At 75.5% G+C, this 112,715-nt stretch carries 106 protein-coding genes and 1 tRNA gene (1 of these 107 running past the window's edge); 54 read left to right on the top strand and 53 right to left on the bottom strand.

What is annotated here, in order from left to right; all coding sequences use genetic code 11:
- Positions 1 to 255, top strand: partial view of a VOC family protein gene (locus Sya03_RS24730; protein WP_203940797.1) — the final stretch only. It extends 264 nt beyond the left edge of the window; 255 of the gene's 519 nt are visible here — the last part of the coding sequence; its start codon lies beyond the left edge, outside the window; the stop codon is at positions 253 to 255.
- A 10-nt stretch (positions 256 to 265) separates the two neighbouring features.
- Entirely contained in the window at positions 266 to 1,201 is a 936-nt protein-coding gene (locus Sya03_RS24725; RefSeq protein WP_203940796.1) for a class I SAM-dependent methyltransferase, read from the top strand.
- 6 nt (positions 1,202 to 1,207) lie between these two features.
- Here Sya03_RS24725 and Sya03_RS24720 read toward each other — a convergent pair whose 3' ends face one another.
- From Sya03_RS24720 to Sya03_RS24705, 4 genes are all read right to left on the bottom strand, one after another.
- Positions 1,208 to 1,381, bottom strand: coding sequence for a DUF4236 domain-containing protein (locus Sya03_RS24720; protein ID WP_203940795.1), 174 nt, complete (start codon positions 1,379 to 1,381; stop codon positions 1,208 to 1,210).
- 80 nt (positions 1,382 to 1,461) lie between these two features.
- Complete coding sequence (locus Sya03_RS24715; RefSeq protein ID WP_203940794.1) at positions 1,462 to 1,917, bottom strand: RrF2 family transcriptional regulator; 456 nt, start codon at positions 1,915 to 1,917, stop codon at positions 1,462 to 1,464.
- A gap of 27 nt (positions 1,918 to 1,944) precedes the next feature.
- Positions 1,945 to 2,925: a helix-turn-helix domain-containing protein gene (locus Sya03_RS24710; RefSeq protein ID WP_203940793.1), complete on the bottom strand. Its 981-nt coding sequence runs from the start codon at positions 2,923 to 2,925 to the stop codon at positions 1,945 to 1,947.
- A gap of 190 nt (positions 2,926 to 3,115) precedes the next feature.
- Positions 3,116 to 3,547, bottom strand: coding sequence for an SsgA family sporulation/cell division regulator (locus tag Sya03_RS24705; RefSeq protein WP_203940792.1), 432 nt, complete (start codon positions 3,545 to 3,547; stop codon positions 3,116 to 3,118).
- A 325-nt stretch (positions 3,548 to 3,872) separates the two neighbouring features.
- Here Sya03_RS24705 and Sya03_RS24700 point away from each other — a divergent pair, with 325 nt between their 5' ends.
- Together Sya03_RS24700 and Sya03_RS24695 are read left to right on the top strand one after the other, a co-directional pair.
- Complete coding sequence (locus Sya03_RS24700) at positions 3,873 to 4,355, top strand: TIGR02611 family protein (RefSeq protein ID WP_370872075.1); 483 nt, start codon at positions 3,873 to 3,875, stop codon at positions 4,353 to 4,355.
- A 52-nt stretch (positions 4,356 to 4,407) separates the two neighbouring features.
- Positions 4,408 to 4,479 (top strand) — tRNA-Val (locus Sya03_RS24695).
- 177 nt (positions 4,480 to 4,656) lie between these two features.
- Here the strand turns inward: Sya03_RS24695 and Sya03_RS24690 are convergent.
- The 3 genes from Sya03_RS24690 to Sya03_RS24680 all read right to left on the bottom strand — a co-directional run bounded on the left by Sya03_RS24690 (position 4,657) and on the right by Sya03_RS24680 (position 7,947).
- Positions 4,657 to 6,114, bottom strand: a complete 1,458-nt coding sequence (locus tag Sya03_RS24690; protein WP_203940790.1) for a M28 family metallopeptidase — start codon at positions 6,112 to 6,114, stop codon at positions 4,657 to 4,659.
- A gap of 122 nt (positions 6,115 to 6,236) precedes the next feature.
- Entirely contained in the window at positions 6,237 to 7,427 is a 1,191-nt protein-coding gene (locus Sya03_RS24685) for a hypothetical protein (RefSeq protein ID WP_203940789.1), read from the bottom strand.
- Positions 7,414 to 7,947, bottom strand: coding sequence for a SigE family RNA polymerase sigma factor (locus Sya03_RS24680; RefSeq protein ID WP_203940788.1), 534 nt, complete (start codon positions 7,945 to 7,947; stop codon positions 7,414 to 7,416). Before Sya03_RS24680 ends, Sya03_RS24685 begins: the two co-directional genes overlap by 14 nt.
- 125 nt (positions 7,948 to 8,072) lie before the next feature.
- Here Sya03_RS24680 and Sya03_RS24675 point away from each other — a divergent pair, with 125 nt between their 5' ends.
- From Sya03_RS24675 to Sya03_RS24665, 3 genes are all read left to right on the top strand, one after another.
- Positions 8,073 to 8,339, top strand: coding sequence for an ATP-binding cassette domain-containing protein (locus Sya03_RS24675; protein WP_203940787.1), 267 nt, complete (start codon positions 8,073 to 8,075; stop codon positions 8,337 to 8,339).
- A 200-nt stretch (positions 8,340 to 8,539) separates the two neighbouring features.
- On the top strand, positions 8,540 to 9,232 hold the full coding sequence (locus Sya03_RS24670; RefSeq protein WP_203940786.1) for a hypothetical protein: 693 nt from the start codon (positions 8,540 to 8,542) through the stop codon (positions 9,230 to 9,232).
- Positions 9,233 to 9,298: 66 nt separating this feature from the next.
- Positions 9,299 to 9,910 carry a YdeI/OmpD-associated family protein gene (locus tag Sya03_RS24665; protein ID WP_203940785.1) on the top strand — a complete coding sequence of 204 codons (612 nt, stop codon included), beginning with the start codon at positions 9,299 to 9,301 and terminating at the stop codon, positions 9,908 to 9,910.
- Positions 9,911 to 9,957: 47 nt separating this feature from the next.
- Here the strand turns inward: Sya03_RS24665 and Sya03_RS24660 are convergent, their stop codons facing one another.
- On the bottom strand, positions 9,958 to 10,830 hold the full coding sequence (locus Sya03_RS24660; protein WP_203940784.1) for a LysR family transcriptional regulator: 873 nt from the start codon (positions 10,828 to 10,830) through the stop codon (positions 9,958 to 9,960).
- Between the two features lie 79 nt (positions 10,831 to 10,909).
- On the opposite strand from Sya03_RS24660, the gene Sya03_RS24655 reads away from it, so the two are divergent.
- Both Sya03_RS24655 and Sya03_RS24650 read left to right on the top strand, forming a co-directional pair.
- Positions 10,910 to 11,341, top strand: a complete 432-nt coding sequence (locus Sya03_RS24655; RefSeq protein WP_203940783.1) for a carboxymuconolactone decarboxylase family protein — start codon at positions 10,910 to 10,912, stop codon at positions 11,339 to 11,341.
- Positions 11,338 to 12,252, top strand: coding sequence for an MBL fold metallo-hydrolase (locus Sya03_RS24650; protein ID WP_203940782.1), 915 nt, complete (start codon positions 11,338 to 11,340; stop codon positions 12,250 to 12,252). Before Sya03_RS24655 ends, Sya03_RS24650 begins: the two co-directional genes overlap by 4 nt.
- Before the next feature lie 21 nt (positions 12,253 to 12,273).
- On the opposite strand, the gene Sya03_RS24645 is transcribed toward Sya03_RS24650, so the two are convergent.
- Both Sya03_RS24645 and Sya03_RS24640 read right to left on the bottom strand, forming a co-directional pair.
- Complete coding sequence (locus Sya03_RS24645) at positions 12,274 to 13,008, bottom strand: phosphotransferase enzyme family protein (RefSeq protein WP_203940781.1); 735 nt, start codon at positions 13,006 to 13,008, stop codon at positions 12,274 to 12,276.
- Positions 13,009 to 13,026: 18 nt separating this feature from the next.
- The gene (locus Sya03_RS24640; RefSeq protein ID WP_203940780.1) at positions 13,027 to 13,887 is read right to left on the bottom strand and encodes a helix-turn-helix transcriptional regulator; all 861 of its coding nucleotides are present in this window, start codon (positions 13,885 to 13,887) and stop codon (positions 13,027 to 13,029) included.
- Positions 13,888 to 13,943: 56 nt separating this feature from the next.
- Between Sya03_RS24640 and Sya03_RS24635 the strand changes: the two genes are divergently transcribed.
- Complete coding sequence (locus Sya03_RS24635) at positions 13,944 to 14,747, top strand: cyclophilin-like fold protein (protein WP_203940779.1); 804 nt, start codon at positions 13,944 to 13,946, stop codon at positions 14,745 to 14,747.
- An 18-nt stretch (positions 14,748 to 14,765) separates the two neighbouring features.
- On the opposite strand, the gene Sya03_RS24630 is transcribed toward Sya03_RS24635, so the two are convergent.
- Positions 14,766 to 15,803: an NAD(P)-dependent alcohol dehydrogenase gene (locus Sya03_RS24630; RefSeq protein ID WP_203940778.1), complete on the bottom strand. Its 1,038-nt coding sequence runs from the start codon at positions 15,801 to 15,803 to the stop codon at positions 14,766 to 14,768.
- A gap of 178 nt (positions 15,804 to 15,981) precedes the next feature.
- Here Sya03_RS24630 and Sya03_RS24625 point away from each other — a divergent pair, with 178 nt between their 5' ends.
- A complete protein-coding gene (locus tag Sya03_RS24625; protein WP_203940777.1) occupies positions 15,982 to 17,313 on the top strand; it encodes a multidrug effflux MFS transporter in 1,332 nt (443 codons plus the stop codon).
- 143 nt (positions 17,314 to 17,456) lie between these two features.
- Here Sya03_RS24625 and Sya03_RS24620 read toward each other — a convergent pair whose 3' ends face one another.
- Genes Sya03_RS24620 through Sya03_RS24605 form a run of 4 tightly spaced genes read right to left on the bottom strand, consistent with a single transcriptional unit; the run spans position 17,457 to position 19,299 of the window.
- Entirely contained in the window at positions 17,457 to 17,693 is a 237-nt protein-coding gene (locus tag Sya03_RS24620) for a glutaredoxin domain-containing protein (protein WP_203940776.1), read from the bottom strand.
- Positions 17,690 to 18,331, bottom strand: a complete 642-nt coding sequence (locus Sya03_RS24615) for a class I SAM-dependent methyltransferase (RefSeq protein ID WP_203940775.1) — start codon at positions 18,329 to 18,331, stop codon at positions 17,690 to 17,692. Before Sya03_RS24615 ends, Sya03_RS24620 begins: the two co-directional genes overlap by 4 nt.
- Before the next feature lie 46 nt (positions 18,332 to 18,377).
- Positions 18,378 to 18,710, bottom strand: a complete 333-nt coding sequence (locus Sya03_RS24610) for an STAS domain-containing protein (RefSeq protein WP_239107809.1) — start codon at positions 18,708 to 18,710, stop codon at positions 18,378 to 18,380.
- Positions 18,697 to 19,299 carry an ATP-binding protein gene (locus tag Sya03_RS24605; RefSeq protein ID WP_239107808.1) on the bottom strand — a complete coding sequence of 201 codons (603 nt, stop codon included), beginning with the start codon at positions 19,297 to 19,299 and terminating at the stop codon, positions 18,697 to 18,699. The genes Sya03_RS24610 and Sya03_RS24605 overlap by 14 nt, the downstream gene beginning before the upstream one ends.
- A gap of 95 nt (positions 19,300 to 19,394) precedes the next feature.
- Between Sya03_RS24605 and Sya03_RS24600 the strand changes: the two genes are divergently transcribed.
- A complete protein-coding gene (locus tag Sya03_RS24600; RefSeq protein WP_203940774.1) occupies positions 19,395 to 20,864 on the top strand; it encodes a pyridoxal phosphate-dependent decarboxylase family protein in 1,470 nt (489 codons plus the stop codon).
- 4 nt (positions 20,865 to 20,868) lie between these two features.
- On the opposite strand, the gene Sya03_RS24595 is transcribed toward Sya03_RS24600, so the two are convergent.
- Positions 20,869 to 21,231 carry a DUF2203 domain-containing protein gene (locus Sya03_RS24595; protein ID WP_203940773.1) on the bottom strand — a complete coding sequence of 121 codons (363 nt, stop codon included), beginning with the start codon at positions 21,229 to 21,231 and terminating at the stop codon, positions 20,869 to 20,871.
- 46 nt (positions 21,232 to 21,277) lie between these two features.
- Here Sya03_RS24595 and Sya03_RS24590 point away from each other — a divergent pair, with 46 nt between their 5' ends.
- The 9 genes from Sya03_RS24590 (at position 21,278) to Sya03_RS31755 (ending at position 30,205) form a co-directional block, all read left to right on the top strand.
- Positions 21,278 to 21,979 carry a metallophosphoesterase family protein gene (locus tag Sya03_RS24590; protein WP_203940772.1) on the top strand — a complete coding sequence of 234 codons (702 nt, stop codon included), beginning with the start codon at positions 21,278 to 21,280 and terminating at the stop codon, positions 21,977 to 21,979.
- 9 nt (positions 21,980 to 21,988) lie between these two features.
- Entirely contained in the window at positions 21,989 to 22,267 is a 279-nt protein-coding gene (locus Sya03_RS24585) for a transcriptional regulator (RefSeq protein WP_203940771.1), read from the top strand.
- A gap of 28 nt (positions 22,268 to 22,295) precedes the next feature.
- Positions 22,296 to 22,832, top strand: coding sequence for a hypothetical protein (locus tag Sya03_RS24580; protein WP_203940770.1), 537 nt, complete (start codon positions 22,296 to 22,298; stop codon positions 22,830 to 22,832).
- Positions 22,822 to 23,175, top strand: a complete 354-nt coding sequence (locus Sya03_RS24575; RefSeq protein ID WP_203940769.1) for a hypothetical protein — start codon at positions 22,822 to 22,824, stop codon at positions 23,173 to 23,175. Before Sya03_RS24580 ends, Sya03_RS24575 begins: the two co-directional genes overlap by 11 nt.
- Positions 23,175 to 23,948, top strand: a complete 774-nt coding sequence (locus Sya03_RS24570) for a hypothetical protein (RefSeq protein WP_203940768.1) — start codon at positions 23,175 to 23,177, stop codon at positions 23,946 to 23,948. The genes Sya03_RS24575 and Sya03_RS24570 overlap by 1 nt, the downstream gene beginning before the upstream one ends.
- Before the next feature lie 73 nt (positions 23,949 to 24,021).
- Positions 24,022 to 24,906 (top strand): hypothetical protein, encoded by an 885-nt coding sequence (locus tag Sya03_RS24565; protein WP_203940767.1) that lies wholly within the window; start codon positions 24,022 to 24,024, stop codon positions 24,904 to 24,906.
- A 283-nt stretch (positions 24,907 to 25,189) separates the two neighbouring features.
- Complete coding sequence (locus tag Sya03_RS31760; RefSeq protein ID WP_306892183.1) at positions 25,190 to 26,548, top strand: LPXTG cell wall anchor domain-containing protein; 1,359 nt, start codon at positions 25,190 to 25,192, stop codon at positions 26,546 to 26,548.
- Between the two features lie 91 nt (positions 26,549 to 26,639).
- Entirely contained in the window at positions 26,640 to 27,944 is a 1,305-nt protein-coding gene (locus tag Sya03_RS24555) for a ferredoxin reductase family protein (protein WP_203940766.1), read from the top strand.
- Between the two features lie 50 nt (positions 27,945 to 27,994).
- The gene (locus Sya03_RS31755) at positions 27,995 to 30,205 is read left to right on the top strand and encodes a serine/threonine-protein kinase (protein WP_203940765.1); all 2,211 of its coding nucleotides are present in this window, start codon (positions 27,995 to 27,997) and stop codon (positions 30,203 to 30,205) included.
- A gap of 434 nt (positions 30,206 to 30,639) precedes the next feature.
- On the opposite strand, the gene Sya03_RS24545 is transcribed toward Sya03_RS31755, so the two are convergent.
- Both Sya03_RS24545 and Sya03_RS24540 read right to left on the bottom strand, forming a co-directional pair.
- On the bottom strand, positions 30,640 to 32,112 hold the full coding sequence (locus Sya03_RS24545; RefSeq protein WP_203940764.1) for a S1 family peptidase: 1,473 nt from the start codon (positions 32,110 to 32,112) through the stop codon (positions 30,640 to 30,642).
- A 75-nt stretch (positions 32,113 to 32,187) separates the two neighbouring features.
- The gene (locus Sya03_RS24540) at positions 32,188 to 33,210 is read right to left on the bottom strand and encodes a LacI family DNA-binding transcriptional regulator (RefSeq protein WP_203940763.1); all 1,023 of its coding nucleotides are present in this window, start codon (positions 33,208 to 33,210) and stop codon (positions 32,188 to 32,190) included.
- Positions 33,211 to 33,298: 88 nt separating this feature from the next.
- Here Sya03_RS24540 and Sya03_RS24535 point away from each other — a divergent pair, with 88 nt between their 5' ends.
- Both Sya03_RS24535 and Sya03_RS24530 read left to right on the top strand, forming a co-directional pair.
- On the top strand, positions 33,299 to 35,224 hold the full coding sequence (locus Sya03_RS24535; RefSeq protein WP_203940762.1) for a discoidin domain-containing protein: 1,926 nt from the start codon (positions 33,299 to 33,301) through the stop codon (positions 35,222 to 35,224).
- Between the two features lie 95 nt (positions 35,225 to 35,319).
- Positions 35,320 to 37,341, top strand: coding sequence for a GGDEF domain-containing protein (locus tag Sya03_RS24530; protein ID WP_203940761.1), 2,022 nt, complete (start codon positions 35,320 to 35,322; stop codon positions 37,339 to 37,341).
- A gap of 95 nt (positions 37,342 to 37,436) precedes the next feature.
- Here the strand turns inward: Sya03_RS24530 and Sya03_RS31670 are convergent, their stop codons facing one another.
- Genes Sya03_RS31670 through Sya03_RS24510 form a run of 4 tightly spaced genes read right to left on the bottom strand, consistent with a single transcriptional unit; the run spans position 37,437 to position 42,928 of the window.
- Positions 37,437 to 39,446 carry a TPM domain-containing protein gene (locus Sya03_RS31670; protein WP_203940760.1) on the bottom strand — a complete coding sequence of 670 codons (2,010 nt, stop codon included), beginning with the start codon at positions 39,444 to 39,446 and terminating at the stop codon, positions 37,437 to 37,439.
- Between the two features lie 26 nt (positions 39,447 to 39,472).
- Positions 39,473 to 41,053, bottom strand: coding sequence for a GGDEF domain-containing protein (locus Sya03_RS24520; protein ID WP_203940759.1), 1,581 nt, complete (start codon positions 41,051 to 41,053; stop codon positions 39,473 to 39,475).
- A gap of 52 nt (positions 41,054 to 41,105) precedes the next feature.
- Positions 41,106 to 42,059, bottom strand: a complete 954-nt coding sequence (locus Sya03_RS24515) for a D-2-hydroxyacid dehydrogenase (RefSeq protein WP_203940758.1) — start codon at positions 42,057 to 42,059, stop codon at positions 41,106 to 41,108.
- A 2-nt stretch (positions 42,060 to 42,061) separates the two neighbouring features.
- Positions 42,062 to 42,928 (bottom strand): polysaccharide lyase, encoded by an 867-nt coding sequence (locus tag Sya03_RS24510; RefSeq protein ID WP_203940757.1) that lies wholly within the window; start codon positions 42,926 to 42,928, stop codon positions 42,062 to 42,064.
- A 200-nt stretch (positions 42,929 to 43,128) separates the two neighbouring features.
- Here Sya03_RS24510 and Sya03_RS24505 point away from each other — a divergent pair, with 200 nt between their 5' ends.
- Complete coding sequence (locus Sya03_RS24505) at positions 43,129 to 44,526, top strand: glycosyl hydrolase family 79 C-terminal domain-containing protein (RefSeq protein ID WP_203940756.1); 1,398 nt, start codon at positions 43,129 to 43,131, stop codon at positions 44,524 to 44,526.
- 45 nt (positions 44,527 to 44,571) lie between these two features.
- On the opposite strand, the gene Sya03_RS24500 is transcribed toward Sya03_RS24505, so the two are convergent.
- The gene (locus Sya03_RS24500) at positions 44,572 to 46,275 is read right to left on the bottom strand and encodes a glycoside hydrolase family 3 protein (RefSeq protein ID WP_442475966.1); all 1,704 of its coding nucleotides are present in this window, start codon (positions 46,273 to 46,275) and stop codon (positions 44,572 to 44,574) included.
- 225 nt (positions 46,276 to 46,500) lie between these two features.
- On the opposite strand from Sya03_RS24500, the gene Sya03_RS24495 reads away from it, so the two are divergent.
- The 7 genes from Sya03_RS24495 to Sya03_RS24465 all read left to right on the top strand — a co-directional run bounded on the left by Sya03_RS24495 (position 46,501) and on the right by Sya03_RS24465 (position 54,513).
- Entirely contained in the window at positions 46,501 to 48,396 is a 1,896-nt protein-coding gene (locus tag Sya03_RS24495) for a dynamin family protein (RefSeq protein WP_203940754.1), read from the top strand.
- 25 nt (positions 48,397 to 48,421) lie between these two features.
- Positions 48,422 to 49,363 carry a C39 family peptidase gene (locus Sya03_RS24490; RefSeq protein WP_203940753.1) on the top strand — a complete coding sequence of 314 codons (942 nt, stop codon included), beginning with the start codon at positions 48,422 to 48,424 and terminating at the stop codon, positions 49,361 to 49,363.
- Positions 49,360 to 49,821 carry a nucleotide exchange factor GrpE gene (locus tag Sya03_RS24485; protein WP_203940752.1) on the top strand — a complete coding sequence of 154 codons (462 nt, stop codon included), beginning with the start codon at positions 49,360 to 49,362 and terminating at the stop codon, positions 49,819 to 49,821. The genes Sya03_RS24490 and Sya03_RS24485 overlap by 4 nt, the downstream gene beginning before the upstream one ends.
- Complete coding sequence (locus tag Sya03_RS24480) at positions 49,809 to 51,935, top strand: Hsp70 family protein (RefSeq protein WP_203940751.1); 2,127 nt, start codon at positions 49,809 to 49,811, stop codon at positions 51,933 to 51,935. The genes Sya03_RS24485 and Sya03_RS24480 overlap by 13 nt, the downstream gene beginning before the upstream one ends.
- Positions 51,936 to 52,026: 91 nt before the next feature.
- Positions 52,027 to 52,500: a hypothetical protein gene (locus Sya03_RS24475; protein WP_203940750.1), complete on the top strand. Its 474-nt coding sequence runs from the start codon at positions 52,027 to 52,029 to the stop codon at positions 52,498 to 52,500.
- Between the two features lie 65 nt (positions 52,501 to 52,565).
- The gene (locus Sya03_RS24470; RefSeq protein ID WP_203940749.1) at positions 52,566 to 53,042 is read left to right on the top strand and encodes a hypothetical protein; all 477 of its coding nucleotides are present in this window, start codon (positions 52,566 to 52,568) and stop codon (positions 53,040 to 53,042) included.
- Between the two features lies 1 nt (position 53,043).
- A complete protein-coding gene (locus Sya03_RS24465; protein ID WP_203940748.1) occupies positions 53,044 to 54,513 on the top strand; it encodes a dynamin family protein in 1,470 nt (489 codons plus the stop codon).
- A gap of 2 nt (positions 54,514 to 54,515) precedes the next feature.
- On the opposite strand, the gene Sya03_RS24460 is transcribed toward Sya03_RS24465, so the two are convergent.
- Positions 54,516 to 55,064, bottom strand: coding sequence for an RNA polymerase sigma factor (locus Sya03_RS24460; RefSeq protein ID WP_203940747.1), 549 nt, complete (start codon positions 55,062 to 55,064; stop codon positions 54,516 to 54,518).
- A gap of 136 nt (positions 55,065 to 55,200) precedes the next feature.
- On the opposite strand from Sya03_RS24460, the gene Sya03_RS24455 reads away from it, so the two are divergent.
- Positions 55,201 to 55,491 (top strand): hypothetical protein, encoded by a 291-nt coding sequence (locus Sya03_RS24455; protein ID WP_203940746.1) that lies wholly within the window; start codon positions 55,201 to 55,203, stop codon positions 55,489 to 55,491.
- A 52-nt stretch (positions 55,492 to 55,543) separates the two neighbouring features.
- Here the strand turns inward: Sya03_RS24455 and Sya03_RS24450 are convergent, their stop codons facing one another.
- The 3 genes from Sya03_RS24450 to Sya03_RS24440 form a co-directional block, all read right to left on the bottom strand.
- Positions 55,544 to 58,399 (bottom strand): M36 family metallopeptidase, encoded by a 2,856-nt coding sequence (locus Sya03_RS24450; RefSeq protein WP_239107807.1) that lies wholly within the window; start codon positions 58,397 to 58,399, stop codon positions 55,544 to 55,546.
- 86 nt (positions 58,400 to 58,485) lie between these two features.
- Positions 58,486 to 60,570, bottom strand: a complete 2,085-nt coding sequence (locus Sya03_RS24445) for an MMPL family transporter (protein WP_203940744.1) — start codon at positions 60,568 to 60,570, stop codon at positions 58,486 to 58,488.
- Between the two features lie 76 nt (positions 60,571 to 60,646).
- A complete protein-coding gene (locus Sya03_RS24440) occupies positions 60,647 to 63,916 on the bottom strand; it encodes an ATP-binding protein (RefSeq protein WP_203940743.1) in 3,270 nt (1,089 codons plus the stop codon).
- A 69-nt stretch (positions 63,917 to 63,985) separates the two neighbouring features.
- Between Sya03_RS24440 and Sya03_RS24435 the strand changes: the two genes are divergently transcribed.
- Positions 63,986 to 64,660, top strand: a complete 675-nt coding sequence (locus tag Sya03_RS24435) for a hemerythrin domain-containing protein (RefSeq protein ID WP_203940742.1) — start codon at positions 63,986 to 63,988, stop codon at positions 64,658 to 64,660.
- 118 nt (positions 64,661 to 64,778) lie between these two features.
- On the top strand, positions 64,779 to 65,351 hold the full coding sequence (locus Sya03_RS24430) for an RICIN domain-containing protein (protein WP_203940741.1): 573 nt from the start codon (positions 64,779 to 64,781) through the stop codon (positions 65,349 to 65,351).
- 55 nt (positions 65,352 to 65,406) lie between these two features.
- Here Sya03_RS24430 and Sya03_RS24425 read toward each other — a convergent pair whose 3' ends face one another.
- From Sya03_RS24425 to Sya03_RS24410, 4 genes are all read right to left on the bottom strand, one after another.
- Positions 65,407 to 66,477, bottom strand: a complete 1,071-nt coding sequence (locus Sya03_RS24425; protein WP_203940740.1) for a TerC/Alx family metal homeostasis membrane protein — start codon at positions 66,475 to 66,477, stop codon at positions 65,407 to 65,409.
- Positions 66,478 to 66,859: 382 nt separating this feature from the next.
- Entirely contained in the window at positions 66,860 to 67,825 is a 966-nt protein-coding gene (locus Sya03_RS24420; RefSeq protein ID WP_203940739.1) for an anti-sigma factor RsbA family regulatory protein, read from the bottom strand.
- Positions 67,822 to 68,643 (bottom strand): MEDS domain-containing protein, encoded by an 822-nt coding sequence (locus Sya03_RS24415; protein ID WP_203940738.1) that lies wholly within the window; start codon positions 68,641 to 68,643, stop codon positions 67,822 to 67,824. The genes Sya03_RS24420 and Sya03_RS24415 overlap by 4 nt, the downstream gene beginning before the upstream one ends.
- A gap of 19 nt (positions 68,644 to 68,662) precedes the next feature.
- Complete coding sequence (locus Sya03_RS24410) at positions 68,663 to 69,331, bottom strand: GTP cyclohydrolase II (RefSeq protein WP_203940812.1); 669 nt, start codon at positions 69,329 to 69,331, stop codon at positions 68,663 to 68,665.
- Between the two features lie 98 nt (positions 69,332 to 69,429).
- Between Sya03_RS24410 and Sya03_RS24405 the strand changes: the two genes are divergently transcribed.
- A complete protein-coding gene (locus tag Sya03_RS24405; RefSeq protein WP_203940737.1) occupies positions 69,430 to 70,134 on the top strand; it encodes a RibD family protein in 705 nt (234 codons plus the stop codon).
- On the opposite strand, the gene Sya03_RS24400 is transcribed toward Sya03_RS24405, so the two are convergent.
- From Sya03_RS24400 to Sya03_RS24380, 5 genes are all read right to left on the bottom strand, one after another.
- Positions 70,089 to 71,114, bottom strand: a complete 1,026-nt coding sequence (locus tag Sya03_RS24400; protein ID WP_203940736.1) for a lysylphosphatidylglycerol synthase transmembrane domain-containing protein — start codon at positions 71,112 to 71,114, stop codon at positions 70,089 to 70,091. The genes Sya03_RS24405 and Sya03_RS24400 overlap by 46 nt on opposite strands.
- 63 nt (positions 71,115 to 71,177) lie before the next feature.
- Positions 71,178 to 71,921 (bottom strand): methyltransferase domain-containing protein, encoded by a 744-nt coding sequence (locus Sya03_RS24395; RefSeq protein ID WP_203940735.1) that lies wholly within the window; start codon positions 71,919 to 71,921, stop codon positions 71,178 to 71,180.
- The gene (locus tag Sya03_RS24390; protein WP_203940734.1) at positions 71,918 to 72,958 is read right to left on the bottom strand and encodes a glycosyltransferase family 4 protein; all 1,041 of its coding nucleotides are present in this window, start codon (positions 72,956 to 72,958) and stop codon (positions 71,918 to 71,920) included. Before Sya03_RS24390 ends, Sya03_RS24395 begins: the two co-directional genes overlap by 4 nt.
- Positions 72,955 to 73,353 (bottom strand): 6-pyruvoyl trahydropterin synthase family protein, encoded by a 399-nt coding sequence (locus Sya03_RS24385; protein WP_203940733.1) that lies wholly within the window; start codon positions 73,351 to 73,353, stop codon positions 72,955 to 72,957. Before Sya03_RS24385 ends, Sya03_RS24390 begins: the two co-directional genes overlap by 4 nt.
- A gap of 2 nt (positions 73,354 to 73,355) precedes the next feature.
- Positions 73,356 to 74,336 (bottom strand): zinc-dependent alcohol dehydrogenase, encoded by a 981-nt coding sequence (locus Sya03_RS24380; protein WP_203940732.1) that lies wholly within the window; start codon positions 74,334 to 74,336, stop codon positions 73,356 to 73,358.
- 99 nt (positions 74,337 to 74,435) lie between these two features.
- Here Sya03_RS24380 and Sya03_RS24375 point away from each other — a divergent pair, with 99 nt between their 5' ends.
- Entirely contained in the window at positions 74,436 to 75,167 is a 732-nt protein-coding gene (locus Sya03_RS24375; RefSeq protein ID WP_239107806.1) for a CDP-alcohol phosphatidyltransferase family protein, read from the top strand.
- Positions 75,164 to 75,853 (top strand): aminoglycoside 3'-phosphotransferase, encoded by a 690-nt coding sequence (locus Sya03_RS24370; protein WP_370872180.1) that lies wholly within the window; start codon positions 75,164 to 75,166, stop codon positions 75,851 to 75,853. The genes Sya03_RS24375 and Sya03_RS24370 overlap by 4 nt, the downstream gene beginning before the upstream one ends.
- Before the next feature lie 13 nt (positions 75,854 to 75,866).
- Here the strand turns inward: Sya03_RS24370 and Sya03_RS24365 are convergent, their stop codons facing one another.
- Entirely contained in the window at positions 75,867 to 76,715 is an 849-nt protein-coding gene (locus Sya03_RS24365) for a hypothetical protein (protein WP_203940730.1), read from the bottom strand.
- A gap of 89 nt (positions 76,716 to 76,804) precedes the next feature.
- Positions 76,805 to 77,599 carry a hypothetical protein gene (locus tag Sya03_RS24360; protein ID WP_203940729.1) on the bottom strand — a complete coding sequence of 265 codons (795 nt, stop codon included), beginning with the start codon at positions 77,597 to 77,599 and terminating at the stop codon, positions 76,805 to 76,807.
- A 150-nt stretch (positions 77,600 to 77,749) separates the two neighbouring features.
- Here Sya03_RS24360 and Sya03_RS24355 point away from each other — a divergent pair, with 150 nt between their 5' ends.
- On the top strand, positions 77,750 to 78,193 hold the full coding sequence (locus Sya03_RS24355) for a hypothetical protein (RefSeq protein WP_203940728.1): 444 nt from the start codon (positions 77,750 to 77,752) through the stop codon (positions 78,191 to 78,193).
- On the opposite strand, the gene Sya03_RS24350 is transcribed toward Sya03_RS24355, so the two are convergent.
- On the bottom strand, positions 78,108 to 79,325 hold the full coding sequence (locus Sya03_RS24350) for an MFS transporter (protein ID WP_203940727.1): 1,218 nt from the start codon (positions 79,323 to 79,325) through the stop codon (positions 78,108 to 78,110). The two genes, Sya03_RS24355 and Sya03_RS24350, sit on opposite strands and share 86 nt — an antisense overlap.
- 59 nt (positions 79,326 to 79,384) lie before the next feature.
- Between Sya03_RS24350 and Sya03_RS24345 the strand changes: the two genes are divergently transcribed.
- Positions 79,385 to 80,332 (top strand): ArsR/SmtB family transcription factor, encoded by a 948-nt coding sequence (locus tag Sya03_RS24345; protein ID WP_203940726.1) that lies wholly within the window; start codon positions 79,385 to 79,387, stop codon positions 80,330 to 80,332.
- Positions 80,333 to 80,414: 82 nt separating this feature from the next.
- Positions 80,415 to 80,762, top strand: coding sequence for a hypothetical protein (locus tag Sya03_RS24340; protein ID WP_203940725.1), 348 nt, complete (start codon positions 80,415 to 80,417; stop codon positions 80,760 to 80,762).
- Positions 80,763 to 80,814: 52 nt separating this feature from the next.
- Here Sya03_RS24340 and Sya03_RS24335 read toward each other — a convergent pair whose 3' ends face one another.
- The 7 genes from Sya03_RS24335 to Sya03_RS24305 all read right to left on the bottom strand — a co-directional run bounded on the left by Sya03_RS24335 (position 80,815) and on the right by Sya03_RS24305 (position 89,845).
- Entirely contained in the window at positions 80,815 to 82,458 is a 1,644-nt protein-coding gene (locus tag Sya03_RS24335) for a beta-1,3-glucanase family protein (protein ID WP_239107805.1), read from the bottom strand.
- Between the two features lie 251 nt (positions 82,459 to 82,709).
- On the bottom strand, positions 82,710 to 84,212 hold the full coding sequence (locus Sya03_RS24330; protein WP_203940723.1) for a S8 family serine peptidase: 1,503 nt from the start codon (positions 84,210 to 84,212) through the stop codon (positions 82,710 to 82,712).
- Between the two features lie 198 nt (positions 84,213 to 84,410).
- Positions 84,411 to 84,791: a hypothetical protein gene (locus Sya03_RS24325; protein WP_203940722.1), complete on the bottom strand. Its 381-nt coding sequence runs from the start codon at positions 84,789 to 84,791 to the stop codon at positions 84,411 to 84,413.
- 69 nt (positions 84,792 to 84,860) lie between these two features.
- Positions 84,861 to 85,643, bottom strand: a complete 783-nt coding sequence (locus Sya03_RS24320) for a hypothetical protein (RefSeq protein ID WP_203940721.1) — start codon at positions 85,641 to 85,643, stop codon at positions 84,861 to 84,863.
- A gap of 79 nt (positions 85,644 to 85,722) precedes the next feature.
- Entirely contained in the window at positions 85,723 to 87,108 is a 1,386-nt protein-coding gene (locus Sya03_RS24315) for a BNR-4 repeat-containing protein (RefSeq protein WP_203940720.1), read from the bottom strand.
- Positions 87,109 to 87,173: 65 nt separating this feature from the next.
- Entirely contained in the window at positions 87,174 to 88,688 is a 1,515-nt protein-coding gene (locus tag Sya03_RS24310; RefSeq protein ID WP_203940719.1) for an aldehyde dehydrogenase (NADP(+)), read from the bottom strand.
- On the bottom strand, positions 88,685 to 89,845 hold the full coding sequence (locus tag Sya03_RS24305) for a glycerate kinase family protein (protein WP_239107804.1): 1,161 nt from the start codon (positions 89,843 to 89,845) through the stop codon (positions 88,685 to 88,687). Before Sya03_RS24305 ends, Sya03_RS24310 begins: the two co-directional genes overlap by 4 nt.
- Before the next feature lie 144 nt (positions 89,846 to 89,989).
- On the opposite strand from Sya03_RS24305, the gene Sya03_RS24300 reads away from it, so the two are divergent.
- Together Sya03_RS24300 and Sya03_RS24295 are read left to right on the top strand one after the other, a co-directional pair.
- Positions 89,990 to 90,880, top strand: a complete 891-nt coding sequence (locus tag Sya03_RS24300) for an NAD(P)-dependent oxidoreductase (protein ID WP_239107803.1) — start codon at positions 89,990 to 89,992, stop codon at positions 90,878 to 90,880.
- Positions 90,877 to 91,629 (top strand): HpcH/HpaI aldolase family protein, encoded by a 753-nt coding sequence (locus Sya03_RS24295; RefSeq protein WP_203940718.1) that lies wholly within the window; start codon positions 90,877 to 90,879, stop codon positions 91,627 to 91,629. Before Sya03_RS24300 ends, Sya03_RS24295 begins: the two co-directional genes overlap by 4 nt.
- A gap of 9 nt (positions 91,630 to 91,638) precedes the next feature.
- Here Sya03_RS24295 and Sya03_RS31665 read toward each other — a convergent pair whose 3' ends face one another.
- On the bottom strand, positions 91,639 to 92,340 hold the full coding sequence (locus tag Sya03_RS31665; protein WP_203940717.1) for a fibronectin type III domain-containing protein: 702 nt from the start codon (positions 92,338 to 92,340) through the stop codon (positions 91,639 to 91,641).
- Between the two features lie 60 nt (positions 92,341 to 92,400).
- A complete protein-coding gene (locus Sya03_RS24285) occupies positions 92,401 to 92,994 on the bottom strand; it encodes a hypothetical protein (protein WP_203940716.1) in 594 nt (197 codons plus the stop codon).
- A gap of 146 nt (positions 92,995 to 93,140) precedes the next feature.
- Here Sya03_RS24285 and Sya03_RS24280 point away from each other — a divergent pair, with 146 nt between their 5' ends.
- Positions 93,141 to 93,962: an NAD-dependent epimerase/dehydratase family protein gene (locus tag Sya03_RS24280; protein WP_203940715.1), complete on the top strand. Its 822-nt coding sequence runs from the start codon at positions 93,141 to 93,143 to the stop codon at positions 93,960 to 93,962.
- A gap of 71 nt (positions 93,963 to 94,033) precedes the next feature.
- Here the strand turns inward: Sya03_RS24280 and Sya03_RS24275 are convergent, their stop codons facing one another.
- Entirely contained in the window at positions 94,034 to 94,885 is an 852-nt protein-coding gene (locus Sya03_RS24275; RefSeq protein ID WP_203940714.1) for an IclR family transcriptional regulator, read from the bottom strand.
- Positions 94,886 to 95,009: 124 nt separating this feature from the next.
- Here Sya03_RS24275 and Sya03_RS24270 point away from each other — a divergent pair, with 124 nt between their 5' ends.
- The 8 genes from Sya03_RS24270 to Sya03_RS24235 are packed head-to-tail and all read left to right on the top strand — an operon-like array spanning position 95,010 to position 102,776.
- On the top strand, positions 95,010 to 96,341 hold the full coding sequence (locus Sya03_RS24270; RefSeq protein WP_239107802.1) for a sugar ABC transporter substrate-binding protein: 1,332 nt from the start codon (positions 95,010 to 95,012) through the stop codon (positions 96,339 to 96,341).
- Positions 96,338 to 97,291: a carbohydrate ABC transporter permease gene (locus tag Sya03_RS24265; RefSeq protein WP_239107801.1), complete on the top strand. Its 954-nt coding sequence runs from the start codon at positions 96,338 to 96,340 to the stop codon at positions 97,289 to 97,291. The genes Sya03_RS24270 and Sya03_RS24265 overlap by 4 nt, the downstream gene beginning before the upstream one ends.
- Entirely contained in the window at positions 97,288 to 98,175 is an 888-nt protein-coding gene (locus Sya03_RS24260) for a carbohydrate ABC transporter permease (RefSeq protein WP_203940713.1), read from the top strand. Before Sya03_RS24265 ends, Sya03_RS24260 begins: the two co-directional genes overlap by 4 nt.
- Before the next feature lie 31 nt (positions 98,176 to 98,206).
- On the top strand, positions 98,207 to 99,157 hold the full coding sequence (locus Sya03_RS24255) for a 5-dehydro-4-deoxyglucarate dehydratase (protein ID WP_203940712.1): 951 nt from the start codon (positions 98,207 to 98,209) through the stop codon (positions 99,155 to 99,157).
- On the top strand, positions 99,154 to 100,422 hold the full coding sequence (locus tag Sya03_RS24250) for a glucarate dehydratase family protein (protein ID WP_203940711.1): 1,269 nt from the start codon (positions 99,154 to 99,156) through the stop codon (positions 100,420 to 100,422). Before Sya03_RS24255 ends, Sya03_RS24250 begins: the two co-directional genes overlap by 4 nt.
- The gene (locus tag Sya03_RS24245; RefSeq protein ID WP_203940710.1) at positions 100,416 to 101,531 is read left to right on the top strand and encodes a hypothetical protein; all 1,116 of its coding nucleotides are present in this window, start codon (positions 100,416 to 100,418) and stop codon (positions 101,529 to 101,531) included. The genes Sya03_RS24250 and Sya03_RS24245 overlap by 7 nt, the downstream gene beginning before the upstream one ends.
- Positions 101,528 to 102,283 carry a sugar phosphate isomerase/epimerase family protein gene (locus tag Sya03_RS24240; protein ID WP_203940709.1) on the top strand — a complete coding sequence of 252 codons (756 nt, stop codon included), beginning with the start codon at positions 101,528 to 101,530 and terminating at the stop codon, positions 102,281 to 102,283. Before Sya03_RS24245 ends, Sya03_RS24240 begins: the two co-directional genes overlap by 4 nt.
- Before the next feature lie 10 nt (positions 102,284 to 102,293).
- On the top strand, positions 102,294 to 102,776 hold the full coding sequence (locus tag Sya03_RS24235) for a hypothetical protein (RefSeq protein WP_203940708.1): 483 nt from the start codon (positions 102,294 to 102,296) through the stop codon (positions 102,774 to 102,776).
- Here the strand turns inward: Sya03_RS24235 and Sya03_RS24230 are convergent.
- From Sya03_RS24230 to Sya03_RS24220, 3 genes are all read right to left on the bottom strand, one after another.
- A complete protein-coding gene (locus Sya03_RS24230; protein WP_203940707.1) occupies positions 102,767 to 103,255 on the bottom strand; it encodes a hypothetical protein in 489 nt (162 codons plus the stop codon). The genes Sya03_RS24235 and Sya03_RS24230 overlap by 10 nt on opposite strands.
- Before the next feature lie 81 nt (positions 103,256 to 103,336).
- Positions 103,337 to 104,809, bottom strand: coding sequence for a cellulase family glycosylhydrolase (locus Sya03_RS24225; protein WP_203940706.1), 1,473 nt, complete (start codon positions 104,807 to 104,809; stop codon positions 103,337 to 103,339).
- A 206-nt stretch (positions 104,810 to 105,015) separates the two neighbouring features.
- Complete coding sequence (locus tag Sya03_RS24220) at positions 105,016 to 107,208, bottom strand: pectate lyase-like domain-containing protein (protein WP_306892182.1); 2,193 nt, start codon at positions 107,206 to 107,208, stop codon at positions 105,016 to 105,018.
- A 202-nt stretch (positions 107,209 to 107,410) separates the two neighbouring features.
- On the opposite strand from Sya03_RS24220, the gene Sya03_RS24215 reads away from it, so the two are divergent.
- From Sya03_RS24215 to Sya03_RS24205, 3 genes are all read left to right on the top strand, one after another.
- Positions 107,411 to 108,646 carry an ROK family protein gene (locus tag Sya03_RS24215; RefSeq protein ID WP_203940705.1) on the top strand — a complete coding sequence of 412 codons (1,236 nt, stop codon included), beginning with the start codon at positions 107,411 to 107,413 and terminating at the stop codon, positions 108,644 to 108,646.
- Between the two features lie 102 nt (positions 108,647 to 108,748).
- Positions 108,749 to 110,215, top strand: coding sequence for a glycosyl hydrolase family 79 C-terminal domain-containing protein (locus tag Sya03_RS24210; protein WP_203940704.1), 1,467 nt, complete (start codon positions 108,749 to 108,751; stop codon positions 110,213 to 110,215).
- A gap of 95 nt (positions 110,216 to 110,310) precedes the next feature.
- On the top strand, positions 110,311 to 111,606 hold the full coding sequence (locus Sya03_RS24205; protein ID WP_203940703.1) for an RICIN domain-containing protein: 1,296 nt from the start codon (positions 110,311 to 110,313) through the stop codon (positions 111,604 to 111,606).
- Between the two features lie 63 nt (positions 111,607 to 111,669).
- On the opposite strand, the gene Sya03_RS24200 is transcribed toward Sya03_RS24205, so the two are convergent.
- Positions 111,670 to 112,715, bottom strand: a 1,046-nt coding sequence (locus Sya03_RS24200; RefSeq protein ID WP_203940702.1) for a glycoside hydrolase family 3 protein, incomplete at its 5' end; no start/stop codon positions are given.

The following is a 112,715-nucleotide window of genomic DNA, read 5'->3' as shown; positions in this document are numbered from 1 at the left end:
CTGGAGGCGACGATGGCCCGCCTGGCGAACGCGGGCGCGCTCGTCGGCACCTCCGACCACGGCTCCACCAAGAGCCTGTACGGGCGCGACCCCGACGGCCTGGAGTTCGAGGTGATCTGGCTCATCCCCGCCGCCCTGCTCGACCAGCAGGCGCTGGACGCGCGCAAGCGGATCCGCCCGCTGGACCTCGCCAAGGAGAAGCAGCGGTACGGCGGCGCCACCCGCGGGGGCGTGGGGATCTCCGTACCCGTGTAGAAAGGCAGGTATGACGCCCCTGGCCGCGGTGAAGCGGGAGCTGCTGATCCGCCGGTTGGAGAGCTGGGCGGGCGGCGCCCTGCGCGCCCGCCGGGCCACCTTCGCGCTGGGCTACGCCGACGACCCCGCCACGGTCCAGGCTGCCGCGGCGGCGCTGGCCGAGCTGACGGAGTCGGCCCGGGGGCGGCAACTGACGATGCTGACGGTCGGGCATGCCCCCGTACCCCCGGGGGTGTTGCGGGTCGACGGCGAGACCGACGAGCGCCTCGCCGTGGCGCTCAAGGCGGCCGGCGCGGCCGCCGCGCCGGTCTTCGGCTGCCTCGACGCGGGCGCCGCGGCCACGCCGCCGGCGCTGGACACGGTGGCCGCGCTGCGGGCCGGCAAGCCGGCCGAGGCCCTGGTCTTCCTGGCGCCGGACGCCCTGGCCGCGGGCGGCGACCGGTTGTACGGCGACGACCGCTGGCGGGCCGCCGCGAGCCTGCCGGGCGCGCACGGGCGGGCGGCGCTGGTCGAGGCCTACCGGTCGGCGCTGGACGCGATCGGGTTCCCGCTGGCCGCGGCCGTCGAGCTGGTGGCGGGCGACGAGGCGCAGCTGGCGGTGTTCGCCACGACCTCCGGCAAGAGCCTGGAGGCGTTCAAGGACGCGCTGTGGGCGGTGGACGAGTTCGCCGGGGTGCGGTACCGCGACCCGGGCGACCCCGACGGCCACCTGATCGACATCTCGCTCAACCCGCACCCGGGGCCGCTGCGCCGCGAGCTGGTGGCGCACCTGGAGCAGGCGGGGGAGCGGACGGTGACGCAGCTGCGGACGTTCGCGCTGACCGACACCGTCTACCGGGCCGCCGACGTGACCCGGGTGCTGTCCACGCTGGTCACGTCGGGGGCGGTGCGCCGCGACCCCGAGCACGGCCGGCTCGGGGGCGACGTCGTCATCAGTGTGGGCTGAGCGGCGTCAGCCCTTCTTCGAGCGCCAGGACACGGGGCCTGGCAGGTCGTAGCGGTGCGCCTTGGCCTTCGAGTTCCAGGACCAGCGGCCGATCTTGATGCTCCACGACGAGAACCCGTTCTCGGTGAAGTTCAGGATGATCGGGCCGATCTTCTTCCGCTTGCGAAACACGATGGGCATGGCCGGTTCCTTCCGTGGCTGACCTGACGGTCAGGGAAGTACCCGGGCGCGGTTCCGCCGCAAACGTCGGGTGTGGACGGCTAGCGCGGCTGCCAGGCGTCCGGCAGGGTGGTCAGCTTGCGCACGTGCGCCGGCATCTTGCCGCTGACCAGCTCGGCCAGGCTGACCTCGTCGACGACCTCGCGGACGGCGGCGCGCACGGCGACCCACAGGTTCGGCAGGTTCTCGGCCGCCCCCTCGTACCGGGTCTCCTCGGGCCGCAGCCCGCGCACCCCGGCGAGCGGGCCGTCGACGGCGCGCAGGATCTGCCCGACGGTGATGTCGCGGGGCGGCTGCGACAGGGTGTAGCCGCCCTCGGCGCCGCGCTGGGCGCGCACGATGCCGGCCCGCCGCAGGTCGGCGAGGACGGCTTCGAGGAACTTGCGGGGCATGGCCTGGTCTTGCGCGACGGCTTGGGCCGACATCAGCGCCGGGTAGGCGTTGGCCAGACTGAGAGCGGCCCGGACCGCATAGTCGCCACGCGCGGAGATCTGCACCTTTCCATCATGCCGTGTCGGGGCCGATCAGCCTCGCGCCCCCCGGGAAATATGGGAATTCTGGCGTACCGGCGTGTCGGATGATCGACGTTGCGTAGGGATCTGGCTGCCGGGCGTCGCCGCCGGTGGGGGAGCGGCGGTCGCGGCGGCCCGGAACGCGCCGGGGCTGCACCCGGCGGAGCGGTGGAAGAACCGCCCGAAGTTGGTCGGCTCGGCGAACCCCAGCCGGCGGCCGATCTCGGCCACCGCCAGGTCGGTGCAGGCCAGCATCCGCTTCGCGGCCAGCGCCACCCGGTCGTCGATGAGCTGCTTCGCGCTGCGCCCGGTCGCGGCCAGCCCGGCCCGGGTGAGGGTACGCACGGAGCAGCCGAGCGCCGCCGCGTACTCCTCGACCCGCCGGGTCTGCGCGTGCTGCTCCTCCAGCAACGCCCGGAACCGCTCGAACGTGCGCGCCTCGGCCCGGCTCAGCCGCGGCAGGTGCGGCGCGCTGAGCAGCCCGACCCGCAGCAGCAGGACGGCCAGCTCGTGCTGGACGAGCGCCGCGCCGAGCGCGCCGCTGTCGCGGTGCTCGCGCTCCAGCCGCTCGCAGTCGACGACCAGCTGGCTGACCTCGCTGATGATCGCGTCCTCGTCCTCGCCGGCGAGCTGCCAGTGCCCGGGCCCGAACGGGTCGTCGGCCGGCATGCCGGTGAGCTCGGGCGTGGGGTGCACGGAGCTGTCCCACACGACGAGCACCGCGTCGAGCCCGGACCCCGCGCCCGCCTGCACGGCCTGCCCCGGCCGCACCCACAGCAGCGTGCCGGGCCGGCAGGGCCGCGCCACGAAGTCGACGATCAGCTCGCCGTGCCCCGCATCGACCAGCAGCAGCAGGTGATGATCGAGGCACCGGGGCCGCCCCGCGGGGGCGGCCAGATCGGAGGAGCCCAGGGGGTACGTCGCCACGCCGGCGGGGCCGGGCGCCGTCGGGACCGGCGGGCGGGACGGGCTGTGCTGACCGAAAGCGAGCATCGGCAACGACGTTAGCGGGCGACGGCTCGTCCCGCTGACCATGCTGCGCGCCGTACCGATATGTTCTTCGCTTTTCCGCCCCGTAAGGCGTACTGACGGGTTTTTGTCCGTTTCCTTTTATTCGTGCCCAGAAAAGAACGACCCGCCCGGACCGGCAGTGTCCGAGCGGGTCGTCCCTTTTCCGTTGCTTCTACCGCCCGGCCAGCAGCCGGTTGACCGCCGCATCGACGTCCAGGTGCTCCGATTCCCGGCCGCGCGGCACCACGACATAGGTACGGCGCAGGAAACGGACCAGAACGCTCCGCGGCACTTCGAACAAGGCGTTGCCGTCCGGAGACGACAGCGCCAGGGCGACGAAGTCGCCCCTGGGCGTAGCCCACGGCCAGACCCGGACATCACCGATGCCCGCGGGCTCGTCGAGCCCGGTGACCAGCAGTTCCCGCGCGAAGGACCAGCTAACGGCTTCCCCACCGGCTGATTCCGCGTGGAACAGGACGTGGACTGCATACGGGTCGGCTGGGTCGTAGCGCAGACTGGCGCGCACGGGCAAAGCCGTGGCGTCAGGCGCGACGAGCCGCAGCGAGGTTTCGACCTCAACGGTCGTCGGACGAATGGCACTCATGGACGAACTCCCCCCGGCACCGCTGCGGGGCTGGTGAGCCCCGCGTCTCCCATACTGTGGTGATACTCCTGGTTACGCTCCGCCATACGCTGATCTCACCCAGTAGTGGGAAGACGGTCCCGAAAACCCCTTACGGCAAGGCGATTAACGGTATCTTGTCCAGTTCTGCCCAGGTACTCGGTTCCGCCCGGCGTCGGGTGGGTTCAGCAGTTGACTTACTCCGGTAACGTCGATTCCTGCCGGGTAGTGACGGGGCGCAAGGACACTGGCGGAGGAAATGAGCACAGAACCGGTCACAACGTCTCCTGGTCGTAGAGTGACGGAGATGTCCGCGCCCGTACCCCCCACCGCCGACGGTTCGCCCGAAGGTGACACCACCGCCCCTGCCGGCCACGCCGGCCACCACCACGGCCACGGCCCGATGGCCCGGCTGCACCGCCTCCTCGACCCGATCCGCGCCAACCCCACCGGCCGGCTCGCCCTCAAGATCACCGTCGGCATCCTCGGCGGCCTCATCGTGGCGGTCGGCATCGCGCTGATCCCGCTCCCCGGCCCCGGCTGGGCGATCGTGATCCTCGGCCTGGCCGTCTGGGCGCTGGAGTTCCACTGGGCCCACCGGCTGCTCGAGTTCACCCGCCGGCACGTCCGCAGCTGGACCACCTGGGTCACCCGCCAGAGCCTCGGGCTCCGCTTCGTCATCGGGCTCGTCGGGTTCGTCTTCATCAGCTTCGTCGTGTGGGCGTCCGTGAAGATGAGCCTCGGGGTCGATCTGTGGGACGTGGCGATGAAGTTCTTGGGGACTCGCTGAGGGGGCGGTTTTTGCGGCGGGGGGACGGTCCGGTAGAGTTCGGATCCGTTGCGGGCGATTAGCTCAGCGGGAGAGCACTTCGTTCACACCGAAGGGGTCACTGGTTCGATCCCAGTATCGCCCACGCAGCTCAGAGGCCACTTCCCATTGATGGAAGTGGCCTCTCTGCACGTGCGGGTGACTAGCTGAGTGACTACCGCTCATCGGCCGCGAAGACGCGAGCCGACCGGCGGCGCGGTGACGTCGGCGCAGAGCCGCGTCGGCGCCGTCCGGGCCTCCGGGCCCGCGCGTGGTCGACGTCCTAGCGGGAGGGCGTGGGGGCGGCCGCTGGGCTGCGGTGTCCGGCCCGGTCCACCGCCCGCACCCCGAACTGGACGTTGTCCTTGGACAGGTCGATCACCGCCTCGGTGACGTCGCCGACGCCGATGACGTGCGTCCAGTACGGCGTGGTGCTGTCGCGCCACACCAGCTCGTACCCGGCGAGGTCCGGCTCGGTGCCGCGGATCCAGCGCAGCGTGGTGTCGTTGGTGAGTGCCGACGTGTCCACGGTGACGCCCCTCGGCGTGCCGGGCCCCTGGGCCAGCGACCACAGGGCCGCGCCGTTGACCCGGGCGACGCGGGTGATGTAGCCGAAGTCGCAGAACTGCGGCAGGTCGCCGTACTGCACGCCGTTCTCCACCCGGACGTCCTGGTGCTGGTGTGCGAAGTTCTCGGCCGGTTCGGTGAAGCGCCCGGCCGGCCAGCCGCGCTCGAGGAAGGGGATGTGGTCGCTGCCGCGCAGGAACCGGTCCCGGCGGTAGATCATCCAGATGTCCATGCCGGTGGCGCGGTTGGCCGCCACGCTGCGCACGAACCGGGCGAGCTGCCGGGACGAGGAGTCGTTCTCGCCGCCGATGGATCGGCGGATCGCCGCCTGCTCGGGCGTCTCCGACGTCGGCACACCCTCGCTGAACAGCCGCACGCGGTGCGGGTCGCGGGTGCCGTCGTCGGCGGTGCTGCTGCCGACGATGTCGTTGCTGAACATGCCCTGCACGTCGGCGCCGGCGAGCCGCAGCTGCTCGGCGAGGTACGTCGAGCCGAACAGGCCCTGCTCCTCACCGGCCACCGCGGCGAAGACGATCGTCGCCTCGGTGCGGCGGCGTGCCATCACCCGGGCGAGCTCCATGACGGCGGCCACGCCGGAGGCGTCGTCGTCGGCGCCGGGTGAGTCGGCGGTCGCGTTCAGCACATCGGTGACCCGGGAGTCGTAGTGGCCGGTCACCACGTACACGCGCTGCGGGGCGACATCGCCGCGCAGGGTCGCCACGACGTTGGTGATCCGCGTCGGCACGGGGATGCGCGGCGCGGGCTGCTGCACGTACCCCTGCAGCTGCACGGTCATCCGGCCGCCGGACGCGGCCGCGTACCGGCTCATCTCCGCGAAGATCCAGTCGCGGGCGGCGCCGATGCCGCGGACGGGATCGGTCTGGCTGCTCAGCGTGTGCCGGGTGCCGAACGCGACCAGCCGGCGGACGGTGGCCTCGATGCGCCGCCGGTCGACCTCGGCGAGCAGCACGCGCAGGTCGCGGCCGGGCGGCTGTGGCCGCTCCCGGCGGCCCGGCCCGCGGGCACCGTCGCCTCCGGGCATGCTGTGCGGTGGGCCGGCCGCCGCGGGCTCCGCGCCGGCCGAGGCGCCGACGCCGACCGCGACCCCCGCCGCGGCGGATGCGGACAGGAACGTGCGCCGGCTCGCCGTGGCCCGGCCGTCATGGGCTGCCATACATCGATAGTTGTCCCGGTCGTGCGGCGCGTCCAGACGGGCGGTGTGCCATCACCGGCATGCTGCCCGGCTGAGAGGGAAGGGCGCCGCGTTCGAAGCGGCGCCCTTCCCCGGCGGTTCGGCTACGGACGCACGGCCTGGCCGGCCGGGATCCAGGTGCTGTCCTCCTCGGGGTCGGCCAGCCGGACCGACTCGGCGATCTTCGTCAGCTCGGCGTCCGACAGGTCAGCCCGGGAAGGGGTCGAGTTCCTCGACGGCGTGCCGGCACCGCCGGCGCTGACCTCGATCACCAGCTTGCCGTCGGCACTCCAGATGCTGCACGCGTGCCACGTGAAGCACCGGGTCCTCCCGGGCTCGGCCGGCGAGTTCGACTTCTCGCTCGGCAGCACCGTGATCGTGAAGGTGCCGCTACGCCGTGCCCGCTCACCCTGCTCCCAGGGCTTGGTCAGGCCGGTGGTCGGCGGCGCCGCGCGGTCGTACTCGACGGCGCCGTAGACGCCGTCCCGGGCCAGGTAGATGCCACCCAACCCGATCGACGCGTGCGAGCCGACCTGCACCGCCTGATAGCCGTCGGGCACGTGGCCCACGGTGAACGGCAGGGTGGCCGGTCGCGCCGGGCTCTGCCGCAGACCCGGGACCAGCGTGGCCAGGTCGGCGAAGGACGGCTCGGCGGCGTCGTTGGACTGCGACGTCACCGTCGCCCAGGCGTTGTCGGCGTACTCCCACGCGAGCAGCTTGTCGCCACCCGGGACGGCCGGTGGGTCGGCGTGGACCTGGGTCGTCGCCTGCACCGCGCGGCGCCCGGCCACGGTCAGCTCCGTGCCCTCCTCGATCCCCTCGGGGTCGAACGCGCCCGGCCGGTAGACGGTGAGGAAGGCGTTCAGCCTCGGCCGGGACCGGTTGGCGGCCAGCTCGGCCTCGCTGACGTCGCCGACCGACTCGTCGTTGGTGAACCGGCCGTCCATGTAGATCGACGACATCTGGTACGCGGCGGACACCACGATCGGGTCCTTCACGTGGAACCTGCCCGCGTCGTACCCCTTGAAGGTGAAGTCGAAGGCGGCCGGCTCCGAAGCCGCCGCCGCGGGGGCGGCCGGACCGGGGTCCGGCCGGGTCGCGTCCGGGCCGGTCAGCGACGGCAGGGCGAACGCACCGGCCACCGCGACCACGACCAATCCGGCGGCACCGGCCGAGGCCAGCCCGGCCCGGCGGCGCCGCTCGGCCCGCCGGCCCGCCGCGACGATGTCGTCCGCGCTGTGCGTCAGCGGCGGCTCGCCGGCGCTCACGGTGTCCACGAATTCACGCAACTGCACTGGTCCACTCCTCTGTCGTCTGCCCGGTCAGATGGATGCCCTCGGCGGCCAGCAACTCGCGCAGCTTGGCCAGCCCGCGCGACGCCTGGCTCTTGGCGGTGCCCACGGTGCAGCCGAGGATCACGGCCGTGTCCTCCAGGCTGAGTCCCAGGTAGTGCCGCAGGACCACGGCGGCCCGCTGGCCGGCGGGCACCGCCGCGAGCGCGGACCGCAGGCGCATCCGCTCGGCGGTCACCCCGCTGGCGTCGCCCACCGCGGTGTCGGGCACGGCGTCGCCGGCCGACCGTTCCCGCCGCCACGGACGGCGTTTCTCGTCGATCGCGGCCCGCAGGACCATGGTCTTGGCGTACAGATCCGGTCGTTCCAGCTTGCGCCAGCGTGGGTAGAGCTTGACCAGCGTGTTGGCCACGGCGTCCTCCGCCGCGTGCCAGTCCCCGCAGGTCACGTAGGCGAGTTTCCGCAAGGACGCCATCTGGGACGTCACGAACTCGCGGAACGCTTGCTCGTCGTCGGCTTTCAATCGGCTGCCTCCTCAGACGGAGGTGGAACGGTGCCGTCCCGCCAGAAGGTTGCACGACCGGGAAAAATGAGGTGTTCGGGCCTTATTCGAGACACGCCGACAGCGCGGATCTCGGTGCGCGTGCGGTGATCGTTGCCCACCAGGTCGACGTCCTGGAGCTGGTGCGGGACCTCAACCACCAGGCCGCCCGGTACGCCGACACCATCGTCGCCATGGCGTCGGGCCGCGTCGTGGCCGGCGGCCCGCCCGACCGGGTCGTCACGTCCGACGTGCTCAGCGACGTGTTCGCCCTCGACGCCATCGTCGTGGAGAGCCCGGCGACGGGCCGGCCGCTCGTCGTGCCGACGGAGCCGTCGACCGTCGGCGCCCGCGGCCTTCAGCCGCACCCCTGAGCTTCGCGGAGGTGCCGCCTGCCCGATGGGGCGGCCCGATCGGGCGGCCGATCGTGGCGGGCAGGGCGGCGTCGGCCGCGCGGTGGTGCTCCCGGCGCCGGCGCCAATCCACACGGAGCGGGCAAACCGGGGCTGCGCGGCCCGGAGCGCCGGGCGCCGCAGTGGCGTGCACCGTTGACGTCGCTTCCTAGTGTCCGGCCATGCGTAGATCCCTTGTCATTCCCGCAGCGGCGCTGCTCACCTCGCTCGCGGTCGCCGGGTGCGCCCCGGCGGCGTCCTCGGAGATCCCCGCGGCCCCGTCCGGCGCGGCGGCCGGCGTGCCGTCGCAGGGCGGCGCGCAGCCCAGCACGGAACCCGCCGGCCCCGTCGTGCCCGGCAAGGCGCTGCTCCAGCCCGGCGACCTCGACGGGGCCACCCCGGAGAAGGCCGACGCGACGTTCTGGTCCTACCTCCTGCCGCCGAACGCCTGCGACAAGCCGCACGCCAGCGACCGGCTGCGGCTGGCGGCGGCGACGCGCCAGGCGCTCTACGCCGACGCGGGCGCCGTCCGCCCCACGGTGGTGGTGAACCACGTGGCGCGGTACGAGCCCGGCACGGCGAGCCGCGTGCTCGCCGAGATCAAGGATTCGGTGCGGCGCTGCCCCGGCACGTCGGCCGGGGGCGAACGCCGCTGGACGGTGACCCGGACGGGCGACAAGATGGTCATGCTGAAGATCGACTCCGACATCGTCTACGGCGCGCCGGTCAAGCACGCCGCGTACGTCGGTGTGGCGGTCGTCGGCGACGGCATCGTGGTGGTTGCCGACGCCGGTTTCGAGGCGAGCAGCGGCAACCAGAAGCTGGTGGACAGGCTGCTCCCGGTCGCCGCCGAACGCGCCGAGGCGATGAACTGACAGGAAAGTCGTAGCCGCCGGGTCCAGGCACGGCCCGGCGGCCATGTCCTCGACTAACCTGCGGTGGTGGCAGGAGCCGAACTGGACGAGCTGATCGTGGCCGACGCCGCTGCGCTGCGCGCCTGGCTGACGGACAACCACACCGCCTCACCGGGCGTGTGGCTCGCGCTGACCAGGAAGGGCGGCTCCGTCACCACGCTGACCTGGCAGCAGGCGGTCGACGAGGCCCTGTGCTTCGGCTGGATCGACGGGCAGGCCCGCAAGCGCGACGACGAGAGTTCCTGGATCCGGTTCACCCCGCGCCGGCCCCGCAGCATCTGGTCCCAGCGCAACGTCGCCAACGTGGCCCGGCTGGAGGCGGCCGGCCTGATGCGGCCCGCCGGCCGCGCCGCGGTGGACGCGGCCAAGGCCGACGGGCGGTGGGCGGCGGCCTACGCACCGCCGTCGGAGGTGCAGGTGCCGGACGACCTGCTGGCCGCGATCGCCGCCGACCCGGCGGCGCAGGCGATGTTCGACGTGCTCACCAAGTCCAACCGCTTCGCCGTCATCGGCCGGGTCAACGGCGTGAAGCGGGCCGAGACGCGCGCCCGGAAGATCGCCGAGAGCGTCGCGATGCTGGCCCGCCACGAGACGATCTACCCGCAGCGAGCCCGACCGGCGGACCCGCCGGCGTCCTGACAGCGGGTCCAGATGCGCAGGGCGACGGCACGGCGGACTGAGTCCGGCTACGGGCGGGACCGGCGGGCGGCGGTCGTCGCGATGTCCACGAAGCCGTGAACCAGGGGCCGGCGGTCGCGGCGCCGCCACGCCACCACCAGCGGGCTCGGCGCGACGCCGTCCATCGGGACGACGACGACGCCCGGCTGGCGGGTGATGGTGAGCGGGGCGAGGCCGATGCAGCCGGACCACAGGACGGCCTGGACGCATTCGCGGACGGTCCGCACGACGGTGTCGGTGTGGGCCGCGTGGGTGCGGCCGCCCGACCAGTAGTCCCGCCAGAGCGGGTCGGCGCCGTCCGGGACGCGGAACCAGCGGCGGTCCCGCAGCTCGTCCAGCTCCACCCGGTCGCGGGTGGCCAGCGGGTCGTCGTCGCGCAGGACGACCCCGACCGGGTCGCGGCGGAGTTCGGCGACGGCGACGGCCGGGGAGCGGAACGGGCCGCGGGTGAGGGCGACGTCGGTGTGGCCGCGGTCGACGCCGACGGTGGGGTTGGTGAGGTCGCCCTCGACGATGCGGATCTCGACGCCCGGGTAGCGGGAGCGGAACGCGTCGATCAGTGTGCCGCCGGCGCGGTCGACGCTGTCGGCCAGGGTGCCGATGGTGATGGTGCGCATGTCGGCGGCCGGTGCGATCAGCGACGGCAGCGACCCGGCGCGGGCGAGCAGGTCGCGCGCCTCCGGGAGCAGCACGTGGCCGGCCGGCGTCAGGGTCATGCCCTGGGCGGAGCGGGTGAACAGCTCGGCGCCGAGGTCGACCTCCAGCTGCTGGATGGCCCGGCTCAGGGGTGGCTGCGACATGTGCAGGCGGGCGGCGGCCCGGCTGACGTTGAGCTCCTCCGCCACCGCGACGAAGTAGCCCAGGGAGCGCAGGTCCACCACCCCGCCACCATACCGCCAGGGTATGGCCCTGCGGAGCGGGTGTTGGACCGCGGCGCGCCGCCGGGCGTCCAATCGGAGGGTGATCAAAGACGAGAACGACCCGTTGAGGGAACGGACGGCACGCGGGGTCGCGGTGTACGCCGAGACGTTCGGCGTCCCCCCGGCGGACCTGCCGGGGGTGTTCGCCGGCCGGGTGGGGGAGCGGTTCGCCCGCGAGGCCGTGCTCGCCGCCGGCGGGCCGGCGTGGAACGATCCGGCGCTCGACGACCGCAGCCGCAGCGTCGCCGTCGTCACCGCGCTGATCTGTGCGGGCGTGCGCGGCGACCGGCTCACCGCCCACCTGCGGCGGGCGGTCCGGGCCGGGCTCGACCAGCCCGCGCTCGAGGTGCTCACCGTCCTGCTGTCGCTGTACGTGGGGCAGGCGCGCACGTCGCCGGCGGCCGAGGAGATCCACCACTTCTTCCGGACGGACGCGCCCACGGCGCCGGCGCGCAGCCACGGGGAATCATGAGCTACCTGCTGGGCGGCGTCGCGCTCGCCGCCCTCGCCGCCGCGATCGCCATCGTCCGCTCGTTCCGTCCCGCGCCCCTGCCGGCGCCGGAGCCGTGGGCGGGCCCGCTGCCGGAGGCGGTACCGCCGCCCACCATGGCGGTCTACCAGCTGCCGACCGGGACGTACGAGAACCGCGCGTTCCTGGCGTACCGCGGGGGAGCGTTCCGCGACCGCCGCCGGTTCGCCGCCACCGCCGTGCTCGTCCGGCACCCGGCGGGCGACCTGCTGATCGACGCCGGGTTCGGCGCGGACGTCGACGCCCACCTCGCCACCATGCCGTCGTACCGGCGCACCCCGCACGAGGCCGGCGCCACCGTCCGCGACCAGCTCCGGGCGAAGGGCTACGACATGACGCGGCTGCGCGGCGTCGTCATCACGCACGCCCACTGGGACCACGTCAGCGGCCTCGACAGTCTCGACGCGCCGGTCTGGCTGAACCCGGCGGAGGCCCGGTACGTGGCGCGGGCCAGAGACGCCGGGGTGTTCCGGCACGTGACGCGCCACCACGAGATCCACCACTACACGTTCGACGGGCCGCCGTACCTCGGCTTTCCCGCCAGCCACGACGTCCACGGCGACGGCTCGGTGGTCATCGTCGAGGCCGGCGGCCACACGGACGGCTCGGTCGTCGTCTTCGTCACCCTTCCCGGGGGCCGCCGGTACGCCTTCGTCGGGGACCTCACCTGGCAGACGGAGGGCGTCACCCTGCGCGCGGAGCGCCCGAAGGTGCTCCAGCTGCTGGCGGACGTCGACCCGGCCCGGGTGCGGGCGTCGCTGCGGCGCATCATCGCGCTGGCCGGCCGCGTCCACGTGGTGCCCGCCCACGACGTGCGCGCCCACGACCCGATTCCCCTGTGGAGCGAATCCTGACCGCGCGAGGGCGGCCCGGCGTCAGCCGACCGGCCGGACCTGGGCGAGGCGGCTGACCGCGTGGTCGTCCTTCCAGCACACGGCGGCCTCCCACGCCGCCGACGCCTGGGCGGCGACGTCGAGGGTGGCGGCATCGAGGCCGGCGGCGTTGCCGGGCAGGTCGAGGTCGAGGTCGGGGACGTCGACGTGGGACTCGTCCCAGTCGATGAGGGCGACGTGGTCCGCGGTCAGGCGGATGTTGCCGGGGTTCAGGTCGCCGTGCACGACGCAGGTCGGGCGCCCGGCCAGCCGCGCCCACGCCGCCCGGCATCGGGCGACGCCCTCCGCGGGCATCGCGCGCAGGTCGATCCGGGTGCCCGTCTCGGCGTGCAGGAGGTCGGCCGACGACCGCCAGCCGGGGCGCTGCGGCCAGTCCCGCGTCAACCGGTGCAGCTGCCGCACCGTGCCGGCCACGCGCCGCCAGTCGGCTGGCGACTCGGGCGGTCCGCCGTCCACGAAGGCCGACACCACCAGGCCGTCGGCGAACAGCCGGCCGTCCGCGGCCGGGATCGGCACCGGCACGGTCAGGCCCGCGCGGTCGAGGTGGACGAGCAGGCCGGTCTCCCACGCCAGGTCGGCGTCGCTGCGGGAACCGAGGCGGCCGACCGCGCGGCGCCCGCCGACGCGCACGATCCACACGTCGTTGGCGACGCCGCCGGCGAGCGGTTCGACGCGGGCAGCGTCGTCGCCCCACCGCTTGAGTGCCTCCCAGCCCATCGGCCGAAGTGTACGGCGTCAGCCGGTGGGCGCCGCCGCCCAGGAGGCGAGCAGGCGGAGGCGTTCCGCGGACGGCGAGCCGGGTTCGGCGGTGTACACCAGCAGCACCAGGCCCGGCTCGGCGGTGATGGCGAGCTCCTCGTACGCGAGGGTCAGCTCGCCCACGACGGGATGCTGGAACCGTTTCGTGCCGGCGCCGTGCGTCCGGACGTCGTGGCCGGCCCAGAGCCGGCGGAAGACCTCGCTGCGGGTGGACAGCTCGCCGACGAGGTCCTGCAACTCGCGGTCGTGCGGGTCGCGGCCGGCCTCGGTGCGCATGACGCCGACGCACATGGCGGCGAACCTGTCCCAGTCGGGGTAGAAGTCGCGCGACGCCGGGTCGAGGAACTGGAACCGGGCCAGGTTCGGCTGGCGCCCGCCGTCGCCGATCACGGGGGAGTAGAACGCGCGGCCGAGCGCGTTGGTGGCCAGCAGGTTCTGCTGCGGGTCCCGCACGAACGCGACCGCGTCGGTGATGGCCTCCAACGCCCACTGCAGACTCAGGCGGGACGCGGCCTTCGCGGCGCTGCGCCGCCGGGGCCGACCCGAGGGCGGGATGCCGTCCGCGGCGCGGGCGAGGTCGAACAGGTGCGCCCGCTCCGTGTCGTCGAGCTGCAACGCGCGGGCCAGGGCCTCCAGGACACCGGACGACGCCCCGGCGATCTGCCCGCGTTCGAGGCGCGCGTAGTACTCCACGCTCAGCCCGGCGACCGCGGCGACCTCGCTGCGCCGCAGGCCCGGGACGCGGCGGCTGCGCGTCGGCGGCAAGTCGACCTGCTCCGGGGTCAACCGGGCCCGGCGGGTGGTCAGGAACTCACGCACCTCAGAACGGTTGTCCATGCCCCGAGCGTAGGGCGCGCCGGCGCGGCGCGGGGCCGAGCTGGGGTGCCCTGTCAGTGCACCCCTCCGCAGGGACGGCGATCCAGCTCAGGACCGGCGATCAGCGACTCCGGGCCACGCTCGATGACAGCGCCGCCGGCCGCGACCTCGTCGCCCAGCTGCCCCTGACCATCGACATGACCGACCACGGCGCGGTCGAGAAGACCGGGCCGCTGCCCGCGCCCCTGTCCCGGGCCGGCCAGCCGGACGACGCCGACCCCGCAGTCGGGGACGTCGGGTACTACGCCCCCGGCAACGACCTCGTCCTCTACCACGGCGACCAGTCGTATTTCCCCGGCATCGTGATCCTCGGCCGGCTGGAGGTGACGCCGCAGCCCGCATCGCCGCCATGGACGGCGCGATCACCGTCACCGTCGAGCTGCCGGCCGCCGGCGCTGCCGGGCCCGATGCGGCCGATGGATAACGTGGACGGTGTGACGACAGCCGAGAACGCGGCCGACCAGGGCAGCGCCCTCCAGCCGCGCAGGTTGATACGAGACGTCGGCGTCAACGTCGTGGCCAACCTGATCGCGGCCGCGATCATCTACGTCGGCGGCGCGCTGATCGAGGTGTTCCCGCGCAACGACAGAGCGTTGTGGGCCGCCGCGACCGTCCTGCTGAGTGCTACCTGCCTGGGGCTGGCGGCACTCAGCAGCCGCTTCGGATGGGCCTGGGGCGCCGCGGTCATCGGCGGGGCGGTGGTGTTTCTCATCATCGGATTCACCACCGTCGACGACGTCGGGTGGTCGGTCTACTGGTCCATCATGTCCGCCGCCTGGCTGGCGGCGGGGGTGTGGCTGATCCGGGAGGTCCGCGACTAGACCCTCGGAGCGTGGTGGTCAGCCGATGGTGGACGTGTCGATGACGAAGCGGTAGCGGACGTCGGAGGCCAGGACGCGTTCGTAGGCGTCGTTGATGCGGTCCGCGGCGATCACCTCGACGTCCGAGACGATGCCGTGCTCGGCGCAGAAGGCGAGCATCTCCTGGGTCAGGGCGATGCCGCCGATCATCGAGCCGGTGAGGGTGCGCCGGGCGCCGAGCAGGGACGGGGCGACGGTCATGTCGCCGGGCGGGACGCCGACGTTGACCAGGGCGCCGTCCACCGTCAGCAGGCCGAGGTAGGCGTTGATGTCCAGGTCGGCGCTGACCGTGTTGATCATCAGGTCGAAGCGGCCGGCGAGCTCGTCGAAGGTGTCCGGGTCCGACGTGGCGTGGTAGTGGTCGGCGCCGAGCCGCAGGGCGTCCTCGCGCTTCTTCAGCGACTGCGACAGCACCGTGACCTCGGCGCCCATCGCGTGCGCGAGCTTGACGGCCATGTGGCCCAGGCCGCCGAGGCCGACGACGGCGACCTTCCGGCCGGGGCCCGCGCCCCAGCGGCGCAGCGGCGCGTAGGTGGTGATGCCCGCGCAGAGCAGCGGCGCGGCGGCGGCCGGGTCGAGGTTCTCCGGGACGGCCAGCACGAAGTCGGCGTCCACGACGACGTGGGTGGCGTAGCCGCCCTGGGTGGTGGTGCCGTCGACGTCCGTGGCGGCGTACGTGAAGGCGGCGCCCTTCAGGCAGTACTGCTCGTTGCCGTTGCGGCAGTGGACGCACTCGCGGCACGAGTTGACCATGCAGCCGACGCCCACCCGGTCGCCGGTGCGGTGCCGGGTGACGTCCGCGCCGACCTCGGCGACGACGCCGATGATCTCGTGGCCGGGGACGACGGGGAAGGGCTGCGGGCCCCACTCGCCGCGGACGGTGTGGATGTCGGAGTGGCAGATGCCGGCGTGCGTGATGTCGATCAGCACGTCGTTCGGGCCGACGGCGCGGCGCTCGATGGTGGTGGGCCGCAGCGGCTGCCCGGCGGCCGACGCGGCATAGGCGGGTACGCGCATGAGGACTGCTCCCTGATCCGGGCTCGCCCCCGCGAGGTCTCACGGGGGCGGACGGTGTGTCCGCATCCCAGCAAACGCGCCGGCCGGCCCCGGTGGAAGGCACTGACCATGGGTGTACTGCCGGTACACCCCTCACTGGTGACTTCCTGGCGCGGCGGGCGGCGGGTTTGCTCGGCGTGTGCCTTCACCGACCACCGCGCCGGCGCCGGCGGACGTGCCCGTCCCGGTGCGCCGCCGGGCCCGGCTCACCACCGCCCTGGTGGCCGGCGAGCTGTCGGCGACCGCCACGCAGGTGCAGCTCACGCTGACCACGTTCTTCGTCGGCATGGCGCTCGGGCAGCTCGTGGGCGGCCCGGTGTCGGACCGGCACGGCCGGCGGCGGCTGCTGGTCGCGTCGATCGCCGTCATGACCGTCGCCTCGGTGGTGTGCGCGCTCACACCGTCGATCGGCGTCATGATGGCCGCCCGCTTCGTGCAGGGCTTCGCCGGTGGCTGGGCCATGGTGATCGGCCGGGCGGTCGTCGTCGATCTCGCGCGCGGCGCCCGCCTGGTGTGGGCGCTGAACGTCATCGCGGCCGTCGGCGGCATCGCGCCGATCGTCGGGCCGCTGCTCGGCGCGGTCATCCTGCAGATGTCGCACTGGCGGGTGTCGTTCTGGGCCGTCGCCGCGATGGGGGTGGCGATGACCGTGGCCGTGCTGGTGGCCGTCCCCGAGACGCTGCCGCCGCAGCGGCGGCACGCCGGTGGGCTGCGGGCGTTCGCGGTCGCCGGGCGCCAGGTGCTGGGCAACCGCCGCTACGTCGGTTACGTGCTGGTCAGCGGGTCGGCGATGGGTGCGGTGTTCGCGTACGTGGCGACGTCGGCGTTCGTGCTGCAGTCGATGAACGGCATGTCGCCGATCGCGTACTCGGCCGACTTCGCCGCCAACGCCGCCGGCATGACGGTGGCCGCGCTGGTCGCCGCCCGGCTCGCCGGGCGCGTCGCGACCCGCCGCGTCATCGCCGTGGGCCAGGCCGCCGCCCTGCTCGCCGGGGTGGCGATGCTCGCCGGGGCGCTGTGGTGGGACACGCCGCTGCTGCTCGCGGTCGCCTGCTTCGCCGTCCTGATGACCGCGCAGGGTCTCATCGGCCCCAACGGCGGCGCGCTGGCCTCGGCCGAGGTGCCCGGGCATCCCGGCACCGGCTCGGCGGTCCTCGGCTTCGTCCAGTGGATCGCCGCCGGGATCGTCGCCCCGATCGCCGGGCTCGGCGGCGAGGACACCGCCGTGCCGATGGCCCTGCTGATGATCGCCTGCGTCGCGCTGTCGACGGCGGGCCTGCTGCTCGCCCGGCCGGGCGCCTCGGGTCGCCGCGCGTCAGCGGGGCCGTTCGGCGGACGACAGGTTCGGGGCGTGCTGGACGGACGGCCCGGCCGGCACCGGGGCGGCGTCGGCGACCATGATGCCGGCGGTCCAGGTGAGGGTGGCGGCGGTCAGGACGAGCAGGACGCGCGTCAGACGCATCGGGGGTGACTCCTCGGTGACGGGGGTCCGGCGCATGGGGGTGGGCGGCCGCCGGGACGGGGCCGCGCGCTCGGGCGCTCGGACAGTAACAGAGGGTGCCGGGCGAACCCGTCGTCCAACGTGGCCGGTGTGGCCGGGGACACGGCGGACGGTCAGCCGGCGGCGAGGCGCTGCACCTCGGCGGCGCGCGGGTTGACCAGCCAGCGGCCCGCCACGTGGACGGTCGGCACGGTCTCGTTGCCGTCGGCGACCGCGCGGACCGCGGCGGCCGCCGACGGGTCCTGCCAGATGTCGACCTCGGTGAACGGCACGCCGCGGCGGCGCAGGCCCCGGCGCAGCAGGAAGCAGTACGGGCAGCCGGGGCGGGTGTAGACGACGACGGGGTTCACGGCGCGGTCCGGGTGGCGGCGCCGCGCACGTGCGGGGTGGCGGGGCTGGTGGGTCCGGTCGGCGGGAACCGGAACCGGTGCAGCTCGTCGACGGTGAACCCGGCGGCGCGGACGGCGGCGGGGGTGTCGCGGGCGGTGTGGCAGCCGCCGAACAGGCGCGGCCACAGGGTGGCGTCGGCGAACCGCTGGGCCCGGCGCAGGCCCGGGGTGTCCGCGGCGACGTGTTCGAGGAAGCGCAGGCGCCCGCCGGGGCGAAGGACGCGGTGGATCTCGGCCAGGGCGGCGCGCTGGTCGGCGACGGAGCACAGGACCAGGCCGGCCACGGCGGCGTCGAACTCGCCGTCGGCGGCGGGCAGGTGTTCGGCGACGCCGTCGACGACCCGGACGGGGACCGGCGCGCGGCGGGCGGCGGCCGTGGCGGCGGACCGCAGCCGGGGTTCCGGCTCGACCGCGACGACCTCGGTCACCGCGGGCGGGTAGTGGGCGAACATGCGGCCGTTGCCGGCGCCGACCTCGACGACGCGGCCGGACAGGCCGGCGAGCAGCGCGTGCCGGTGCTCGGCGGCGCCGGCGCGGTCCATCGCGGCGCTCATCCGCTCGTAGACCCGGGCGAAGACCGGGTGCGACACCGACGCCATGGGACCATCCTGCGCCTCCGGCGCAACGGCCGCGCCCCGGGGTGCGTCAGGCCGGCGGGGCGGTGAGGGTGGCCAGCACGCCCGCGACGTCCAGGACCCGGCGCACGTGCCCGTGCGGCTGGGTGACGACGAACCGGCGGCCGCCGGCGTGGGCGGCGCGGTAGGTGCGCACGAGGGTGCTGATCGTCCACGAGTCGATGAACGTCACCGCGTGCAGGTCGGCCCGGACCTCCTCGGTGCCGGGGTGGTCGAGCTCGGCGGTGAGCAGCGCGGTCAGGGCCGGGTCGGCGGTCATGTCGAGCTCGCCGCTGAGGGCGACCGTCGCGGTGGCGCCGTCGCGGCAGATGCGATGGCTCCACCGCCCGTTAATGGACGTCACCGCTCGGCTCGTCGGCGGGCAACACCGTCGGCGGGGCGGGTGGCTGGGCGGTGGGCTGGGCGGTGGGCAGGGCGGTGGGCACGGCGGTGGGCAGGGCGGCGGTCGCCGGGGTGAGCGGGCCGGCCGGGGCCGGGCGGGCCGGCAGGCAGAGGGTCACGGTGGCGGTGACGCCGTCCGGGCCGTCGCTGATCAGCAGGGTGTCGGTGAGCTGCTGGGCCAGCCACAGCCCGCGCCCGCCGACGGTCAGCGGGGCCGGGCGTGAGCTGGTCGCCGGGACGGGGGCGGCGAAGCCGGGGCCGTGGTCGGTGACGTCGCAGACGAGGTTGTCGTCGTCGAGGCGCAAGTGCAGGTGGCCGCGGCCGCCGCCGTGCCGGACGGCGTTGGTGGTCAGCTCGTGGACCGCGACGACGAAGTCGTCGAGCGGGTCGCCGGTCAGACCGGCCCGGCGGGCGCAGGCCTGCACCCGGTGCCGCAGCTCGCTCACCGTCTCCGCGGTGAACGCCTCCGACAGGGCGGGCGGCGCGGGCACCGGCAGCCCGATGTCTGCCGGGCCGCCGTCGGCCGGGAAGGCGTGCTCGGGCGCGGTCACAGCGTGAAGGGTAGCCGCAGCCCAGGGCGCCCTCACAGGGGCCGGATGACGGATCGGCGACCGTGATCGCGCCGGTGGCGTGCGATGCTCGCGGGATGACGTCCGATGCCGCCCGGGCCGACGGTCTGACCGATGCCGTGCAGGCCGTCCTGCCGGCGCTGGAGCAGTGGCTGCGGTTCACCGACATGACCGGCCCGGCGCGCCGCCGGGACAGCTGGCAGGCGGTGCTCGACGTGCCGCTGCCGGACAAGGGCGCGGGCGCCGGCCCGGCCCTCGCGGAGCTGGCCGACTGGGTGGTCGCCAACGGGCTGCCGATCGGCGCGCCCGGTTTCACCGGTTTCATCACGACCGGTCCGTCGACGGTCCCGGCCGTCGCCCAGTTCGCCGCCGCGGTGGCCAGCCCGCAGCGGTACGCCGTGAGCGCGTTCAACCTGCTCGAAGGGGTGTCGCTGCGCTGGCTGGCCCAGGCGTGCGGCCTGGACCCCACGGTCGCCGGGGTCTACAGCAGCGGCGGTTCGGTGGCGAACCTGCTGGCGCTCGGGGCGGCGCGGCAGGCCGCGTTCGAACGGCTCGGCGTCGACGTGGGCCGCGACGGCCTGCCGCCGGGCGCCCGCGGGCGCATCTACGCCGGCACCGAGGCGCACCACACCATCCACCGGTCCGCCGCCGTCCTCGGCCTGGGGCGCGAGGCGGTCCGGCCGGTGCCGGTCGACGACCGCCAGCGGGTCCGGCCCGACCTGCTCGCTGGCATGATCGAGCGGGACGTCGCCGCCGGGGACGTGCCGGTCGCCGTGGTGGGGGTGGCCGGCACCACCAACACGGGCGCGATCGACCCGCTGGACGCGCTGGCCGACGTCGCCGAGCGGCACGGCGTGTGGCTGCACGTCGACGGCGCGTACGGGCTGCCCGCCGCCGGGGTCGAGGAGCTGGCCGGGCGGTTCGCCGGGGTGCGGCGGGCGCAGTCGTGGATCGTCGACCCGCACAAGTGGCTGGCCACCGGCGTGGGCTGCGCCGCCACGTTCGTGCGCGACCCCGAGCTGCTGCACCGCACGTTCACCCAGACCCCGGCGGCGTACCTGGCGATGCCCGGCAGCGGGGCGGTCGCCTCGGCGTTCGAGGACTTCGGGGTGCACTACGACGACTTGAGCGTGGAGCTGTCGGCCCCGCCGCGCGGCGTGCTCGTGTGGGCCGTGCTGCGCGAGATCGGCCGCGACGGGCTGCACGAGCGGATCCGCCGGCACGTCGCCTACGCCCGCCGCCTCACCGACCTGGCCCGCGCGCACCCCCGGCTGGAGGCGCTGACCGACCCCGAGCTGTCGGTGGCCTGCCTGCGCTACCGGCCCGCGCACCCCGTCGCCGACGCCGAGCTGGACGCCCTCAACGAGGAGCTGCTGCGCCGGCTGTGGCGGACCACCGCCCACCTGCCGTCGAGCACCGTGGTGGCCGGGCGGTTCGCGATCCGGCCCTGCTACGTCGGCGTCCGGCACACCGACGCCGACGTGACGGGCCTGGCCGCCGCCCTGGTCGAGCTGGGCGACGCGCTGGTGGCCGAGCGGGCGGCCTGACGCGTCAGGGCAGCCGGCGCCGACCCGCGAAACCCAGGTCGAGGCGGTGGTACCAGGCCAGCTCCGGCTCGCCCTCCAGCCAGCACAGCAGCACCGGCACGCCGTCCAGGTCGGCGGGGAAGTCGACCAGCAGCGGCGCCACGCCCTTCAGCTCCGCCCCGGTCTGCTGCACCGCCGTCATCAGCTCGTCGAACCGGGCCTCCGCGGCCTTGCGTTCCGGCAGCCCGCCGAGCGCCGACGGCTCGCCGCCCGCCGCCAGTGCCGCGGACAGCTCGACCACGTCGGCCCGGACGACGACCAGCTCGTCGAGCACCGGCCGCAGCCGGGCGATCTCGCGGCGCGCCTCCGCCACCGTGAACAGCCCCATGCGCGCAGAGTCTGCCAGCCGCGCCGCCGGGGGAGACGATGGGCGGATGAGAGTCGCCGTCCTCGCCGACATCCACGCCAACCTGCCGGCGCTCGACGCGGTCCTGGCCGAGGCGGAACCCCTCAGGCCCGACCGGTACGTGCTGCTCGGCGACATCGCCGGCGGGCCGATGCCCGCCGAGACCCTGGACCGGCTCGCCGCGCTGGGCGACCGGGCGGTGTGGGTGCACGGCAACGGCGAGCGCGAGCTGGTCGCCGCGTCCGACGCCGGGACCGGCGGCCTGTCGCGCCGGCACCGCGACCTGCTGGCCGGGCTGCCACTGACCGTCACGCTCGACGTCGACGGCCTCGGCCCGGTGCTGTTCTGCCACGCCACCCCGCGCCGCGACGACGAGGTCGTCCTCGTCGACTCCCCGCCCGCCCGCTGGGCGGCCGCGCTGGCCGGCGTCACGGCGCCGACGGTGGTGTGCGGGCACACCCACATGCCGTTCGACCGGCTCGCCGCCGGCCGCCGGGTCGTCAACCCCGGCAGCGTCGGCATGGCGTACGGGCCGCCCGGGGCGTACTGGGCGCTGCTGGGCCCGGTCGTCGAGCTGCGCCGCACCGCGTACGACGCCGCGGCGGCGGCCGCCCGGATCGCCGCCGCGGGGGCGCGCGCCTGGGCCGACGAGTACGTGCTGCACCCGCACGACGACGCCGAGGCGCTGGCGGCGTTCACGGCGATCGCCGCGCGGGACACCGGTCACTAGGGTCGCGGCATGACGACGATCGAGACGGCCGAGCAGATCGGCCGCAACCGGACGGTGTCGGCGGCGGCGGTGCTGCAGGGCCGGGCGCAGCTCGACGGCTACCCGTTCCACTACCTGGCCGTGACGTCCGACTCGGTCAGCTGGGCGCTGCACGCGGTCGAGCACCTGCGGCAGTACGGCTGGGAGCTGGTCAACGTGGCGCCGTTCACGACCATGAACACGCCGCACGCGTTCCTGCGCCGGGTGCCGCCTGTGGACGGGGCAACGGGGGGCGCCGCGGGCCTCTAGGATCATGCGCGACCGGGGGGAGTGGCGTGTGACTGGCGAGTACGCGAACGGGTGGCGACTGCCCACCCTGGAGCCCGCGGACGACACCGGGGCGCCCGCGCCCGCGGCGGCGCCCGGCGTCGTCACCGTCGGCATCGGAGCGGGCGGCCTGGTCGAGGACGTGCGCATCGACGAGGCGTGGCGCGGCGTGCTGACACCGGCCGGGCTCGGCGACGCGCTGCTCACCGCGTACCGCAGCGCCCTGGCCGGGTCCATCGTGGAGGCCGCGCCGGCCGGCGGGCCCGGGCCCGGCCGCGGCCCTGCGCCCCGCGACGAGCCGCCCGGGCAGTGGCTGCGCCGCATGCGCGGCGAGCTCGACGACACCGCGCGGCGGCTCGCCGCGGCCGCGCTGCCCGCCGCCGACGGCGGCGAGCGGTCCGTGTGGGGCCCGCGGCGGCACGTGCTGCTCCTCGCCCGCGGCCGGGAGGTGCGCCGGGTGCAGGTCAACGTGCGCGGCGAGACCGGCGGCAGCGTGCTGGCCGGCGACGCGCTCGTCGCGTTCCGGGAGGTGGGCCGTGCCGGATGAGTCCACGGTCGAGGTCGTCACCGCGGCCCTCGACACCGAGCGCCGCAAGTGGGTCGCGCTCGCCGACGACCTGAGCGCCGTGCAGAAGAACGTCGACCGGCTGACGCTGGACGTCACCGCGTTCTTCTGCGGCGACCCGACCTCGATGTCGCTCGCGCCCACGTACGAGAAGTTCCGCGCCTACCTGGCCGCCCGGCTCGCCGAGGGCCGGGCCGAGTTCGGCGAGATCGCCGGCGCCCTGCAGCGGATCGCCGACGACTACGACGGCAGCGACAGCGTGTCGGCCGCGCGGCTGGACAGCTACTACGGGCGGTTCGACCTGCCCGGCGAGGTGGAGGGCTGATGGCGCCGCCGCAGGCAGCCGAGATCGACGAGGCGCGCGAGCTGTTCGACCGGGCCGTCGCCGAGGTGCGCGCCGGGGTCGGCCTGGTCGTCGACAACTTCACCCGGCTCGTCGACAACCTCAACGACCACCGCTGGCTCGTCGCGGCGGGCGGCCTGCTCACGGTCGCCGGCTGGGAGTGGGCCAAGGGCAAGATCGACGAGCTGCGCGCCGGCGTGGTCGAGCTGCTCGACAAGGCGCAGTACGCGCTGGACCACTCCACGCCGATCATCTCGCTGATCCTCACCAGCTTCGACTGGGTGTCCGGCGTGTACGGTCCCGCCTCCGACATCGCCGGCCGGGTGCCCGTGAAGGCAGACCACCTCCTCTACTGGAAGGGCGAGGCCGCCGACGCGTACGCCGCGAAGCTGTCCGCCCAGGCGGCCGCCGCCGGCGACGTCGCGGCGAAGGCCGACGCCGTCAGCACCTGGCTGTTCACCGTGGTCAAGGCCAACGTGGAGTATCTGGTGACGATGGGCGGCTACATCTCCATCCTCGCCGGCGACCTGGCCGCGGCCGCCATCGACGCGGCGAGCGTGGCGGGCTTCCTGGAGGCCATCGGCAAGTGCGGCAGCATGCTGGGCCGGGTCATCGAGAAGGGCCTCAACGACCTGATGAACCTCAGCAAGCGCCTCGTCGACCAGCTGAAGAACGTGCGCGACATCGAGGCCATGGTCACCGGCAAGGAGAAGATGCCGGGCGGTCACTGGCCACAGGCCGTCGGCGCCCTCTGACGCCGCGACGGGGTTCGCGCGGCGCGGAACCGGCGCCCGGCGCGGGCCGTCGAACGACCCGGAGGTGAGCGCGATGCGCGGGGGACGGGTTGCGGCGGTGCTGGCGGTGGCCGTGCTGGCCGGGTGCGGCGGGCAGGGTGGGGCGCCGGTCGCCGCCCCCGACACGACGGAGCAGGTGCGGGCGCAGGCGCGGGCGGCGCTGACCCGGTACGACGAGGCGGTCGCGCGGGCCGGTGAGCCGCGGCGGTTCATCCCCGTCGAGCAGCTGACCGGGCTGCGCGGCAGCACCGACGAGAAGTCCGGCGGTCTCGGCGCGGGGCTGGCGGTGGCGACCGGGCCGTTGCCGGGGGCGCCCGCCGCCACCGGGCGGGTGCGCTGGGCCGACGGCAGCACCGAGGCCGTGCCGCTGATCGGGGCGGGGGAGGCGCTGGCGCAGATGTCCGCCCAGGGCGCCGTGGACTGCGCCGGCTGCACCCCGGCCCGCGTCACCGGCGCCCGCCTGGTCCAGGTGGACATCGGCACCACGCGCGGGCGGGCGACCGCCCCGGCGTGGGAGTTCACCGTGGAGGGCGCCGACGCGCGGCTCACCCGCGTCGCCGTCGGCCCGGCCCGCACCGTCGTCGTGACGCCGCCGTCCTGGGACCCGTACGACACCCCCGCCGGGATCGGCGTCGAGTCGGCCACCACCACCGCGGCCGGGACCGAGCTGACCGTGTCGCTCGTCGGCTCCCGCGGCCCGGCGAGCGAGCCGTGCGGCGCCGACTACGCCGCCGAGGCCGTCGAGTCCGCGGCCGCCGTCGTCGTCATCGTCCACGAGACGCGGCACAGCGCCGACGACGTCTGCCCCGCCATCGGGCATGCGCGTACCGCCGTGGCCCGGCTCGCGCGGCCGCTCGGGGAGCGGTCCGTGCTGGAGGTCCGGGAGGGACGGCCCGTGCCCGTGACGATCACGCGCTGAGGCGCTACGGTTACGCATCCCGCGCGGCGGGGGAGAAAAACCCGTTGTCCGCGGGCCGCGCCGTGAACCCCCGGCATCGGCCGAACGGATGATGCCGGCCGTTCGGAATGCGCGGTCGAAATCTTCTTTAGATCGCCCGTAAATCAGTTTCAAATATGTCGCGCGAAATGGAATCCGCGGGCAACGCCTCTTACCGTCTTCTTGCCCTGTCCGGACGCCGGCCGAGAAACGGCCGGCGCGGTGGCACGGGGTGCCGGAAACGGCGCCAGAAGAGGTGTTCCGCATGCACAGGCCGACCCGCCAGTCCGCCGCCGGTTCGCACCGCCGCAGGCCCCGCCGCCTGCTCGCCGCGGTCGCCGCAGCCGGCGTGTTCGCAGCCCTCATCGGGGTCACGCAGATCTCCAGCGCCGAGGACTCACCCGGCGCGCAACAGCAGCGCACGCCCGTCAAGCGCAACGGGCTCGACGTCCTCGCCGACAGCTGCGAGGGTACCCGGCTCGCCGCGCACGACGGATTCCAGAACGGGGACCGCTGCGTCTCCACCGAATTCGGCGAGGTCGGCGCCGCCGAGAACAATCCGACGCTGATCATCGCCGACGCGCCGAAGTCCGTCCGCGCCGGCCAGCCGTTCCGGCTGAAGATCAGCACCCGCAACCTGGTGCGCGACCGCTTCCTCGCGGCCGGCAAGGGCGGGTACTACGTGGAGAGCTCCCTGCTCACCGACGACGGCCTGGTGCGCGGCCACTTCCACACCGCGTGCCGCATGCTGCAGAGCACCCGGGTGGCGGCCGACCCGGCCCCCGCGCCCGCCTTCTTCGTGGCCACCGAGGACGGCAGCGGCGGCCGTACCCCCGACACCGTGACGATCGAGGTGCCCGGCCTGCCGGACACGGGCATCGCCCAGTGCGCGGCGTGGGCCGGCGACGGCTCGCACCGGGTGCCGATGATGCAGCGGGCCAACCAGACCCCGGCCCTGGACGCGGTCCGGATCAAGGTCCGCGCGGCGGACCGGCCTCCGGCGCAGGAGGAACCGGACCGGCCGGACACCCCGCAGCCGGGCCAGCCGCAGCCGGGCCAGCCGCAGCCGGGGCAGCCGCAGCCCGGCGAGCCGGACCCGCAGCAGCCGCGGCCCGGTAAGCCGCAGCCCGGTAAGCCGCAGCCCGGGCAGCCGGGGGAGCCCGACCAGCCCGGGCAGCCTGGGCAGCCGGACCAGCCCGGGGAGCCGGCGGAGCCCGCCAAGCCCGCCCGGCCGGTGAAGACCGCGAAGCCCGCCGTGCCGAACGCCGCGCCCGTCTCCGCCGCGCCCACCGCCGCGCCCGCGACCACACCCACCCGGGCGCCGAAGCCCGCCCGCAGCACCGCCGCCCCGGCGCAGGAGCCCGAGGCGGCTGCCGCGGAGCCCACCCGCGCTCCGAAGAAGGCGAAGCCGCGGGCGTCGGCGACCGAGGAGGCGGAGGCTGCTGCCGACGCCGGTGACGGTGGTGGGGAGCCGGCCGCGCAGCCCGTCGCCGCGCCCGCCCCGGTCGCCGAGGGTGCGCTGGCCAAGACCGGCGTGAACACCGTCCCGGGCATCGCGCTCGGTGCGATCCTGCTGCTGTCCGGCGCGGTGCTGTTCGCGTCCATGCGGCGGCGCCGACCGTAAGCCGACTGACCGGTTCCCGGGCCCGCACGGACGCGTTACCGTGCGGGCCCGGTGCCGTGCAGGACCCTGCCGGCCGGGTCGGGAGGCGGACATGGCGGCGGTCGGCGCATCGGCGGCGCGCGCGGCGCTCTGGGCGGTCGTGCTGGTGAACGTGGTGGTCGTGGAGATCCTGTTCGTCGCCGGCGGCGCCGGGAAGAACGACGTGCTCACGGTCGGCAAGTTCCTGGGCGTGCACGCCGCGCTGCTGATGATGGTGCAGCTGCTGCTGGTGGCCCGGGTGCCGTGGCTGGACCGGCGCCTCGGCATGGACCGGCTCACCGCGTGGCACCGCTGGGTCGGGTTCTCGCTGCTGTGGGCGGTCGTGCTGCACGCCACCGTCGTGGTCCTCGGCTACGCCACGCTCGACGGCGCGCCCGTGCTGCGCACGTTCTTCGCCCTGGCCGGCGTGGTGGCGTCGCTGCTCGGCATGGCCGCCGCGGCGGTCGTCGTCACGGTGGCGGTGCTGTCGACGCGGTGGGCGCGCCGGCGGCTGTCGTACGAGACGTGGCACGCGCTGCACACCCTGCTCTACCTGGCGCTCGCCCTGGCGCTGGCGCACCAGTTCCTGGAGACGACCACGTTCACGGCGAACGCGTGGGCGGCCGCGTACTGGTGGGGGTTGTGGATCCTGACCGTGGGGGCGTTCGTGGGCGGGCGGTTCGTGCTGCCGCTGTGGCGCAACGCGTACCACCGGTTCCGGGTCTCCGCGGTCGTGCCGGAGTCGGACACCGTGGTGTCCGTGCACGTCACCGGCCGGCACCTGGACCGGCTGCCGGCCCGGGCCGGGCAGTTCTTCATCTGGCGGTTCCCCGGTCACAACCGGTGGTGGCAGGCCAACCCGTTCTCCCTGTCGGCGGCGCCCGACGGGCGCAGCCTGCGGCTCACCGCGAAGGCCGCCGGGACGACCAGCGCCGGGCTGCGCGCGATGCCGGTCGGCACGCGGGTGTTCGCGGAGGGACCGTACGGGGCGTTCACCGCCCTGCAGCGCACCCGCGACGCCGCCCTGCTCGTCGCGGGCGGGGTGGGGGTCACGCCGATCCGCGCCCTGCTGGAGGAGGCCGCGGGCGACGTGGTCGTGCTGTACCGGGTGCAGACCGAGGCGGACGCCGTCCTGCTGGCCGAACTGCGCGACCTGGCCGCCGGCCGGGGCGCGCAGCTGCACCTGCTGACCGGGCGCACCAGCGAGGGCGCCCGGCCGTTCGACCCGGCGAACCTCGCCCGGCTCGTGCCCGATCTGACCGGACGTGACGTCTTCGTCTGCGGGCCGCCCGCCATGACCGCGGCGGTGCTGCGCAGCCTGCGGGCGCTGCGGGTGCCGGCCCGGCAGGTCCACGCCGAGCGGTTCAGCCTGGCCTGAGCCGAAGTTTCTGTGGTTTCTCGCCCCGCCCATCGGGCACAGTGACACCCATGACTTCCGAGGCGGGCCGCGTCGGCGACAGGTACAGGCTGATCGAGCGGCTCGGCACCGGCGGCATGTCCGTCGTGTGGCGGGCCCAGGACGAGGTGCTCGGACGGCACGTCGCCGTGAAACTTCTGGCTCCGCGGCTGGCCGGTGACGACGCCTTCCGCGACCGGCTGCGCGCCGAGGCGATGGCCGCCGCCCAGCTGTGCCACCCGCACGTCACCGGCGTGTACGACTACGGCGAGATCAGCGGCGACGCCCCGTACCTGATCATGGAGCTGGTCGAGGGCGAGACCCTGGCCGACCGGCTGCGCCGCGAGGGCACGCTGCCCGCGGCGGACGCGATCACCGCCGCCGCCCAGGTGGCGGCTGCCCTCGCCGCCGCCCACGCCCGCGGGCTCGTGCACCGCGACATCAGCCCCGCCAACGTCATGCTCACCGCCGGCGGGGCGAAGGTCCTCGACTTCGGTATCGCCGCCGCCGTCGGCCGCCGGGACCCCACGCCGCTGATCGGCACGCCCGCGTACCTCGCGCCGGAGCGCCTCACCGGCGGCTCCGTCTCGCCGGCCGCCGACGTGTACGCCCTCGGCATCCTGCTCCAGCGCAGCATCACCGGCCGCCTGCCGTGGGCGGCCGAGACCACGGGTGACCTACTCGAGGCCCACCTGCACCGCGAGCCGGAACCGCTACCGGCCGGGCTGGACGTCCCGCCGCGGGTGGCCGCCCTGATCACCGCCTGCCTGGCCAAGCGGCCGGCCGACCGCCCGGACGCGGCGGCGGCGGCCCGCACCCTCGCCGCGGCGGCCGGGCTCAGCCTGCCGATCCCGGCGGCGGCCGGGCCGGGCGCGCAGCCTGTGGAGTCCGGCGCCGCTGCTGGGCGGGACGGCGGTGCGGGGTCGGTGGCTGCCGCGTCGGTGGTGCGGGCGGTGTCGTCGGTGCGGGCCGTCTCGGCGGTGCCTTCGTCGGCGAAGGTCGCGGGCGCAGCGGCGGCGGCGGGTGCCGCGGGCGGCGCCGCAGCGGGTGCCGCGGGCGGCGCGGCGGCGGGTGCCGCGGGTGGGGCGGCCGTGAAGGCCGCGACGGCCGCCACCGACGCGCCCGTGGATGGAGCCGCGGTGACAGACAAAGCCGCGCTTGTGAACAAAGCAGCAGTGACAGACAAAGCCGCACTTGTGGACAAAGCGGCGGTGACGGACAAATCCGCCTCAGTGGACAGAGCCGCGGCGGGGGACGGAGCCGTGCCGGGCGGGGGAGTCGTGTCGGGCGGCGGAGCTGCGAGTGCCGGCCGGGTGACGGACGGTGCCGGTCGGCGGCGCCGGCGGGCGCGGGTCGCCGTGGCCGCCGCCGGGCTGCTCGCCGCGGGTGGTGTCACCTGGGCGGCGCTGGAGCAGGGCCGGCCGCTGACCTCCGCGACCGGGCCGGGCGCCGGTGGGGCCGGGGCGGCCGCGTGCGCGATCGACTACGTGGTGACCAGCGACTCCGGTGCGGAGTTCGGCGCGCGCCTCGGGGTGACCAACCGGGGCGGCGAGCCCGCGCACGGGTGGCAGCTCGCGTTCACGTTCCCCGGTGACGAGCGGGTGCTGCCCGGCGACGGGTACTGGGCCGAGCAGACCGGGCGGCGCGTCGTGCTGCATCCGGCGGGCGCGGCGCCGCTCGCGCCGGGCGCCACGGCGCAGGTGCGGCTGCGCGGCAGCTCGGCCGCCGCGAACGGCACGCCAGCGGACTTCACGCTCAACGGCGCCGCGTGCGCAGTGACGCCGGCGCCCGAGCGCACCACGCTGGCCGAGGGCACCGGCCCGGCCGCGCCGGAGGCGACGACGACGGGCCCGGTCACCGACAAGGAGGGCAACAAGGCGCAGGCCGGCGCCGGGGACGGCGCGGCCGCGGGCGGCACCTCCTCGGGCGGTTCGGGCGCGGCGGAGTCGGGCGGCGGCAGCGGATCGGGCGGCACGTCGAACTCGGGCGGCGGGTCCAGCTCCGGCGGCGGAAACTCCGGCGGCGGCAGCACGGGCGGTGGCAGCACGGGCGGCGGTAGCACCGGGGGTGGCAGCACGGGCGGTGGGAGCACCGGCGGTGGCAGCACCGGTGGCGGCAGCACGGGTGGTGGCAGCACCGGTGGCGGGAGCACCGGCGGTGGCAGCACCGGCGGCGGGGACGACGGCGGCGTGCTGCCGGACCTGCCGCTGCCGGACCTGCCGATCGTGCCGGACCCGCTCTGACCGGTAGCCGGTGAGGGCGGCCGGGGGCGGCCGGGGGCGGCTGGGCGCGAGCGGCAAGGGGCGTGCAAGCGGCGGGCAAGTGTGCGGCAACGGCCCGCGTGCACGGTGGTGCGGTAACCCACTCATCGCACCGGAAAGAGCATCCCGTGAGCGCGTTCGACGTGCCCGTCGCGGCCGGCTCGGTGGCGACCGCCGTGTTCGCGGTCAGCACGCTGCCCATGCTGGTCAAGGCCTACCAGACCAAGGATGTCGCGTCCTACAGCCTCGGTCACATCGCCCTCGGCAACGTGGGCAACGTCCTGTACACCGTCTACGTGCTGGGCCTGCCGGCCGGCCCGATCTACGCGCTGCACGCGTTCCACACGGTCAGCACGGCGCTGATGCTGTTCTGGTACGTGCGGTACGCGCTGCTGCCGGGCCGGCGCGGCGGGCGGTCAGCCGTACATGCGGACCCACGCGGTACTCAGGCCGCCCTGCTTGACCCAGGCGACGTCGTCCACGTCGACGACGTCCACGCGGTCGCCGGCCAGGGTCAGCGACCGGGCCCGGCCGGGCAGCACCGTCACCCAGGCGGCGCTGAGGCCGCCCTGCTTGACCAGTGCGGAGCGGTTGTGTAGCAGCACCCCGACGCGGTCGCCGGCCAGGGCGAGCTGGTCGACGCCGGTGTGCACCTTGACCCAGGCGGCGCTGAGGCCGCCGTCCTTGACCCAGGCGTTGCCGTCGGCGTCGACGACGCCGATGCGGTCGCCGGCGAGGACCAGCCGGCGCATGCCGGTGTGGACGGTGACCCAGGCGGCGCTGAGGCCGCCCTGCTTGACCAGTGCGGTGCCGTCGCGCAGCACGCCGACCCGGTCGCCGTCCAGCGCGAGCTGGTCGACGCCGGTGTGCACCCGCACCCAGGCGGCGCTGAGGCCGCCGTCCTTGACCCAGGCGTTGCCGTCGGCGTCGACGACGCCGATGCGGTCGCCGGCCAGCACCAGCTGGCGCATGCCGGTGTGGACGGTGACCCAGGCGGCGCTGAGGCCGCCCTGCTTGACCAGCGCGGTGCCGTCGGCGAGCAGGACGCCGATGCGGTCGCCGGACAGCGCGACCTGGGTGACGTTCACGTGCTCGCGGACCCAGGCGGTGCTCAGCCCGCCCTCCTTGACGACGGCGTCGAAGCCGCCGGTGAGCACGCCGACGCGGGTGCCGGTGAGCGTGAGCTGCTGCACCGCCGGGGCGGCCGCGTGCTGGCGCAGCCACGGGCCGAGGTCGTCGAGGCGGGTCCCGACGGTGCCGCGGCGGGTCTCGGTGGCGGGCGTGCCGAGGCAGCCGCCCTGCCAGGACGTGGAGTGCAGGGCCACGACCTGGGTGCCGCGCAGCGCGGGGCCGCCCGCGTCGCCGCGGCACAGGGCGCCGGCGCCGTCGGCGGGGGCGATGTCGAGGGTGCCGGCGGCGACCGCGCCGACCTGGAAGGTGGCGGTGTGCGCGCCGGTGGGCACCCACGTGTCGGCGGTGCGGCCGTAGCCGGCGACGGTCAGCTCGTCGCCGGGCGCGGGCGGCGTCGTGGCCACCGTCGCGACCGGGACGCCGAGGGCCGGCCGGTCGAGGCGGGCCAGCGTCAGGTCGCGGTCCGGGTGTGGCGTGAGGCGGTCGACGGTGAAGCGCCGCCCGTCGACCGTGACGGCGGACCCGGCGGCGGGCGCGCCGGCGCCGAAGCAGGACTTGGCGGTGGCGACCCACCACGGCGACAGCAGCACGCCCGTGCAGGCCGCCCGGCCCGCGCCGATGTCCACCCGGGTCAGGTACCGCAGGCCGTCGGCGTCGGTGGCGGGCCGGCCCTGGGCGACCGCGAGGGCGGCGCCGCCGAGCAGGAGGGTGGCGGCCGCTCCGGCGGCCGCGGACAGCATGATTCGTCGTCTGTTCATCGATTCCGTTCCCCCGTGTGACCGGGGCCCAACGTAGCAATCGACGGCCGTCCACGCTGTCCCGTGCGGGGGCGGTCAGGCGGGCCCGGTGGAGTCGCGCACGACGAGTTCGGTGGCCAGCTCGACGTGCAGGGCCTCCAGCGAGTGCCGGCCGAGCTGCCGTTCCAGCAGGGTGACGGCCATCCGGCCCATCTCCTGCAGCGGCTGGCGGACGGTGGTCAGGGCGGGCCGGGTGGCGCGGCTGAGGTCGATGTCGTCGAAGCCGGCGACGGACAGGTCGCCCGGGACGCGCAGGCCGCGCTCGGCGGCGGCGCGCAGGGCGCCCACGGCCACCTTGTCGTTGAAGCCGACCAGGGCGGTGGGCCGGTCGGGGCCGTCGAGCAGGTCGGCGGCGGCGCCGTGGCCCTCCTCGACGGTGGGCCGCACGTACCGCACGAGGGCGGGGTCGCCGAGGACGCCGGCGTCGGCGAGGGCGGCGGCGTGCCCGGCGAGGCGGGCGTCGCTGGCCAGCCACTCGCTCGGGCCGGCGATGACGCCGATGCGGCGGTGGCCGAGGGCGGTCAGGTGGGCGGTGAGCGCGCGGGCGCCGGCGGCGTGCGCGGCGGACACGGCGACCATGTCGCGCGGCGGGGGCGTGCGCGGGTCGACGACCACGAGGGGCCGGCGGCGGGCGTGCAGCGTGGCCAGGTCGGCGGCGGGCTCGGGCGGCAGGACGAGGATGGTGCCGCCGATGTCGCCGCCGCGGGCGGGCAGGCGGTCGAGCAGGCCGGTGCGCTGCGCGGCCTGCCCGGCGTCGAGGACGAGGCGGCGGCCGTGCAGGTCGAGGGTCTCGGCGATGGACGACACGATCAGGCCGAAGTAGTCGGTGAGCAGGTACGGGCAGCGCACCAGGATGGGGCCGGCCGGCGGGGCGGCCGGCGCGCGGCGCGGGCCGGGGGCGCGGGCGCCGAGGCGTTCGACGGCGCGCTCGACGAGCGCCCGGGTCTGCGGGGCCACGTTGCCGTGCCGGTTGAGCACCCGGGACACGGTGGCGATGGAGACCCCGGTGGCCGCGGCGACGTCCCGGACCGTCGCCCTTGTTACATCGCCGTGTTTCACTCCGCCCCCTTGACATCGAGGTTTCACGCTTGTTTCCTGGCCGTGAGCGCATCCGTATTGTTACACAACGTTTCAGCAGGGGGCAGCGATGAGAGCACTGCTGGCGGCCGGCACCGCCGCCGTCCTGACGCTCGGCGGCGCGCAGGCCGCGCAGGCCGGCCCGCAGGCGCACCCGCGCCCGGCGCAGGCCCGCGTCTGGGTCACCACCGTCGACCGGGCCGAGCTGCTGCACGAGCGGGCGCCCGTGGCCTTCGGCGCCGCCGCCGCGCCCGCCGCCGTGCCGACGATCACCGTCGACCCCAGCCGCCGCTACCAGAGCATCGACGGCTTCGGCGCCGCCCTGACCGACTCGGCCGCCAGCGTGCTGTACCGGCTCACCCCCGCCGAGCGGGACCGCACCATGCGCTCGCTGTTCGACCCGCGCACCGGCATCGGCGTCAGCTTCCTGCGCCAGCCCGTCGGCTCGTCCGACTTCACCGCCGAGGCCGCCCACTACACCTACGACGACGTGCCGGCCGGGCAGACCGACTTCCCGCTGCGCCGGTTCAGCATCGCCCACGACCGGCAGCAGATCCTGCCGCTGCTGCGCCGGGCGAAGCAGCTCAACCCGCGGCTCACCGTCATGGCGTCGCCGTGGAGCCCGCCCGCCTGGATGAAGACCGGCGACTCGCTCGTCGGCGGCCGGCTCAAGGACGACCCGCGCATCTACGACGCCTACGCCCGCTACCTGGTGAAGTTCGTGCAGGCGTACGCCGCGGAGGGCGTACCCATCGATCTGCTGACCGTGCAGAACGAGCCGCAGAACCGGCGGCCCGGCGGTTACCCCGGCACGGACCTGCCCGTCGCCCAGCAGGCGAAGGTGATCGAGGCGCTCGGGCCGCTGCTGCGCCGCGCCAGCCCGCGCACCAAGATCATCGGGTACGACCACAACTGGGCGACCCACCCCGACGACGTCGCCTCCACCCCGCCCGGCGCCGACCCGGAGACCGACTACCCGTACGCGCTGCTGGAGACCCCGGCCGCCCGCTGGCTCGCCGGCACCGCGTTCCACTGCTACTACGGCGACCCGAGCGCCCAGACCGCCCTGCACGAGGCGCACCCGGACAAGGGCATCTGGTTCACCGAGTGCTCCGGCTCGCACGGCGCCGGCGACCCGCCCGCGAAGATCTTCCGCGACACGCTGACCTGGCACGCCCGCAACGTCGTCATCGGCACCACCCGCAACTGGGCGAAGTCCGTGGCGAACTGGAACATCGCGCTGGACAGCGCCGACGGCCCGCACCTGGGCGGCTGCGAGACCTGCACCGGCCTGGTCACCGTGCAGCCCGACGGCAGCGTCACCACCGCCGCCGAGTACTACACGATCGGTCACCTGGCGAAGTTCGCCCGGCCCGGGGCGGTGCGCATCGCCAGCACCTCGTTCGGCACCACCGGCTGGAACGGCCAGATCCAGGACGTCGCGTTCCGCAACCCCGACGGCTCCACCGCCCTGGTCGTGCACAACCAGAACGACGACCCGCGCACGTTCGCCGTCGCGGCGGGGCAGCGCCGCTTCGAGTACACGCTGCCCGGCGGCGCCCTGGCCACGTTCACCTGGCCGCGCTCGCCGGAGCTGGAGCCGCGGCACCGGCTGCTGGACCTCGACGGCGCCACCGCCACCGCCCAGCCGGCCGGCGAGGGCGCGGCCCTGGCCGTCGACGGCGACGCGTCCACCCGCTGGTCCAGCGGGGCCGCGCAGGAGCCCGGCCAGCAGCTCACCGTCGACCTCGGCGCGGCCCGCACGTTCCGGCGGGTGGCGATCGACAGCGGCGGCGACGCCGGCGACTACGCCCGCGGCTGGCGGCTGGAGGTCAGCGGCGACGGCGCCGCCTGGCGCACCGTCGCCCAGGGGCAGGGCGCCGGCCCGCTGACCGTCGCCGACCTGCGGCCGACCCGGGCGCGGTACCTGCGCGTCACGTCCACCGCGGCGGCGGGCAACTGGTGGAGCGTCGCGGACGTGCGCCTGTACGCCTGACCGGGCGATACTGCTCAGCACCGGCGCACCGCGGGCGATAGGTCGTCAGCGGAACGCCGCCGGGCGGCCGCCGACCCCGGACGGATGGCCCACACATGCGAGCTGACGCGGACCCGGACGCGGCACGGGCCTCGGTGCCCCGCCGCGTCCGCACCGTGCGCGTCAGCAGCGTGCGGGCCCTGCTCGGCCCGGCCGTCGCCGCCGTCTACCTGCTGTGCACGCCCGGGCGGCCCGACCGCCCGGTGATGCTGGCGATCACCGCCGTGATGCTCGCCGTCGCCGTCGGCACCTGGTCCGCCGCGTCGTGGCTCGCCCGCTCCCGCGCCCGCGTCGCCGTGCAGGCCGCCGGCATGGTGGTCAACATCGCCGGCTCGTCGGCGCTCAGCCTGCTCGACGGCGGTGTCGCCAGCCCGCTCGGCGCGCTCGTGCCGTTCACCCTGCTGTTCTACGCGATCATGATGCCGCCGCGGATGTTCGCCGTGGCCAGCCTGCTCAGCGCCGCCGGCTACGGCGTGGTCGCCGTCGCGGGCGGGCCCGCCCCCACCGGGTACGCCGCCGTGTACGCGCTCGGCATCGGCGGCGTCGCGTACCTGTGCTTCCGGCACGCCGCCGTGCTCGCGTCGCTGCGTCACCGGCTCAAGGAGGCGTCCCGGCTCGACCCGCTCACCCGCGTGCTCAACCGGCGCGGCTTCGACGAGCGGCTCGACCGCGCCGTCGCCGACGCCGCCCGCACCGGCCGGCCGCTCACCCTCGTGCTCACCGACCTCGACCACTTCAAGGCCGTCAACGACCGGTACGGCCACCAGGCCGGCGACGACGTCCTCGCCTGGACCGCCCGCACCATGACCCGCGCCCTGCGCCGCCGCGACGTGCTCGGCCGCCTCGGCGGCGACGAGTTCGGCGTGCTGCTCGACGGCGCCGGGCCCGCCGAGGCGCCCGCCCTGGTCGACCGGCTGCGCCGCGCGGTCCGCGGCGCCGCGCCGGGCAGCTTCGGGTACGCGTCCTACCCGGCCGAGGCCGCCACCGTCGACGACCTGCGCCGGCTCGCCGACGAACGCTCGTACGCCGACAAGGTCGGCCGCCGCCGCACCGTGCCCGCCGCGCCCGACGTCGCCCACGCCCGCGCCAACGCGGACCGCCCGCACACCGGCGTCACCGCGGGCGAGCGCCGCCGCCGCTCCATCGCCGACATGGGCCGGCTCGCCGCGTCCGACTGCGCCGTCGGGCTCGTGTGGGCCGTCGCGCTGGCGTCCGGGCAGCCGCACCGGCTCGCCATCGCCGCGCTGTGCGTCGCCGGCCTGGCGTACGGCGGCATCCTGATCCTCGCCAGCGACCGGCTCAGCCGGTCCGCGGCCGCCCGCGACGCGATGGTCGCCAGCGCCGTGTTCCTGTTCGCCCTGGCGATCGTCGTGCCCGTGCTCGGCGGCGGCGTCGCCGGGGCGCTCGGCATCGGCATGCTCGCGCCGATGCCGCTGGTCGCGCTCGGCGTGCCCCGGCGCCTGGCGCTGCCCATCATCGCCGCCCAGTCGGTCGCGTACCTCGTCGTGGCCGGCGCGGTCGGCGACCCCGACCCCTGGTACGTGCTGCTGCACCTGTTCGGCATGCTGGCCGTCGCGGTGGCCTGCGCCCGGCAGGGCGCCAGCGCCGCCGCCCAGCGCCGCCTGCTCACCCGGCTGTCGCAGACCGACGCGCTCACCGGCGTGCTGAACCGCCGCGGCTTCGCCGACCGGTTCGCCGCCGAGTCGGCCCGGCCCGGACGCCCGCTCGGCCTGGTCGTGTTCGACCTGAACGGCTTCAAGCGCGTCAACGACACCGCCGGGCACGCCGCCGGCGACGACCTGCTGCGCTGGGTCGCCACCACGGCCACCGCCGTCGCCGGGCCGGACGCCGCCGTCTGCCGCCTCGGCGGCGACGAGTTCGTCGTCCTGCTGCGCGCCGACCCGGCCGCGCTCGCCGGCCGCCTGCGCGACGCCCTCGCCGCGCGCGCCCCGATCAGCGCCGGCGTCGCCGTGCTCGGCCGCGACGGCACCGACTTCGCGACCCTGTACGCCCACGCGGACGCCGCGCTCTACCGCGAGAAGCACGGCGCCCGGCCGGTCCTGCAGCGCCTCTCCTGACCCGCGCCGGCCCGCCGGGGCGCGGTCCGCCCGGGTCAGAACCGGCCGCCGCAGGCAGAACCCACCGCCTCCGGGTCAGAAGCGGCGCCGCCGGGTCAGAAGCGGCCGCCGCCGGTGCGGCGGCCGCGGCTGGCGCTGCCGCCGAAGCCGCCGCCGCTCCACCCGCCCCCGCCGCCGAATCCGCCGCCGAAGCCGCCCCCGTACCCGCCGCCGTAGCCCCCGCCGTACCCGCCGCCGCGGTGGCCGCCCGTCAGCAGGCCGCCGAGGACGGCGCCCGCGAACGAGCCCAGCACGTCGCCGCCCACGCCGCCGGCCCCGCCCTGCCAGCCGGCCACGTCCGAGCGCGCCTGCTGACCGGCCGCGGCGGCGTGGCGCTGCGCCTCCTGGGCGGCGGTCAGGGCGGCCGCCGGGTCGGTGGCGGCCAGGTTCTCGGCCAGCGCGAGCTGCCGCTGCGCCTCGGCGAGCCAGGCGCGGGCCTGGCCGCCGACGGCGCCGCGCCGGGTGGTGACGAAGTCGCCGGCCGCCGCGACCTCCGCGCGGGCGACCGGCAGGGCCTGGGCGAGCAGGGCGCGGGCCCGGTCGGTGCGCTCCGCGGCGGCGCGGGCGTCGGCGAGGGCGGCGTCCAGGGCGGCGTCGGCCTCCTGCAGGCCGCGCAGCGCGGCGGCCGGGTCGCGCACGGGGCCGGTGCCCAGCGCGGCGAGCGCCCGCTCGGCGCCGCGCACCGCGTCGGCCAGCGCCGACCCGCCGCCCCCGGCCACGCCCGCCGCCAGGCCCAGCTCGGTACGCAGCTCCGCGACCAGGCCGGCGACCGCGTCCTGCGCCGCGGCCAGGTCCGTGCGGGCCCGGTGCACCGCGGCGAGCAGCTGCTCGGCCTGGTCGACGGCCTGCACGGCGGCGCGGACGGCCAGGGCCGCCTCCGGCCGGTCGCCCGCGGTCAGGGCGGCGCGGGCGCGGGCGGTCGCCTCGGCGGTGAACGCGAGGCGGTCGCGCGCCTGCTGCGGGTTCGCGGCGACGGACGCCACCGCCGCCTCGTCGTAGCGGGCGCCCAGCTCGCGCAGGACGCCCTCGGCGGCGGGCACGGCCGCCTCGGCGGTGGCCCGGTCCCGGTCGGCGGAGTCGGCGACCTCGGTGGCGCGGGCCTCGATGCCGCGCAGCTCGTCGAACGCCGCCGCCTCCGCGTCGAGCCGGGCGTCGGCGCGCTCGCACCGCTCGACGATCTCGGCCAGGATCGCCCGCCGGGCCGGCTCGTCGGGCGCCGGCTCGGCGTCCAGGCTCAGCCGCAGCCGGAACGCCTCGGCGACCTCCTGGCGGGCCGCGTCGAGCGCCGCCCGGAACGCGGTCGTGGCCCCGGCGCCGTACTGGGCCTCGGCGAGGCCGAGCTCGCGTTCGCTGGCGCGCAGGTCGTCGTCGAGCTCCAGCAGCAGGGCGTTGGCCCGGGCGCTGAGCTCCTCGGTGGACGGCTGGGGCGGCCCGGCCTCGGCGGCGGGCGCGCCGGGCGGCGGGCTCACCGCGCGGCGGCGGGCGCGCCGCCACAGCACCGCCGCGAGGATCACGCCGCCGATCGGCAGGGCCAGGCACAGCACCAGCGGCAGCCCCGACAGGCCGCCGCCGGTGGCGCCGCCGCCGGTCCCGGCCGCCGCCCGGTAGCCGTCGGCCGCGGCGACCGCCGCCCCGGCCCAGTCGCCGCGGCGCAGCGCGGGCTCGATGTCGTCCGCCGCCACGTCGCGCAGCTCGGCGTCGGTCAGCGGGGCGCCCGCGTCGACGGTGTACGCGTACGCCCGGTCGGCGGTGGCGACGGCGAGCAGCGCGTCGCGGTCGCCGAGGTCGCTGGCGCGGGCCGTGGCGTCGACCCAGTCCTGGGCGGGCGTGCCGTCGAACGAGTCGACGAACACCACGAACAGCTGGATGCCCGCGCCGGTGGACAGCTCGTCGAGGGCGCGCGCCACCTCGGCGCGCCGGCCGCCCAGCACGCCCTGCGGGTCGGTGATCTCGGCGGCGAGCCGGGCCGGCGGGTCGGCCGCGGCAGGCGCGGCGGGCGCCAGGAGGGCGGCGAGCACCGCCGTCAGCAGCAGCACGGGAGCGCGGCGGCGCGCGGAGACGGTCACCCGCCCAACCTACGGGCCGCGGCGCGTCAGCGTCGGGCGGCGGGGCGGTCGCTGTCGTGCACGGCGTCGCCGCCGGCGCGCTTCGCCCGGTACATGGCGGCGTCGGCCCGGCGCAGGGTCCGCTCCAGGTCGGCGGCGGGCCCGCCGGCCACCCCGATGCTGACGGTGGCGTCGCAGTCCGGGACGTCGCGCACGGCGCGCACGATGCGGGCGGCGATGCCGGCGCCGGCAACGGGGTCGGCCCCGGGCAGCAGCGCGCCGAACTCGTCGCCGCCGATCCGGGCGACCACGTCGCCGTCGCGCACGCCCGCGCTGACCGCGGCCGCGACGGCGGCGAGGGCGGCGTCGCCCGCGGCGTGCCCGCGGGTGTCGTTGACGGCCTTGAACCGGTCCAGGTCGATGAGCAGCACGGTGACCCGGCCGGGCCCGGCGCTCAGCGCGGCGACGGCCCGGTCGAAGCCGCGCCGGTTGGCGACGCCGGTGAGGGCGTCGGTCTCGGCGGCCCGGGCGGCCTGCTCGTGCTCGGTGCGCAGCGTCTCGTACGAGGTGAGCGCCTCGGCGGTGTGCAGGGTGCGCTGCCGCTGCCGCCACAGCGCCCCGGCCAGCGTGTCGCCGTAGCGCAGGGCGGCCCGGGCGGCGGCCGAGCCGTGCGCGGCCAGCAGGACGGCGTGGGTGCGGTGGGTGGCCGCGACGGTGATCCACTCGGCGTCGGGCGGCAGTTCGGCGACGGCCCGCTCCATGATGGCCACGGCCTCGTCGACGCGGCCGGCGCGGCGCAGGGCGACGGCGCGGAACGGCAGGCTGTAGGCGAGCAGGGTCCGGCCGAGGCCGCGGGCCTCCTGCACGGCCGTCAGCCGCTCGATGTCGGCGGCGGCGCCCGCCGGGTCGGTGCGGTCGGCGCGGGCGCACGCGGCCTGCAGCAGCGCCGCGTCGCGCCAGGTGCCGGCGTCCGGGCCGCACGCCTCGGTGGCGGCCTGCAGCGCCCACACCTCGGCCTGGGCGGTGTGCCGCTCGGCCCGGGCGACCTCGCCGATCTGGTACAGCTCCAGCGCCCAGCGCAGGTGCAGGTCGGCCAGGTTGCCCAGCCACATCGCCTTGCCGGCGCTCAGCTCCGGGTCGGCCGCGCTGATCCGGTACGCCTCCTCGAACTGCGGCCCGACCAGCTCGTACAGGCGCAGCTGGTTGTAGCCGACGGCGATGCCGACGCGGGCGTTGACGGCGGCCACGGCGTCAGGCTCGTCGTCGGTGAGCGCCGCCTCGGCGGCCACCAGGTCGCGCAGCGCGGCCTCGCCGTCGTGCCCGGACACGTCCCGCTCGCCCAGCTTGATGCGCTCGGACGCCCGGGTGGCCAGGGCGCACGACCGCCAGCCGGCGCTGCCCTCGCGCTCGGCGGCAGCGAGCATGAGGCCGGCCGCGGCGATGGCGGCGCGCAGGTCGCCCAGCATGATGAGCGCGACGGCGCGCACGAAGTGCATGGCGGCGGGCCCGTCGGCGAGCGCACCGGTGCGTTCCTCGAGGATCGACTCGGCCAGCGGCAGCATGCGGGCGGCGCCGCCGGTCTGGGCGGCCGACAGCATCCGGGCCGCGCGGCGGCTGACCTCGTCCATGTGCCCTCCTGTCGCTCACATCGGCCGGGTGCGCCGCGACGGGAGGATCGTCTCAGTACCACGTGGACTTGTCGACGACATGCATCAGCTCGCGCCCGGCGGCGAAGCGGCGGGCGTTCTCGACCAGCACCGCGAGGCGCCGCTCGTCGCCGTCGGGGCCCGCGCCCGCGACGTGCGGGGTGACGAGCACGTCGTCGCGGCTCCACAGCGGGTGGCCGGGCGGCAGCGGCTCGGTCTCCAGGACGTCCAGCGCGGCGCCGCGCAGCCGGCCGGCGTCGAGGGCGGCGACCAGGTCGGCGAGGCGCACGGTGGCGCCGCGGCCCACGTTGACCAGGTACGCCGAGGGCCGGAACAGCGCCAGCCGGCGGGCGTCGATCAAACCCTCGGTGGCGGGGGTGTGCGGCACCGTGAGCACGACGACGTCGGCGCCCGGCAGCAGGTGGTCGAGCGCGGCGGGCGGGCCGAGCGTCGTGAAGCCGGGCGGCGGCTCGGTGCGGCGGGCGTCGACGCCGGCGACCCGCATGCCGAACTGGGCGAGCAGCCGGCCGGTCTCGGCGCCGATCGCCCCGGTCCCGACGACCAGGGCGGCGGCGCCGGTCAGCGGCAGGACGCCGGCCCAGTCCGGCGCCCACCGGCCGGCGCGCTGGTCGCGGGCGTACCGGGGCAGCTCGCGGGCCAGCGCCAGCACGAGGGCGACGGTGTGCGCGGCGACGTGGTCGGTGTAGGTGTCGCGCATGTTCGTCACGACGACCGGGTGCGCGACGAGCGCCGGGTGGTAGAAACCGGGCGGGGGACCGGCCTGCGGCGCCTGGAGCCAGCGCAGCCGCCGGGCCCGGGCGAGCAGGTCCGGCGGCAGGGCGCCGACGGCGGCGTCCGCGTCGCGCAGGGCCGCCGCCGCCTCGCCGTCGGTGCGGGGCACGAGGACCTCGATCCCGGGTACGGCCCGGACGAGCGCCCCGGCCCAGCCGGCGACGGCGGGCGGCAGCAGCACCAGCGTGAACGACACGGTCAGTGCTGCACGCTCTGGCTGAGGGAGAAGTTCTTGAACCAGGCGTACGACGTCTTCTTCGGTCCCCACTCGGTGGAGTGCCCGCCGTAGAACGTGGAGAAGAAGATGCCGCCGAAGTTGATGCCGCTGATGCCCGCGGTCGACGTGGACAGGACCTGCCGGCCGTCGAACCACACGGTGGTGGTCTGCCGGTTGCGGTCCACGTACTGCTCGATGGTGTGGTACTGGTCGTCGGCGGGGAACGTCCACGAGCCGAGGCCGAGGTCCTTGCCGTAGCCGCTGCCGGCCGGGGAGTAGAAGTAGATCTGGCCCTTGTTGCCGTTGCGGAACATGAACCGGGTCGACCAGCCGTTGCCGTGGGTGCCGCCGGCGGCCTCGTTCGGGTTGCCGCCGTAGAGGCCGGGCAGCTTGGCGCCCTTGCCGAAGTCGTGGCCGGCGGGGAACTTGATCTCGTACTTGAGCGACAGCGTCCGCCCGGTGGCCCACGAGCCCTTCCCGATGGCGCCGAGGTTGGTGTAGAACTGCGCGCCGCCGCCGGTGGGGCAGTTGGTGCAGGACGGCGCCGAGGAGCCCTTGCCGTACTTGACCTTGACGCCGCCGCCGGTGAGCGGGTCCATCCGGTCGAAGCCGAACTGGGCGGTGTTGACGACGCCCCAGGCGCTCTTCCAGGAGTTGGCGGGGAAGCCGTCGAACGACGCGGTCCAGGCCGAGGGGGCGGCGGCCCGGACCGCGGGCGCGCCGGCGGCGTGCGCGGTGGTGGCGGCGGTGCTGACGGCGGTGGCGCCGAGGGCGGCCAGCGTGGCGGCGACGGCCGCACCGCCGATCGCCTGCCGGGCTCGCCGGCCGTGTCTGAGGGGGAGTCTCATGTCCTGGTTTCCTCCGAGCCGGACGTGACGGACGGGTCGGCGGTCAGTCTGGCCGCGCCGGGCGATCGTGAGGAGTGCTGCCGATCAAGTTAATCCAAGGGGAAAACTTGACCATCGTTACATTGACGAACGGGTATGCCGCCGATAACCTGCGCGACACATACGCGCAACGCGTACACATATGTGAACAGGAGTCGCCGGTGAGACCTCGGACCCGGGCCGGGCTGGCGGTGGCGGCGGTCGCCGCGATCGCCGCCACGGCCGCCGTGCAGCAGGCCGCGCACGCCGCGACCGTGCAGGCCACGGTGACCGTGCAGCTGTCGGGCACCCCGCGCGGCACGCTCGCCGAGGGCCACCTCGGACTGTCCTTCGAGTCCATGCCCCGCACGAACGACGGCGGCGTCAACAGCGGCAAGTTCGACGCCCGGGGCAACCTGCCCCAGCTGCTGCGCACCCTCGGCCCCGGCACGCTGCGCCTCGGCGGCAACTCCGTCGACCGCACGTACGCCCGCGCCACCCCCGCCGCGCTGCAGGGCCTCGTGCGGCTGTCCGACGCCACCGGCTGGCGTTACGTCTACAGCACCAACCTCGCCCACTACGACGCGGCCGCCACGACCGCCGACGCCGCCGCCGTGCGCGCCGCCCTCGGGCCCCGGCTCCGGAGCCTGGTGTGCGGCAACGAGCCCGACCTGTACGCGGCCAACGGGTACCGGCCCGCGGGCTGGACCGTCGGCGCGTACGTCGCCGAGGCGAACCGCTGCCTCGCGGTGCTGCGCGCGCAGGCCCCCGGCGTGCCCGTCAGCGGGCCCGACACCGCCACGCCCGGCTGGCTACCCGCCTACGCCGGCGCGCAGCGCGGCGCGGTGACCCTGCTCAACCACCACCACTACCCGCTGAGCAACTGCAACGGCCCGAACGGCAGCGCCACCGCCCTGATCGCCAAGGGCAAGCGGGCGGACGAGGCCCGGCTGGTCGCGTCCGCGGCGGCCACCGCGCGCGGCGCCGGCATGCGGCTGGTGATGAGCGAGGTGAACTCGGCCGCCTGCGGCGGCATCGCCGGGGTGTCCGACACGTACGCGTCGGCGCTGTGGGCGCTCGACTACGTGTTCGCCGGCGTCGCGAACGGCGCCCACGGCATGTACTTCCATGGCGCCCTCGACCGGGCGTGCACCGGCTACACCGCGCTGTGCGAGACCGCTCCGCACCAGTACCGCGCCCAGCCGATCTACTACGGGCTGCTGCTCGCCCGGCTGGCCGGCACCGGCGCGGTGCTGCCCACCACGGTCAGCACCGCCGGCAACCTGGCCGCCCACACGGTGCGCGGCGCCGACGGCCGGGTGCGGGTCGTGCTCGCCAACATGAGCGCCGACACCGTGCGGACGTCGCTGCGGGCCGGCGACCGCACCGGCGCGGGCAGCCTGCTGCGGATGACCGCCCCCTCGCTGACCGCCACCAGCGGGGTGCGGATCCAGGGCCGCACCGTGGCCGCCGACGGCACGTTCACCCCGGACGCCGCCACGCCGGTCACCTGCACCGCCGGCACGTGCCCGGTGACGCTCGCGCCGTACGGCGCGGCCGTGGTCACGCTGCCCTCCTGACGCCCGCGCCGCGGGGGCCCGTGCCGGGGCTCCCGCGGCACGGGTCTAGTACGACAGGCCGTGGCCGAAGGGGTACAGGCCCGGCCAGGTCACGGGCAGCCGGCCCGCCGGCGGGTGGTCGCCGAACAGCACGTCCGCCACGCCCGCGCCCTCGGTGCCCGGCAGCCACGCCGCCACCAGCGCCGCCCAGTCGCCGGCGTGCGCGGCCACGTCCAGCGGCCGGCCCGACACCAGCACCACCACCACCGGGACGCCCGCCGCGCGCAGCCGGGCGAGCACCGCCAGGTCGGCCTCGTCGAGGCCCGGCAGCTCGGGGCGGTCGCCCTTGAACTCCGCGTACGGCGCCTCGCCGAGCACGGCGATCGCCGCCGTCCAGCCGTCGCCCGCGCGCTCGGCGCCCGGGTCGTGCACGATCTCCGCGCCGCCGGCCGCCGCGCGGATGCCGTCCAAGATCGTGGTGCCCGGGGTGATGGCGCCGGACGAGCCCTGCCAGGTGATCGACCAGCCGCCGCACTGGTGGCCCATGTCGTCGGCGTTGCGGCCGGTCACCAGGTAGCGGGCGCCCGCGCGGGCCAGCGGCAGCGCGCCGCCGTCGTTGTGCAGCAGCACCTGCGACGCGCGCACGGCCTCGCGGGCGAGCGCCCGGTGCGCCGGGCTGCCGACCGACGGCGTCCACGACCGGTCGGCCAGCGGCGACTCGAACAGGCCCAGCCGGAACTTGGCCGTCAGGATGCGCCGCACCGCGTCGTCCACCCGGGCCATCGGCACCCGGCCCGCCTCGACCTCCGCGCACAGCACGGCGATGAACCGCCGCCACTCCGACGGCACCATCACCATGTCGAGGCCCGCGTTGACGGCCGTGCGCACCTCCTCCGGGGTGAAGCCCGGCTCGCCGTCGATGAGGTCGACGGCGTTGTAGTCGGACACCACGATGCCGTCGAAGCCCAGCTCGCCCTTGAGGACGGTGGTGAGCAGGTACGCGTGGGCGTGCAGCGGCAGCCCGTTCCAGGCGCTGTAGGACACCATCACGCTGCCGACGCCGCGCTCGACGGCGGCCCGGAACGGCGGCAGGTGCAGCGCGCGCAGCTCGGCTTCGCTCAGCCGCGTGTCGCCGCGGTCGACGCCGCCCGTGGTGCCGCCGTCGCCGAGGTAATGCTTGGCGGTGGCCAGCACCGACGGCACGCCGTCCTGCAGCCCCGACACCATCGTCGCCATGGCCTCCGGGATGGCCGGCACCTCGCCGAACGCCTCGTAGGTGCGGCCCCACCGGGGGTCGCGCACCACCGCCAGGCACGGCGCGAAGTCCCAGTGGATGCCGGTGCCGGCGACCTCCTCGGCGGTGGCCCGGCCGATGCGGCGCACCAGCTCGGGGTCGCGGGTGGCGCCCAGGCCGATGTTGTGCGGGAAGATCGTCGCGCCGTGCACGTTGTTGTGCCCGTGCACGGCGTCCACGCCGTAGAGCAGCGGGACGCGCAGCGGAGTGTCCAGGGCGGCCCGCTGGTAGCCGTCGTACATGTCCGCCCAGGCCCGCGCCGTGTTCGGCGTGGGGGAGGAGCCGCCGCCCGACAGCATCGACCCGAGCCGGTACGCGGTCACGTCGGCGGGGGTCACCGACGCGCGCTCCGCCTGGGTCATCTGGCCCACCTTGTCGGCCAGGCTCATCCGGGCGAGCAGGTCGGCCACGCGCGCGGCGACCGGCAGGCCGGCGTCGAGGTACGGCGGGCGGGTCGTCGCGGGGGAATCGGACAGCGGTCGCATGGCGCCTCTCCTCGGGCCGGTGGGGTTCCTGCGCCGGCGGCGAGGCACTTCGAACGGAACTTAAATGAAGGTCTCGGACGGTGTCAACGACGGTCGTCGATACCGGAACCCGCCCGCACCGGCGGCCCGCAACCGGCGTTGGGAACAATGGCGCCCGCGCGCGCATCGAACGCGTGCCCGGACGCAGGTGGCCCCGCCGAAGGAGGACGACCGACCGTGACCGACGACCCCCGGCCGCCCGCCGGCCCCAGCACGGCCGACGCGCCGCCCGGGCCCCGGCTCGACGCACGGCAGTCGCAGGCCATCTTCGGCGCCGTGCGGCTGCTCACCGCGCACGGCGGCAAGGCCGCCGCCGACCTCACCCTCGGCCGGCTCAAGTCCACCGGCCGCCGGCGCCCCGCCGTCGTCGTCATCGGCGAGGTCAAGCGCGGCAAGAGCTCGCTGGTCAACGCGCTCGTCGGCGAGCCCGGCCTGTCCCCGGTCGGCGTCGACGTCACCACCGGCTCGTTCCTGCGGTTCGTGCCCGCCTCGGCCCGCCGGCCCGCCGGCACCGCCCGCATCTTCGCCGCCGACGGCGCCGCCACGGCCGTGCCCCGCGACGAGGTGGCCGACTGGGTCAGCGTCGGCGGCGCCCGGCGCACCGACCCCGAGGCGCCCATCGTGCTCGGCGCCGAGGTGGCCGTCGCGTCGTCGCTGCTGCCGCGGCTGGCCGTCATCGACACCCCCGGCGTGGGCGGCCTCGACGGCGGCCACGCCACCCTCGCCGCGTCCGTCGCCGCCCAGGCCAGCGTGCTGCTGTTCGTCAGCGACGGCGGCCAGCCGCTGACCGCGCCCGAGCTGGCGTTCCTGGCCCGGTCGGCGGCCACCGTGCAGACCGTCGTGCTGGCCATGACGAAGGTGGACCTCTACCCGGCCGGCTGGCGCGAGGTCCTCGCCGAGAACCGGGCGCTGCTGCGCAGGCACGCGCCCCGGTTCGCCGACGCGGACGTGATCCCCGTGGCCAGCCCGCTCGCCGCCGAGGCCGCCGCCCTGCCCCCGGGCGACCTGCGCGACGCCATGACGCGGGCCGGCGGCGTCGCCCGGCTCGCCGAGGTGCTCAACGCCCACGCCGCCGACACCGACCGGCTCATCGTCGCCAACGCCGCCCGGATCGCGCGCACCGGCCTCGACCAGGTGTCCGTGCAGCTCGCCGCCCGGCGCGCCGCGGTCACCGGCGGCGCCGCCGAACGGGCCGGGCTGGCCGGCGAGCGCGACCGGCTCACCGAGCTGCGGGCCCGCCAGCAGCGCTGGATCCTCGACCTCGAACGCGACCTCGGCAACCTGCGCCGCGCCGTCGTCGACGACGTCACCGCCCGGCTCACCGCCCTGCGCCACCGGTGGGAGGAGGCGTTCGAGAAGGAACGCCGGCTGCTGCTGCCCGCCGTCGCCAAGGAGACCATGGGGCAGATCTGCAGCGAGCTGCAGGCCGTCGTGGACGCCGTCACCGCCGGCTTCGACCGGCGGCTGCGCACGCTCGTCACCGGCACGTACGGGCTCACCGCCGAGCAGGTGCCCGCCTGGGCGGCCGACGAGCTGCGCGGCACCCGGCCCCGCCCGCGCCCGCACACCGCGAAGGCGACCGGGCTGCTCGACCCGTCGCTCGCCGCCACCGCGTTCCTCGGCGCCAACGCCGCCGGGGCGCTGCCCCTGGCGGCCGTCGGCATGGCGGCGCTGCCCGTCTCCATCGCCGTCGGCGGCGCCTGGCTCGCCGTCAACGTCGCGTACCGGGCCGTGCGCGCCGGGCGCACCCAGATGCGCACCTGGCTCGCCGAGACCGTCCAGGCCATGCAGCAGGACCTCGTCGCCGCCGCCGACTCGTCGCTGCGCGAGGCCCGGCCCGACATCGTCATCGGCATCCGGACATTCCTGTCCGACGCCATCGCCGGGCTCGACGCGGCCATCCGCGAGGCCGACCGGGCCGCGGCCGCCGGCGAGGGCGAACGGCGGCAGCGGGCCGAGGCCCTCGACCGGCACCTGGCCGCCGTCGCCGCCCAGCTCGACCTTCTCGACGGAATCCTGGCCGATCCGGGAACATCCGGCCCCGCCGCCGTCTCCAACCCGGCGACACCATGAACCGCGGTTCCGACAGGAGAACGCCATGAGCGACTTTGACACCCCAGACAGCACCGCGGCCGACCAGGTCGTCGTGGCCGACCTCAGCGGCGACGGCGTCGCCGACGTGTCGGTCGAGCTGCTGCCCGACGGCACCTACCACGTGCTGGCCGACACCGACGGCGACAGCCTGGCCGACGAGGAGGTCGTCGTCGACCGGGCCGCCCTCGACGCCGCGCTGCCCGGCGCCTCCGACGCCCTCGACGAGCTCGGCGCCGTCGAGACCACCCCCGTGCCGGACCCCGGCTTCGACCCGGCGGTCGACGACGGCGGCATCGCCGGCGACCCGTTCGGCGACGCCGAGCACTGGTTCCAGCAGGCCCAGAACGGCTTCTGCGCCCCGGCCAGCGTCGCCCAGATCGTCAGCGAGTACAGCGGGGTGCACTTCCCCGACGAGAGCGCGTTCGTGCAGCTCGCCAGCGAGCAGGGCCTGTTCAGCGTCGGCATGGACGGCGTGCCCGGCATGACGCCCGAGAACACCCTCACCCTGCTGGAGCAGTCCGGCGTGCCGGCCGGCCTGGAGGTCGGCACCACCGCCGAGCTGGTCCAGTACCTGGAGGAGGGCCGCGGCGTCCTGCTGTTCATCGACAGCGGCGAGGTGTGGGAGGGCGAGGCCGTCGAGGACAACTCGTTCGACCACGCGGTGGTGCTCACCGGCATCGACACCGAGCGCGGCGTGGCGATCCTGTCCGACCCGGGCTCGCCGGACGGCAACCTCGAGGAGGTGCCGCTCGACGTGTTCGCCGACGCGTGGGCCGACTCGCAGAACCTGATGATCGTCTGCGACGAGCCGCCCGCGGGCGACCCCGGCCAGGAGACCGTCGCCGCGGCCGGCGAGGGCGCGCCCAGCCAGATCGAGCGGGCCACCTCCGTCGTCATCCGCGAGCCGTGGGCGCTGCTGCCCGTCACGCTGCCGGCGCGGTCGTGAACCGGTTCGGCGACCTGCTCGCGGCCTGGCCGTGGGCACTCGCCTCGGTGGCCGCCGCGCTGTTCGCGGCGGCCGCGGGGTATCTCGTCGGACGCCGCCGGGACGCCGCCGACGCCGCGGACGCCGCCGAGGCCGCCCGCGGCGCCCCGGCGGCGCCGGCGGGCCCGGGCGCCGACGTGCGCCAGGTCGTGGAGGGCGTCATCGCCGCCCACGACCTGGCCGCCGCCGCCGACGGCGCCGTGCGGGTGCAGCTGGAACGGGCCCTGCACGCGGCGGGCGTGCACCGGATCGCCGTCGCCGGCGGTCAGCCCTTCGACGCGAGCCGGCACCACGCCGTCGGCACCGAACCGGCGGCGGCCGGACGCCCCGACCGGTGCGTCGCACGCGAGATCAGAGCTGGTTGGCAGACGCGGGACCGGGTCGTGCGCCCGGCGGAGGTGATCGTGTGGAAGCAGTGAGTCCCTGGCGGCTGGCCGTCGACGTGGGCACGTCGAACACGGCGGCGGCCGTGCAGATCGGGGCGGGTCCGCCGCGCCCGGTGCGGCTCACCGACCAGTCCGACCAGATGCCGTCCGGGGTGCTGGCCGGCCAGCACGGGCTCGTGGTCGGCGCGGAGGCGCTGCGGTCCGCCCGCATCGACCCCGCCGCGTTCGAGCCCAACCCGAAGCGCCGCGTCGGCGAGGGCGAGATCATGCTCGGCGAGCGGGAGGTGCCCGTCGCCGACGCCCTCGCCGCCCTGCTGCGGCACGTCGTCGGCCGGGCGGGCCGGGTCGCCGGTGGCGGTCACCCCGCCGAGGTGCTGCTGACGTACCCCGAGCAGTGGCAGCAGCCGCGCCGCGACGTGCTGACGGCGGCGGCCTACGCCGCCGGGCTGCCGCGGGCCCCGCGCCTGGTCTCCGAGCCCGTCGCCGCCGCCAGCCACTACGCCACCCAGGAGGCCGTGCCGCCCGGCGCGGTCGTCGCCGTGTTCGACTTCGGCGGTGGCACCTGCGACGTCGCGGTGCTGCGCGCGGGCGACGCCCCCGGCGCGCCGTTCACCGTGCTCGCCACCGACGGCATCGACCCGCTCGGCGGCGAGGACGTCGACGACCTGCTCGCCCGGTGGACGAAGGAGCAGCTGCGCGCCACCGGCCACGCCGAGCTGGCCGACGCCCTCGACGACCCGGCCGCGCTCGCCGACCGGCTCACCTTCCGCGACCAGGTCCGCGGCGCCAAGCAGGCGCTGACCGACTACGAGCAGACCCGCATCCCGGTCGCGGCGGGCGGCGCCCAGGCGGTGGTGACGATCACCGCGGAGGAGTTTGACCGGCTCGTCGCGCCGACCATCGACGCCGCCGTGCAGCTGACCCGGCGCACCCTGGAGCGGGCCGGCGTCGCCGCGCCGGCCCTGCACGCGCTGTACCTGACCGGCGGCTCGTCGCACCTGCGCCTCGTGCAGCGCAAGCTGGCCGAGCTGATCGGGCGCCCGCCGGCCACCCTGGAGGACCCGAAGCTGGTGGTGGCGCTCGGCGCCCTGAAGGTCCCGGCCCCCGCGGGCCCCCCGCCGCACCAGCCCCCGCCGCACCGGCCCCCGCCCCACCAGCCCCCGCCCCACCAGGTCCCGCCCCACCAGGTCGCGCCCCACCCGCAGCAGCCCCCGCCCCAGCCGCCGCCGGTGCCGCAGCGGCCCCCGCAGCAGCAGCAGCAGCCCCAGCAGCCCCCGCCCCAGATGCCGCCGCCGCACCAGCCCCCGCCCCAGCAGCCGCCGCCGCAGCTGCCGCCCGTGCCGCCCGCCGGTGGCAACGACCCCGTGTCCGGGGCGGGCGGGGGTCGGATGTCCGGGCCGCCGTGGCCGCCGCCCCCGCCGCCGGGCGACCGGGAGCCGTCCGCCTACCGCAACCGCTGGCTGATCGCCGCCGGGGCCGGCCTGGTCACCCTGGTCGTGTCCGTCGCGATCGGCGTGGTCGCCCTCAACGCGGGCGGCAACGGCACGGACGACGCGAAGGAGCCGACGTCCGCCCCGACGACCCGCAACCGCCCCATCACGCAGCCGCCCACGCAGCCGCCGACCACCCCGCCGACCTCGTCGGTGGCGAACCGGTCCTGCGCGGCGGCGCTGCCCGCCACCGAGTGCGCCCTGGCCCGCCGGCTGCCGACCGACTACACCGAGCTCGGCACCTGCGAGGCCCGGGAGCGGCTCGGCGCCGACCAGCTCGCGGTGGTGCGCTGCGAGGTCCCGGAGGGCTCGCGGGTCGGCTCGAACCCGGGCGTCGAGGTGTGGGCGACGAAGTTCACGGACAGCACGCGGATGGGGTTGTCGCTGGAGAAGATCGCCACCGACAACAAGATCACGGCGACCGCCCCGAGCTGTTTCCAGGTGACGACGTCGGGCCGCGGCCCGTGGGCGACGTCCTCGGACACCAGCCGGACGATCGGCCAGATGCTCTGCTACCCGTCGGAGGGCTACGGCAAGGTCGTCTGGACCTACGACGACGACGCGATCATCATGATCGCCACCGCCCAGGGCCCGGACGTGGCCGCGATGATGCGCTGGTGGTCCTCGCCCGGCCTGTCCGCGCTGCTCGACCAGTGAGCCGCCGGAATTTCCTCCCGGGGCCGGGAACATCGGGGCCGCCCCGCCGCATCGAAGAAGCGAACGAACGACGAGGCCAGGGGAGCACACGATGACCGACTTCCAGCTCTACGACACCACCGGCGACGGCTACGGCGACACGCTCGCGGCGGACACCAACGCCAACGGCCTGCTCGACACGTACGCGGCCGACGGCAACGGCGACAGCTACAACGAGACGATCCTGATCGACACCAACGAGAACGGCATCCTCGACACCGTCCAGGTGGACACCGACCTCAACGGCACCGTCGACACCACGTTCGTCGACAGCAACGAGAACGGCCTGCTCGACCAGGCGAACGGCCTGCAGACGGGCAACCAGCTGGTGAACCTGCCGGAGCAGTCGCCGCAGGCCGGCCCGCTGCTCACCGGCCCGGGCGTCATCGGCGGCGGCGGTCACGACCCGCTGATCGACGTGCTGGAGCACGCCACCCCGCTGCAGCAGGAGATGATCTACGACATCTTCAAGAGCCGGAACGACATGATCGACACCATCCTCGACACGGACGACGACGACGACTGAGCGTGACGTGACGGGGCGGGCCGGCGACGCCGGGCCCGCCCCGCGAGGCCAGGGGAGAGCACGCGATGACCGACTTCCAGTCCTACGACACCGACGGTGACGGCTTCGGCGACACGCTCGCGGCGGACACCAACGCCAACGGCGTGCTGGACACGTACGCGGCCGACGGCAACGGCGACGGCTACAGCGAGATGCTGATGGTCGACTCGAATGAGAACGGTCTGCTGGACACGTACCAGGTGGACACCGACCTCAACGGCGCCGTGGACACCAGCTTCGTCGACGGCAACGAGAACGGGGTGCTCGACCAGGTGAACGGCCGGCTGACCGGCAACCGCCTGGTGCAGCTGCTGGACGTGCCGTCGCAGCCGGCCCCGCTGACCGGCGACCCCGCCGTCATCGGCGGCGGCGGGCACGACCCGCTCATCAGCCTGCTGGAGCACGCCACCCCGCAGCAGGCGGAGATCATCATCGAGATGATGGAGAGCCGGCAGGACGCGATCGAGAACATCCTGTCCGACGACGACGATGACGACTACTGACATGACCCACCCGACGCACGGCCCGCAGGCCCGCCCGGCGCTGATCCAGCGCACAGAGCTGGCCTGCGACGCCGTGCTCGGGCTGGCCGGCCCGGCGCACGCCGCCGGCATCGCCGCCGTCCGCAGCGCCCTGACCGAGCCGCTGCGGCTGGCCGTCGTGGGCCGGGTCAAGGCGGGCAAGTCCACCCTGGTGAACGCCCTGGTGGGCCGCCGCATCGCACCGACCCGGGCGGGGGAGTGCACCCGCGTGGTGACCTGGTACCGCTACGGGGCGCCGGACCGCGCGGTGCTGGTGCTGCGCTCGGGCGAGCGGCGCACCCTGCGGATCGACGGCGGGCTGCCGGAGGAGCTGGGCGTGGCGCCGGACGACGTCGACCACCTGGAGGTCCACCTCCAGGCGGGCGCCCTGCGCGACCTCACGATCATCGACACCCCCGGCCTGGCGACGACGACCCCCGAGAACGAGGCGGCGACCCGCCGGGCGATCCTCGGCGCGGACGCCGTCAGCCGCTCGGCCGCCACCCAGGCCGACGCGGTGCTGTTCCTGGTCCGCGACGCCGAGCGCGCCGACGAGGTGGCGTTCCTGCGCGACTTCCTCGACGCGTCCGGTGAGCTGGGCGCCTCGGCCGTCAACGCGGTGGGGGTGCTGTCGCACGCCGACGTGTTCGGGGCGGGCCCGTGGGGCGGCGACGACCCGATCGCCGTCGCGGCCGCCCGCGCGCGGCGCCTCGCCGTCGACCGGGCCGCCGAGGTGAGCGACGTCCGGCCGGTGGCCGCCCTGCTCGCCGAGACGGCCCGCACCGGCCGGCTGCGCGAGGCCGACGCCCGCGCGCTCGCCGCCCTGGCCGGCGTGGAGGCGGCCCGGCTGCGGCTGTGGGAGCAGCTCGGCGCCCCCGACGGGGTGCCGGCGGAGACGATGGAGCGGCTGTTCGGCCTGCTCGGCCCGTACGGCGTGGCGGCGGGCCGGTCCGTCGGCGGCGGCGCGGAGCCGCTGCTGCGCTGGCTGGAGGAGCGGTCCGGGCTGGCGGAGCTGGAGGCGCTGATCCGCCGCCGGTTCGTGCTGCGCGCCGACGTGCTCAAGGCCGACCACGCGCTGGAGGTCCTCGACCGGCTGGGCGCGGACCTGCCGGACCGGGCGGCCGGCGCGGCGGTCCGGTCGGCCGTCGAGCACGCCCGCCTCGACCCGGTGCTGCACCCGCTGCGGGAGGTGCGGGCGCTCAGCCTGCTGGCCCGCACCGCGCCGGCGAGCCCGCTGGTGCAGACGCTGACCACGCTGACCGAGGCGCCCGACGACGCCGCCCGCCTGGGCGCGGCGCCGGGCGACGACCTGCCCGCCCGGGCGCGCCGCCTGGCGTCGCAGTCGACGGGGCTCGCCGCGGTGGCGTCGTCCCCGGCCGAGGCCGAGGCGGCGCGCACGGCGTCCCGGTCGTACCTGCTGCTCGCCCGCCGCCTCGAGGGGCGCGGGCCGTGAGGTCAGGCGCGGCCGAGCGCGACCGCCATCGCGCTGCGGGCCCGGTTGAGCCGGCTCTTGACGGTCTGCACGCCCACCCCCTGGTGGGTGGCGATCTCCTGGTAGGACAGGTCGCCGAACTCGCGCAGCACCAGCGCCACCCGGAAGTCCTCGGGCAGCGTGCGCAGCGCCGCCTCGATGCGGTCGCTCTCGGCCAGCCGCTCGTAGTGGTCGGTCATGGCGGCCTCCGCGCGGGCGGTGGGCAGCTCGTCCATGACGACGTCGCGGCGGCGGCGCACGACGGCGAGCGAGGCGTTGGCGGCGATGCGGTGCAGCCACGTGCCGAAGCGCGAGTCGCCGCGGAAGCGGGGCAGGTTCTGCCAGGCGGCGATGAGCGCGTCCTGGAGGGCGTCCTCGGCGTCGTGGGCGTTGCCGGTGATCCGGTAGCACACGGCCCAGGTGCGCTGGGCGTGGTCGCCGACGAGGCGTTCGAAGGCCGCGGCCTCGCCGCGGCGGGCGCGGTCGACGAGGCGCGACTCCGCGGCGTCGGGCGGCGCGGGCTGCTCGGGCACGTCCGGAAGCGCGATGACGACGACCCCTCTCCGACCGGACCTTTCGCGTGACACAACGGTAGAAGAGGTGATTCGGGTGTCGGTGGAGTTCGGCCAAGGTCACCCTGACGGGCCGCGGGACGAGGAGGATGCAGAGATGACGGATACGGTGCTGTCGATGGAGGACGTCCCGGCCCTGCCGCCGGAGGTCCACCTGCGGGTCCTGGCCACGGCCCTGGACCCGGACGCGCCCGCCCCGGCGGAGGCGCTGGTCCCGGCCGACACCCTCGGCGACGCCGTGCCGCCGGAGCCTGCGCCGGACCCGGAGCCGGACGCGGGCGACGACCCGGCCGCCCTGGCCGACCCGGGTTTCGGCCAGCCCGGCTTCGAGCTGCCGCCCGACGACGCCGGCGACGACGCCGCCGACGACCCCGACGCGGACTGGTGACGGCCGCGGGGCCCGGCCGCACCGGCCGGACCCCGCGACGACGTGCAGCCGATCAGCTGCTGAACACCTGGAACTCGGTGGCCGACACGGTGCCCGCCGCCGGTGCGCTGGTGGCGCAGTCGGTGGTGGAGCGCGGGTCGTTGTCCTGCTCGCCGGCGTACGCCGGGTTGCCGGTGCACTGGTTGGTGACCGTGCGCAGCCGGACGTGGGTGGCGTTGACCGGCCGGACCGTGAACGACTTGATGATCAGGTTCGGCGACTTCGGGCGGAAGCTGCTGCTGGGCAGGGCGTCCGCCGGGCTGGTGTAGGCCAGGCGGTAGCCGGCGTCCGTGGCGCAGTCCTGGCCCGCGGCCGCGTTGCAGGTCAGCACCTCGAACTGGCGCACGGCGCTGAACTGGCCCGCGAAGCCGCTGACCTGCACCCGGGAGACCAGGCTCGCGCCCGTCCCGGCCAGGTCGACCGTCGCCACCCGGCCCGCCGCGCCGCCGGTGGCGGTCCAGCGGGTGGTGGTCTCGGCGTCGTCGACGAGCGCGGCCAGGCCGGTGCCGTCGCCGGTGACCGTGGCGCCCGCGGCCGCCGACGCCAGGTTGGCCGGCATGACCGCGCCGACGACCGTGCCGCCGCCGGGGCGGACGGTGAACGTGAACCGCTTGTGGCCCAGGCCCTTGCCGACCGCCAGGAACCGGTACGCCCCGGGCTGGAGCGTGACGGTCTCGGGCAGCGCGGTGGCCGGGTCGGTGTCGGCGATCGGCACCGAGCCGAACTCGTAGTCGCCGGCGTACAGGCTGACCGGCTTGCCGCGGCCGGCGCCGAGCGGCTGGAAGGTGACCTCGATGTTCTGCGCGTACGGCGACGCGAAGCTCGGCGTCGGGTCGAAGTCGGACGGTCCGCTGATCGCGCCGGCGCCGAAGCCGCGGGCGGCGAACGCGTTCCACAGCAGGTCGGCGTTGGCGCCGCCGAACCGCAGCTCGTCGGCGACGAGCATGTTGTCGCGCATGTCGAGCATGCTGACCGCGCCGGTGGCCTGCAGCAGGAACGAGTCGAACACGAGCTGCGCCCAGCGCCGGTTGCCCGGGCACTCGGCGGCCGGGGTGCGGCCCTCGGCGCAGGCCTCCTGCTGGGCGCGGGTGCCGGCACCGTACCGGGCGATCAGGGCGCGGCGCACGTCGAAGTTCGTGGCGCTCCAGATCTCGCCGTCGGAGTGGACGGCGGGGCCGCGGTCGTAGCCCACGTTGGAGAAGTTCAGCGGGCTGGTGCTCATGTCGTAGTTGCGGATGCCCGCGTCGAGGTCGCCGGTCACGTAGGCGCCGGTGACGTACGGCGTGCGCCCGCGCGGGGTGTAGCCGCTCTCGAACAGGTACTCCATGGCGAGCAGGTCGGACCAGCTCTCGCCCATGGAGCCGCCGTGGTGCGACGACAGGTTGGCGTCCGGCCCGGCGACCATGCGGTTGCTGATGGCGTGGGTGTACTCGTGGCCGATGACGGTCATGTCGTAGTCGCCGTCGACGCACGGCGGGTACGCGGCGCCGGCCTGCGGCTGCCACATGTACATGTTGGTCACCGGCTGCATGCCGTCGGGCGGGCTGAACTGGTTGGCGTTGTTGCGGGTGGTCTGGGTGGCCGCGCCCTGCTGGGCGTTGCCGCGCTCGGGGTCGCCGCCGCGGCCGTCGCCGGAGGGGTTGGTCTCCTGCATGTTCCACGCCGACTCGGTGAAGCCGAGGTGGTACGACCAGTCGTGCATCCGGTTGTGCATGGCGAACAGGTTCGCGGTGGCGGCGTCCGCGTCGGCGCGCTCGGGCGAGGCCAGGCTCGCCGGGTCGCACTTGGTGGCGTTCCACTGGTTGGTGAACGGGTAGACGTACTCGCGGGCGGCGCTCGGCGTGGCGGGCGCCTCGGGGTTGCCTGCGCCCCACTGCCGCACGGTCTCCGCGGAGTTGCCGAACGTGGTGGTCGACGGCGCGCCGGTGGCCGGGTCGATGTCCCACGCCTTGCCGGTGGCCGGGTCGAGCACGACCCGCTGGCAGTCGGGGGCGGTGACGGCGCACCAGAGCTGCCGGGTGTCGGCGGCGCCGGGCGGGGTGGCCGGGAAGACCTTCCAGCGGGGGTTGTCCTCGGCGAAGTTCACCAGGTTCTCGCGCACCAGCACGGAGCCGTCGCGGGCGTCCACGAAGGTGGTGTAGCCGACGGGGTGCTCGGCGCCGGGGGCCATGACGACGACCTCCCAGGCGGCGCGCGGCGGGGCGCCCGGCATGGGCATGGCGACCGCGCGGACCCGGCTGTCGGACAGCTCGGCGGCGGTGATGCCGGCGTCGGCGAGCGCGACGTCCAGGGCCTGCGCCTCGGTGAGCGTGGCGGGCACGGGCAGCGACGTCCGCGGGCTCAGCGACGAGGTGACGCGCAGGACCTCGCCGTCGCGCACGGCGACCGCGACGAGGCCGTCGTGGGCGGCGGGCAGCCGGCCGAACCGCTGGCGCAGCAGGACGACCGCCCCGGCGCCGACCGGCGTCGTGGCGACGGTCTCGAGGGTGTCGGCCGCGGACCGGGTCATCGCGAACAGGCCGAGGTTGCCGCGCAGGTACTGGCGGGCGGCCTGCTCCGGGTTCTTCGACAGGCCGCGGGCCAGCGGGCCGCCGCCGCCCTTGATCAGCGACGCCGGGGTGCCCAGGCGGTTCCACCGGGCGGTGACCCCGCCGGCCACCCGGGAGCGCTGGGCGGCGGTGGGCGCGGCGGTGCCGGTGCGGTTGTCCACGTGGGCGTACTCGTGGGACGGATGGTCGCCCGCGACCGGCAGCGGGTGCGCGTCCTGCTGCCGGTCGGGGCTCGCCGTCGCCGAGGTCGGCGCCGTGGAGAGGAGCAGCGTCGTCGTGGCGACGAGCCCGACGGCGATGGACCATGGGCGTCTGTGCACGCAGTGCCTCCTGGCTGAGGGTCCGTAAGGATCTCTTAAGGACACCGCAGACATTACGGCTTCATCGAGGTTTGGGAATATATCGATCAGGGCACCATCGCCGGGATACGGTCCGGCTCCGGCTGGACGGGCGCGGCGGCCCGGCGGCCCGGCACCCACCAGTTCGCCCGGCCCAGCAGCGCCATCGTGGCCGGCACCAGCACCAGCCGCACGACCGTCGCGTCGATGAGCACCGCTGTCGCCATCCCGACACCGAGGGTCTTCACGGTGACGTCCGGGTCCAGCGCGAAGCCCGTGAACACCGCCACCATGATCGCCGCCGCGCTGGTGATGACCCGGCCCGTGGCGGCGAGCCCGCGCACCACGCTGCCCGTCGCGTCGCCGGTGGCCAGCCAGTCCTCGCGCACCCGCGACAGCAGGAACACCTCGTAGTCCATGGACAGCCCGAACAGCACGGTGAACATCAGCACCGGCACCCAGCTCGACACCGGGCCGCCGTGCGGCAGGCCGATCAACCGGGCCCCCGCGTCGGTCTGGAACAGCACGGTGACCACGCCGAACGCGGCCGCCACGGACAGCAGGTTCATGGCCGCGGCCTTGAGCGCCACCACGGGGGCGCGCAGCAGCAGCGTCAGCAGCAGCACCGACAGGGCCACCACGAACCCGATCACCACCCAGAGCCGTTCCGCCAGCCGGTCGGCGATGTCCGCGGACGTGGCGGCCGGGCCGGTGACGTGCACGCCCGGCGGGACGGCCGCGCGGACCCGGTCGACCAGCTCCGCGGTGCGCTCGTCGGCCGGCGCGGTGGCGGGCTCGACGACGAGGACGGCCGCGCCGCCCGCGGGCCCGGTGACCGGGCCGGTCACCGCCGCCACGCCGGGCACCGCGCGCACCGCCGCCGCCACCGCGACCGGGTCGGCCGCCGCCGGGTCGGCCGCCACGATCATCGTCAGGTTCGCGCCGGGCCCGAACTCCGCCGCCACCAGGTCGTACGCCCGGCGCACGGTCGTGGAGGCCGGCTGCAGGCCCGCGTCCTGCGGCCAGGTGCGCATGTCCAGCGCGGGCGCGGCCAGCGCCAGCAGCGCGCCCAGCGACAGCGCGGCGGCCGGCACCGGCCGCCGGGCCACCCGGGCCGCCCAGCGGGCGATCCACGGCGGACGGACGGCCACCCGGGCCCGGCGGGCGCGGCGCGGCAGCAGCCGGTGCCCGGCCAGCGCGCACAGCGCCGGGACCAGCGTCACCGCCGCCAGCATCACCGCGCCGACCGTCGCGAACGTCGCGTACCCGAACGACGAGTACACCGGCAGCGTCGACAGCTTCAGGCCGAACAGCGACACCAGGACGGTGAGCCCGGCGACCAGCACCGAGTGCCCGGCCGTCGCGGTGGCCTCGGCGGCCGCGGCAACGGGGGCGAGCCCGGCGCGCAGCCCGTCGGTGTGCCGCGCCACCAGCAGCAGCGCGTAGTCGATGCCGACGCCCAGGCCGACCATCGTGGCCACCGTCGGGGCGGTGCCGCTGATGTCGGTGACCGCCGACAGCAGGCCGATCAGGCCCGCGCCGACCCCGAGGCCGACCAGCGCGACCGCCAGCGGCAGCCCGGCCGCCACCACCGAGCCGAGCGCGAGCACCAGGATCAGCAGGGCGGCCACGATCCCGACCGCCTCGGCGACGCCGCCCGGCGCGGAGAAGTTCTCGGGCACCGACCCGCCCAGCTCGACCCGCAGGCCCGCGTCCCGGGCGGGCGCGGCGGCGCCGGCCAGCGCGTCCACGCCCTCGGTGCCGCGGAAGTCGGTCACCGGCACGGCGTACGCGACCGCGAGCAGCGCGGTGTCGCCGTCTGCGGACAGCCGCGGCGGCGCCACCGACGCCACCCCGGGCAACCGGGCCAGCCGGTCGGCGACCGCGGCGAGCACGGCCGGCTCGACCGCCCCGCCGTCCGGGTGGTGCACCACGACGCGGGCGTCGGCGCCCGACGCGGCGGGCAGCCGCTCGCGCAGGAACTCGGTGCCGGCCTGGGCGGGGGTGCCCGGGACGTTGTAGTCGTCGCGTGGTTCGCCGCCGGCGACGGCGTTCAGCGCCGTCGCGGCGAGCAGGATCAGCAGCCACGCGGCGAGCGTGCGCCACGGGTGGGCGGCCGCGGCGCCGCCGGCGCGGCGCAGGAGAGCAGACACGGGTTCCTCCGGGTACGGGTGTGACAACGTCCCGCAGAGGGTGCGGCGGCCCACTTGGGACCGACTTGCGGCCGGCTCAGCGCGCGGCGCGGGCCTCCCGGGCCCAGTGCGGCGACCCCCACCGGCGGGCCACCGCCTCGGCGTGCGCGAAGTGCGCCCGGGCCTCGTCGTCGCGCCCGAGCAGCCGGCACAGCTGCCCCAGCGTCAGCGCCACCGGCTGCAACGCCAGCGTGGTGCTCAGCGCGCCCGGCAGCTGGTCGCGCAGCGGCAGCAGCTGCTCGATCAGCCCGGGCGCCTCCGATGTCTCGCCAAGGCGCACCACGGCCAGCGCCCGCAGCGTGGTGAACACCGAGAAGAAGTAGTCCGGCCGCACCGGCGCCGGGTGGGCCCGCACGGCCCGGGCCTGCGCGGTGCGGCCCAGCGCGGCCAGCGCCAGCGCGTGCGGGTCGCGCCCGTCGGGGTAGCGCTCGGCGAGCGCCGCCAGCATCGGCTCCAGCTCGCCGATGCGGCCCTGGCTCACCCGCAGCGTGCACAGCGCCACCGCCAGGAAGCCCTCGGCGTGCACCGATCCCGCCCGGCGCAGCCGCTCGGCCGCCGCCGCGTAGGTGCGCTCGGCCTCGTCGAACCGGCCCTGGATGTGGTCGAGCATCGCGTCGCCGAACCGGTGGATGCCCTCCGCCTCCGCCATCCGGTAGCGCCGGGTCAGCTCCAGGCCCTCGGCCAGCCGGGCACGCACCGCCGGCACGTCGCCGCGCACCGCCGCGACGGACGCCAGCGCGTACGTCGCGTGCCACCGGAACGCCGGCAGGTCGAGCGGCCCGGCCACCTCGGCCAGCTCGACGGCCAGCGCCTCCCGCTCGTCGATCTGCCCGTCGACCTGGGTGGCCTTGATGCCGGTGGCCAGCGTGAACGCCAGCAGGCGCGGGTCGCCGACCGTCCGGGCGAGCGCCACGGCCTCCGCGCCCGCCGCGCGCACCCGCGGGTCGTCCTCGCCGGTCAGCTCGCTGACGAACGCGTCCAGCAGCCGGCACCGCACCTCGGCTCCGAGGTCGTCGCGGGCCAGCAGCTGCTCCAGCGCCTCGACGACCGGCCGGTCGATCGTCCCGTACGGGCGGGCCTGCCACGGCGTCGGCTCGGTCCACGCCGTGAACGCGGCCACCACCAGGTCGTCGCGGCCCGCCGCGCGCGCCGCGGTCAGGGCGCGCTGCCGGGTGGCCCGGGCCGCGCCCAGCGCCCCGGCGCGCAGCTGCGCCCGCAGCAGCCGGCCGAGCAGCCCGGCCAGCCGGTCGTCGTGGCCGTCGGTGACCGGCATGGCCTCGTGGCAGCCGACGGCCTGCTCCAGCAGGCGCGCCGCCGAGTCGTGGGCGTAGCGCCGCTCGGCCTGCTCGGCGGCGCGCACCCCGTACTCGACGGCCAGCTCGCCCGCGCCGGTCGTGCGGGCGTAGTGGTGGGCCAGCGCGGCCAGGTCGTCCGGGCGCAGCCGGCGCAGCACCTCGGCGACCCGGCCGTGCATCCGGGCCCGGCGCAGCCGCGTCAGGTCGCCGTAGAGGGTGTCGCGCACCAGCGCGTGCGCGAAGCGCACCCGGCCGGGCCCGGGCTCGCCGAGCAGACCCGCGACCACGCCGGTCTCCAGCGCGTCGTAGACGGTGTCCTCGCCCGCCTCGGCGGCGGCGACCAGCACCTCGACCTCGGCCTCGCGGCCCACCACGGCGGCCAGCCGCAGCACCGCGACGGCGGCCTCCGGCAACCGGGCCAGGCGGCGGCGCAGCACGTCGCGGACGCCCTCGGGCACCTCCGCCAGCGCGACCAGCGCCCCCTCGGCGGCGAGCAGGCGGGCGCTCTCGCGCACGTAGAACGGGTTGCCGCCGGTGCGGTCGGCCAGCGCGGCGACGGTCGGGCCGTCCACCGGGCCGTGCACGGCCGCCACCAGCGCCGCCACGTCGGGCGCCGCCAGCCCGCCCAGCCCGAGCCGTTCCGGCGAGCGGCGGGCCAGGTGCGCCAACGTCTCCTCGAGCGCCTCGCCGCCCTCGGCGGGCCGGTACGCGCCCAGCAGCAGCACGGGAGCCCCGGCCAGGTCGCGGGCGGCGCTCTCCAGCAGCGCCAGGGTCTCGCCGTCGGCGCGGTGCAGGTCGTCGAGCAGCACGGCCAGCGGGGCCCGGCCCGCGGCGGCGCGCAGCCACCCGGCGACCGCCCGGTGCAGCCGGAACCGCCCGGTGGCCGCGTCGCCGCCCGGCTCGGCGTCGGCGGCGCCCGGCCGGGGCAGCAGCGGCGCCACCGCCGCCGGGTCGTCCGGCGGGTGCCGCTCGGCCAGCGCGGACAGCGCCTCCGCCCACGCCCACGCCGGAGGAGCGCCGTCGACCTCCGGGCACCGGCCGACCGCCACCGTCCAGCCCGCCGCGGTCAGCTCCAGCCGGGCCCGCGCCAGCAGGCTCGACTTGCCCAGCCCGGCCTCGCCGGAGACCAGCCCGACCCCGCCCGACCGCCGGGCCCGGGCGGCCAGCTCGCGCAGCCGGTCCAGCTCCGGCTGCCGGCCGACGAACACGTCCGGCGCCTCCGCGACCTCCGGGGCCGCGGCGGGCGGCCCGGCCGGCCCCAGCTCGGCGACCCGCTGGTGCAGGATCGCGTCCTCCAGCGCCGCCAGCGCCGGCCCCGGGTCCAGCCCCAGCTCGTCGGCCAGGGCGCGGCGGGCGCGGCGCAGCGCGGCCAGGGCGTCGGCCTGCCGGCCCGAGCCCCACAGCGCCAGCGCCAGCAGCCGCCACGCCTCCTCGCGCAGCGGGTGCTCCCGGGTCAGCACCTCGGCGGCCGCCACCGCGTCGGCGGCCCGTCCCGCGCGCACCGTCAGCTCGACGGCCAGCTCCCGGGCGGCCAGGCGCAGCTCGTCCAGCCGGGCGGCCTCGGGCGCCGCCCACTGCTCGTCGGCGAACTCCGCGTACGCCGGGCCCTGCCACAGCGCCAGCGCCTCGGTGACCAGCTCCAGCGCCGGGCCCGGCTCGGCGCGCTGCGCCCGGCGCAGCAGCTCCTCGAACCGCCACGCGTCGACCGCCTCAGCGGGCAGCCGCAGCGCGTACCCCGGCGCCCGGCTCACCAGCAGCGTCGCCGGGGCCCGCTGCGGCCGGTCCGGCTCCAGCTGGCGGCGCAGGTTCGACACGTACGCCTGCAGCGACGCGATCGCCCGCGGCGGCGGCTCGCCGCGCCACAGCTGCTCGATCAGCCGGTCGACCGACACCACCTCGCCGCGGCCCACCAGCAGCAGCGCCAGCACGGCGCGCTGCCGGGGCCCGCCGGCGTCGACCGGCCGGCCACCGACCTCGGCCTCGATCGGGCCGAGCACGCGCACGCGCACCACGGGCGTCAGTCTAGGGCTCTCCAAGCCGCGTCCAAGCCGCCCGCAACCGCTGAACCGCAGGGTGGCGGCATGACCACCACACCGGTCCGGGAGCGCCCGGACACCCATGACATGTTCGTCGTCCACCGCGTGTTCCGCCGCGAGTCCGCGCTGCTGCCCAGGCTGGTGCGGGCCGTGCGCCCGGGCGACACCGCCCGGGCCCGGCTCGTGGCCGACCACGCCCGCGGCTACGCCCTCGGCCTGCACCACCACCACTCCGCCGAGGACGCCCTCGTCTGGCCGCTGCTGCTGGCCCGCGTCGACCTGGAGGCGGAGCTGGTGCTGCGGATGGAGGAGCAGCACGAGCGCGTCGCCGGCACCCTGGCCGCCATCGACGGCCTGCTCACCACCTGGGAGCGCACCGCCGACCCGGCCGTCGGCGCCGAGCTGGCGGCCGCCTACGAGGCGCACCGCGCCGCCCTCGTCGAGCACCTCACCGACGAGGAGGACCACCTGCTGCCGCTCATCGAGGAGCACCTCACCGTCGCCGAGTGGAACCGGCTGGGGGAGCGGTTCGCCGTCGAGACGCCGAAGGACAAGCTGCTGCTGTTCCTGGGCGCCCTGCTCGAGGAGGCCGACGCGCAGGAGCGGGCGCACATGCTCGGCAACCTGCCCGCCCCGGCCCGCCTGGTGTGGGCGGTGTACGGCCGGTTCCGCTACGCCCGCAGCACCCGCCGGCTGCGCGCGCCGCTCGGCCGCGGGTGACGGCGGCCCGCCGCACGCGGGCCGCACGCGGGACGGCGGCCGGCTGCACGCGGCCCGCGCGACGGTGTACCGGCACCCGGGAGACGCCCGGGACCGCACCGTGAGAGAGGGATCCACTGTGTTCCGTCACACCCGCCGCCTCGCCACCGTCCTGACCGGCCTCACCGGCCTGGCCGCCGCGGCCGCCGCGGCCGCCGCCGGCACCGCTCCGGCCGCCGCCGCACCGGTCGCCGCCGCGGCCGTCACGCCCCCCGCCGGCTACACGCAGATCGCGTCCGGCGCGGGCGGGCGGCTGGAGGTCGCCATGGCGTCCGCCGCCGTCCGGCAGCCGATCGTGCAGGGGCGCACCACCGGCGACACCGCGTACCGGCCGTCGCACTGGGCGTTCTCCCCGCTGGACGGCCACCACCGGATCGTCAACCGGGTCAGCGGCCTGTGCCTGGAGGCGCTGTCCGGCGGCACCACCGCGCACACCCCGCTCGTGCAGAACACCTGCGGCGGCGGCTTCGCGCAGCAGTGGACGGTGACCGACGCCGGGTCCGGCTACGTCACCCTGCGGCCCCGGCACGCCACCGGCAAGGCGGCCGGCGCGTTCTACGGCTTCACGTACCCGGGCGCGCCCGTCGTGCTGGACGCGGTCACCGGCGCCGGGCTCAACCACCAGCAGTTCCGGTTCCTGCCGGCGAGCTGAGCCACGGCCGCCACGCCCCGGGGCCCTGGATTCCCGGGACGTGGCGGCCGGGCGGTCAGCCGACGCGGACGTCCTCGCGGTCGTCCGCGTCCGTCTCGCCCGCGCCCGTCCCGCCGGTGGCGGCCGCCGCCGCGACGGCCGCGCGGTCGTCGCGGCGGTTCGCCAGCAGGCTCGTCGCCGTGACCGTGCCCAGCACCGCCAGGATGACCACCAGCGACAGCGGGGTCGGCACGTCCGGCACCCACGCCCACACCGTGTGCGCCCAGTGCAGCACCAGCTTCACGCCGATGAACGCCAAAATGATGCCCAGGCCGTGGTTGAGGTGGCGCAGCTTGCTCAGCGCGTTGCGCAGCACGAAGTACAGGGCCCGCAGACCGAGCAGGGCGAACGCGTTGGTCGCGAACACGATGTACGGGTCGGAGGTCACGCCGTAGACGGCGGGCACCGAGTCGACCGCGAACACCACGTCCGTCATGAACACGGCGACCACCACGAGCGCCACCGGGGTCAGCGCCCGGCGGCCCGCCTCCCGGACCGTCAGCTTCGAGCCGTGGTACTCGGTGGTCACCGGCATCAGCCGGCGCAGCAGCCGGACGCTGCGCATGCTGTCGATCGCCACCTCGTGCTCGTGGCCCTTCGCGGCGTCGCGCAGCACCTTCACCGCGGTCACCAGCAGGATTCCGCCGAACAGCAGGAACGCCCACGAGCCGGCGCTGATGACGGCCGCCCCGGCGGCGATGAAGATGGCCCGCAGCACCAGCGCGCCGACGATGCCGTACAGCAGCACCCGCTGGGCCAGCTGCGGCGGCACCGCGAACGCCGCCAGCAGCAGCATGAAGACGAACAGGTTGTCCACCGACAGCGACTTCTCCACCACCCAGCCGGTGAAGAACTCGACCGACGGCCCGCTGCCGTACAGCCACCACACCAGGAACCCGAACGCGACCGGCAGGGCCAGGTAGAACACCGTCCAGCCGACCGCCTCGCGCATCGGCACGTCGTGCGGGCGGCGGGTGATCGCGAAGTCCAGGGCCAGCAGCCCGAGCAGGACGGCGACCGTCACCGTCCACAGCTGTGGGGACCCGATCGACTCGATCGGGGCAGCGAGCATCACATCGGCGGGCATGGGGCCTCCTCGAACGCACTGAACCGTCCGAGGTCTCCCTCACCCGCGGGGCACGTGTGGCCTGCCGCGGGCGACCGCCCGGGAGTCCCGCCTGAGGACTCGTACTGACCGGCGCGATCTTTGCGAGGTACTCCCCTCCGTGAGAACAGTATGAGGTGATCCTGGGTGCTTCCTGGGAAAGTTCGACGATCGTTGACGCCGGCCGGCGCCCGGGCGGACGCTGGAACGGACCCCAGCCCGCACCGTCGCGGCCGAGGAGGCGCCCACGATGCTGACCACCATCCTGCTGACGGCCCTGTTCCTGGTGGCCGCGCTCATCAGTTCCGTCGCCCTGATGTCGGGGCCGCGCCGGCACCGCTGACGGGCCCGCCCCGCGCGGGTGTCAGTCCGGCAGGCAGGCGTTGCCTGCCGTCAGGCGGACGGTGAACGCGCCCGGCTCGCGGCGCAGGGCGACGTGGTTGCACGACTGGAACGCGATCCACAGGCCCAGCCCGCCGGTGCCGGTGCCGTCGCCCGCGGGCAGCAGGCCGGCGTACGGGTCGGCGGGCCCGGCGCCGCCGTCGCGGACGGTCGCGACCACCCGGTCCGCGGCGGCCCACACGTCGAGCCGCACGGGCGGGGCGCCGTGCCGGTGGGCGTTGGTGACCAGCTCGCTGACCGCGATGACGAGCCCGTCGGCGTCCGGCCCGCCCAGCAGCGGGCCGGCGACCGCCGCCGCGGCCGCGCGCGCCTGCGCCGCGGTGGGGTCGGTGATGCTGACCGCCGGGGCGGTGCGCTCCAGCGGGTCCGGCGTGGCGTCCGGCGGGTGCGCCAGGTATGCGGCCGGCTCGACGAACGCCGGGCTGGGCCGGTGGCTGCCGTCGGGGCACGCCACGAACGGGTGCGTGCGCAGCACCTCGCCGACGACGGCGGGGGAGGCCACCCGGGTGTCGTAGGCGCACATGCTCCACAGCGGCCAGTCGTCGAACGCCCGGTTGATCGCGGCCTCGTAGCGGGCCCACCAGTCCCACGTCGAGCCCATGTGCACGCGCTGCAGCTCGCCGATGATGCGGACCTGCCCCGCGCCGCCCGCGGTGAGTCGCGCCAGCAGCTCCCGGTAGGTGCGGATCGCGGCGGCGGGCCGGGCGTACGTGTCGCCGCCGCCCAGGAACGCCACGTCCGCCCCGGCGGGCAGTTCGGCGCGCACCAGGCCGGCGGTGCGCTCGCCCAGCGCCACGACGGTCGGCTCGCCGGCCTCGGCCCCGCCCACCAGGAACGGCACCGCCACGGCGAGGAACTCGTCGTCGGAGCCGTACAGCAGCGCCTCGTGGAAGTAGCCGGTGCGCCCGGCGGCCGCTCCGGTCCTCACCGCGCCCCCTCCACCCGCACCGCGGCCAGGCCGAGCAGCGCGGCGACGTGCGCGGTGGCGCCGGCCGCGCCGCGCAGCACCAGCACGGCGGCGCGCTCGCGGGCGTACGCGTCCAGCAGCAGCAGCGCCCGGTGGTCGGCGAACCGCAGCCCGGCCGCGTCGAGCACCAGCTCGCCGCCGGTGGGCCGCAGGTCGGCCAGCTCCAGCGCGTCGGCGAACAGCTCGCGGCCCGCCGCGTCGACCTCGCCGGCCAGCTCGGCCGCCCCGCCGCCCGGCGCGCTCGCGCTCAGCCGGAACGGCAGCCCCGCCACGTTCGACGCGGTGTGCAGGCAGGCGATCCGCTCGACCGCGGCCGCCCCGAGCGCGCGCCGGTCGTAGCCGCACACCGCCGAGAACGGCCGCGCCCGCACCAGCCGGTCGGCGTGGTGCTCGTAGCGCGCGAACGCCGCCACCTGCTCCGGGCCGTGCAGCATCGCGGTCACGTCGGCGGCCACCCGCAGCCCGCCGTAGCCGGCGGCGAGCGCCGCGTCGGTGGCGTCGGCGTACAGCCGGACCTGCTCGTGCGGCCCGGCGGCCGGCACGTAGGTGGCGGCGGGGTCGACGACGCGCACCGCCCCGCGGCGGATCTCGGCCGGGAACCGCTCGCGCAGCCGCCCGGCGAGCACCGCCCCGGCGGGCGCCACGCACCACACCTGGTGCCCGGCGGCCACGCCGTCGGCGAGGAACCCCTCGGCGAACGCGTCGAACGTGCCCGGCTCGTCGTAGGACCAGCACACGTGATCGGCCACCGGGCCGTCGACCACGCCGCTCACGCCCATGCGGGCCAGTCTAGGCCGCTCAATCGACGCGGGGCAGATCGAGTGTGTGCGCGCTGCGGCCGGCCTTCGCCGTCAAGTAGCGCAGGTTCGCCTCCGAAAGGTGCAGCCGAGTGCGGACCTGCTCCTCGACCTTGATGCCCAGGCGTTCCAGCTGGGCCGTCTTGTCCGGGTTGTTGGTGAGCAGCGCCACCCGTTCCACGCCGAGCGCCGTCAGCATCTGCGCCGCCACCGTGTAGTCGCGCTCGTCCTCGCCGCGGCCGAGCGCCAGGTTCGCCTCGTAGGTGTCCAGGCCGCCGTCCTGCAGCGCGTACGCGTCGAGCTTGGCGTACAGGCCGATGCCGCGGCCCTCCTGACGCAGGTAGAGCAGGATGCCGCCGGCGTCGGCGATGCGCTCGACGGCCTCGCGCAGCTGCGGGCCGCAGTCGCAGCGCTCGGAGCCGAACACGTCGCCGGTGAGGCACTCGCTGTGCGGGCGGACCAGCGGGGCCGGGCCGCCGACCAGCGACCGGTCGATGGCGCGCTCCCAGTCGCCCAGCGCGAGCGCGATGTGCTCGCGGCCGTCGACGAGGCCGTCGAAGCTGAAGACCCGCGGGACGGCGGTGTACCCGTCCGGGAAGCGGAGGGGGACCGTCACCTGGGTCCGGATGGCGGCGGGTGGAACCGGGCCGAGCTCGCTGGAGGTGTACATCATCCACCCTTCCTGGTTCCGGGGTTCGCTGTGTCCGATCTTGCCTGGGGATGCTCGTCGGTGGGGCATCCGCTGCGTGATGAGGCAGAATCGGTGCGGTGCCCGACCGACCGTACGTCCTGCTCAGCTGCGGCATGTCCATCGACGGTTACCTCGACGACGCCGCCGACGAGCGGCTGCTGCTGTCGAACGAGGCGGACTTCGACCGGGTCGACGCCGAGCGCGCCGGCTGCGACGCGATCCTCGTCGGCGCCGAGACCGTGCGGCAGGACAACCCGCGGCTGCTGGTGCGCTCGCCGCGGCGCCGGCACGCCCGCGCCGCGCGGGGCCTGCCGCCGAACCCGGCGAAGGTCACGGTGACGGGCGAGGCCGCCCTGGACCCGGCCGCCCGGTTCTTCACCGAGGGCGACGCGGCCCGGCTGGTCTACTGCGCCGACCCGGCCGCGGACAAGGCCGCCGACCGGCTCGGGCACCTGGCCACGGTGGTGGCCGCCGGTGACCCGGTCGACCTGGCGTTCGTGCTGGCCGACCTGCACGGCCGTCGGGTGCGGCGGCTGATGGTCGAGGGCGGGCAGTCGATGCTCACCCAGTTCCTCACCGCCGGTCTCGTGGACGAGCTGCACCTGGTGATCGCTCCCGTCTTCGTGGGGGACTCGCGGGCGCCCCGGTTCGTGGGTGACGGCGCGTTCCCGTGGTGTGCGGGCCGCCGGGCGACGCTGGCCGGGGTCCGTCAGATCGGCGACGTGGTGCTGCTGCGCTACGCCCTGTCGGATCGGTTCATCCCGGCGGAGACGCCCGCGTAGGCGAGCACCGGCGGCCGCAGGTGCTCCACCAGCGCGGTCGCGGGCCGGGCCACCGGGGCGGGGCGGCGGCGGGCGACGGCGCGGGCCGCCAGCACGGCCGCGCCCGGCAGGCTGGCGACCAGCGCGAGCAGCCCGTACACGACGGCGACGGTGAGTCCCAGGCCGGCGCCGAGGCCGGCGGCGGCGAACGCCCACGCGGTGACGCCCTCCCGCGGCCCCCAGCCGCCGACGTTCAGCGGGATGGCCATCGCCAGCAGCGCCAGCAGGGCGAGCGGCGCGAGCCGGGTGACGCCGGCGGTGGAGCCGGCGGCGCGGGCGGCGACGACGAACGTGGCGACGTGCCCGGCGAGCACGACCAGCGAGGCGAGCAGCACGCCCGGGCCGGTGCGCGGCCCGAGCAGGGCGCGCCGCACGTCGCCGGTGGCGGTGTCCCAGGCCCGGCCCCAGCGGGTGGCCCGCCCGGCGCGCCGGGCGCGGTGCCGCAGCCCGAGCAGCAGGGCGACGCCCGCGGCGGCGCCGGCGGCCACCGGGCCGAGCGGCGCCTGCGGCAGCACCGACAGCGGGTCGGTGAGCAGGACCGCGCCGGCGACCGCGACGAGGGCCAGCTGCCCGGCGGCGCGTTCCAGCACGACGGCGCGCACCCCGCGGCCCACGTCGCCGGTCTCCCGGCCGTTGCCGACGGCCCGGCCGACGTCGCCGAGCACCCCGCCCGGCAGCGCGGCGTTGAGGAACAGCGCCTGGTAGTAGTCGGCGACCGCCTTGCCGAGCGGCAGCCGGATGCCCAGCGCCCGCCCGACGAGCTGCCAGCGCCAGGCGCTGGCGACGGTGGTCAGCGCGCCGATCCCGGCCGCCGCCAGCACCGTGCCGCCGTCGATGACCCGGAAACCGTCGAGGAACGGCGTGGTGCCCAGCCGCCACAGCAGCACGACCACGATCGCCGCCCCGCCGGCCAGGCGCGCCCAGCGCCAGAACTCCCGCATGCACTGCCCCTCTCCCCGACACACCCGATGAGCAGTACGCCGCAGCGGGACGGAGAGTTCATTTCACGTCCGGGCCAGCAGGTCGACGTGCTGCACCTCGGCGGTGAACCCGGCGGCGAGCCGCCGCTGCAGGTACGCCGGCCCGGGCAGGTCGGGGCGCTCCTCGACGGCGGCGCCGACCCACCCGGCCAGCCACTCGGCGGCCAGCGCGGCGCGGTCCGGCCCGAGCCGCCACGGCGTGGCCCGCAGCTCGACCGCGGCGCCCTGCTTCTCGAACGCGGCCGCGGCGGCCGCGGGCGCGTCGGGCCCGAGCAGGCCGCCGCGCCGCTGGTGGGCGTTGAAGGCGTCGGCGAACGCGGCGTCCAGCTCGTCGGCCGGGTCGAACGTGACCCGCCCGGCGACGGACAGCGTGAGCAGCGCCGGCGTCCCGGCGCACGCCTCGGCGAGCCGGGTGACCTGCGGCTCGGTGAGCAGGTCGAGCAGCGCGGACGTGGTGACCAGCGACGCCCCGGCCAGGTCTGCGGCGGTCAGGCCGGCCAGGTCGCCGGGCGCGGCCGTGGCGGTGACGCCGGGCGGCATGGCGGCGACGGCGTGCGCCAGCAGCACCGGGTCGCGGTCGTGCAGCACCCAGTGCTGGTCGCCCGGCAGCCGCGGCGCGAGCCAGCGCGCCATCGACCCGGTGCCGCAGCCCAGGTCGTGGATCTCCAGCGGGCCCGCGGGCAGGTCGAGCAGGTCGACCAGGTCGGCGGCGCGGGCGTCGGCGTCGGCGGGCTCGCGCAGGGCCAGCCACTCGGGACTGAAGCTCATCGGGTCTCCTGGAGGATGTCGGTGATGCGCCGGGCGGTGGTGTCCCAGCCGGTCAGCGTCGCGCGCCGGCCCGCCGCGGCGGCGCGCAGGTCGCGCCGCAGGTCCGGCTCGGTGAGCCAGCGGCGCAGGGCCGCGGTCAGCGCCGCCGGGTCGCCGGGCGGCACGAGCAGGCCCGGTCGCGCGCCGCGCGGGTCCATGCCCAGGGCCTCGGGTACGCCGTCGGCGGCGCTCGCCACCACGGGCACGGCCCGGGCCAGCGCCTCGGTGACGACCATCCCGTACGTCTCGGCGCGGCTGGGCAGCACGAGCAGGTCGGCGGCGGCGTACTCGGCGGCCAGCTCCGCCCCGGTGCGCGGCCCGGCGAAGACGACCCGGCCGGTGGGGTCGCGCAGCTCCCGCGCCCACGGCGACGCCGCCGCGCCGACGCACCGGCACTCCCAGTCCAGCCCGCCGAGCCGGCCGAGCGCGTCGAGCAGCACGTCGTGACCCTTGCGCGGGGTGACCGCGGCGACGCAGAGCAGCCGCGTCCCGCCGGGCGACGGCTGCGCCGCCGGCGCCGGGTCCACCCCCGGCTCGGCCACCGCCACGCCGGTGAGCCCGTGCAGCTGCGCCAGCCGCCGGGCCGCCGCGGCGCTGGTGGCGACCACCCCGGCCGCGGCGCGCAGGGTCTCGGCCTCCCGGGCCGTCAGCAGCGCGGCGTCCGCCGGGCTCAGGCCGGTCTCGTCGCCCAGCGGCAGGTGCACGAGCACCACCGGGCGCAGCCGCTTCGCCTCCGGCGCCACCACGTCCGGGGCGGCGCAGGCGGCCAGCCCGTCGAGCAGCACCAGCCCGCCGTCGGGCACCTCGGCCAGGGCGGCGGCCAGGGCGGTGCGCGTCCCCGTGTCCGGGAACGGCCAGGAACCCGCGACGGCGTGCTCGCGCACCACCCACCCGGCGCCGGTCAGGCGCCGGCAGACCTCCCGGTCGTAGCGGTTGCCGCCGCTGGGCGCCGCCGGGTCGTCGACGTCGCCCGGCAGGACGACGTGCAGGTCGGTCACAGATCGCGCTCGTAGCCGGCCCAGGCGATGTGCGACTCGTGCAGCGTCACGGCGATGCCCGTCAGTCCGCGCGCGCCCGGGCCCAGGTCGCCCGCGTGCACCGCGTCGGCCAGCCGGTCGGCGATGTGCTTCGCCAGCCACTCCGTGGAGGTGTTCACGCCGGCGAACTCCGGCACGTCGTCGAGGTTGCGGTAGCTCAGCGCCCCGACGACCGCCTTGAGCCGCTCGGACGCCAGGCCGATGTCGACGACGATGTTGTCGTCGTCCAGCTCGCGGCGGCGGAACGTCGCGTCCACGACGAAGGTGGCGCCGTGCAGCTGCTGCGCCGGACCGAAGACCTCCCCGCGGAAGCTGTGGGCGATCATCATGTGGTCGCGGACGGTGACGCTGAACACGCTCACTCCTCGGGGTAGACAACCAGGTGGCACAGGGCGGCCAGCTCGCCGCTCGCGAGCCGGGGCAGCACCGACGGTAACTCCTCGAAGGCGCAGCGGCCCGTGACCAGCGCATCGAACCGGTCGTCGGCGAGCAGGTCCAGCGCCACGCCGAGCCGCTCGGCGTACGAGCGGCGGCCGCGCTGGGCGGGGGAGACCGTGCCGACCTGGCTGCTGCGCACGGTGAGCCGGCGCGAGTGGAAGTTCTCGCCCAGCGGCAGCTCGACCCGGCGGTCGCCGTACCAGCTCAGCTCCACCACCGTGCCCTCGGCGGCCAGCAGCTCCAGCGAGCGGGTGAGCCCGGCGGCGGTGGCGCTGGCGTGGATCACCACGTCGCAGCCGTCCGCGGCGTCCTCCGGCGCGGCGAACCCGACGCCCAGCGCCGCCGCCGTGGCGGCCCGGGCCGGGTCCACGTCGACCAGCTGCACCCGCGCCCCCGGCAGCCCGGCCAGCACGCCCGCGACCGCGCAGCCCACCATGCCGCCGCCGACCACGGCGATCCGGTCGCCGACCAGGGGCGCCGCGTCCCACACCGCGTTCACCGCGGTCTCCACCGTGCCCGCCAGCACCGCCCGGTCGGCGGGGACGGCGTCCGGCACCACCGTCACCGCGTCCGCCGGCACCACGTACCGGGTCTGGTGCGGGTACAGGCAGAACACCGTGCGCCCGGCCAGCTCCGGCGGGCCCTGCTCGACCACGCCGACGTTCAGGTAGCCGTACTTCACCGGCGCCGGGAAGTCGCCCTCCTGGAACGGCGCCCGCATGACCGCTTGCTGGCTGGCCGGCACCCCGCCGCCGAACACCAGCGTCTCGGTGCCCCGGCTGACCCCGGTGCGCAGCGTGCGCACCAGCACCTCGCCGTCGCCCGGCGGCGCGACCTCGGCGGGCCGCAGCTCGCCGCGCCCCGGCGCCGCCAGCCAGAACGCCTGCTCACCCACCGTCATCGACACCCCTCTGAACCGCCGACGCCGGTCGCGCGTACTGACACCGGTAGGCGCGTTTCGGCACCCCCGCCGATCGTGTCACACGGTTACGGAGGACTGGTGACGACAAGCACGCATCCCGTCGCGACGGTGACCGCCGACGCGCCCGCCGTCGGCCTGGTCGCCCAGTTCGCCCTGCTGGCGACGCTCGGCGCGACGGTGGGCCTCGGCCCGGCCGGCTGGGTCACGGGCGGCGTGTTCGGCGTCGGGCTGTGGCTGCTGCTGCTCGCCGGGCTGCGCACCTCGGGGCTGCGCGCGTTCGGCCCGGCGAACCAGGTCACCCTCGCCCGCGCCACCCTCGTCGGCGGCGTGGCGGCGCTCATCGCCGACTCGTTCACCCGCGGGGTGCCGGTCGCCGTGCTCATCGTGCTGGCATCGGTGGCGCTGCTGCTCGACGGCGTCGACGGCAAGGTCGCCCGGCGCACCGGCACCTGCTCGCCGTTCGGCGCCCGCTTCGACATGGAGGTCGACGCGTTTCTCATCCTGGCGCTGAGCGCCTACGTCGCCGCCGACTTCGGCGCCTGGGTGCTGGCCATCGGCGCGATGCGCTACCTGTTCGTCGCCGCGTCCTGGGCCTGGCCGTGGCTGGACGCCGCCCTGCCGCCGAAGTTCGCCCGCAAGGTCGTCGCGGCGGTGCAGGGCGTCGCGCTGGTGGTGGCCGGCTCCGGCCTGCTGCCCTGGGCGGCGGGGCTGCTCGTGGTGGTCGCGGCGCTGGGCGCGCTGTGCTGGTCGTTCGGCACGGACTCCGCCTGGCTGTGGCGCTCGGCCCACCGCACCCCCGTCCCGGCCTGACCCGCGCCGCTACGCTCGGCGGCGTGTGGGAGCCGGTGACGACCGGCCGGTCCGGCGCCGCCGTGTCGCGCCGCCCCGGCGTGTACCGCAAGCAGTCGGCCGACCCGCGGATCGACCTGGTCGGCGAGGGTGAGCGGCTGACCTGGCTGCGCCGGCACGGCATCCCGGCCCCCGAGGTGCTCGACTGCCGCCCCGGCCTGCTGGTCACCGCCGAGGTCCCCGGACGCTCCGCGGCCGAACCGTGGCCGGCGGACCTGCGGCCCCGCGTGGTCGACGCGCTGGCCGGCCTGGCCCGGGCACTGCACGCGCTGCCGGCGGCGGACTGCCCCTTCAACCGCACGCTCGCGGTGACGATCCCCGCGGCGCTGGCGGCCGATCCCGGCCCCGGCGAGCGCGAGGTGCTCGCCGCGCGGCCCGGGCCGGAGGACACGGTGGTCTGTCACGGGGATCTGTGCGTGCCCAACGTGCTGCTCGACCCGGACACGTGCCGGGTCACCGGCGTGGTCGACGCCGGACGCCTCGGGGTGGCCGACCGCTGGGCCGACCTGGCGGTAGCCACCCGGTCGCTGACCAGCCCGATGAACCCGCAGTACGGCCCGTGGGCGGCCGCCCGGTTCCTGGACCGGTACGGCGTCGAGCCGGACCCGGTGCGGACGCGGTTCTACCGGCTGCTCGACCGGCTGTGACGAGGGCGGGCGGTCAGTCGCGGGTGAGGCGGAACCCGGTGACCGCCGCGGTGGCGTCCACGTAGTACCGGTCGGTGGCGTCCGCCCAGTTCTTCGGGGTGAAGGTGCTGCCGGGGCGCACGTCGCGGACGTCCGTGGCGCCGAGGGTGGCGCGTCCGGCGCCCGCCTGGAACCGGGCGCGCACCGGCGTCCCGGCCGGCGCCGCCACGACGACCTGGCCCGCCGGGGCGGTGAGGCGCAGGTCGACGGTGCCGGTGGGCGGGCCCAGCGTCAGCGTGATCCGGGTCGACTCGCCGGTCACGGTGAGGCCGGCGAGGCCGCCCGCGCGCAGGTCCAGCACGTGGTCGGTGGCGGGGGCGGTCAGCCGCAGGCGCCAGCGCACCGCGGAGTGCAGGCGCACCTCCACCGCTCCGGCGCCCGGCCGCCCGGCCGGGTCCGCGCCGACGGTGACGGTGCCGGACCGCTCGTCGGCCGTGGGGGTCGCGCCGGTGGCCGTGATCTCGTACAGGCGGTCGCCGAGGTCGGCGGTGCGCACCGTGGTCCGGGTGGTGGCAGCGGTGAGGTCGAGGCCGAGGTCGCGGTCGGCGCCGAGCGGCGCGCTGATCGTGCGGCCGGTGGCCGGGGCCTCGCGTACGCCGGGTCGTTCCGCGGCGGCGGGCCGGGCGCGCTCCTGCAGGGGGCGCACCAGCGCCCCGCCCGCGGCGGCGACGGCCAGCGCCAGCACGATGGCCAGGATGGCGTGCCGCCGCCCGTCCGGCCCCGTCCCGGCATCGGCCACGCCGTCGACAGTGGACACCGCGGGCGCCGCCGGGGGTGCGAACCACGGTGACGGCTTCTCCGCGGTCTCCTTCACGTCCGGCACCGCGGCCTCCCTTCCGCCTCACCCGGACACGACGGTGGCGCGGTCCCGCCCCCGGGCCGCGCCACCGTCCTGCCTCCCGTCCGCGCCGGTCAGTCCCGGGCGGCCTTGGCCTCGTCCTTGGCCGCCTTCTTCGCGGCCTTGTCGGCGGCCTTGTCGGCAGCCTTGGCGGCCTTCGCCTCGGCCTTCGCGGCCTTCTTCGCGGCCTTGCTCGTCTCGGCGGCGTCGCCGGCGCTCTTGGCGTTGGCCAGGTTGACGCAGGCCTCCAGCAGCGCGAACTGCGCGTCCTCGATGGCGGCCGCGTCCTCCTCGGCGGCGGCGTCCTCCTCGGCGGCGGCGTCCTCTTCCTCGGCGGCGGCGTCCTCCTCGGCGGCGGCGTCCTCCTCAGCGGCGGCGTCCTCCTCAGCGGCCGCGTCTTCCTCAGCGGCGGCGTCCTCTTCGGCCGCGGCGTCGTCCTCGGCCATGGCCGACCGCATCTTGGTCGTCACGCCCTTGACCGCCGCCTTGCGCGCCGACGCGTCGTCCTGGCCCGCGGCCTCGGCCTCCTCGGCGGCCTCCTGCTGGGCGGCGCCGAGGTTGGTGGCGAACACGTCGCAGGACGCCTCCAGCGCCTGCGCCGCCTGCTCCGCCGCCTCGAGCGCGCCCATCTCGTCCTCGGGCTGCAGCTCCTCGCCGTCGCAGATCACGTTGCCGGCCTCGATCTGCAGCTCCTCGCAGTCGGCGACGTCGAACTGCTGACCGTCCACGTCGATGATGTCCGCCGCGGTCGTGCTCTCGCCGGCGGCGGCGAACTGCACGCCGGTCAGCCCGCCCACCGCGAGCACCCCGGCGATGACCGCCGCGCCGATCGCCTTCCGGTTCGCTCCGGTGCCTCGTCGCAGTCTCATCGTCTGACTCCTCGTCATCGTGCCGGTCGCTGCCTGCGTACCGGCCAATACGGGACGGCGGCACACAGCGGTTCACCGCCACGGGCGACTTAAGACGCGCTTGAGGATTCGTGCCGCTTGGGCGCGCGCCCGGCCGGGTACAGCGACGGCATGACGTATCGGGTCGAGTACGGCGGCGGCGACGTCGAGATCCCTGCGCTGGACGCGGCCATCGAGAGCGCGAAGCAGGCGATCGCGGCGGACGCCGGGCCGGTGTCGGAGTGGGTGGTCGAGCACGACGAGGCCATCAACGACTGGTTCGTGCAGGGCCTGGTGAACGGCCGCCCGGTGGGCACGACGGCGGTGGTGTCGGGCCCGGAGCCGACGGTGCCGGTGGACCTGACGCCGACCAGCCCCGCCGCGCCGGAGGGCTGGCTGCAGTCGGTGGCGTTCGACGGCGGCACCCCGGCCGAGGTGTTCGGCAAGGCGACGGCGTGGCTGGCGGCAGCGCACCCGGGCGCGGTGGAGGTCAGTGACGTGGGCTGGCAGGCGGGGCCGCAGGGGTTGCAGCTGCGGCTGCACTACCGGGGGAGCGGGGGCGCAGGCCCCTGGTGAGCGCCGCCGTGACCAGCAGCGACGCCACCGCCATGAGGGCGATCGCGACGGGCACGGACACGAGCTGGGCGACCGCGCCGGCGATCGTGGCCCCGACGGCCTGCATGGTCATCATGCCGGTGGAGTGCAGGCCGAGCGCCTGCCCGCGCACGTCGGCGGGGGTCACCGCGAGCAGGCGTTCCTGCAGCAGCAGCCCGGCGCCGAAGCCGGCGGACGCGACGGCCACCAGCACGGCGGCGAGCGGGGCGGCGGGCGCGACCGCGAACAGCAGGTACGGGGCGGCCAGCAGCACCCGCAGCGGCGTGACGAACCGGCCGCGCAGCCGCGGCGGCAGCACCCGCCCGGTGAGCACGTCGCCGCCGAGCATGCCGAGGGCGCCCGCGATGAACAGCAGCCCGGCGGCGCCGGGGGCGTACGGCACGAACAGCGCCTCGCACCCCACGACGAGTCCGTTGGGCACCCACATCGCCAGGTAGAGGGTGCGCCGCCCGGGTGCCGACCACAGCCGGCGGTTGACCCGCCACGTCGCGGCGACCGACGGCCGGCCGGCGGCGCGCGCCGGCCGCCGGGTCAGGCCGAACCGGGCGATCGCGGCGGCGCCGAGGCCGAGGACGCCGCCGATCACGAGCGCGGTGCGCGGCGACACGACCGCGATGAGCACGCCGCCCGCCGCGAACCCGGCGATCTGCATGGCACCGACGGAGACGTTGAACGCCGACCGGCCGAGCAGGTACCCGCCGGGCGGCAGGATCTCGCCGAGCAGGCCCCAGCGCACGCCGCCGCCGAGCGAGCCGGCCACGCCGAGGGCGAGGATCACCGCGAACGTGCCCCACAGCGGCATCCCGGGCAGGGCCAGCACCAGGTGGCCGGTCCCGTACGCGGCGGCGACGAGGGTGACGGCGGTGCGCGGCGGCAGCCGGTCCGCGGCGGACAGCAGCAGCAGCGCGCCGAGCACCTGGCCGAACGACGGCCCGAACATGCTCAGCGCGGCCAGCAGCGGGGAGCCGGTGCGCGCGTACACGAGGGTGCCGAGCGCCAGGCCGCTCAGCGTGCCGGCCGCGGTCTGGGCGGCCGACGCGGCGAACAGCGGCGTGAACTCGGGGGTGCGGAACAGCTCGCGGTACGTGCGCATGGTCCGCAGTCTCGGCGGGCGCTGCGGCGCGCCGGTACAGTTTCGCGCGGAGGCGAAACATGGGGGTCTGGCTGGTCGGCGCCGACGTGCTGGCGCGCAGCCGGTTCCGCACGTCCGCCCTGGCCGAGACGGTGGCCGCGCTGCTGGTGCTGCTCGGGGCGCCCGCCCGGCCCGGCCGGCAGGACGTCGCGCGGCACCGGCCGGCGCTGCGCGAGCGGCTGGCCGCCGACCCGGTGACGGCGGCGTTCGCCCGGGCGGCCGTCACGCCGGGCTGGCTCGCCGACGTGCTGTGCGTGCCGCCGGCCGACGACGACCTCGACATCGGCGACGAGCTGGCGCGGGTGCGGCGCACCCCGGCCGACGCGGTGCTGGCCGGGCTCGCCCCCGGCCGCTCCCGGCCCGCGGAGCTGGCCGTGCCGGACCTCGGCGACCGGGTCGCGGACCTGCTCGGCTGGGTGTGGGAGCTGGCCGTCGCGCCGGACTGGCCGCGCCTGGCGCGCGCGTTCGAGGCCGACATCGTCGCCCGCACCCGGCGGCTCACCACCGGCGGCTGGGCGGCCGCGCTGGGCGACCTGCGCCACGGCACCCGGTGGCTGGGCGACGGCCGGTTGCAGATCAACGCCCACGACCACCCGCCGCGCGACCTGGCCGGGGCACAGCTGCTGTTCATCCCGGCCGTCACCGCGAACGGCTGGGCCGGCTGGGCGCCGCCGCACCGCTACTCGCTGGTCTACCCCTGCGGGGGCCTGCTCGCCGCCGGCCCCGCCGCCGCGCCCGGCACGCTGAGCCGGTTGCTCGGCCCCGGCCGGGCGGCGGTCCTCGCCGCGCTCGGCACGCCGATGAGCACCACCCAGCTCGTCGCCGTCACCGGCCACGGCCTCGGTTCGGTGGGCAACCACCTGAAGGTGCTGCTCGACGCGGGCCTGGTGCGCCGGCGGCGGGCGGGCCGCTCGGTGCTGTACTACCGCACCGGCACCGCCGAGCGCCTGCTGCGGGCGCAGCGCTGAGGCGTCCACAGTCGCCGCCCCGGCCCCGGGCGCGCGGGCATGATCGGCGATACTGGCCGTTCACCGACGGAAGGACGGCGGCGTGGAGGCCCTGCGGCTGGTGCTGCGGTACGCGCACCTGATCGGATTCGCTCTGCTGCTCGGCGGCGCGATCGTGCAGTACCTGACGGCGAAGCTGCGGATCAACCCCGCGATGCTGTGGGGCGCGGTGATCCAGGTCGTCACCGGCCTGGCCCTGGCGGCCCCGCTGCGCGGCGGCGGCGACGCCGAGCCGAGCCCGGTGAAGCTGGGCGTGAAGATGCTGCTCGCCGTCATGATCTTCGTGATGGTGTTCTTCTCTCGCAAGCGGGCCGACGTCAACCGCGGCCACTTCCTGGCCGTGATCGGGCTGACGCTGGTCAACGCGGCGGTCGCCACGTTCTGGCGCTGACGGACGGTGGGCCCCCGCCGCAGCGGGGGCCCACCGGTTCATCGGCGTGCGGTCAGCCGCGGCGCCACTTCTGGTTGGCGCCGCCGACGCAGGTCCACAGGTGCAGTGGTGCGCCGTTGGCCGGGTTCCAGGCGGCGATGTCGACACACTTGCCGGACATCGGGTTGACCAGGTCACCGGCCCCGTTCAGGGTGAACTGCTGCGCGGCGGTGCCGTTGCAGGTGTAGATCTGGATGGCGGTGCCGTCCGCGGTGGCGGCGTCGGCGACGTCCATGCACTTGTTGTTCTCGGTGCGCAGGGTGCCGTCGACGAACTGCCACTTCTGGTTGGTGCCGTCGGTGCAGTCCCAGACCTGGAGCCGCTGCCGGTCGTTGAACTGCCAGTTCGACACGTCGATGCACTTGTTGTTCCAGTTGCTGACGACCCGGCTGGTGGCTGCCGGCGGCGGGTTGGTGGGCGGCGGCGGGTTGCCGCCGACGAACGGCGAGATGATGACGGCCGCGGAGCGTGGGTCGCCGTGGTGCACCAGCGACTCGAAGCCGCCGACGTCGTCGTACGCGAAGCCGTACGCCTTACCGTCCGCCATGTTGTTGTGGATGATGCGCGAGTAGTGGTTCGGCGTGCTGTTGCGGTAGAACTGGCTCGCGTCGAGCACCGGCTCCTGCGTCGAGGTGCCCAGCGTGCCGCGGTTCAGGGCCGTGCACAGCGTGCGCTTGATCTCCGGCTCGATGAACGGCGCGACGTTCGGCGCGTTGAAGACGCCGTCGCAGCCCCACACGTTCGCGGTGCTCGGCTTCGGCACGGACGCGACCTGCGCGCCACCGGCGTCGGTGAACACCATGTTGTTGCCGACGGTGCGGCCGAAGAAGCGGCGGTTGGGCTCGTTGACCCGCGGCACGACGGTGAGGGTGCGGCCGGTGTACGCGTTCCACGCCGAGGTGATGTAGCCGTCGAGGTAGTTGGCGTTCATCAGGCCGGCGTCCATCGCCTTGCCGGGCGCGAGCACCCGCAGCACGGTGCCGTCGGACCGGGTGTAGATCGATCGGGCGAACTCGGGCGTGCTGCGGATCTGGTTGATGATGTTCTCGCGGCCGTTGGCGACCGGGTCGCCGGTGCGGATGGTGCGCCCGTCCGAGCCGGTCACGCTGACCGCGTGCGGCATGGCGAGCATGTCCACCTGGGAGCTGTTCAGCCACAGGCCCGCGTCGTTGTAGGTGAACTCGGACCAGTCGAACAGGATGTCGCGGTTCGGGTCGGCGCCGGCCCACGGGGCGGGCTGGACGAGCCCGTCCGGGGTGAGCCGGAAGTCGAGCTTGCGCCCGAGCGAGAAGTACATGCGGGCGGAGATGTGCCGCGGGAAGTGGACGGTGACGCTGCCGCCGTTGCCCGGGCCGGGGATCGAGACGTCCGGGGCGGGTGAGGGCGGGTTCGAGCCGGCGGGCCAGTTGAAGAACTGGCCGGCGGCGTTGACGTAGCCGAGCCGCCCGCCCGGGCGGATGTCCTGGCCGAGGATGTACAGGTAGACGGCCTCACCGCGGCCCGAGTTGTTGGTGACCGTGACCGGCAGCCGGTCGGGTCCGATGGCGGCGGCGGGGGCGGGGTTGACGGCGATCGTCACGGGGACGGCCACGAGGAACGCCGCGATGGTGCCCAGGGCGGCTCTGAGCCGTCTCCGCACCGTGCGTCTGTTGCCCAACGGAAACTCCTTGAGGCTGGGGAGCGGACGCCCCGACGGGGGGCGCATGTGGGTGACCGCCACCCGCATCAGCGCTGGTGGCGTGCGTGGAGAGCGCTCTCAAAGCCTGATGGTGATCGATGTCTCATGTCAATGGAATGATGAAAATTCTATTACCGGAACTTTGCGGTTGATGAACACCGGTCCACACACGGCACCGAGCCGCACCGGGGTGACCGGTGCGGCTCGGCAGTGCCGGGGGCGGTGCGGGATCAGCGCCAGACGGAGGACGACCAGTCGTCGCTCGACCAGGTGCGCGCCGACCACGTGCGCGCCGACCAGGTGCGCGCCGACCACGTGCGGGCCGACCAGTCCGGGTCCGACCAGGACGTCGCGCCGGTCCACGGCTTGCTGTTCGACCAGGCCGAGGCCGCCCACGTCTTCGAGGCGAACGAGGTGCCCGTCCAGCCGTCGCCGGCCACCCGGTAACCCATCCAGTTGCCGCCGGTCCAGGAGTCCGTCGCGCCGGCCTTCGCCGCCCACGTCGCCGTGGACAGCGGGCCCCACACGGCCCGCTCGCCGGACAGCGGCACGTCGTCGAACAGCACCCGGCTGTCGCCGCGGGCGGCGTCCAGCGTGCCCGAGCCGTTCGACCGGCTCCACGCCTGCGGCAGGACCGTCGTGCCGCTGCGCCCCAGCGCCGCGTTCACGTTGATCTCCTTGAGGCCCATCGTGGCCGCGATGCCGTTCGGCACGTACACCGCGCTCTTGATCAGCCAGTCCTTGACCTGGTCCGGCGTCGCCGACGGCTTCGACTGCAGGATCATCGCCACCGCCGCCGACGTGACCGCCGCGGCCTGCGACGTGCCGGTGCCGCGGAACAGCGTCTCGCCGGACCGGGCCGTCGAGTACGTGGTGTCGATGTAGGAACCCGGGTCGCGCAGCGACAGGATGGACACGCCGGGGGCGAGCACGTTGACCTGCTTGCCGCCCGTCGGCAGGTTGGTGAACGTGGTCAGGTGGTCGTCGGCCACCGTCGTGGTGCCCTTGGTGGCGACCGCGCCGACGCTGAGGACCCACTCGTTCATCGCCGGGTTGGCCAGGCTGCCGTAGGAGTTGCCGTCGTTGCCGGCCGCCGCGACCACCACGATGCCGGAGCGCCACGCCTTCTCGACCGCGAAGCCGAGCGAGTCGTTCCAGTTCGAGGGGGTGCCGCCGGAGCCGTACGACAGGTTGATGACCTTGATGGGGTTCGCCGCGTCGTCGTTCTTGTGCTCGACGACCCAGTCCACGGCGGCGATCACCTGCGACACGTCGACGGTGCCGTTGGACGTGCCGACCTTGATCGAGGTCAGCTTCACGTCCGGGGCGAGGCCCTTGGTGCCGGTCGCCGTGTCGTTGGCGACGATGATGCCGGCCATGTGCGTGCCGTGGCCGTACGCGTCGAGGTAGCGCAGGTTGTCGGCCTGCGACTCGAAGGACAGGTCCGGCCCGTTCACGATCCTGGTGGCGGGCAGCCCCGGCACCGGCGCGACGCCGGTGTCGATGAGCGCCACGCCGACGCCCTTGCCGGTCAGGGTCGCGGCCGTCCCGGAGCTCGCCCCGATCAGGGTGCGCACCTGGGCCAGCGTGGTGGCCGGGTCGGCCCCCGTCGAGCCCAGCCAGCCGGTCCAGTGGCCCGCTGCGGGCGCGGCGGTGGCCGCGCTTCCCGGCGCCACGATCAAGCCGGCGGCGAGCACCGCCGCCAGTCCTGCGCGCTTCCGTGCGTTCGTCATCGACTGCTCCGTCATTCGCCGACGCGGGCGGTGCGTTCCGCCCGATCCGAGCGGACAGCATCGACCGGCCCGGCCGGGACGGAAGCGAAACGGCGGCCGAAGAATGCGACACGGGTCTCGCCGGCCCCGGCGACCGCGAACGCTCAGGTCCGCCCGGCCGCTGCCGATGGCGGGGGAATCGCCGCCGGCCGGCGTGGTCTAGGCGGGGTCGTCCCGGTCGTCGGGGCGGGCGGCGGCGCGGTCGAGGAACGCGGCCACGAGCTGGTCGCGCTGCGCGCGGGTGACCGGCCCGCGGAACCGGTCGCCGTCGATCTCGACCTCGACGTCGCGCGGCTGGCGCTTCAGCCACGACAGGATCGTGTCGATCACGGCCGGCAGCACCTCAGGGGCGGCGGCCACCAGCATGGCGCCGATGGCGAGCGCCTCGGCCGCCTTGACGCCCTCGGGCACCGGCCCCTCGGTCACGAAGCGGACGTCGTCGGCGTCGGTCTCCAGCAGCTCGGCGCGCAGCAGGCGCGCGAGGTCGGCGACGCCGTCGGGCTCCAGTTCGGCGCTCGACACGGTCACCGGGAACAGCATCGGGTCAATCTAGCGCGCGGCGGCCGGCGGGTCGGTACCGGTCCGGCCGCCGCGACGGGTCGGTGGGCGCTACAGCCTGTACGAGCGTAGGTTGCGCAGCTGCAGGTACGTGTCGCGCAGCTGGGCGCTGTCCGACAGCGAGCGGTAGATGCCCCACTTGGGCCGGATGCTCTCGCCCAGCCACAGGTCGATGCCGCTGCGGCTCGCGTCGGTCAGCACGGCGCCGTTCTTCGTCACCCGGAACCGGCCGGAGCCGTTGTCGCCGATGCGGAACGTCATGTCGACGCTGATCCACGAGCCCCAGACGGACGACAGCGGGACCCGGCCGATCTCGCCGCCGGAGGTGAACGGGCGCAGTGTCATGTACTCGTTGGAGCCGCTGCGGCGCAGGCCGATGGTGGCGACCGGATCGGTGCCGGTGCCGGGCTTCTTGAGCTGGAAGATGTGCGTGAAGCTGGTGGTGCCGCGCAGGGTGGCCGGGATGAACATGTCGTAGGTGATCTGCCAGGTCTCCCCGCTGTACCAGTTGAGGACCGACCCGTTGGCCCGCATGCCGCGCACCTCCTGGCGCTGCCGGTCGCCGCCGTCGCGGTCGCGGGTGTGCATGGTGAAGCGGTACGTGTCGCCGGAGACGTAGATGTGGGTGGCGGCGGTGTGCGAGCCGGCGCGGTCGTCCTCGACACCCTCGAAGGCGTTGAGGCCGTCCCGGCCGGGCACCGGGCTCCAGCGCAGCACGGCCGCGCGGGTGGTGGGGGCTTCGGCGGCGGCGGCGAGGTCGCGGGCGAGGAAGGGGGCGCCGACGGCGGCGGCGATGGCGCCGAGGGCGGCCCGGCGGGTGGTGCGGTCGGACACGGGGAGCTCCTTGGGGGAGGAGGGGGAGTGAGGTGCGGCGCCCCCGCCGAAGGGGGTTGGGCGGGGGCGCCGCGGTCCGTCAGCGGCCGGGTGCGCCGGCGACGTAGATGTCGCCGTCGGCCACGTCGGCCGGCCGGGCGCTGCTGGCGCCGGAGATGACGATGCGCGCGGGGTCGCGGTAGCCCTCGATCACCTCGATGCGCTGCACGGCCCGGGGGATCGGGATGGTGGACTCGGGCTGCCACAGGGTGCCCGCGTACAGCTTGACGGTGCTGACGGCGGTGACCGCCGGGTCGTTGGTGGTGGCGTAGACCCGCCAGGTGAACGGGTCGACCTTCTCCATGTCGCGGACCCGCACCCCGGACGCGACCTTGCGGGTCTGCCAGCCGAACGGGGTGTGGATGGCCGTGTACGTGTGCACGACGGCCTGCGCGTCGAGCTGCATCCACACGACGAACGGGGTGAGCCCGCCGAGGGTGGAGCCGACGAGCTGGATGTAGTCGGGGGAGCGGGGGTTGGGCATCTGCAGCGGGGTGTCGACGACCTTCAGGTGCTTCTCCTGGTCGTCGTCGTCGATCTTGACGCCCAGGTCGGCGCCCTTCGCCGAGCTGAAGCGCAGGGTCTTCGGGTCGAAGTAGGTGTGGTAGATGTTGCGGTGGTACCGGTCGTGCAGGTGGCTCTCGGGCCCGCCGCCGGCCAGCGTGTAGACGATCGCGACCCGCTCGGGCCGGCCCAGGGAGGCCGGCTCGTAGCGCATCTGGCCGATGTAGACCTCGTTCATGTTGTCGGTGCGCGTCTGCGGGGCGATGTTCCACCGCTCGCCGGTGAGCTTCTCCGACGACGCCCACGTCTTGCCGTTGTCCAGCGACCGCACGTACTTCATCGGGCGGAAGTCGGTCGGGTACTTCTTGTCGAGGTCGCCCGCGGTCTCGCGGACGAACACGAAGATGGCGCCCGCCTTGGTCTTGAACACCATCGGGTAGGTGGCGCCGAGCCCCTCGGGGATCTGGGTGTCGGTCCAGGTGCCCTCGATGGAGTGCGGCTTGGCGGAGCGGGCGAACCACAGCTCGCGGTTGTGCATGCCGCGGAAGACGAGCAGGTGCCCGTCGTTCGCCTGGATCAGGGTCGGGTAGTTGTGCGTGTCGTTGCCGCCGTCGGCGACCTTGACGGGCGCCGACCAGGTCTTGGTGACGTGGTCGTAGGCCTGGACGTAGTTGTCCTCGTACTTGCCGGCCCAGGAGATGAAGGTCTTCTTCGCGGCCGGGTCGTGGACGCCGCCGTTGGTCGGGCGGCGGTCGCTACGGGCGGCCACGTTGGTGGCGACGGTGGTGTATGCGGTCGGCGCCGCGTAGGGGCCGAGCGCGGACGCCGTCACGGGCGCCGCCGAGGCCGGCGCCTGGAGTGCGGCGACGGCGGCGAGGGCCAGGACGGAGCCCGCGGCGGCGTACCGCAGGAGCTGAGGCATCGATCCTCCTGAACGAGTGGATGTGGTCCGTGATTCTGCATCGATGTCATCGTTTTGGAAAGGTTTCACATATGTGAACGCTGCACGCCGTCCACGCGGCGCGGGACGCCGAGCGGGTTGGCCTCCTGGAGCACCTCCGGCAGGAAGGCGTCGGGCACGTCCTGGAAGGTCACCGGCCGCAGCCAGCGCCGGATGCCGGTGGCCCCGACGGAGGTGTGCAGCGCGTTGGTCGTGGCGGGCCAGGGGCCGCCGTGCTGCTGTGCCCAGCTCACCGCGACGCCCGTCGGCCAGCCGCCGAAGACGACCCGGCCCGCCCGCGCCGCGGCCCGGTCCAGCAGGTCCCGGACGAGGTCCGCCTCCGTGGCCGGGTCGGCGTGCACCGTCGCGGTCAGCGCCCCGGGCAGCACGTCGAGGGCGGCCGCCAGCTCGCCGGGAGAGCCGTACTCGACGACCAGCGCCGCCGGGCCGAAGCACTCCTCCAGCAGCTCGTTCGGGCGGCCGGCCAGGTCGTCGGCCGAGACGGCCAGCAGCATGGGCGCGACCCGGAAGCCGGGCTCGGTCACCGGCCGCGGCGCCACGATGGCGCGCACGCCGTCCACGGCCGACAGCGCGGCGGCCACGTCGTCGTAGCCCTGCCGGATGCGGGCGTTGAGCAGCGGGCCGAGGGCGGCCCGGCCCACCGCGCCGGCCAGCTCGTCGTCCAGGCCGTGCCCCTTGGGCAGGAACAGCAGGCCGGGCTTGGTGCAGAACTGCCCGGAGCCGAGCGTGAACGAGCCGACGAACCCGCTGACCACCGCCGGGCCGAGCGCCGCCAGCGCGCCGGGGGTGACGACCGCCGGGTTCAGCGAGCCCAGCTCGCCGTAGAACGGGATCGGGTCGGGCCGGGCGTTGGCCAGGTCGAACAGGGCCCGCCCGCCGCCGAGCGAGCCGGTGAACCCGGCCGCCCGGATCGCCGGGTGCTGCACCAGGCGGCGTCCCGCGGCGGTGCCGTGCAGGACCGCGAACGCGCCCTCCGGCAGCCCCGCCGACGCCACCACCTCGGCGGTGCGCCGCGACAGCCCGGGGTGCCCGGAGTGCGCCTTGACGACGACCGGGCAGCCGGCGGCCAGGGCGCTGGCGGTGTCGCCGCCGGCCACCGAGAACGCGAACGGGAAGTTGCTGGCCGAGAACACCGCCACCGGCCCGATCGGCACCAGCATCCGGCGCAGGTCGGGGCGCGGCGCGGGCTGCGCCGCCGGGTCGGCGTGGTCGACGACCGCCTCGTGGAACGCGCCGTCGCGCACCACGGCCGCGAACAGCTCCAGCTGCACGCGGGTGCGGGTCAGCTCGGTGCCGAGCCGGGCCTCGCCCAGGCCGGTCTCGCTGTCGGCGAGCCTGACCAGCTCGCCCCGGGCGTCCTCCAGCGCGGCGGCGACGGACTCCAGCAGCCTGGCCCGCTCCTCGGGCGGCAGGGCCGCCAGGCCGGGCGCGGCGGCCGCGGCGGCGGCGCCGGCGGCGTCGACCTCCGCGTCGGTCGCGTGCGGCACCGGCGGGCCGGCCGGCTCTCCGGTGTACGGGCTCCTGCCCTGGTCGTGACTCATGCGAGGGTCTCCTTCGGTTCCGCCGCCCAGCGGGCGGCGAGCTGTCCGCCGAGCTGCCGGAGCAGCTGCGGCGCGGTGCGGATGGCGGTCTCGATGTCCGGCGCGAGGTCGGTGAGGGCGTACGCGGCGTCGATGCCGGCCGCGCGCAGCTGCGCGGCGGTCAGCTCGACCCGGCCGGCGACGGCGACGACGGGCAGGCCGTGCGCGCGGGCCCGGGCGGCCACCCCGACGGGCGCCTTGCCGCGCAGGCTCTGGGCGTCGAGCGAACCCTCGCCGACGACCACCAGGGCACCGCCGGCCACCTCTGCGGCCAGCTCGGCGAGCGCGTCGTCCAGCTCCAGCACGTCGAGCACGACGTCGATGCCGGGACGGCGGACGGCGCCCAGCGCGGCGAGGGCGGCGAACCCGGCCCCGCCCGCGGCCCCGGCGCCCGGCGCGGCGGCGACGTCGCGGCCGGCCGCCGCGCCGAGCAGCGTCGCCCAGCGGGCCAGGCCCTCGTCGAGCGCGGCGACGTCGGCGGGGCCGGCGCCCTTCTGCGGCCCGTAGACGGCGGCCGCGCCGGACGGGCCGAGCAACGGGTTGTCGACGTCGGCGGCGAGCACCACGTCGACCCGGCGCAGCCGCGGGTCCAGCTCGGACAGGTCGACGGCGGCCAGGTCGCGCAGCGCGCCGCCGCCGGGGCCGAGCGGCCCGCCGGTGGCCGGGGCCAGCCGCGCGCCGAGGGCCTGGAGCAGCCCGGCGCCGCCGTCGACGGTCGCGCTGCCGCCGACGGCGAGGATCACCTCGCGGGTGCCGGCGTCCAGGGCGGCGCGGACCAGCTCGCCGGCGCCGTAGGTGGTGGCGGTCAGCGGCGCCGGCCGGCCGCCGGGCAGCCGTTGCAGGCCCGCGGCCTCGGCCAGCTCGACCACGGCGGTGTAGCCGCGCACGGCGATGGAGGCCTGCACGGGCTCGCCGGTCGGCCCGCACACCGCCCGGCGGATGCGCCCGTAGCCCGCGGCGACGACGGCGTCGACCGTGCCCTCGCCGCCGTCGGCCACCGGCAGCTCCACCGTGGCCGACCCGGCATCGCGCAGCCCGGCCCCCAGTGCCGCGGTGGCCTCCGCCGCGGTGAGCGATCCCTTGAACGTGTCCAGCGCGATCACGCAGTGCAGCGTCATGCCGTGCCTCCCCGTGGGCGGGACCCGGTCGCTTGACCGCTCCTCGGCCCCGTCGTTATCTTCGGTACAGGTTCCAAGCTTGTGTGTGCAGTCCACATACGTGTACAGAATCTCGATCATTGTCAATCGGCGCAAGGGGAAGCAGTGGACGGACCGCAGCGGATCGCCTTCATCGGGCTGGGCATCATGGGCGCGCCGATGGCCGCCAACCTGCTCAAGGCCGGTTATCAGGTCGCCGTGTACAACCGCAGCCCCGGCGCCGCCGAGCGGCTGGCCGCCCTCGGCGCCCGCCCGGCGACCGGGGTGGCCGACGCCGTCCGCGGCGCCGACGTCGTCATCACCGTGCTGCCCGACACCCCCGACGTGGAGGCGGTCTTCGAGGAGATCCTCGCCGCGGGAGCGCCGGGCCTGCTGCACGCCGACATGAGCACGATCGACCCGGGCGCGTCCCGGGCCATGGCGGCCCGCGCCGCCGAGGACGGCCTGCGCGCCCTGGACGCCCCCGTGTCCGGCGGCGAGCAGGGCGCGATCGAGGGCGCCCTGTCGATCATGGTCGGCGGGGAGGCGGCCGACGTCGCGTACGCCCGGCCGGTGCTGGAGGCGATGGGCAGCACGGTGGTGCACGTCGGCCCGAGCGGCTCCGGCCAGACCGTCAAGGCGGCCAACCAGCTGCTCGTCGCCGGCATCATCGAGCTGGTCGCCGAGGCGATCGTGCTGGTCGAGGCCAGCGGCGTCGACCCGGAGCCCGCGGTGCGGGTGCTCGCCGGGGGGCTGGCGGGCAACCGCATCCTCGACCGCAAGGCCGCCGGCATGCTGGCCCGCGACTTCACCCCCGGGTTCCGCGTCGACCTGCACCACAAGGACCTCGGCATCGTGCTCGCCGCGGCCCGCGCCGCCGGCGTCACGATCCCGCTCGGGGCGCTGGCCGCCCAGCTGATGGGCGCCCTGCGCGCCCAGGGCCACGGCGGGTCCGACCACACCGCGCTGCTGGGCCAGGTCGACCGGCTGTCCGGCCGGGGGAGGGGGACGTCGTGAGCCTGCGCCGCCGCCTCGCCGCGGGCGACCCGCTGTACGGCACGTTCCTCGGCCTGGGCGCCGCCCTGGCCGCCGAGGCGTGCGCGGTGGCCGGCTTCGACTGGCTGCTGGTCGACCTGGAGCACGGCGGCGGCGGCGAGGCGAGCCTGCTCAGCCAGCTGAGCGTCGCCGAGGCGCACGGGGTGCCCGTGCTGGTGCGGGTCGAGTCGACCGAGCGCATCCGGGCCGGCCGCGCGCTCGACCTCGGCGTCGCCGGCGTCATGTTCCCCCGCGTCGAGTCCGCCGCGCAGGCCGCCGAGGCCATCCGGCACCTGCGCTACCCGCCGGCCGGCGACCGCGGCGTCGCCACCTACAACCGGGCGTACGCCTTCGGCCTGCACCCCGAGGGCCTGGAGACCGCGAACGAGCGGGTCATCGGCATCGTGCAGATCGAGAGCCGCGGCGCGCTGGAGGTGGTGCCGGAGATCGCCGCGGTCGACGGCGTCGACGTGCTGTTCGTCGGCCCGCGCGACCTCTCGCACGACCTGGGCGTGCCGGGGCAGATCGACAGCCCCGAGTTCCAGGACGCGCTGGGCCGCATCCTCAAGGCCGCCGACGCCGCCGGCGTGTGCACCGGCATCCTGGCGCCGCACGCCGAGCAGGGCCGCCGGTACGCCGCGATGGGCTTCCGCTTCGTCGGCATCAGCTCCGACGCCACCCTGCTCGTCAACGCGGCCCGGCGGACGGTCACCGACCTGCGGCCCGCCTGAGTGCCCGCCTCACGAGTCGCCGGGCGCCCGGCCGGTCCGCGCCCGCACCACGGGCGAGGCCGGTCCGTAGGTGACGGCGCGCACCCGGAACGACGCCCGCCGCTCGGTGGCCAGCGTCATCAGCCCGACGGCGTTCACGTCGGGGTCGACGGCCATCGCGACCGTCCAGGCGGCGGCGCCGGCGGGCAGCACCTCCAGCAGCTGGCCGTCCTCACCGGCGGCGTTGTCGGACCAGGTGAACCGGACCGCGTCGCGGGTCATGACGGTGGCGGCGAGGCCCGTCGGCGCGCCGCCCGGCCGCGGGGCGCCGGTGTTGCGGGCGGGCTCGGTGCGCGGGTCGGCCCAGCCGAGGTCGGTGTCGGCGGCGGGCTCGTCGGCGCCGGCGGGCGGCAGCCGCACGTCCACGACGGGCGACGCCTCGCCGCGCAGCGGCCGCACCCGGTAGTGGAACGTCGTCTCCGGCATCAGGTCGGGGTGGTCGTAGGCGCGGGCGTCGGCGGGCAGGAAGGCGAGGATCGTCCACGGCCCGGCGGCGTCGGTGGCGAACTCGACGATCTGGCCGGCGGCGCCCGGCTCGGCGGCGGGCCAGCGCAGCGTGACGTCGACCGGCGAGGTGAGCGTGGCGGTCAGCCCGTCCGCGGCGGCGGGCGGCGGGGCGCCGCACGCCGTCAGGAGCGCCAGCAGCGCGGCGGCGGGAACGGTGGTGCGCACGGGTCGGTCCTCCTCCGGTCGGGGGCGCGGCCGCCGTGGGGTACGGCCGCGCCGTGCGGGCTACCTGCGCCAGAACTGCACGCCGCTCCAGACGACCGTCGCCGGTCCCTGGCCGCTGGAGGTGCGGTAGGCGCCGAACTTGTCGTAGTAGCCGCCGGACCCGCCGGTCTGCGAGTGGCGGTTGGAGCCGTTGATGTAGGTGCGGTGCGCGCCGTTGCCGGTGTTGTGCACCGTGTTGACCCGCACGGTCGTGCCGACGGTCGCGCCGGTGGCGAGGGTGTCGCCGCCGTGCACCGCGTAGAGCCGGCCGCCACGCTCGACGGCCAGCATGAAGAACGGCCCGTCGGGGCCGAACGTCTGCTTCAGGCTGATCCGGGTGCCGGGCATGCTGGTGATCCGGAAGTAGCCCTCGAACTGGCGCACGCCGCTGCTGTAGGTGGCGTAGCGGCGCTCGGCGCGCTGGTCGCCGCTCGCGGTGGAGCAGGTGAGCACGAACGTGAGGCCGTTGACGGAGCCGCAGCCGCGCTCCTGGACGTTGAAGGACGGGGAGTAGGACGTCCACGGTCCGGCCTCGACCACGGCGGCCGCGGGGGCGGCCGTGGTGAGCACCAGCGCGGCGACGACCGCGCCGATCAGGGCGACGGGTCTCTTCATGGGGGAACCTCCTGGGGGCTGGCCAGCCGTCCACATATATGGACAACTGTTAACGGGGTGTTCCGTGTTCATTGCATAGGATGATGGCGCTAGGCTCTTGATCGATCAATACCTATTTCTCAAGACGATGGACGGAAGGCATCCGAATGGCTGACCAGCGGATATTGATCACCGGCGCGTCAGGCGGCGTGGGCACCCTGCTGCGCCCCCGGCTGGCGCGCCCCGGCCGGGTGCTGCGCCTGCTCGACATCGCCGAGCCGCCCGCGCTGCCCGGCGCCGGCGCGGAGGAGGTCGTCGCCGCCTCGGTCGACGACATCGACGCGCTGGCCGCCGCCTGCGAGGGCGTGTCGGCGATCCTGCACCTGGGCGGCCAGAGCCGGGAGGCGCCCGCCGAGGAGGTGCTGCGGCTCAACGCCTACGGCACCTACTGCCTGCTGGAGGCGGCCCGCCGCACCGGCGTCACCCGGGTGCTGCTCGCCTCGTCCAACCACGTCACCGGCTTCCACAGCCTCACCGAGCACCCCGGCGAGCTGCCCGGCGACGTCGAGGCCCGCCCCGACACCCTGTACGGCTGGAGCAAGGTCGCCGTCGAGGCCGCCGGCCGGCTCTACCACGACCGCTTCGGCCTGGACGTGGTGTGCCTGCGCATCGGCATGTGCGCCCCCGAGCCGCCCGGCCCGCGCGGCCTGGCCATGTGGCTGTCGCCGGACGACTGCGCCCGCCTCGTCGAGGCCGCCGTCGCCGCGCCGGCCCCGGGCTTCCGCCAGGTGTGGGGCATCAGCCGCAACACCCGGCGCTGGCTGTCGCTGGCCGAGGGCGAGGCCATCGGCTACTCGCCGCAGGACGACGCCGAGGAGTACGCGGAGAAGATCGTCGCCGAGTCCGGCGAGCCCGACTTCGCCACCGACCCGATCCTGACCCGCGTCGGCGGCGTCTGGTGCGACATCCCGCTGGGGGAGCGCTTCTGACCCGATCGCCGCACCGGCCGGCGCCTCCGGGATCGTGAACCGGAGGCCGCCGGCCGGACCGGCCGGCAGTCCTAGCGGATGCCCTCGCGGCGCAGCGTGGCGGCCAGGGCGTGGGTGCGCGCCGTCAGCGCGGCGGCGACCCGCTTGAGTTCGGCGCCCTTGGCGACCTCGGCGGGCATGGAGCAGGAGATGGCGTCGGTCGCCGGGATCCGGTAGCCGACCGTGGCGGCGACGCAGCTGACGCCCTCGGTGCCCTGCTCGCGCTCGAACGCCCAGCCGCGCTGGCGCACCGCGTCCAGCTCGCCCAGCAGGGCGGGCAGGTCCGTGATGGTGTTCGGCGTGTAGCCCTCCAGCGTGGCCGGCAGCAGGGACTTGACCTCGTCGGTGGTGAGGTCGGCCAGCAGCGCCTGGCCGAGCGCCGTCATGTGCGCGGGCAGCCGGCGGCCGACCCGGGAGACGACGTGGACGGTGTCGCGGGACTCCCGGCTGGCCAGGTAGAGCACGTGCGCGTCGTCGCGGCGGGCGTAGTGGATGGTGTAGCCGAGTTCGGCCCGCAGGTCCTCGAGGGCCTCGTAGGCGAACATCAGCGCCGGGTCGCGGTCCAGGTACGCGGTGCCGGACAGCAGCGCGTGCGGGCCGACGCCGAAGGCGGACCCGCTCTCGTCGGTCTCCACCCACTTCAGCTCGCGCAGGGTGCGCACGAGCGCGTGCAGGCTGGAGCGCGGGTAGCCCGTGCGCTCCTGCAGCTGCGACAGGGTCAGCCGGGTCGGCGACGCGGCGAGGGTCTCGAGGATCTTGACGGTGCGCTCGGCCGACTTGACCGGCGAGTTCTCCCCGGCGGCGGCAGCGGTCGCCGAGGTCACCGCCGGGGGCGCGGGGCGGGGCGTGGGGCGGCCGCCGGGGCGGCGGCGGGTCTCTGGCATGGGGTCCACCCTCGGCCTTGTCTATTTCCGGCTGTTGACCGCCATGCTACCGGACGCTAACTTGGCCGTGCTAGCCAAACACATTCACGGAGACCATCCACATACTTGGACAGGAGGCAGAAGCGTGACCGACCGTATCGCCCCCCGCGGCATCGGCGCTCTGCTCGCTCTCGCCCTGGTCGCAGGCGGCATGGCCGCCTGCGGGACGGACGAGCCCGGACAGGACGCGAAGGCGCCACTGCAGATCTGGATCCGCAAGCCCCCGGGCTCGCCGACCGAGCAGACCGCCAAGGACCTCGCCGCGAAGTTCACCGCAGCCAGTGGCGTGCCCACCCAGGTGACGGCCCTCTTCGAGGACTTCGAGACGAAGCTCCAGCAGGCCGCCGCCCAGAAGCAGCTCCCCGACATCGTCATCAACGACACCGCCCAGCTCGGCAGCCTCGTCAAGCAGGGGCTCGTGCGCGAGGTCGACCGGGCCGGCCTGGCCGGCAGCGGCGACCTCAGCCCGATCGCCTGGGACGCCGCCAAGGGCGCCGACGGCAAGCACTACGCCGTCCCGTTCTCCGCCCAGTCGTTCGCGCTGTTCATCCGCTCCGACTGGCGCGAGAAGGTCGGCGCCGAGGCCCCCACCTCGTGGGAGGAGCTCGACAAGCTCGCCGTCCAGTTCACGAAGGAGGACCCGGACGGCAACGGCAAGGCCGACACCTACGGCTACGTCATCCCCGGTTCCACCAAGCGCGGCTACACGTCCTGGTACGCCACCAGCTTCCTGTGGTCGGCCGGCGGCGACTTCCTCACCGGTGAGCCGGGCAAGTTCACCACCGCGGTGAACAGCCCGCAGGCCGTCGAGGCCGTCGACCACCTCAAGGGCCAGTTCTGCACCGACAAGACGGTCGTCCCCGGCGCGATCACCATGGAGACCACCCAGGCCCACCAGGTGTTCGAGTCCGGCAAGGGCGGCATCTACTTCACCGGCCCGTACAACATGGCCCGGTTCGACAAGGCGCTCGGCAAGGAGAAGTACGAGGTCGTCGCGCTCCCGGCCGGGCCGGGCGGCAAGGCGTCGTCGCTCGCCGAGGGCGAGAACGTGTACCTGATGGCCGGCTCCAAGAACGAGGACGGCCAGAAGAAGTTCGCCGAGTACGCGGTGTCCACCGAGGGCCAGACCGTCGGCATGGCCGGTGACACCGCCGGCAACATCGTGCGGCTGCCGGTCAACTCCACGGTGCAGCTCGCGAACGTCCGCCAGGACGCCCGCTGGCAGGTGTTCGACGAGATCTACAAGACGGCCGGCCGCTACACCCCCGCCGTCCCGGACTGGACGCCGTTCCGGCAGAGCTCGGCCGACGCCATGAACGCGATCTTCGCCGACTGCGCCTCCGACACGAAGGCCACGCTGGACAAGCTCGCCGAGACGTTCACCGCCGAGCTGACCAAGCAAGAGGTCAAGGGGTGACCACCACCCGCGTGGCGCCGGCGCGTTCCGGGGCTCCGGCCCCGGGCGCGCCGGCGCGCCCCTCCCCGCGGAGCAAGCGGCGCGTCGCCTGGACGCGCCGGCTGCTGCCCTGGCTGTTCCTGCTGCCCGCGCTGATCCTGTTCGCCGTCTTCAAGTTCGTGCCGATGGCCCGCGCCATCGAGATGAGCTTCCACGAGGTGCGCCCGTACCTGGGCGACCGGTGGGTCGGCGGGGAGAACTACTCCCAGGTGGTCACCGACGAGGCCTTCCGCGACGCCATCTGGCACACGATCGTCCTCGCGGTCGGCCAGACCGGCGGCTCGCTCGCCATCGGACTGCTGCTCGCGCTGCTGCTCGAGGGCGCGGCGCGGCACCTGTGGTTCGTCCGCACCGCCGTCTTCCTGCCCACGGTCGCCGCGATGGCGGTCGTCGCGGAGGTCTGGCGGGTGATCTACTACCCGGCTCCCGACGGCATGCTCAACAACGTGCTGAGCTGGTTCGGCATGGGACCGTCGCAATTCCTCAACGCCGAGGACACGTCGCTGTGGTCGGTCATGGCCGTCGGCATCTGGCGCGGCGCCCCGTACGACATGATGATCTTCATCGCCGGCCTGGCCGGCGTCGACCGCACCCTGTACGAGGCGGCCGCGGCGGACGGCGCCGGACCGATGCGGCGGTTCTGGCACGTCACGATGCCGGCGCTGCGCCCGGTGTTCGCGATCCTGTTCACCCTCGCCGCCATCCGCGGGCTGCGCGTCTTCACCGAGATCTTCCTGCTCACCAACGGCGGGCCCAACGGCTCCACCGAGGTGCTCATGACCCTCATCTACAAGCTCGGCCTGGAACGCAACGAGCTCGGCGTCGCCGCGGCCGGATCGATGGTCCTGCTGGGCGCGACCGTCGTGCTGACGCTCGCCGTGCAGGCGTTCCGCCGGAAGGACTCCCGATGAAGACCCGCCCGCCGGCGCGCGCGGACCGGTTCGACTCCGCGCTGGGCTTCACCGCCCAGCGCGGGCCGGTCGCCCGCCTCATCCAGATCGTCCTGTACGTCGTGCTCGTCGCCGTGTTCGCCGGACCGCTCGTCGCGCTCATGGTGGGCGCGTTCAGCCCCGTCGCCGACCCGAGCCGGCTCACCCTGTGGCCCGAGACGCTGACGCTGGACAACTTCACCGCCGCGTTCGACCGGGGCGTGCTGCGCTACCTGGCGAACTCGTTCATCGTGGTCGGCCTGGGCCTGCTGCTGCAGATCCTGGTCAGCGTGTCCGCCGCGTACGCCCTCGCGCGGCACAGGTTCCCGGGCATGCGCCTGGTGCTGCTGCTGATCCTGTCCACGATGATGCTGCCCGAGGAGATCCTGGCGATCCCGCTGTCGCTGGTGCTCGCCGACGTGCCGATCGTGCACGTCAACCTCATCGGCACCCTCGCCGGCATGATCATCCCGGTCGCCGCCTGGGCGTTCTCCATCCTGGTCATGACCGAGTTCATGAAGGAGATCCCGCTGGAGCTGGAGGAGGCCGCCCGCATCGACGGGGCCGGCGACCTGCGGATCCTGTGGACCATCGTGCTGCCGCTGTGCCGGCCCGCGCTCGGCGTCGTCGGCATCTTCGGCTTCACGATGATCTGGGACCAGTACATGCTCCCGCTGCTGGTGGCCCAGGACGCCGGCCAGTTCACCCTGCCGCTCGCGCTGCGCACCCTGCGCACCGACGAGCAGGCCGGCCTCGGCGTGCTGCTCGCCGCGTCGCTGCTCGCCCTGCTGCCGTCGGTCATCGCGTTCCTCGCCCTGCAGCGGCAGTTCATGAAGGGCCTCACCGCCGGCGCCGTCAAGGGCTGACGCCCGACCTGTTGAGAAGACAAGGACTCCCATGCTTCTGCACGGCCTGCTCTCCTTCCCGCTCACGCCGTTCACCCCCGACGACGAGGTCGACACCGGCGTGCTGGCGGACCACGTCGCGCAACAGATCGCGGCGGGCCCGGCCGGGCTCTTCGTGGCCTGCGGCACCGGCGAGTACACCGCGCTCAACCTCGACGAGTACCGCCGCGTCGTGCGCACCGCCGTCCGCGAGTCGAACGGCCGGCTGCCCGTCGTCGCCGGGGCTGGCGGCGGGCCGCAGCAGGCCCGCGAGTTCGCCCGCGCCGCCGCCGAGTGCGGCGCGGACGGGCTGCTGCTGCTCCCGCCGTACCTGGTGACCTCCACGCCCGCCGGCCTCATCCGGCACGTCGCGTACGTCGCCGGGGCGACCGGGCTGCCGCTGGTCGTCTACCAGCGCGCCAACGCGGTGCTCGACCCGGCGTCCGCCCTCGCCCTGCTCGACATCCCCACCGTGGCCGGCATCAAGGACGGCCGCGGCGACGTCGACGCGATGACCCGCCTGGTCACCACCGTGCGCGGCAGCGGCCACCCGCGCGCCGAGGGGTTCGGCTTCCTCAACGGGCTGCCCACCGCCGAGGTGTCCGCGACGGCGTACCGGGCCATCGGGGTGCCGAGCTACTCGTCGGCGGCGCTGTGCTTCGTGCCCGACCTCGCCACCGCCTTCCACCGCGCCCACGTCGCCGGCGACGAGCTGGTCACCCGCACCCTGCTCGCCGAGTTCTACCTGCCGCTGGTGGCGCTGCGCGACAAGGTCGCCGGGTACGCGGTCGCCCTGCCCAAGGCCGGCGCGATCCTGGCCGGGCTGCCGATGGGCTCGGTGCGCCCGCCGCTGGTCGACGCGGCACCCGAGCACGTCGAGCAGCTCGCGGCCCTCATCGAGGCCGGGCGGGCGGCGCTGCGCCGGGTCACCACCCCGCTGGTCGCGTCCGAGGTCGCCGCGTGACGGCCGCCCTCGGCGTCGCGCGCGTCACCGTCACGCCGATCGCGTTCCCCGACCCGCCGCTGCTCAACTCGGCGGGCATCCACCAGCCGTGGGCGCTGCGGGCGGTCGTGCAGGTGCACGCCGCCGACGGGTCGGTCGGCCTCGGCGAGACGTACGGCGACGCGCCGCACCTGGAGCTGCTCGGCCGGGCCGCCGCCGCGCTGCGCGGCCTCGACGTGTTCGACCTCAACGGGCTGCGCGAGCGCGTCGCCGCGGCCGTCGGCGTCGTGGACGCCCCCGACCGGCACGGGCTCACCGGCCCGTCCAGCGCCGCCAAGACCCTGGCCCGGGTGGTGTCGCCGTTCGAGGTGGCGCTGCTCGACCTGCAGGGCCACGCCACCGGGCGGCCGGTGGTGGACCTGCTCGGCGGGCGGGTGCGCGACCGGGTGCCGTTCAGCGGCTACCTGTTCTACAAGTGGGCCGCGCACCCCGGCGCCGAGCCGGACGCCTACGGCGAGGCCCTCGACCCCGCCGGGATCGTCGACCAGGCCCGGCGGATGGTGCAGCGGTACGGCTTCCGGTCGCTCAAGCTCAAGGGCGGCGTCTTCGCCCCCGACGAGGAGATCGCCGCCGTCCGGGCGCTGCGCGCGGCGTTCCCGGAGCACCCGCTGCGGCTCGACCCCAACTGCGCGTGGACGGTCGAGACGTCCATCCGGGTGGCCGCCGAGACCGACGGGCTGCTGGAGTACCTGGAGGACCCGACGCCCGGGCTGGCCGGCATGGCGGAGGTCGCCGCGAAGGCGCCGATGCCGCTGGCCACCAACATGTGCGTCGTCGAGTTCGGCGACCTGCCCGAGGCGGTGGCCCGCGACTCGGTGCAGGTGGTGCTGTCCGACCACCACTACTGGGGCGGGCTCACCGAGTCGGCGCGGCTCGCCACCATCTGCCGCACCTGGGGCCTCGGGCTGTCCATGCACTCCAACAGCCACCTCGGCATCAGCCTGGCCGCCATGGTGCACCTCGGCGCGGCCACCCCCAACCTCACCTACGACGTCGACACGCACACGCCGTGGCAGCTCGGCGCCGACGTGCTCGCCGACCCGCTCGCCTTCGACGGCGGCGCGGTGGCCGTGCCGGACGCCCCCGGCCTCGGCGTCACGCTCGACCCGGACGCGCTCGCCCGGATGCACGCCGACTACCTCGCGTGCGGCATCCGCGAGCGCGACGACACCGGCTACCTGCGCCGGTTCCAGCCCGGCTACGAGAAGAAGAGGCCCCGATGGTGACGGCGAGCGGGCACGCGTACCCGTGGGACGTGCTCGGCGACCCGGAGTTCCCCGGCCGGGTGCGCCGGGCCGGGCTGGGCACGGTGACGCTGGCGGCGACGTACCACAGCACGCGCGCCGCCACCCCCCTGCACCCGCACCGGCAGGTCGTCGACGCCCGGTACGCCGCCCTGTACCGCCCGGTGCGCCCGGAGGCGTGGGACGGCCACCTGCTCACCCCCGCCGCCCCCGACTGGCTGGCCGAGCCCGACCCGTTCGGCGCCGCCGCCGGGCTGCTGCGCGCGGCCGGCCTGAAGGTCACCGCGTGGATCGTGCTGACCCACAGCACCCGGCTCGGCCTGGCGCACCCGCGGGTGGCCGTCGTGAACTGCTTCGGCGAGTCCTACCCGTACGCGCTGTGCCCCGCCCACCCCGAGGTGCGCCGGTACGCGGCGACGCTGGCGGCGGAGGCGCTGCGCGGCGCCCCCGTCGACGCGGTGTCGCTGGAGGCGTGCGGGCAGCTCGGCGTCGACCACCTCGGCCACCACGAGAAGACCGCCGGGGCGTGGACCGCCGAGGCCCGCCGGCTGCTGTCGGTGTGCTGCTGCGCGGCGTGCCGGGCGGCGTGGCGGGCGGCCGGCGCCGACGACGAGGCGCTCGTCGCCGCCCTGCGCCGGGGCGCGCGGACGGCCGGCGCGCCGCCGTTCGACGACGCGGTGCTGCTGGCGGTGCGCCAGGCGCACACCGACGCCCTGCGCGCCGAGGTGCTCGCCGCGGTGCGGGCCGCCGCCCCCGGCGTCCCCGTCACCCTGCACGCCAGCCCCGACCCGTGGGCCACCGGCCCGTCGCCCGGGCTCACCCCGTCCGCCGCCGACGACGTCGACGCGCTGCTCGTGCCGGCCTGGCCGACCGGCCCGGAGACCGCCGAGCTGGTCGCCGCGGCCGCCAAGCACGGCCGGCCCGTCGACGCGTACGTGACGGTGCTGTCCGACGCCGACGGCGAGACCCTCGTCGCGCACGCCCGGCGGCTGCGCGACGCCGGCGCGTCCCGGCTCAGCCTCTACCACCTCGGCCTGGCCCCGGCCTGGCGGCAGGTGCTGTTCGGCGACGTGCTCGACGCCGTCCGATGACGCTGCTGCCCGGGCTCGTCTCGGTCACCCTGCGGCACCTGCACGCCGACCGGGTGGTGGCGCTGGCGGAGATGGCGGGCCTCGCCGCGATCGAGTGGGGCGGCGACGTGCACGTCCCGCACGGCGACCTGGCCGCCGCCGCCCGGGTCGCCGGGCTGACGTACCGCGCCGGCCTGGCCGTGTCCGCGTACGGCTCGTACTACCGCCTCGGCCACCCCGGCGAGCTGGACGCCGCCGCCGTCGTCGCCAGCGCCGCCCGCCTCGGCGCCCCGGCCATCCGCGTCTGGGCGGGCCGCCGCGGCAGCGCCGACGCCGACCCCGGCTACCGCGCCGCCGTCCGCGACGACGCCCTGCGGGTGGCCGCGATGGCCGCCGACGCCGGCATCGGCCTGGTCCTGGAGTACCACCGCCAGACCCTCACCGACACCCGCGCCGCCACCGCCGAGCTGCTGGCCGAGCTGCGCGGCGCGGGCGTGCGCAGCCTGTGGCAGCCGCAGCCCGAACGGTCGCTGGCCGAGAACGCCGGCGACCTCACCGCCCTGCTGCCCGACCTGGCCAACCTGCACGTCTTCGCCTGGCTGCCCGACCGGCGGAGGCTGCCCCTGAGCGCCCACCGCGAACAGTGGTCGGCGTGGCTGCCCATCGCCGCGTCGGCCCCCGGCGACCGCTACGCCAGCCTGGAGTTCGCCGCCGGCGACGACCCGGTGCAGGTCCTCACGGATGCGGTCACGCTGCGCGCGCTGCTGGGCTAGCGTCGATCAGGTGGCACCGGCCGACCTCCTCCCGGCGATTCCGCCGGCCGTGGCGACGGCCGCCTGGGCCCTGATCGCGGCCCGGCGCCGGCCCGCGCCCGCACCCACCCGGTCCACCGCCGCCCGGACCGCCCGCGCCGCCGCCCTCGGCGCCGCCCTGGCCACGGCCCTCGCCGCCGGGCTCGTCGCGGCGTACTGGCACGAGGTGCGCACGAACGACGCCCCCGGCGCCAAACCCGAGGCGGGCGCCCTGGTTCTCGCCGCCGCCGCCCACCTCGTCGTCGTGCCCGCGGTGTCCTGGGCCGGGCTGCGGCTGCTGGGGGTGCGCCCGGCCTGGCTCGTCACGCTCGGCGCGTGGGGGCTGCTGGGGTGCGCGCTGCTGGCCGTCGCCTGGGCCGGGTCCGGGCTGGCGACCCAGGTCTGGGTGTACGCGGCCGCGGGCCTGGCGTCCTACGCGGCGGCGGCCGCCGCGACGCGCCCCGCTCAGAAGTAGTCGAAGTAGCGGTCCCACCACGTCCCGGCCGAACCACCGAAGACGCGAGGGTCGCAGCTGCCGTCGTAGCGCTCCCAGAGCGGGTCCTCCGGGATCAGGGTGTAGCCGAGGTCGGCCAGCGCGGCCTCGACGCGCCGCGCGTCGCCGGGGTGCAGCAGAGCGGCGGCCTCGGCGTCGGTCCAGACCCCGGGGTTGTCGACCGAGAGGACGGCGAGCCCGCCGAAGTTGCTCACGCTGATGACGAGCTGCCTGCCGGTGGCGGCAACGGACGCGGGGACCTCGATGCGGCCGTGCAGGCTCGCGTCCTGCACGTCGCGGTCCACCCGGCACCGGCCGCCGAGGTCGGCGTCGAGCCGCTGGGCCAGCCGGCCGAAGGCGTGCCGGGCCCGGCGGTGGTGGTGGCTCGCCGGGAACTCGAGGTTGTCCGGGTCGTCCAGGGCGTGCAGGAGACGCCGCACCTCGGCGGGGGTGGGAGGCATCGGGTCATTGTGCCGGGCGTCGGGGGTGCGGTGCGGCCCCCGCGCGCCGGATGCGTGCGGGGGCCTCGGGGCCGTGGCGGGTCAGCTTCTGGGGAAGTTGTCCGCCGGGTTCTTGATGTGGTCGCGGACCCAGACGCCCGCCGGCTTGAGGCGGGACGTGCCGGCGAACGGGCCGCCCGGGCAGGTGCCCGGGGTGAAGACGGCGCCGGTGCGGCCGTCGTCGGAGTAGTTCCAGTTGGTCCAGCTGATCTTCTTCTGGGCCATCAGGTCGAGGTACTGCTGGGAGCGGGCGAAGTTGTTCGCGCCGTCGCCGGAGGCGGTCTGGGTGCCGAACTCGGTGACGAAGACCGGGATGCGGTCGGCGGCGGTGGACAGGGCGTTGAGGTAGTTCGTGCCGTGCGAGCCGGCGTAGAAGTGGAACGTGTACATGATGTTCGACGCGTTCACCTGGTTGTTGATCACGTCGTTCGGGCTGCCGCCGTCGGAGATGCCGAGCGAGCCCCAGCCGTGGGTGCCGAGCAGGATGACCGAGTCGGGGTCGATCGCGCGGATCGTCGGGATGATCGCCTCGTGGTACTGCTTGATGCGCGGCCACGGGGTGCCGTTGGGCTCGTTGGCCACGTCGTACAGGATGTTCGGCTTGTTGCCGTGGCGCTGGGCGATCTCGGTGAAGAACGTGCGGGCGCGGGCCAGGTTGGCGTTCGGGTCGCCCGGGGTGAGCTGGTGCCAGTCCACGACGACGTACATGCCGCGGGCGCTGACCTGCTCGATCAGGGTGTGCATGCGGTCGGTGAACAGCCGCGGGTTGGTCTCGTAGCCACCCTCCTGGATGTACATCGACAGGCGCAGGTGGTCGGCGCCCCAGTCCTTGGCGAGGGCGTCGATCGAGGCGTTGTTGACGCACTGCGGGTACCACTGCAGGCCGTGGGTGCTCATGCCGCGCAGCTGGATGGGCTTGCCGTACTGGTTGCACAGCTTGAGGCCGCAGACGCGCAGCTGGCCGTTGATGCCGACCGGGGTGCCGTTCGTGGGCGGCGGGGCGGCCGTCGTGGTGGGGGCGGGCGGGGGAGTGGTGCCGCCGTCGACGACGGTGAGCCGGTCGAGGTTGGGGCCGCCGGTGGCGGTGGTGGCCGTAGCCTGGACGGTGTTGGCGCCGGCCCGCAGGGTGGCCGTGACGGTGGCCTCCTGCCAGGTGGACCAGGCGCCGGTGCCGGCGAACGCGAGGGCGGCGTTCACGACGGTGCCGTTGACGGTGATGCGCATCGGGCGGTTGGCCGCGGTGCCGTTGGCGAAGCGGAACCGCAGGGTGGCGGTGCCGGCGGCGGCCTGGGTGGACCACTGCACGCCGCTGCCGGCGGCGTTGTCGCCGTTGACGAAGCCGCTGCCGGAGAAACCGGCGTGGTTGGACTCCACGACGCCGCCCGTGATGGTGGCCGTCTCGGCCTCGTACACGGTGGTGGCGGCCTCGGCTCCGGTGACGAAGACGAGGCCGGCGGCGACCAGGCCGGCGGCGGCCAGCCCCGCGACCTGGGTGCGGACTCTGGGTTTCTTCATGCGCGCTTCCTTGTCGCTGAGGAAGGGGGGAGGGGTGCGCTTCCAAGATTGTTAGGACTATTGCCTAACTGAAGCAGGTCGATATTAGGAAGGCCGGGAGCGCCAGGTCAAGGACTTAATGAAGACATGAAAAAAAGCGGCGCAGCGGCTCTGTGGAAGCCGCTGCGCCGCCGTCCGCGGCCGTCGTCAGCTGACGACGGGGCCGGTCAGGGGTAGTTCACCAGGGTGGCGACGTTGCTGGCGGAGTTCGCCGTCGGCCCGGTGTTGTTGATGACCCGCGCGATCGTGCCGGTGCCGCCGAGCGACACCGTCACCATGTTGTGGAAGCGCACGTTCGGGTTGTTCGGCACCTCGAACGCCCGGTCGGCCACGACGCTCGGGTTGGCGCTGAAGAACGCGTAGCTGCCCAGGCCCCAGGCCTCGTGCGAGGTCACGCTGTCGGCGACCTTGTACGCGGCGTAGCCCCGGGTGGAGCCGTTCATCCAGGCTGCCTGGTTCGGCGGGTCGTACGGCAGCTCGTTCTGGTAGAAGTACGTCCGGCCGCCGTTGCCGTTCCAGGTGGTCTGGTACTTCTGGTAGTGCTCGACGAACAGGCCATACATGGTGACGTTGTCGCCGTTGACCACCAGCCCGCGGTCGGCCGTGTTGAGGTTCCAGCCGATGCCGTGCGAGTGGTCGCCGCGCCAGATCCACAGGTGGTCGCCGATCACGTTGTCGCTGTTGATCCGCAGGCTCTCCGTGGCCCGGCCGACGGCGGCGCCGCCGATCCGGAAGTACACGTCGTGCAGCGAGGTCGGGTTGGCGGCGTGGTTCGCCGAGGAGCCGGTCGGGCCGACCTCCATCAGCAGCGGCGAGTTGACCTGCCCGGCGTCGATGAGCAGGCCGGCGATCTTCACGCCGGGCACGTCGGCGACGCTGACGGCGGTGATGCCGTTCTCCGGCATGAACGTCGCCAGGCCGAGGCCCAGCACGACCGTGTTCGGCCGGGTGATCCGCAGCGTCTCGTTGAGCCGGTAGATGCCCGGCGTGACGAGCAGGTCCTTGCCCTGGGCCAGGGCGGCGTTGATGCTGGCCGCGGTGGCGCCGGCCTTGACGACGTGGAACTGGCCGATCGGCAGCGACTGGCCCTGCGGCGCCTGGTTGCGCCAGGTGGTGCCGGCCGCGTTGCTGCGCAGCGCCGGGACGAACACGTTGTAGCCGCCGCGGGCGTCGACGTACAGGAACGGCTTCTCCCGGATCACCGGGGCCTGCGCGACCCGGGTGTACGGCGGGTTCGGGAAGGTGCCGGCGGGCGCGTTGAGGGCGCCGACGAACACCATGTTCCAGTTGGAGCCGGTCCAGCTGCCCCAGTCGGTGTTGCGCGACAGCCACTGCTGCTGGCTGCCGGAGCGCACCTGGCCGTCGACGCGGGTGTCGGCCATGAAGCCGCCGCTGGACCAGCCGCCGTCGTCGAGCTGCAGGTTGCCGCGCACGTGCATGCGCCGGTACGACGACGCCTGCGACACGGCCCACCGGTCGGTGCCGCCGGTCGGGTTGACCGACAGGCCCTCGGCCGCGCGCCAGAAGTTGTGCGTGGCGTTGCCCTGGAACCAGTCGGCCTCGACGTGCACGGAGCCGTTGATGGTCACGTCGTCCGGCGACAGGCCCAGGCCGGCGACCTGGGTGTAGTAGCCGACGTTCGCGTTGACGTTGTAGGTGCCCGGCTTGAACAGCACGGCGTACCGCTGGCTGCCGAACTGGTTGCTCTCCATCTGCGTGAAGATGGTGTTCAGCCGGTTCTGGATGGTGGCCTGCGGCGTCGACGGGTCGTAGACGAAGACGTTCGGCCCGAGGTCGGGGTTCTGGGGTGTGCCGGGCTCGCTGGGGGGCGGGCTGGTCGGCGGGGTGCCGCCGGTGGGCAGCGTCCAGCGCTGGTTCGCGCCCGTCGTGCAGTCCCAGAGCTGCAGCGGGGTGCCGTCGGCGCTGCTCACGCCGGTGGCGTCCAGGCACTTGCCCGAACCGGTGTTGCGAAGTCGGCCATTGTCGGCTGTCCATTTCTGCGCGTTGGTGCCGTTGCAGTCGTACAGCTGAACACGGGCGCCGTTGGCGGTCGACGCCGAGGCCACGTCGAGGCACTTGCCGAGCGCGCGGACGCTGTCGTCGGCGTTGCCGACGGTCCAGGTCTGGGCGCCGGTGCCGTTGCAGGTCCAGAGCTGCACGGCGGTGCCGTTGGCGCTGTTCGCGCCGGCCACGTCGGCGCACTTGGCGGCGTGGCCGACGATGGCGCCGGTGGTGGCGGCGTGGGCGCCGGTCATGCCGGCGACGGCGAATCCGGCGCCGAGCACGCCGGTCGCGAGGACGGCCAGGACGGGCCTGCGCCAGCGGCGGCGGGCGGGAGGCGAGGGGGGAGTGTCAGGCACGGAAACCCTCCAAGGCCGCTGGGGGCAGCGGCGGGGGTAGGGGGCGATAGACGGGCGCCCATTATCAACTCGCCCCGGAACCGGCTGCAAGGCGTAAATTAACGTCCTTAACTAAAACCGTGGTTCCGGAACCTCAGGGGGCGGGAGAGCGCTTTCACGGCGCCAGGCCTTACCCTGAGCGTCGGCCCGGGGCAGGAGAGCGATGGAAGCGAAGAAGACGACCGTCCGTGACATCAGGCGACGCAACCGCTCGATCCTGCTGTCGAGACTGTTCTTCGAGGGGCCGCTGAGCCGGCTCGAGCTCAGCGGCATGACCGGGCTGAGCGCGGCGACCGCCAGCAACGTCACCGCCGAGCTCATCGACGAGCGGCTGGTCGTCGAGGCCGGTCAGGTCGAGTCCGACGGCGGCCGGCCGCGGGTGCTGCTGCGCGTGGACCCCGACTACGGCTACGTGGTCGGCGTCGAGCTGGCCGAGACGGGCATCCGGGCGGAACTGTTCGACCTGTCGATGACCCGCCGGGCCACCGTCGAGGAGCCGATGCCGCCCGCGCCGTTCGACCCGGGAGCGGTCGCCGACCACATCGCCAAGGCGCTCGCCGCCATCGTGCCGGCCGCCGGGGTGGCCCCGGCGAAGGTGCTCGCCGCCGGCATCGGCGTGCCCGGCACGGTCGACCACGAGTCGTCCGCCGTCGTGCACGCCCCGACGGTCGGCTGGGACGCGGTCCGCCTCGAGCAGCTGCTGCGCGACCGCGGCGTCGAGCTGCCGCTGTACGTGGAGAACGGCGCCAAGACCCAGGGCCAGGCCGAGATGTGGTTCGGCTCCGGCCGCGGCGCCCGGCACGCGGTGATCGTGCTCGTCGGCTCGGGCGTCGGCGCCGCCCTGGTCAACAACGGCGCGATCCTGCGCGGCATCAGCAGCAGCGCCGGCGAGTGGGGCCACACCACCTGCGTGTACGGGGGCCGGCCGTGCCGGTGCGGCGCGCGTGGCTGCCTGGAGGCCTACGTCGGTGCGGACGCCATCCTCGACCGGTTCGCGGAGCTGGGCACGGGCCTGACCCTGGACGGCGACGCGGACGCGCGGATCCGGGCGATCGTCGCGGCCGCGGCGGACGACCCGGCGGTGGCGGCGTTCGTCGACGAGGTGGCCGGCATGCTCGGCGACGGCATCGCCAACCTCGTCAACCTGCTGAACCCGGAGCGGGTGGTGCTCGGCGGCTTCACCGGCCTGGCGCTGGGCGAGCGGCTGCTGCCGCGCATTCGGGCGGCGGCGCAGGCGGGCGCCCTGCCGCACCCGTTCGGCCAGGCGACGATCGAGCTGGCGAAACTCGGCCCGGACGCGATCGCCTTCGGCGCGGCCACGCTGCCCGTCGCGGACCTCCTGGCCCGCGGCGCGGACCCGCGCGAGTCCGCCGCCGCGTTCACATATGTGGACGCGTGACAGGTAGGGGTTTCGCATCTGTGTCTTGAGCATTACGTTGTCTGCGATGGACGCCCCCGCCGGTGGCGCGCGCCCCCGGCCCATCGCGACATGGAGATGCACATGCGCACACTGCGTGCCGGCAGCGCCGTCGTTGCCGGCCTTGCCCTGTTCCTGACCGCCGGGGCCGCCGCGCCCCCCGCTTCCGCCGCCGCCACCGGCACCGCCTCGGTCGTGGTCGACTTCACGAAGGCGGGCGGCCCGCTGCCGGCCGACCTCGTCGGCCTGTCGTTCGAGATGCGCGAGCTCGGCATCGGCAACCTGGACGCCCGCAAGGGCAACATGGTGCAGCTGTTCAAGACCCTCGGGCCGAGCAACGTCCGGATCGCGGGCAACACCCTCGACCGCGACGGCATCTGGCTGCCCGAGGGCCGGGCCATGCCCCAGCCGCACCCGGAGTGGCTCCAGCACGTCGTGACCCGCTCCGACATCGAGCGCCTCGACGACTTCCTCGACGCCACCGACTGGAAGACCGAGATCGGCATCAACCTCGGCCGGTGGGACGCCGCCGCGGCCGCCGACCAGGCGAAGGTCATGACCAGGGTGCTCGGCAAGCGGCTGGTCGCCGCCGAGTGCGGCAACGAGCCCGACCAGTGGGTCGGCAAGGGCTTCCGGCCGGCCGGGTTCTCCTACGCCGACTACCTCAAGGACTTCCAGGCGTGCGCCGCCGCGGTCGGCCCGGCGATCCCGCTCGCCGGGCCGGACGCCGCCGCGCCGAACTCGGTGTGGGCCGCCAACCTCGCCAGGGACGCGAACGACCGGCTGAGCCAGGTCATGCTGCACCAGTACGCGATGGACCCGACCGGCACGATGGAGCGGCTGCTGTCGCGCGACACCTACGACAAGCAACTGCGCACGATCACGCCGAACCTCGACGCCGCCAAGGCGCTGGGCATCCCGCTGCGCCTCGACGAGACCAACTCGGCGTGGGGCGGCGGCATCGACGGCGTCAGCAACAAGCACGGCTCGGCACTGTGGGCGCTGGACTACAGCCTCCAGCTCGGGCAGGCCGGCGTTGCGGGGCTCAACTTCCACGGCGGGCTCGGCGTGTGCGACCAGCCGATCTGGAACGGCAAGTGGCAGATCTACACCCCGATCTGCGCCGCCAGCAAGGCGGGCGAGCTCGCCCAGATCTACAAGGTCATGCCGATCTACTACGGCCTGTGGATGGCGCGCCAGCTCGGTTCGGGCCACTTCCTGCCGGTCACGCTGACCACCGACCGCAACGTCACGGCGTACGCGGTCAAGGGCAGGGACGGCCGGCTGCGCCTCGCGGTCATCTCCAAGGAGGACCCGTCCGCCGGGCCGGTGGCCGTGAGCGTCTCGGTCGGCGGCCGCAACCGTGCGGCGCAGGTGATCCGGATGACCGGCAGCAGCCTGGCCGGTGTGGACACCGCGGTGCAGGGCGCCACGGTCGACCACCTGGGGCGGCTGAAGCCCGGCCCGGCCGACCGGGTGCCGGTGCGCAGCGGGGCGCTGACCGTCGAGCTGGCCGCCGGCTCGGCCGCGGTCGTCACGCTGGACCGGTGAGGTTGCGGAACCTCGCACCTTCGTTGAATGCTTGAAATAACCGTGCCACCATTGCATTGACCTGCATCAATGCAATGGTGGCACGGAGGAAACCGATGTTCGGACGATGGAAGTCCCGGGCCGCGCGGCGGCTCGGACTGGTGACCGCGCTGGCCGCGGCGGCGGGCCTGGTGGCGGTGAGCCCGAACGCCGGATGGACCCAGGCCGGCCCGGCGCCGCGCGCGGCGGCCCCCGCCTTCAAGGTGCTCGCCTTCTACAACGGGACCTGGGACGCGGCGCACATCAACTTCGTGCGCGAGGCCAACCGGTGGTTCCCGCAGGCCGCGGCCGCCAACGGCTTCCAGTGGGAGTCGACCACCGACTGGAGCCGGCTCAACGCCGGCAACCTGGCCCAGTACAGGGTGGTCATGTTCCTCGACGACGCGCCGCCGGCCGCCCAGCGCCCCGCGTTCGAGCAGTACATGCGCTCCGGCGGCGCCTGGCTGGGCTTCCACGTCACCGCGTTCACCACGAACCCGTCGGCCTGGAGCTGGTACCACAACACGTTCCTCGGCACCGGCGCGTTCCGCTCCAACACCTGGGGGCCGACCCGGGTCACGATGCGGGTCGAGAACGCCGCGCACCCCAGCGTGCGCCGCCTGCCCGCCACCTTCACCTCGGCGGTGAGCGAGTGGTACTCGTGGTCCAACGACCTGCGGGCCAACCCCGACATCCGCGTCCTCGGCTCGATCGACCCGTCGAGCTTCCCCGTCGGCACCGACCCCAACCAGACCTGGCGCAGCGGCTACTACCCGATCATGTGGACGAACACGAAGTACCGGATGCTGTACGCCAACTTCGGCCACAACGCGATGAACTACTCCACCAACCAGGGCCTGTCGTCGACGTTCGACTCCGAGGTGCAGAACCGCTTCCTCATCGACGGCCTGCTGTGGCTCGGCGGCGGCGGTGCGGAGCCACCATCGGCGTGGAGTTCGGTCGTCAACAGGGGCAGCGGCAAGTGCCTGGACCTGCGCGGCGGCGCGGCGGCCGACGGCACCGCCGTGCAGCAGTCCGCCTGCACCGGCGGCGCGGCCCAGCAGTTCCGGCTGACCGCCACCTCCGGCGGGTACTCCCGGGTGGACGCCCGCCTCGACCCCGCCCGGGTGCTCGACGTCGCGAACGTGTCGGCCGCCGACAACGCCCGGGTGCAGCTCTGGTCGTACGGCGGCGGCGCCAACCAGCAGTGGCGGGCCGAACCGCTCGGCGACGGCCACCACCGCCTCGTCAACCGGCACAGCGGCAGGTGCCTCGACGTGCCCGCGGCGTCCACCGCCGACGGCGTCCAGCTCGTGCAGTACGCCTGCAACGGCTCCGCCGCCCAGGCGTTCCGGCTCGTCCCCGCCGCCTGATCCCGCACGCACGACGCCCCGCCCCCGCAGCCGCGGGAGCGGGGCGTCGGCCCCTGCCGGGGGTCAGGAGGCGCGGGCCAGCAGTGCGCCCGCGCGGACCGCGTCACCGGCCAGCAGCGCCACGTCGGCGTCGGCCAGCAGGGCGGGGGAGTCCGGGCCCGAGGACTGCGCCACGTCGCGCAGCACCGACACCAGCTCGGCCGCGTAGCCGGCGCCGCCGCGCTTCGCCTTCGCCAGGTGGGCGAGGGCGTCGTTCAGGCCGGCCACCACGACCGCGGGTCGCCGCACCGCGCCGGCCCGGGTCCAGTTGCGGGCCGCGAGCACCGCGGTCGCGTCCGCCACCGCGGCCCGCACGTGCCGGTCGCCGCCCACCAGGGCCGCGCGCGTGGCGGCCGTGAGCCGGTCCCGGGCGCTGTCGGTGCGCAGGCCCCAGCCGAACGGGTACGCCGGGTCGTAGACCGCGTCGCCCGCGTTGATCGGCTGCTGCTCCGGCGTGCGCGGCCAGGTCACCGGCAGCTGCCCGGTGAACGGGCGCCGCCCGAACAGGGTGTCCGCCACGCCCGCGCCCTCCGTGCCGGGCAGCCACGCCGCCACCAGGCCCTCGATGCCCGCCGCGTCGCCGACGACCTGGGGGCGGCCGGCGACCACCACGACGATGCACCGCATGGCGCCGCAGACCTTGTCGACCACGGCCTGGTCGCCGGGCTGCAGGGCCATCGACTTCGGCTCGCGCGGCACGCCCGCGTCCGCGTACGGCGGGGCGCCCACGTCGCCGAAGCCCTCCGCGTACGGGGTCTCGCCGACCACGACCACGCCGACCTCGCTGCCGTCGGCCGGCGCCGACGCGTCCGCGCTGTACGTGACCTGCGCCTGCGGGGCGACCTCGCGGATGCCCTCCAGGATGGTGGTGCCGGGCTGGATCGGGCCGGAGATGCCCTGCCACGTCCACGTCCAGCCGCCCGACTGGTTGCCGATGTCGTTCGCGCTGCGGCCGGCCACGTATACCTTGGCGGTCCTCTTCAGCGGCAGCACGCCGCCGTCGTTGCGCAGCAGCACCTGCGACTGCGCGACGGCCCGGCGGGCCACCCGGCGGTGCGCCGCCGAGCCGA

Source organism: Spirilliplanes yamanashiensis (genome assembly GCF_016863475.1).
GTDB lineage: Bacteria > Actinomycetota > Actinomycetes > Mycobacteriales > Micromonosporaceae > Spirilliplanes > Spirilliplanes yamanashiensis.
This window is presented reverse-complemented; position numbering and strand designations above follow the sequence as displayed.

Coding starts and splice junctions, on each gene's coding strand:
- Sya03_RS24380 (WP_203940732.1), bottom strand. CDS start 74,336: ATGACGGTGGGTGAGCAGGCGTTCTGGCTGGCGGCGCCGGGGCGCGGC.
- Sya03_RS24600 (WP_203940774.1), top strand. CDS start 19,395: ATGACGTCCGATGCCGCCCGGGCCGACGGTCTGACCGATGCCGTGCAG.
- Sya03_RS24425 (WP_203940740.1), bottom strand. CDS start 66,477: ATGCCCGCCGATGTGATGCTCGCTGCCCCGATCGAGTCGATCGGGTCC.
- Sya03_RS24455 (WP_203940746.1), top strand. CDS start 55,201: ATGACGGATACGGTGCTGTCGATGGAGGACGTCCCGGCCCTGCCGCCG.
- Sya03_RS24345 (WP_203940726.1), top strand. CDS start 79,385: ATGGGGGTCTGGCTGGTCGGCGCCGACGTGCTGGCGCGCAGCCGGTTC.
- Sya03_RS31755 (WP_203940765.1), top strand. CDS start 27,995: ATGACTTCCGAGGCGGGCCGCGTCGGCGACAGGTACAGGCTGATCGAG.
- Sya03_RS24640 (WP_203940780.1), bottom strand. CDS start 13,887: ATGGACAACCGTTCTGAGGTGCGTGAGTTCCTGACCACCCGCCGGGCC.
- Sya03_RS24690 (WP_203940790.1), bottom strand. CDS start 6,114: ATGGCAGCCCATGACGGCCGGGCCACGGCGAGCCGGCGCACGTTCCTG.
- Sya03_RS24285 (WP_203940716.1), bottom strand. CDS start 92,994: ATGAAGAGACCCGTCGCCCTGATCGGCGCGGTCGTCGCCGCGCTGGTG.
- Sya03_RS24595 (WP_203940773.1), bottom strand. CDS start 21,231: ATGGGGCTGTTCACGGTGGCGGAGGCGCGCCGCGAGATCGCCCGGCTG.
- Sya03_RS24240 (WP_203940709.1), top strand. CDS start 101,528: ATGACGCTGCTGCCCGGGCTCGTCTCGGTCACCCTGCGGCACCTGCAC.
- Sya03_RS24670 (WP_203940786.1), top strand. CDS start 8,540: ATGCGTAGATCCCTTGTCATTCCCGCAGCGGCGCTGCTCACCTCGCTC.
- Sya03_RS24275 (WP_203940714.1), bottom strand. CDS start 94,885: ATGCCAGAGACCCGCCGCCGCCCCGGCGGCCGCCCCACGCCCCGCCCC.
- Sya03_RS24720 (WP_203940795.1), bottom strand. CDS start 1,381: ATGCCCATCGTGTTTCGCAAGCGGAAGAAGATCGGCCCGATCATCCTG.
- Sya03_RS24260 (WP_203940713.1), top strand. CDS start 97,288: ATGAAGACCCGCCCGCCGGCGCGCGCGGACCGGTTCGACTCCGCGCTG.
- Sya03_RS24280 (WP_203940715.1), top strand. CDS start 93,141: ATGGCTGACCAGCGGATATTGATCACCGGCGCGTCAGGCGGCGTGGGC.
- Sya03_RS24210 (WP_203940704.1), top strand. CDS start 108,749: ATGCGCACACTGCGTGCCGGCAGCGCCGTCGTTGCCGGCCTTGCCCTG.
- Sya03_RS24710 (WP_203940793.1), bottom strand. CDS start 2,925: ATGCTCGCTTTCGGTCAGCACAGCCCGTCCCGCCCGCCGGTCCCGACG.
- Sya03_RS31760 (WP_306892183.1), top strand. CDS start 25,190: ATGCACAGGCCGACCCGCCAGTCCGCCGCCGGTTCGCACCGCCGCAGG.
- Sya03_RS24310 (WP_203940719.1), bottom strand. CDS start 88,688: ATGAGTCACGACCAGGGCAGGAGCCCGTACACCGGAGAGCCGGCCGGC.
- Sya03_RS24230 (WP_203940707.1), bottom strand. CDS start 103,255: ATGCCTCCCACCCCCGCCGAGGTGCGGCGTCTCCTGCACGCCCTGGAC.
- Sya03_RS24645 (WP_203940781.1), bottom strand. CDS start 13,008: ATGGGCTGGGAGGCACTCAAGCGGTGGGGCGACGACGCTGCCCGCGTC.
- Sya03_RS24520 (WP_203940759.1), bottom strand. CDS start 41,053: ATGGACGAGGTCAGCCGCCGCGCGGCCCGGATGCTGTCGGCCGCCCAG.
- Sya03_RS24395 (WP_203940735.1), bottom strand. CDS start 71,921: ATGAGCTTCAGTCCCGAGTGGCTGGCCCTGCGCGAGCCCGCCGACGCC.
- Sya03_RS24360 (WP_203940729.1), bottom strand. CDS start 77,599: ATGAGACTGCGACGAGGCACCGGAGCGAACCGGAAGGCGATCGGCGCG.
- Sya03_RS24565 (WP_203940767.1), top strand. CDS start 24,022: ATGCGCGGGGGACGGGTTGCGGCGGTGCTGGCGGTGGCCGTGCTGGCC.
- Sya03_RS24350 (WP_203940727.1), bottom strand. CDS start 79,325: ATGCGCACGTACCGCGAGCTGTTCCGCACCCCCGAGTTCACGCCGCTG.
- Sya03_RS24630 (WP_203940778.1), bottom strand. CDS start 15,803: ATGCGCGTACCCGCCTATGCCGCGTCGGCCGCCGGGCAGCCGCTGCGG.
- Sya03_RS24355 (WP_203940728.1), top strand. CDS start 77,750: ATGACGTATCGGGTCGAGTACGGCGGCGGCGACGTCGAGATCCCTGCG.
- Sya03_RS24315 (WP_203940720.1), bottom strand. CDS start 87,108: ATGCCTCAGCTCCTGCGGTACGCCGCCGCGGGCTCCGTCCTGGCCCTC.
- Sya03_RS24530 (WP_203940761.1), top strand. CDS start 35,320: ATGCGAGCTGACGCGGACCCGGACGCGGCACGGGCCTCGGTGCCCCGC.
- Sya03_RS24245 (WP_203940710.1), top strand. CDS start 100,416: ATGGTGACGGCGAGCGGGCACGCGTACCCGTGGGACGTGCTCGGCGAC.
- Sya03_RS24510 (WP_203940757.1), bottom strand. CDS start 42,928: ATGAGACTCCCCCTCAGACACGGCCGGCGAGCCCGGCAGGCGATCGGC.
- Sya03_RS24475 (WP_203940750.1), top strand. CDS start 52,027: ATGACCGACTTCCAGCTCTACGACACCACCGGCGACGGCTACGGCGAC.
- Sya03_RS24255 (WP_203940712.1), top strand. CDS start 98,207: ATGCTTCTGCACGGCCTGCTCTCCTTCCCGCTCACGCCGTTCACCCCC.
- Sya03_RS24570 (WP_203940768.1), top strand. CDS start 23,175: ATGGCGCCGCCGCAGGCAGCCGAGATCGACGAGGCGCGCGAGCTGTTC.
- Sya03_RS24700 (WP_370872075.1), top strand. CDS start 3,873: ATGTCCGCGCCCGTACCCCCCACCGCCGACGGTTCGCCCGAAGGTGAC.
- Sya03_RS24415 (WP_203940738.1), bottom strand. CDS start 68,643: ATGGGCGTGAGCGGCGTGGTCGACGGCCCGGTGGCCGATCACGTGTGC.
- Sya03_RS24225 (WP_203940706.1), bottom strand. CDS start 104,809: ATGAAGAAACCCAGAGTCCGCACCCAGGTCGCGGGGCTGGCCGCCGCC.
- Sya03_RS24650 (WP_203940782.1), top strand. CDS start 11,338: ATGAGCTACCTGCTGGGCGGCGTCGCGCTCGCCGCCCTCGCCGCCGCG.
- Sya03_RS24555 (WP_203940766.1), top strand. CDS start 26,640: ATGGCGGCGGTCGGCGCATCGGCGGCGCGCGCGGCGCTCTGGGCGGTC.
- Sya03_RS24705 (WP_203940792.1), bottom strand. CDS start 3,547: ATGAGTGCCATTCGTCCGACGACCGTTGAGGTCGAAACCTCGCTGCGG.
- Sya03_RS24215 (WP_203940705.1), top strand. CDS start 107,411: ATGGAAGCGAAGAAGACGACCGTCCGTGACATCAGGCGACGCAACCGC.
- Sya03_RS24615 (WP_203940775.1), bottom strand. CDS start 18,331: ATGGCGTCGGTGTCGCACCCGGTCTTCGCCCGGGTCTACGAGCGGATG.
- Sya03_RS24305 (WP_239107804.1), bottom strand. CDS start 89,845: ATGACGCTGCACTGCGTGATCGCGCTGGACACGTTCAAGGGATCGCTC.
- Sya03_RS24535 (WP_203940762.1), top strand. CDS start 33,299: ATGAGAGCACTGCTGGCGGCCGGCACCGCCGCCGTCCTGACGCTCGGC.
- Sya03_RS24400 (WP_203940736.1), bottom strand. CDS start 71,114: ATGCGGGAGTTCTGGCGCTGGGCGCGCCTGGCCGGCGGGGCGGCGATC.
- Sya03_RS24435 (WP_203940742.1), top strand. CDS start 63,986: ATGACCACCACACCGGTCCGGGAGCGCCCGGACACCCATGACATGTTC.
- Sya03_RS24470 (WP_203940749.1), top strand. CDS start 52,566: ATGACCGACTTCCAGTCCTACGACACCGACGGTGACGGCTTCGGCGAC.
- Sya03_RS24205 (WP_203940703.1), top strand. CDS start 110,311: ATGTTCGGACGATGGAAGTCCCGGGCCGCGCGGCGGCTCGGACTGGTG.
- Sya03_RS24330 (WP_203940723.1), bottom strand. CDS start 84,212: ATGACGAACGCACGGAAGCGCGCAGGACTGGCGGCGGTGCTCGCCGCC.
- Sya03_RS24410 (WP_203940812.1), bottom strand. CDS start 69,331: ATGTACACCTCCAGCGAGCTCGGCCCGGTTCCACCCGCCGCCATCCGG.
- Sya03_RS24325 (WP_203940722.1), bottom strand. CDS start 84,791: ATGCTGTTCCCGGTGACCGTGTCGAGCGCCGAACTGGAGCCCGACGGC.
- Sya03_RS24590 (WP_203940772.1), top strand. CDS start 21,278: ATGAGAGTCGCCGTCCTCGCCGACATCCACGCCAACCTGCCGGCGCTC.
- Sya03_RS24725 (WP_203940796.1), top strand. CDS start 266: ATGACGCCCCTGGCCGCGGTGAAGCGGGAGCTGCTGATCCGCCGGTTG.
- Sya03_RS24545 (WP_203940764.1), bottom strand. CDS start 32,112: ATGAACAGACGACGAATCATGCTGTCCGCGGCCGCCGGAGCGGCCGCC.
- Sya03_RS24490 (WP_203940753.1), top strand. CDS start 48,422: ATGAGCGACTTTGACACCCCAGACAGCACCGCGGCCGACCAGGTCGTC.
- Sya03_RS24585 (WP_203940771.1), top strand. CDS start 21,989: ATGACGACGATCGAGACGGCCGAGCAGATCGGCCGCAACCGGACGGTG.
- Sya03_RS24465 (WP_203940748.1), top strand. CDS start 53,044: ATGACCCACCCGACGCACGGCCCGCAGGCCCGCCCGGCGCTGATCCAG.